This is a genomic window from Streptomyces sp. NPDC001515, from assembly GCF_053597115.1.
The window spans coordinates 1-95,227 of the sequence record NZ_JBSFHN010000035.1 but is presented as its reverse complement, the minus strand read 5'-3'; the positions used below and the strand labels follow the sequence as shown (position 1 = coordinate 95,227).

Below are 95,227 nucleotides of genomic sequence, written 5' to 3'. Positions count from 1 at the left end.
GACGCGTCGGGCCGTGACCCGCACGGCACCCCTACGCTGTTCCGGTGTCCGACACCAGCTATCTCGCCGAGGGCCCGCGCACGGGCATCCGCCCCTTCACCCACGCCGACGCCGAGGAGTTCACCGCCCGGGTCCGCGAAAGCCGGGACGCGCACCGCCCCTGGCTGTTCCCGCCCGCCGATCCCGACGCCTACGCCGCCTACGCGCGCCCGCTCATCGAGGACCCGACGAGGGCGGGCTTCCTCGTCTGCGAGCGGCGCGGCGAGCCCGGCGGGCCGGCCGACGGACCCATCGCCGGGTTCATCAACATCAACAACATCGTCACCGGCGGATTTCGCTGCGGCGCGCTGGGCTACGGGGGCTTCGCCCACGCGTCCGGGCGCGGTCTGATGAGCGAGGGGCTCGGCCTCGTCCTCCGGCACGCCTTCGGCCCGCTCGGCCTGCACCGCCTCGAAGCCAACATCCAGCCGGCCAACACCCGGTCGATCGCCCTGGTCCGCAGGGCGGGCTTCCGCCTGGAGGGGTTCTCCCCGGACTTCCTGTTCGTCGACGGCGCCTGGCGGGACCACGAACGCTGGGCGATCACGGCCGAGATGCGCTGAACCGGCCCGGCCGGTCCGTACGCCCGGGCGGGATCGGCGTGCCCGGGGCGGATGCCACGAGGTGCGCGGCCGGACGTGCCGGGATAGGAAGAACGGAACTGCCGTCACGGAGCCGGTGCCCCGCCGGCGGGCGGCGGGAAGGACGGGCCATGTTCCAGGAGCGCAAGGACCGCCGTCACGCCAATCGCGCGTTCGAGCACGGCGAGGGCGTCACCCGCTACCGGATGCGTCAGAAGCTGATCTCGATCGGCGACGACTACTGGATCGACGACGACGCCGGCGACCACCGCTACAAGGTGAACGGCAAGGCGCTCCGGGCCCGCAGGACCTTCCACATCGAGGACCGCGACGGGCACCGCGTCGCCACCGTCCAGAGCCGGCCGCTGCGGATCAAGGAGTCCATGGCGATCGAGGACGCCGACGGGCGGCGCGTGGCGATCGTCAAGAAGGCCGTCGTCGGCCCGCTGCGCGACCGCTGGCGCATCAAGCGGGAGGACGGCGACGACCTCACCGTCCACGGCGACATCGTCGACCACGAGTACACGATCGAACGCGACGGCTACAAGATCGCCGAGGTCTCCAAGAAGTGGTTCCGCGTGCGCGACACCTACGGCCTCGACATCGGGCCGGGCGCCGACCCCACCACGGTCCTGGCGGCGGCGGTCGCCATCGACGCGATGGCCCACCCCGGGGACTGACCGGACGCGCGGTCCCTCGCGGGCCCGTGCCCGTCGGGCGAGTCCCGACGAGACGGCCCGGCCGCTTCGAGGGGTGCGCGCGGATCAGTCCAGGTCGGGCAGCCGGTCCGCCTCCAGGGCCCGCATCGCGTAGGACGCGTTGAACGGCAGGATGGTCACGGCGACATGGGGGAGCTGTTCGAGGGTGCGGGCCATCGTCTCGCCGGTGCCCCGGTGGAGGATCTTGCCCAGCGCGTTGGCGTACATCCGCCTCGGGACGAGCACGGTCAGGGAGGTCTCGCCGTCCTCGGTGGTGCGGACGGCCAGCTCCCGCATGGCGTGCCGCAGCCGGCGGTCCGGGCAGTCGACCAGTTCGAGTTCGACGGAAGTCGCGGAGGTCGACTCCCATACCGCGGAGAGCCGTTGGGCGTGCGCGACGTCGATGGCGAAATGCACGGCCCGCACCAGGTCGGGGCGGAGCTCGTGTGCGTAGCGCAGCGCCTTCAGCGTCGCCAGGTCCAGGGTCTCGACCAGGACGAAGACCTGGTGGCGGCGGGCGCGCGGGCGGTCGGCGCCCTCGGGGAGGCGTTGCAGGGCGGCGGTCTCGCGGCGGTATTCGCGATTGATCCGGATCAGGCCCCAGACGCCGAGGGGGAAGACGATGACCACCAGCCAGGCGCCCTCGGTGAACTTGGTGACGGCGAAGATCAGGACGACTGCGGCGGAGAGGACCGCCGCGGCGGCGTTGACCCCGATTTTCGTCCGCCGCCAGGTCTCGCGCCGCCGCAGGTGGTACGCGGCCAGCCCGGAGCCTGCCATGGTGAAGGCGGTGAACACGCCGATCGCGTACAACGCCACCAGCCGGTCCACGCTGGCGCCCGTGACCAGCAGCAGCGCCAGCGAGAGCGCGGTGAGCGTGAGGATGCCGTTGGAGAACGCCAGCCGGTGTCCGCGCCGGGTCAGCACCCGGGGCAGGAACCGGTCCTGCGCGACGAAGCTGGCCAGGAACGGGAAGCCGGTGAACGGGGTGTTGGCCCCGGTGTACAGGATCAGGGCGGTCGCGAGCTGGACGAGGACGAGCCCGGCGGTCCCCAGCGTGTCCCCGCCGAACGCCAGCCGCGCCTCCTGGGCGATGACGGTCGGGGTGCCGTCGGTGTACGGGACCGCGTGCGTGGCGTGCGCCAGCAGGGACACGCCCAGGACCAGGACGGCCAGCACCACGCTCATGGTGATCAGGGTGCGCCGGGCGTTGCGGCCCTGCGGTTCGCGGAAGGCGGAGATGCCGTTGGAGATGGCTTCGAGCCCCGTCAGCGAGGAGCCGCCGTTCGCGAAGGAGCGCAGCACGATGAAGAGCGACGCGCCCTGGAGCCAGCCGTCGCCGGGCGTGCCCAGCGGGACGACGCCGGGGGCGTGCAGATCGGCGTGCGGCAGGTCGCCCGCCAGCGCGCGGACCGCCGCCACGACGAAGACCAGCCCCATGGCGGCCATGAACAGATACGCCGGCAGCGCGAAGAGCCGCCCCGCCTCGCGCACCCCGCGCAGATTCCCGTACGCCAGCAGCGCGATCACCCCGGCGGAGACCGGGAGCTGGAGGTGGTCGAGGCCGGTCCAGCCGTTGCCCGCCAGATGCGCGAGGGAGATCAGCGCGTTCGTCCCGGCGGACGCCTGGACGGCGACGGTGACGATGTAGTCGACGAGCAGCGCCACGGCCGCGACCTGGGCGACGTCCGGCCCGAAGTTCTCCCGGGCCACGACGTACGAACCCCCGGCCCGGGTGTAGATCGTGACCACATCGCTGTAGCAGAGCGTCAGGAGCAGCAGCACCAGCAGGATCGCCCCGGTCACCGGCAGCACCATCGTGAACGCCGCCGTCCCCACGACGGGTACGAGGACCCGCAGCATCTCCTCGGAGCCGTACGCGGAGGAGCTGACGCAGTCGGACGCCAGCACACCGAGCGCCGTCCGGTTGCTCAGCTTCTCCTCGCTGACGCGCTCCGTCGTGAGCGGCCTGCCGAGCAGCCGTCGCTTGACGCGGTACAGGGGCCGGTCCAGGGTCATCCCGTCATCAGAACCGGTGGGCGGCGGCGATCCGCGCAGGCTCCACCGGCGGGCACTCGTACGGAGCCGCTACGGTCGGCTGCCCGGGGGCGCGCCGGTTCCCCGTGAGGGGCGTCCCTCCGGTCAGGACACCGGGGCCGTGAGCAGGCCCCGGTCCGGCGCCTCCGGAAGACACGGGCTGATGGTGCGCCAGGCGTGGGCGACGTACTCCTCCTTCTCACCGACCGGGGCGACGTAGTGGAGCGCGTCCTCGGCCTCCTCCCGGCCGCGCAGGCGGGCGATGATCCAGGCGGCGAGGTACGACGAGGCGAGGCAGCCGCCGGCGGTGGCGACCGACCCCCGGGCGTGGAACGGGGCGTCGAGGACGTCGATGCCGGCCGCGACGACCCAGGGCCGGGTGGTCAGATCCGTGCACGCGGGCATGGAGCCGAGCAGACCGAGCCGGGCCAGCACGAGGGCGCCGGAGCACTGGGCCCCGATGAGCTGACGGGAGGGGTCCAGCCCGCGCAGGACCTCCATGATCGCCGGGTCCTCGACGACCTCCCGGGTGGCGATCCCGCTGCCGATGACGACGGCGTCCGCCGCGCAGGCATCCTCCAAGGTCGACATCCGCTCGACCACCACCCCGTTCATCGACGTCACCCGGGGGGTGGGGGAGGAGAGGGTGACGCGCCAGCCGTCGGCCCGGACGCGGTTCAGCACCCCCAGCGCGATCAGGGAATCCAGTTCGTTGTAGCCGTCGAAGGTGAGGATGGCGATGTGCACGGCGGTGGCCTTCCTGCCGAGGAGCGCGGATGGGCCGCCACGGTACGAATCCGCTGTCAGGACAGTCAAAGAATTGTCATGGATACAATCCGTCCCATGGCAGCAGCGCGGTACAAGGCCCTGGTCGACGCCCTCGCCTCCGACATCCGGGCGGGGCGGCTCACCCCGGGCACCCGGCTGCCGACCCACCGCGCCCTGGCCGCCCGGGAGGGCGTCGCGGTGGTGACCGCGACCCGGGTCTACGCCGAACTCGACGCCATGGGCCTGGTCAGCCGCGAACAGGGGCGCGGCACCTTCGTCCGCGACCGCGCGGCCCCGCCCGGCCAGGGCCCCGACCAGCGGGCGGTGGCCGCCGACGCCGTCGACCTCACCTTCAACCACCCCTCACTGCCCCGCCAGACCGGCCTGCTGCGCGCGGCGCTGCGCGACATCGCGGTCTCCGGCGACCTCGACGCGCTGCTGCGCTACCAGCCGCACCGGGGCCGCCCCCAGGACCGGGCCTCGGTCGCCCGCCATCTGCGACGCCGGGGGATCACGGCCGACCCCGACCGCGTCCTGATCGTGGCCGGCGCCCAGCACGGACTGGCCGTCACGGCCATGGCCCTGCTCGGACCCGGAGACGTCGTCGCGGTCGACGCGCTCACCTACCCCGGCTTCAAGGTGCTCGCGCAGAGCCTCCGCCTCGACCTGGAGCCCGTCCCCGCCACGGCGGACGGCCCGGACCTGGACGCCCTGGAACGGCTGTGCGCCACCCGGCCCGTGCGGGCCCTCTACACGATGCCGACCCTGCACAACCCCCTCGGCTGGGTGATGCCCGAGGCGGACCGCGTCCGGCTGACCGCGATCGCCCGCCGGTACGGCGTGCTCCTCATCGAGGACGCCTCGTACGCCTTCCTCGCCGACAACCCGCCCCCGCCGCTGGTGGAACGGGTGCCGGAGTTCACCGTCCACGTCTCGGGGCTCTCCAAGAGCGTCGCCACCGGACTGCGGGTCGGTCACCTCCTCGCCCCGCCCGACCGGGTCCCCGCACTCGAACGGGCCATCCGCGCCACCACCTGGAACACCCCGGCGCTCACCACGACGCTCGCCTGCCGATGGCTCGACGACGGCACGGCCGACGCCCTGGAGGCCCGGAAACGGGAGGACGCCCGCGAGCGCCAGGCACTCGCCGCCACGGAACTGGCCGGACTGCCGCTCGTCGCCCACCCCGCGTCCTACTTCACCTGGCTGCCGCTCCCCGACAGCGCCCGCGCCGACCGGCTGGCGGCCACCCTCGCCCGGCACCGCGTCTCGGTCACCACGGCCGAGCCCTTCAGCACCTCGGCCCGCACCCCGCAGGCGATCCGCCTCGCGCTCGGCTCGGCGGAGCCGGACGTCCTGCGCACCGCCCTGCGCACGGTGCGCAGGCTGGCGCTGGAGGACGCCTTCGCCTGAACCCCGGTACGGGGGGCGGGAGTCGGTGGTACGAGGAGCCGTTACTCCGGCGAGGCGGGCGTCGGTCCGTGCCCTCGGGGCAGCGGTCGGCCCTTTCCTCCTGCCCGGGCCGGGGCAGCGGGGTTCCTCCCGCCCGGACCGGGCAGTCTTACCGGGCGCCGCCGCCCGGCCGACCGTCCGGGGCCGCGGCGGCCCGGCCGTACCACCGTCGAAGGAGAAACCCCGCATGTCCGAACAGCCGTTATTCGTCCTCGACCCCACCGGGAGCGACCCGGACACCGAACACCGGGCGCTCCTCGCGCGCGGCCCCGCGACCCCCGTGGACGTCCTCGGCGTCCGCGCCTGGTCCGTCTCCGACCCCGCGCTGCTGAAGCGGCTGCTCACCAGCCCGGACGTCTCCAAGGACGGCCGGGCCCACTGGCCCGCGTACGCCGAGACCGTCGCGACCTGGCCCCTGGCCCTGTGGATCGCGGTGGAGAACATGTTCACCGCGTACGGGGCGGACCACGGCCGGCTGCGCCGCATGATCGCCCCGGCCCTCTCCGCCCGCCGCACCGCCGTCCTCGCCCCGGACATCGAGGCGCTGGTCACCGGCCTGCTCGACGAACTGGAGACGGTGCCGCCCGGCACGACCGTCGACCTGCGCGCCCGGTTCGCCCATCCGCTCCCCATCGCCGTCATCAGCCGGCTCATGGGCCTTCCCACCGACCGGCGCGAGGAGCTGCGCACCCTGGTGGACAATGTGTTCGCCACCCACCTGACAGCCGCCGAACAGGCCGCCAACACCGCCGCGCTCTACGAGCTGCTCGCCGGACTCGTCGCCGCCAAACGCGCCGAACCCGGCGACGACATGACGTCCCTGCTGATCGCCACCCGCGACGAGGAGGACGGTTCGGCCCTCAGCGACGCCGAACTGCGCGACACGCTCCTGCTCATGATCAGCGCCGGGTACGAGACCACCGTCAACGTCATCGACCAGGCCGTCACCACCCTGCTCACCGACCCCGCCCAACTCGCCCACGTCCGGGACGGCCGGTGCACCTGGCACGATGTCGTCGAGGAGACCCTGCGCCACGAACCCGCTGTCAAGAACCTCCCGTTGCGCTTCGCCCGCGCCGACATCCCCCTCTCCGACGGACGCACCATCCGGGCCGGGGAGGCCATCCTCGCCTCCTACGGCGCGGCCAACCGCCACCCCGACCTGCACGAGGACCCCGAGCGCTTCGACGCCACCCGACCCGGAAAGGAACACCTGGCCTTCGGCCACGGCGTCCACTTCTGCCTCGGCGCCCCGCTGGCCCGGCTCGAAGTCGCCACCGCCCTGCGCCTGTTCTTCGACCGCTTCCCCCACACCAGCCTCGCCGTCCGCCCCCAGGAGCTGACGAGAATCCCGAGCCTCATCAGCAACGGGCACACCACCCTCCCCGTACGGCTGCGCCCCGCACAGGACGCTCCGGCGAGCTGAACGCGGGCCCGTCCCTACTGAATGCTCCAGCGGTGGGGGTGCCCGGGATCCCGGGGGCAGGCGAACACGTTCAGCTCACCCCAGCGGCCGACCACGACCTCGGTCGGGGCGGCGGCCCGGTGCGCGGGCAGCCCCTGGTCCTCCAGGGGCGTCCAGCTGCCGCTGCCGCCGTCCCACTCCGAACTGTCCACGGTCAGCAGCAGGTCCATCGGCGCCGAACAGGTCCGGCAGTCCATGGGGGAGGGGTCGGTCAGGTGCCAGGACGCGAAGCCCCCGACGCGCCAGCCCGGCGGAATCGACAGATCGTACTGGTAGCCGAGCACCGGCCGGTCCTCCTCCCCGTCCTCCCGCGCCTCGGCCAGCTCCTCCTGCTCCTCGTCCCAGGCGTCGATCCGGGCGCACAGTTCCTCGGGGAGCAGCCCGGCGAACGGGTAGGTGGTCACCTGTTCCGGGTGCAGCACACACGGTTCGGGCACGTACCCGTCGAAGCCGACGACGGCCGGCTCCGGCGGTGCGGACAGTACCTCCGTCACCTCCCACGAACGGCGCCACCGCAGATCGAGCAGCATGCCGTGGCCGGTCGGGCCGTGGGCGTCGAAGGGGCACCAGAAGACCTGGAGCAGATCGCAGCCGTCCGGCCCCGGGGGAAGGTCCGGTACGTCCCGGCGGTACAGCTGGGCCAGCGCGGTCAGCGGCAGCGGAGCGGTCGCCGCGTCCCCCTCGACCCGGTGCTCCCCTTCCAACTCGCCCAGCAGCCGCCGGTCTTCATCCGTCGGGCCGCCCCGCGGATCCCGCCGCCACGCCGCCGCCAGGATCTCCCGCCGCCGGTGGACGTCCGCCGGACGCCGGCCCCGCGCATGGGCATGCGCTTCGGTGCACACCGGCCAGGGCTCGCCCGCCGGCCACAGCATCGGCCCACCCACCGAACTCTCCGCGGCCACCGGCCGTCCGGGCCGAGGATGGAGCCGGGTCGTCGTGCCCCGGTGCGCCGCCAGTTCAGGAAACAGCGCCTCGACGTCGAGCGGGCGGGGCGGTGTGGTTCTCGGCATGGGAGCGACCCTAACGGGTGCCGGGCGGACCCGTTCCGCCAGGCCGGGGCGGTGGCCGGCCCGGCGCGGCGCCGTATGCCGGAGTCGCGGGCGGGCGTCCACGAACGGTTCCTCGGCCGGGCCCCTGCCCGCCCCCATGAAAGGATTCGGCCATGCCGATCGCCGCCGTGTCCCCCGGAGTGTCCCTCGCCTACCAGACCTTCGGTGACCCGGAGGACCCGCCCGTTCTGCTCGTGATGGGCTTCGGGGCGCAGATGCTCGCCTGGCACGAGGACTTCTGCCAGGCGCTGGCGGATCGCGGCCGGTACGTGATCCGCTACGACAACCGCGACTGCGGACTGTCCACGAAGTTCGACGAGCACCCGGTCGACGTGGCCGCGTTCATCGCCACTGTCACCTCGGGCGACCTCCCCGCCGCCCTCGCGATGATTCCCTACCGCCTCCACGACATGGCCGACGACGGACTGGGCCTGCTCACCGCGCTCGGCATCGAACGCGCCCACGTGGTCGGCGCCTCCATGGGCGGGATGATCGCCCAGACGATGGCTATCGCCTCCCCGGAGCGGGTGCTGACCCTCACCTCGATGATGTCCTCGACCGGCGAGAGCGCGTACGGCCAGGCCGCCCCGGAGGCCCAGGCGGTGCTGTTCACCCCGAAACCGGCGGATCGCGACGGCTACGTCGCCGCGGCCGAGAAGGACCTGGTGTGGGCCTCCAAGCGCTACGGCGACCCCGCCGCCCTGCGCGACCTGGCCGCCGCGAGCCACGACCGCTCGTACTACCCCGCGGGGATCGGCCGGCAGCTCGGCGCGATGATCCTCAGCGGCTCACGCGCGGACGCGCTCCGCGAACTGCGGGTGCCGACGCTGGTGGTCCACGGCCTGGACGACACGCTCATCGCCCCCAGCGGCGGGGAGCGCACCGCGGAACTCGTCCCGGGGGCGCGCCTCCTGCTGGTCCCCGACATGGGCCACGACCGCCCTCGGGAACTCTGGCCGGTCCTCGTCGACGCCGTGGTCTCCCACACCGGCTGAGCGGTCCTGGACGCCGCCCCCGCACCCGTCCCGGCGGGAACCCGCACCGTGCCGGGGCCGGCACCCGGCCGGCCCCGGGATGGGGGGCCGGCCGCGGGATGCGGGGGATGCCCGCGCACCTGCCACCTGGGCGGAGTCCGCGCCGTAGGGGTCGGCCGACGCGGACTTCCTGCCGGGGATCACCCGGACACCACGACGATGGCAGGACGGTGTCCTCCGGGCGACAGGCCGGGCGTCATCTTGCACATGTCGAGCGTGGTTCACTCGATCCACCAGGAGCAAGGACGTTCTCAGCGCGTGATGTGTGCGTGGCGCGCATGATTCGGGGAGTTGGCCGTGGACGCGATCGACCGCCACATACTGGACATCCTCCGCAAGGACGGGCGAGCGCCCGTGTCGGAGATCGCCCGTGCCGTGGGACTCTCGGCGGCTCCGTGCGCCCGCCGCATCGAGCGGATGGAGAGGGAGGGCGTGATTCGAGGCTACACGGCGGTCATCGAGGACGGCCGCGCGGGCATGCTTCAGGCGTTCATCGAGATCCGCCTGCTCGGCGCGACCGACAGCGACGAGATCGAGGGCATCGCCGAGCGCATCCCGGAGATCGAGGAGAGCCACAGCATCGCCGGCACCTCCGACGCCCTGCTCAGGCTCCGGGTCCGGGACGTGAAGCATCTTCAGCAGGTGATCAACGCCGTGCGCCGGACCGGCATGGTGGAAGGCACCAAGACCTTCATCATCATGAACACCTGGATGCGCGCGACCGCGCGGGCCGGCACCCCCTGACCCGGGCCGGCGTCATGCCGAGGCCCGGCGGCCGTCCGCCCGCCGACGGCGGACTCGATCCGTGGTGCGGGCCCGACGCCGTCGCCCGCCGCACGGCCGGACCCGGCGGCTCCCGCAGCCGTACGGGCGGCTCACTCACGTGCCGTCGTGACGGCGCGTGCCAGTTGGAAGCGTGAGTGCAGGCCCAGTTTCCGGTAGACGCGGGTGAGGGTCGCTTCGACCGTCTTGACGCTGACGGTGAGGGTGGTGGCGATGTCGCGGTTGCTCGCTCCGGCGGCGGCGAGTTCGGCGCAGCGCTGTTCGGCGGAGGTGAGGCGGGGGCGGGCGTTGTGGTCCGTGGGGGCGGCGTCCAGCCGGCCGAGGGTGTGCGCGGCGGTTTCGGCCCAGGGGTGTGCCTGGTGGGCCGTGAAGAGGTCGGCGGCGCTCTGCGCGGCGGTACGGGCGCTGGCGCGGCGGCGTCCGCGTCGTTCGGTGTGGCTGAGCGCCAGCAGGGTCCGGCCCCGTTCGAGGGGGAGGTGGCGGAGGCGGTCGGCCGCGTCGGTGAGGCGCCGGGCCGCGATGTCGTAGTGGCCCCGGGCGGCGTCCAGGAGCGCCTGGGCGCGTTCGAGCGGAGGGAGGACCGCGTCCCTGCCGAGTTCGTCCGCGGTGCGGCGGGTGTCGTCCAGCAGGCTCTGTGCCTGGTCGAGGCGGCCGAGGGCCACGAAGGTCTCGGCGAGTTCGGGGTGCCAGCGCAGGACCGTCGGATCGCCGACCTGCTGGAGCTCTTCCAGCGCGCGGACCTCCTCCAGAACCTCCAGGGCTTCCTTGGGGCGGCCGGTGGCCAGGAGCAGGTGGCCGAGGGCGAAGAGGTTGCGGGAGAGGAAGACCTTGTTGTCCTCCTGCCGGGCGGTGTCGACTCCGCGGCGTGCGTGCACGAGGGCGAGGTCGGTGCGCCGGGCGGTGCCGGCGACGAGGGCGGAGGTGTAGCAGGCGGGTGCGGCCGACAGCGCGGTCCCGTCGGTCAGCGCCTGGGCGCGGTCGGCGTGCTGGAGCGCTCTGGCGCAGCGTCCGGCGCGGAGTTCGGCCTCGGCGAGGCTGCGCAGGATGTCCACGGTCGCCTCGGCGTCTCCCGCCCGCTCGGCTTCGACGAGCAGGGGGAGCAGCGCGGTGCGGGCCTCGTCGGGGCGGTCGTCGAAGAGGGCGTGCCGGGCGGCGAGGTGCTGGGGTGTGCCGTTGACCGGGATGGCGGCGGCGCGTGGCAGGGACAGGGCGCGGCGGAGCGTGGTCTCGGCGTCGGCGTGCCCGAGGACGCGTTGGAGGCGGGCCTGCATCGTGAGGGCCATGACGGTGGTGGTGGTGTCGCCGGCGGTCTCGGCGAGGGCGGTGGCCTGGCCGGCCAGGGCACACGCCCGGCGGGGGTCGCCCTCGGTGACGTTCGCCCAGATGGACTGGCGGATGAGGATCTGGGCGGTGGGGCCGGGGCGTCCGGCCGCCGTGTGGAGTGCGTCGGCGAACAGTTCGTCGGCGCCGTGAAGGTGCCGGCCGCTCGCGTCGATCAGGGCGATGAGGGCGTCGACGCGCTGCTCGGGGGTGGTGTCGTGGCCCAGGACGAGGCGGGCGGCGGCCCGGCCGCGGGGGAGGTCGCCGTAGTGGGAGGCGTCGCGTACGGCGGTCAGGGCCCGTTCGGTGAGCAGTTCTCCGTGGTCGTGCGAGGTGCGCTGGGCGGCGAGGAAGGAGAGTTCCGCGGCGAGCGCGTGGTCGCCGCGCTGCCGGGCGCGTACGGCGGCGCGGGCGGCGCGGTGGGCCGAGCGCGGGTCGTCGGCGTCGGCCGCCAGCACGGTGTGCCGGTCGCGGCGGACGCTGTCGTGGCTGGCCTCGGCCAGGCGGGCGTGCAGAAGTCTGCGCGCGTCGCCCGGCAGCCGCGTCGCGAGCTCCGTGCCGATCGCGGCGGCGGTGAACCGCACGCTCCCGTCCGGCCGCCCGATGTCGAGCAGTCCCGCTGCCTCGGCCTGGGCCAGGAGGGTGTCGGCTGCCGGGCCGGCGATGCGGCCGAGCAGTTCCAGGTCGGGCCGGTCGTCCAGTGCGGCGAACGTCAGCAGTTCCCGCACCTGGGGCGGTACGTCGCCCAGCCACTCGCCCACCAGCCGGCGGGCCGTCGGCGGCAGGGCCGGCTCGCTCTCACCCTCCCGGTCCGCGAGCGGCCACGGGGCGTCGGCCAGCGCCAGGGCCAGGGCCGGGTTCCCGCCGCTGTGGGCGTGGACGCGCGCGACCTCGCGGGGGGCGAGCCGGTACGGGGACAGCAGGTCCGCGATCTGAGGTGCCGTCAGAGGAGGGACGGGCACCGCGTATGTGTCCTCGCCGCACCAGTGGCCCGCGGCTCCCGGGCGCCAGGCGCGCTCGGCCGCGATGACGGGAAGGTCCGGGACCAGGCGCAGCGCCCAGCCCAGGACGTCCGCACTGGTGTGGTCCAGCCACTGGGCGTTGTCCACCACCAGCGTCATGGGCGGCGCCTCCCTCAGCAGGGCAGCGGTCAGGCGGCGCAGCCGCAGCGCCCGACCGGCATCGTCCGGAGAACCGGACCGGCCGGCGGTCTCGTCGAGGGCCGCCGTCAGCTCCCGCGCGGCGGGCAGGGACGGTAGCGCCAGGGCGAGTTCGAGCAGCCCGGCACAGGCGACCCGGGCGTCCTGCGGGCCCGGGGCCAGCCGCAGGACCGGCAGGCCCGACTGCCGTCCCAGGACACCGGCCGCGGTGGTCTTGCCGCTTCCGGGCGGGCCGAACAGGACCACCCGGCGGGTGCCGGGTCCGCTCTCGGACACCTCCGGCAGCAGCGGGCCGGTCTCGGGGGACGCGTTCGTCCACATCGCTGAGTCTGGCATCGGGCCATGGTGCGCCCACCGGGGCTCCCCGTCCAGGTCAAGGGGTTTCCCCGATGTCGGCAGTCCCCCTCGTCTCTAGCCTCATGCCACAGCCGGGCCAACTGCCGCCGAACATCCCCCGCACTCCAGGTGCCGTCCAGCGGCAACTCCCCGACGAGGCCCGGCGGAAGGATTGTCATGTACCGCAAAAACGCCCTGGCGGCCGGTGTCGCGGCAGCCCTCGCACTGGGCTCCGTGACCATGGTGGCCACCCAGTCCACCGCCGTTCCCCAGTCCGCCGCGGCCGGCACCTCCGCCGCCCAGCCCGGCGCCGGCTTCCGGGCGATGACGGCCGACACGCGCGGCGAGGCGATACGCGAGGCCGGCCGGAACGCGTCCGCGACCGCCCGCGCACTCGGCCTGGGCCCCGAAGAGCGCCTGGTGGCCAAGGACGTGCTGATCGACACCGACGGCGCCCGGCACGTGCGCTACGACCGCACCTACGACGGCCTGGCCGTGATCGGCGGCGACCTGGTCGTCCATCTGGCCAAGAACGGTGAGATCACCGGCTCGGACCTGGCGCACCAGGGCGCCATCGAGGTCGCCGGCACCACGCCGAAGCTGACGGCTGCCGACGCCTCGGCCAAGGCCGTGAAGCACGCCAAGCACGTGAAGAAGGCGAAGGCCGGCAGCAAGGACAGCACCCTGGTGGTGTACGCGGTCGGCAAGATCCCCGTCCTCGCCTACCGCTCGACCGTCACCGGCGCGGGCGAGACCGGCCCGGCCTCGCGGGAGGCGGTGATCGTCGACGCGACCAGCGGCGCGGCGCTGGACCAGTACGAGCTGCACCAGAGCGTCACGGGCACCGGCAACGGCGTCACCGTCGGCCAGGTCTCCATCGAGACCACCCAGACCGGCAGCGGCTACACCCTCACCGACGCCGCGCACGGCGGCACCATCGTCTACGACTCCTACAACAGCCCCCAGTCGAACCCGAGACAGAACGCCAGGGCCTTCTCCAAGACCTCCAACTCCTGGGGCAACGGCACCGCGTCCAGCCGCGAGAGCGCCGCCGTGGACGCCTCCTACGGCCTGGCGAAGACCTGGGACTACTACAAGAACTCCTTCAACCGCTCCGGCATCCGCAACGACGGCCGCGGCGCCCCCGCCTACGTGCACGTCGACAACAGCCTGGTCAACGCCTTCTACGACGACACCTGCTTCTGCATGTACTTCGGTGACGGATCCTCGCAGAACGCCAACACGCCCGTGACCGCGGTCGACGTGGCCGGCCACGAGATGAGCCACGGCGTCACCGCCGCCACCGCCAACCTCACCTACTCCGGCGAGTCCGGCGGTCTCAACGAGGCCACCAGCGACATCTTCGGCACCATGGTCGAGTTCTCCGCCAACAACGCCGCCGATCCGGGCGACTACTACATCGGCGAGAGGCTCAACATGTCCAGCGGCTACCTGCGCCGGATGGACAACCCCTCCGCCGACGGGAACTCGCTCTCCTGCTGGAACTCGGGCGCCGGCTCGGTGGACGTGCACTACTCCTCCGGCATCGCCAACCACTTCTTCTACCTGGCCGGCGAAGGCACCGGCGCGAAGACCATCGGCGGACGCGCGCACAACGGAACCACCTGCAACAACGACACCTTCAGCGGCATCGGCAAGGACAAGGCCGCCGCCGTCTGGTACCGCGCGCTGTCCACCTACATGACCTCCACCACCAACTACGCCGGCGCCCGCACCGCCACTCTGCAGGCCGCCGCAGACCTCTACGGCACCAACTCCCAGGAGAGGTACCTCGTCTCCAAGGCGTGGGCGGCCGTCAGCGTCGGCACCGCCCTGCCCGACCCCGGCAACGGCACCCCCACCCCCACCCCCGATCCGACCGATCCCCCCACCGGAAACGCGCTGGCCAACGGTAGCTTCGAGCAGGGCACCAGCGGCTGGACCCAGAGCGACAACATCATCACCAACTCGTCCCTGCAGGCGGCGCGCGACGGGTCCTGGTACGCCTGGATGATGGGCTACGGTGCCGACGCCGTCGAGTCCGTGTCCCAGTCGAACATCGCGGTACCCGCCACCGGCGCCCCGAAGCTCACCTTCTGGCTGAAGGTCTCCACCCAGGAGTCCGGCTACGCCGCCTACGACACCCTCAAGGTCAAGATCAACGGCACCACGCTGGCCACCTACTCCAACGCCAACGCGAGCTCGGGATACGTCCAGAAGACCGTCGACCTGTCCGCCTACAAGGGCCAGTCGGTGAAGCTGGAGTTCGCCGGCACCGAGGACACCTACCTGGCGACCATCTTCCTCCTCGACAACATCGCCATCGGCTGACCGGTCCCCTCACCCCGCGCACTCCCGCGGCCGGAGCCCCTGTCGGGTGCTCCGGCCGCGCATGCCTCCCCCTCGGGGCGGGCTCCCTCGGGCCCGCCCCCTACCCCCGCCGCCCCTTGAAGTTGATCTTCATCGTGTCCATGTCGGTCGCGGTGGAGCGGAGCGGGCCGTGGGCGTGACCGGCCGCGCGCAGCGCGGTCTCGGCACGGTCCTCGGCGAGGGCGCAGGCCATCTCCTCGCCGTCGTCGGGGTCGGAGAGGACGACGTAGCGGAAGCTGAAGTGCTTGAGGACGCGGTCGTAGGTGAGGGAGCCCTCCTCGGTGAACTGCATGGCGGCCAGGCCGTGGTCGTCGGCCTCGGCCAGGAGCCGGGTGCGGGACGCGTCCGTCAGCCCCTCCCATGTGCCGCGCACGATCACCCGGTAGGTGTGCTGCGTACTCATCGCTCTCCGCCGTTCCTCGCTCAGGGCTCCGTCGGATCGCGAGCCTACGGGGCCCCGGCCCGGTGGAAAACGGGATTTTTCCGGGGCGGGGGCGCCTTTGCCGAAGTCTGACGGCTGATCCACTGGTCCGGGCGGCATCCAGCGTGTTCCATGGTCATCGGGGGGCGCCCGGACCTGCGGCGGCCCGCGCGAGGGAGCGAGGTTGCCTTGGCCACCACCGTACGACGGTCCGTACTCACCCTGCCCGCGGCGGTGACGGGGCCCGAGAACCCGCTGCCGGCGCTGCGGCCCCTGGACGAGGCGCATGTGATCGACGACCGCGACCGGGGGGACATGCCCCGGGACATGGCGCGGCAGCTCGGGCACGCGCCGCTCGCCACGGTCCTGCCGGTGCGGATCCTCGACGGGTACGGACGCGAGCGCACGCCCACGGACCTCGACACGATCGTCATCGAGAACGAGCGGCTGCGGGTCACCGTGCTGCCCGGCCTCGGCGGCCGGATCCACTCGCTGTTCCACAAGCCGACCGGCCGCGACCTCGTCTACGCCAACCCGGTGCTCCAGCCCGCCGACTTCGCCCTCAACGGCGCCTGGTTCTCCGGCGGCATCGAGTGGAACATCGGGGCGACCGGGCACACCACCCTGTCGTGCGCCCCGGTGCACGCCGCGCGGGTCCCGGCGCCCGACGGGGGCGAGATGGTCCGGCTCTGGGAGTGGGAGCGCCTGCGCGACCTGCCCTTCCAGGTCGATCTGTGGCTGCCGGCCGACTCCGACTTCCTCCACGTCGGCGTACGGATACGCAATCCGCACGAGCACCCCGCCCCCGTCTACTGGTGGTCCAACATCGCCGTCGAGGAGGGGGAGCGGACCCGGGTCCTCGCCCCCGCCGAGGAGGCGTGGCGCTTCGGTTACGAGCGGAACCTGACCCGCGTTCCGGTGCCCCGGACCGACGGCACCGACCACACCTACCCCCTGCGCGGCGACTTCCCCGCCGACTACTTCTACGAGGTGCCGGACGGCGCCCGCCGGTGGATCGCCTCGCTGGACGCGGAGGGCCGCGGACTCGTCCAGACCTCCACGGACCTGCTGCGCGGCCGCAAGCTGTTCGTCTGGGGCAGCGGCCCCGGCGGCCGCCGCTGGCAGGAATGGCTCACCGAGCCCGGCACCACCGGATACGCCGAGATCCAGGCCGGTCTGGCCCGCACCCAACTGGAGCACGTCCCGCTGGAGCCCGGCGGTGCGTTCAGCTGGCTGGAGTCGTACGGTCCGCTGGCCGCGGACCCCGGGGCCGTGCACGGCGAGGACTGGGACGCCGCCCGAGCGGAGGCCGAGCGGCGGCTGGCCGAGGCCCTGCCGCGCGACGAGGTGGACGCGGCGTACGAGGCATGGCGGCGGTGCGCGGACACCGAGCCCGGCGAGATCCTCGCCACCGGCTCCGGCTGGGGCGCCCTCGAAGTGCGGCGCGGCGCCCACAAGCTGCCCGGAACCCCGTTCCCCGACTCCACCCTCGGCGAACAGCAGGCTCCCTGGCTGGAGTTGCTCGACCAGGGAGCCTTCCCCGAGCAGCGCGGCTCCGCCCCGCCCGGTCCCACCCTGGTCTCGCCGCACTGGCGCGACATGCTGGAGACGGCCCCGGCCGCACCGCTGACCGAATACCACCTCGGCGTCGCCCAGTGGCACGCCGGGGACCGTGCCCAGGCGGTCCGGAGCTGGGAGCGCGGGCTCGGACCGGCCGTCTCGCGCTGGCCGCTGCTGCGCTGTCTGGCCGTCGCGGCACAGGAGAGCGGCCAGCGGGACCGTGCCGCCGACCACTACGCGGAGGCGTTCGCCGACCTCGTGGTCCGGCGCGGCGGCGACGAGGGGGAGGAGTGGGCCGCCGCCACGGCCGCGCTCGGCCGGGAGGCCGTCGAGGCCCTGCTCGCGGCGGAGCGCCCCGCCGACGCCCGAGCCGTCTGGGAGGGGCTGTCCGCCGAGGCGCGCGGCCGGGGCCGCTTCCGGCTGCTGGAGGCGCGCATCCTCGTCGCGGAGGGTGACCGGGCGGCGGCCCGCGCCCTGTTCGACGCGGGCTTCGAGGTCGCCGATCTGCGCGAGGGAGCGGAGATCCTGGACGAGGTGTGGGCCCAGATCACCGATGAGCCGCTGCCGGACGCGTACAACTTCCGTATGCGGCCCCGGGGCTGACGGCGCGGCGGGAAGGGCCGGCCGGGCGGGCCGTCCCGAGGGGCGGCCCGCCGGTGGTTCGGACCGTGCGGCCCGCCGGCCGTTCAGATCGCGCGGTTGCGGTCCACGTACTCGAAGACCGAGCCGTCCGGGTGCACGGCGATGAGATTGCGGCCGGCCGGAGTCGGCACCGGACCCGCGATGACCCGGGCGCCGACCCGGTTCAGCGCGGCCAGCGCCTCGTCCACGTCCTTCACGGCGATGGTCGCGCTCACCCTGCGCAGGATCTCCAGCTCCGACTCGGGGCCGGCCATCAGGAGGAAGCAGCTGACGGCGGCGACGGAGACCCCGCCGCGCTCGAAACGCTGCGCCGGACTCGACGTCAGTTGCTCGTAGAAGGCCACCGCGGCCTCCAGATCGTCGACGCAGATACGCAGCGTGGTTCCCAGGATCTCCATGCGTACCAGGGTAGTTGGCCGGTCAGGGCGGTGCGATCGGTTCGCGGCAGGGGGAGGGGCGGCCGGCTTCTGGGCCCGGCGGGAGGTGCCGGGCCCGGGGCGCCGGGCTCAGGCCCGGCAGAGGATCTCGCCGTGCGGCACCATGAACCAGCCGTCCTCCTGCTCGCCCCAGGCGCGCCAGGCGTCGGCGATCGCGGTCAGCTGCTCCTCGGTCGCGTGCCCGCCCTCGACCGCCATTTTCGCGTAGACGGAGCCGACCGTGCGGTCCGCCCACATCCCGCTCCACCAGGCCCGGCTCTCCGGGGTGGCGAAGCACCAGGCGGCGGCCGTCGGGGTGATGTCGGTGAAGCCCGCGGCGTGCGCCCAGGAGAGCAGCCGGCGTCCGGCGTCCGGCTCGCCGCCGTTGGCCCGTGCCACCCGGTCGTACAGCCGCAGCCACGCGTCCATGTCCGGTGACGCGGGGAACCAGGTCATCGCCGCGTAGTCGCTGTCGCGCGCGGCCACGATGCCGCCGGGCCGGCAGACCCGGCGCATCTCGCGCAGCGCCTGCACCGGGTCGCCCACGTGCTGGAGCACCTGATGGGCGTGGACCACGTCGAAGGAGTCGTCGGGGAAGTCCAGGTCGTGGACGTCGGCCACGGCGAACTCGACATTGTCCAGGCCCCGTTCGGCGGCCACGGCGGCGGCCTGGTCCAGGATCTCCCGGGTGGTGTCCACCGCGGTCACCCGGCCCGGCGCGACCAGCGCGGCCAGGTCGGCGGTGATCGTGCCGGGGCCGCAGCCCACGTCCAGCACGTCCAGGCCGGAGCCGAGTTCCCCGATGAGGTAGCCCGCGGAGTTGGCGGCCGTGCGCCAGCGGTGTGAGCGCAGCACCGACTCGTGGTGCCCGTGGGTGTAGGTGGCGGTCTCCTTCGACATGGCCGTGCGTCCTCTCTCGGATGCGAACCCGCGAATGCGCTGTTCGGTGCGGATACGGTACGCCCGGAAGCCGCATAGTGAGATATGTGTCTTGCTATGTGGACGCGGGAGGATGTGGGGGCCCATGCGGAGGGGCGGCCGATTCGCCTTCGGCCGCCCCTTGTTGCCCCTCGTCGCCCCGTGTCGACCCGTGTCGACCCGTCTGCCGACGGGCCGGCGTCCCGTCCCGCCGGCACCCACCGCCCGGCCCGTCGGGGCCGGTTCTCACACGGACATCGGGCAGTACACCGTCAGTGCCTCCGGAAGCTTGTCGATCATCAGGTCGCCCTGGCTGTGCGCCACTTCGCCGTCGTACGCGTACGGCGTGCCCGGAGCGAGCCCGGAGATCCGGACCCGCCGCCGGTGGACCGCCGCATGCATGGGGGAGCGGGTCAGCGGGCCGGCGACGGCGGCGGCGAGCAGCCGCAGACCCGGGGTGCGGCCCCCGTGCACCACGCGCAGGTCCAGCAGCCCGTCCGCGAGGTTGTGGCGCCGGCCCGGTGCCGGACCGACCCGCTGGAACATCCCGTTGCCGATGAACAGCAGCCACAACGGGCGCCGCCTGCCCTGGAGTTCGGCCTCCAGGGGGCGTTCGCCGCGCAGCACCTTCAACGCGGCGAGCACACCGGCAGGCCAGCCGCCGATCCTCGGTGACCAGTGCTCGCGGGTCCGTACCAGCTCCGGGTAGACGCCGAGGCTGAAGGCGTTGAGGAAGTAGCCGTGCGCCCCGCCCGGCCCCTCCGGCCCCGGCCGGAAGCGGCCCAGGTCCACCCGGACCGCGCTGCCGCCGCCGAGCGCGGCGCAGACATCGGCCACCGTCTCGATGCCCAGGTCGTACGCGAAGTGGTTGAGGGTCCCGCCGGGGAACACGGCGAGCGGCAGCCCGTGCACGGCGGCCACCGCCGCCGCCCGGTTCACCGTGCCGTCGCCCCCGCACACCCCGATCGCGCGGCCCCGCCCCGCGGCCTTCTCCAGTTCCGCGGACAGTTCCTCGGGCGGGCACTCCACCACCTCGGCCCGGGGCAGCGCCGCCCGGACCTGCGTCGCCGTCGCCGTCGCCGTACCGGAGGCGCGGTTCACGACCACGACCAGGTCCTCGCCGTCCGGGAGGGCGGGCGCCTCGGCGGGCGGACGGCCCGGCGCGGGCAACTGGCCCCGGGTCGGCACGAGCCCCCGCAGCGCGAACGCCGCGCCCACCCCCAGCAGCGCCCCGGCCAGCACATCGCCCGGGTAGTGGACCCCGGTGTAGACCCGGGAGGCGGCCACCGACACGGCGACGGGGGCGACGACCGCCCCCCAGCCCTTCGACTCCAGGGCCACCCCGGTCGCGAAGGCCGCCGCCGACGCGGCATGCCCCGAGGGGAACGACGTGGTGACCGGCTGCCGCTCCAGCCGCCGTATCACCGGCACGACGTCCAGCAGCGGACGCTGCCTGCGGACCGCCCCCTTCCCGATCGTGTTGATGGTGGCCGACGCCACCGCCAGGGACGCGACTCCGCGTACGGCGGCCCGCCGGGCGCGGGCGCTGCCGCCGAACGCGGCCATGCCCGCCGCCGCGCCCAGCCACAGCAGCCCGTGGTCGGCGCTGCGGCTCAGCCTCGGCAGCACGGGCCCGGCGGCCGGCCAGTGGCGTGCGGCCAGACTTCTGAAGGCGGCCGCGTCGCCGGTGCGCAGCAGATGACGCAGGCCGGTGGTGCGCGGCAGCAAGGACGAGATCTTCGGTGACGACATGGAACACCGCATACCCCGCGCACCCCCGCCGAACCGGCAGGCGCGCCCGAGGCCCTCGGAATCCCTCCGGGGAGCCGCCTCGCGCCCCCCGCCGCGCTCCCGCCTTGCGCCTTCCGGAACCCCCGGGGCGCCCTCCCGTCATTGCCCCGGCAAGTGAGGCACGCATAGCCTGTGTTCGTGATGCCGGTCAGTGGCCGGAATGCCGAACACGAACACGAGAGGGTGGTGCACGACCATGGGGCGACTCGTCCCCGCGGTGACCCGGGCGCTGGACGTACTCGAACTCTTCCTCCAGGGCGACGGTACGCTCTCCGCGCCCGAGGTCACCCGCAAGCTCCAGCTGCCGCGCACCACGGTCCACGAGCTGTTGACCACGCTCGCCGCGCGCTCCTATCTGGTCGCGGTCCCCGACCAGCCCGGCCGCTACCGCCTGGGCGTGCGCACGTACCAGCTCGGCAGCCGCTACGCCGAGCAGCTCGACCTCGCCGCCGAGGGGCAGCAGGTCGCCCGGCGCGTCGCCGAGACGTGCGGGGAGACCGTGCACGTGGCGATCCTGGAGGGGACGGACGTCATCTACATCGCCAAGGTGGACTCCACCCATGCCGTCCGCATGGTGTCGGCGGCCGGCCGCCGGCTGCCCGCGCACTGCACGTCCGTCGGCAAGATGCTGCTCGCGGCCCTTCCCGAACGGGAGCTGGACGCCCGTCTCGACGGACTCGAACTCACCGGCATGACCCCCGACAGCATCACCGACGAGGCCACGCTGCGGTCCGCGCTCGCCGGCGTCCGGGAGCGCGGCTTCGCCGTCGAGCACCGGGAGTCCAACCCCGATGTGAGCTGCGTCGCCGCGCCCGTACGGGACCGTTCGGGGCGGGTCGTCGCCGCCCTCTCGGTCTCCGTGCCCATGATCCGCTGGAGCGAGGAGCGCGAGTCCGAGCTGGCCGCCCTCGCCGTCGAGGGCGCCGACGAGCTGTCCGGCCGGCTCGGGCACCACCGGGGGGACCGATGAACCGCACCCGCCTCGACATCGCCGTACGGGAACACGCCGAACTGGGCGAGGGCCCGACCTGGGACCCGGCCGGCGAACGGCTGATCTGGGTCGACATCCTCTCCGCCCGGATCCACACCTACGCGCCCGCGACGGGCCGGCGCACCGTGATGGCCACCGAGCAGCACGTCGGCGCGGCCAAGCCGCGGACCGGCGGCGGGCTCGTGGTCAACCTGCGGGACGGCGTCGGTCTGTACGACGCGGACGGCGCGTTCCGCTGGCTGGTCCACGATCCCGAACCAGGGCGGCGCGGCAACGACGCCGCCGTGGCGCCGGACGGGGCGCTCTGGGCCGGGACGATGCTGTACGACGAGTCGCGGACCGGCGGCAGTCTCGCCCGGATCGCGCCCAACGGCGCCGCCACGCGGGTGCTGCCCCTGGTGGCGTGCAGCAACGGCACCGGCTGGAGCCCCGACGGGCGGCTGATGTACTACATCGACACGCCGACCCGCCGGATCGACGTCTTCGACGTGGACGGCGAACGGGTCACCGGCCGCCGCCCGTTCGCCACCGTGGAGGACGGTGCCGGCTACCCCGACGGACTGACGGTCGACGCCGACGGGGCGGTCTGGGTGGCCCTGTGGGACGGCGCCGCCCTGCGCCGCTACACCCCCGACGGCCGGCTGGACCGCACGGTCCCGCTGCCCGTGCGCAGGCCCACCGCCTGCGCGTTCGGCGGCCGGGACCTGCGCGACCTCTACATCTCCACCGCCCGCACCGGCCTGACCGCGCCGCACCCCTTCTCGGGATCGCTGCTCGTGCTGCCGGACGCCGGGCGGGGACTGCCGGGCACGGCCTTCGCGGGCTGACCGGGGCCGCGGCCGGGCGCGTCGCGGGGCGCGGCGACCCGCCTGGCGGGACGGTGTCGCGGGTGCCGGGGCCGGCCCCCTCCGGCGCCGTCCCCGCTCACTCCGCGGGGAAGCGGCGGAGCGGACCCGGCAGCCGGGAGCCCAGCGGCGACATGTTCCCGTCGGCGCCGTGCCGGGCGAGCAGGTCCAGGGCGAGCCGGCCGCGCCGGACCCGTTCGCGCGCGGTCCGCAGGGCGACCTCGCGCAGATGCGCGCCGTACGGGTAGATCCCCGGCGCCCTGGACAGGCCGAACTTGAGGTAGATCGGGGCGCCCCGCCGGATCAGCTCCGCCGCCTCGTACATCCGCACATAGCCGCCGAGATCGTCCGGCGCCTCGATGTACAGGTCCATCGGGGCGGCCGACACCCTTCGGATCTCCGTGAAGTGAGCGAGCGTCAGGTCCGAGGGGACGTTCACCGAGTCCGCGCCCAGCCGCTCGTAGACCTCGAAGGAGGCGGGGTTCACCGGGCCGATCAGGGCCGACACCTTGAACGTCGTATCGGCCGGCAGGACCCCCCGCTCGCGCAGCCGGTGCAGGGTTCTCAGCACGCCCTCGTCGGCCACCAGCAGGCATGTCACACCGAGCGCCGAGGCCCGCAGGGCGTCCTCGACGCAGCCCGCCAGCGCGTCGTGACCGCGCGCCCGCAGGCCGGCGCCGCCGGAGTCCGTCCGGTAGGAGGCCCCGGTGTCCCAGCTGCCGCGCGGACCGGTGAACAGGCAGAGTTCGACGCCGCGCGCCGCGCAGGCGCCGACCATCTCGGTGATCTCGGCGTCCGTGAGCATCCAGATCCCGCTGCCCTGGCTGATCCGGTGCACCGGGACGTCGAGACGGGCGCTCTCCTCCAGGACGACGGCCAGTGCCTCCGGGCCCTCCACGGAGGGGACCTCGGTCCGCCAGGTGCCCCCGTCGGGGAAGGCATGCGGCGAGGCGTCCGCCGGATCGGCGGCGGGCGCGCCCATGCCGAGCGCGCCGAGCGCGGGCTCGCCGGGGCTCCGGACGGGGGAGGGGGTCGGGTCCAGCGATGCGGCGGTCATGGACGGCCTTCCTGTTCGGTGGGTCGGACAAGGTTCGGGACAGTGGATGTGGGGCGGTACGGAGGGGCCGGTGCGGGGCCCGGGGGAGCCGGAGGGCGGGCGCCTGGGCCCGGTCGACGCGCCCCCGCGCCCTCCGGTGCGGCGGACGGCACGCGGTGCGGACCTACGGCCGCAGCAGCACCTTGCCCGTGCCCGCCCCGCCGCCCCCGACCAGCGCGACCGCGTCCGCGAACCGCTCCAGCGGGAACTCGTGCGTGATCAGCGCCGCGGGGTCCAGCAGCCCCGCCGTGAACGCCCGGACCGCGTACGCCCAGGACGCGGACGACGCCCCGAACACGCTGCGTACGGTCAACTGGCTCACCGACAGATGCACCGGGTCGATGCCCGCCGCCCCGGGCCCGAACATCCCCGTGAGCACGACCCGCCCGCCGCGCCGCGCGAGCAGACAGGCGTCGGCCGCCGTGGACGGGGCGCCCGCCGTCTCCACCACGAGGTCGTAGCGCCCCCGCACCCCCTCGGCCCCGCGCGGCGCCAGCGCCTCGCCCGCCCCGAACCGCAGTGCCTGCCCGGCGCGTTCGTCGCGCGGGTCGATGACCGTCAGCTCCCCGGGCGACACCGCCGCCAGGAACTGGACCGCGAGCAGCCCGAGCGTCCCCGCACCCACCACGGCGATCCGCTCGCCCGGCTCCGGGGCGCCCGCGCGCACGGCCGCCGCCACCACGGCGGCGGGCTCCAGCAGCGCGGCGGCGCGCAGATCCGCGTCGTCGGGGAGCGGGTGCAGCAGCCGGGCGGGCACCACGACATGGTCGGCGAAGGCACCCGGACGGGTGAACCCCGTCTCGTCGTAGCCCGCGGTGCACAGCGACGTCTCGCCCTCGCGGCACCGGTCGCAGCGGCCGCAGGAGCGGAAGCCCTCGGCCACGGTGCGCCGGCCGGTCAGCGCGGGGTCGACGCCGGGGCCCACGGCCTCGACCGTGCCCGCCCACTCATGACCGGGCACCACGGGATAGCGCACATAGCCCTCGGCGCGGCGGCCGTCGTACACCTCCCGGTCGCTCATGCAGATGCCCGCGGCGGCCACCCGCACCCGGACCTCGTCCGCCCCCGGCTCGGGCACCGGTCCGGTGGCCAGCCGGTGGCCGCCGGGTCCGTCGACGGTGATCGCCCGCGAGCGGGCGGAGGCGGTGCTCACTTGGGCTGCCTCTTCTCCCAGCCGTCGGCCCACAGATCGAACCGGGCCTGCTGCTGCGGGAACTCGGCCGCCGCGTCCACGTCCAGCTCCACCCCGAGGCCGGGGGCGTCGGAGAGGGCGAAGCAGCCGGTCTCCGGGTCCACCTCCGGCGCGCCGCGCACCACCTTCTTGATGTCCGCGTCCGCGAAGTCGTTGAAGTGCTCAAGGATCTTGAAGTTGGGGGTGCAGCCGGCGACCTGGAGGCTGGCCGCCGTGAGCACCGGACCGCCGACGTTGTGCGGGGCGACGAGCGTGTAGTGGGTCTCGGCCGTCGCGGCGAGCTTGCGGGTCTCCAGGATGCCGCCGATGTGGCCGACGTCCGGCTGGATGATGTCGGCCGCCTGCGACGCGAACAGCTCGCGGAACTCGATCCGGTCGTGGATGCGCTCCCCGGTCGCGATCGGCAGATCCACCTTGTCCGCCACCTTGGCCAGCGCCCGCAGATTCTCCGGCGGGACCGGCTCCTCCAGCCAGGCCGGCCGGAAGGGCGCCATCTCGTGCGCGATCCGCACCGCCGTGGACGGGCTGAACCGGCCGTGCATCTCCAGCATCAGTTCGGTGTCCGGGCCGATGGCGTCGCGGACCGCCTCGATCAGCGACACCGCGTACCGGGTCTCCTCGTGGCCCAGTTCGAAGTGGCCGGTGCCGAACGGGTCGATCTTCAGGGCCCGGTAGCCGCGCGCCACCACCCCGGACGCGGCCCGGTGGTACGCCTCCGGGGTCCGCTCGGTGGTGTACCAGCCGTTCGCGTACGCCTTCACGCGGTCGGTGACCCGGCCGCCCAGCAGCTGCCAGACCGGCACGCCGAGCGCCTTGCCCTTGATGTCCCAGCAGGCCATCTCGACGACCGCGATCCCGGACATGACGATCTCGCCGGCCCGGCCGTAGTCCCCGTACTTCATCCGGCGGACCAGGTCCTCCACGGCGAAGGGGTCCGACCCCTTGACGTGGTTGGCCTCCGCCTCGCGCAGATAGCCGAGAAGCGCGTCGGTGCGGCCGAGCATCCGGGTCTCGCCCACCCCGGTGAGACCCTCGTCGGTGTGGACCCGCACATAGGTGAGATTGCGCCAGGGTGTTCCGACCACATGTGTGCTGATTCCGGTGATACGCACGGGAGTCGCCCCTCGACTTGTTCGATATCTCGTCACTCGTTCGAAATCTTGGCGTGACCGTAATAACGCGGCGGGGCGAGTGTCAATGGGGCCACCCGGCGCGGCCTCCACAGGCGCCCCGCGCCATTCCCTCGTATAACTCGTACACGGGGCCGGAGAACGGCGACGGCGGACGCGGCGAGCGGCGAAGGAGGCCCGGATGGGCCCGGAGCGGACCGGACCGGGAGGAAGCGAGGGGCCGAGCGGCCCGCAGGGCCGGGGACCCGTGCGCTACGGGCCGCCCGCCCCCGGGCCCGGCCTGCCGGTCCTGCCCGAACTGGCCGGGGTGCTGGCCGCCGCGGCCGACGACGCCGCCCCCGAACCGGCCGGCGGCTCCTTCGCCCTGCGCGAGGCCGCCGTCGCCCACTGGGCGCGGCGCGGCCTGCACGGCGGCCCCGAGGGCGTCGCCGCTGCCCCCGGCGCCTCCCCGCTGCTGCTCGCCCTGATCGCCGCGCACGGCGGCGACGTGCTGATGCCCCGCCCCTGCCCCGCCGCCTGGATCCCGCAGGCCCGGCTCCTGGGCCGGCCCGCCTACCACGTGCCCACGCCCGCCGAATGCGGCGGCGTACCCGATCCGTACGCGCTCCTGGAGACCGTCCGCCGGGTGCGCGCCGAAGGCGGCCGGCCGCGCCTGCTGCTGCTCTCCGTCGCCGACGACCCCACCGCCACGGTTGCCCCGCCCGAACTCGTCCGCGAGGCATGCGAGGCGGCCGTCGCCGAGGGGCTGCACATCGTGAGCGACGAGACCTGGCGCGACACCCTGCACCGCCCCCGGGACACCGTGCTGATCAGCCCCGCCGAGATGTGCCCCGACGACGTCACCGTCGTCACCGACCTGGCGGGCGCGCTGACCCCGGCCGCCTGGCCGGTCGCCGTCGCCCGGTTCCCCGAGACCGCGCGGGCCGCCGCCCGCCACGCCCGTACGCTCGACATCCTCACCGCTCTCGGCGCGCTCGTCGCCCGCCCGGTCGCGGCCGCCGCCGCCCACGCGCTGCGCGAACCGGACGCCGTCACCGAACGCATCCGCCGCGCCGCCGCCCTCCAGTCCCGGGTCGCCGCCGCCGCCCACCAGGCGGTCCTGGCCTGCGGCGCGCTCGCCCGGCCGCCCCAGGCGGGCCGCCACCTCTACGCCGACCTCGCCCCGTTGCGGGCCCGGCTCGCCGAACGCGGCGTCACCGACTCGCTGGAGCTGGAGGGCTGGCTCACCGCCCGGCTCGGCGCCCCCGCCCCCGGCGGCCACCGCTTCGGCGACGAACTGGGCGCCCTGCGGGTACGCCTGGGCACCGGACCCCTGCTCGGCGCCACACCCGAGGAGCAGACCGCCTCCCTCACCGCCCCGGAACCCCTCGAATTGCCGCATGTCGCGGCGGCGCTGAGCATGTTCCGAGCGGCCCTCGACACACTCCGCTGACGGACGGGCCGACGCACTCGGAGACGGGAGCACGCGATGACGGAACGACCAGAGGGCGCCCGCACCCGGGAGGTCTCCCACGGCCGTGTGCTCGCCCCGCGTCCCCTCGGCGAGACGCGCGTCTGGCCCCGGAGCTTCGCCGACCGGCTCACCGCGCCGCTCCCCGGCGTCCTGGGCCTGACCCGGCTGGCCCGGGAGCACTCCGTCCGGCCCAACGCCGAGGGACTGCGCGGAATCCACCGGCTGCCCCACGCCCCCGAACCACTGCCCGCCGCCCCGGCCGGCACCACCTGCGTCACCTGGGCCGGGCACGCCAGCTGGATCATCCGCACCGGCGGCCTCACGATCCTCGCCGACCCCGTCTGGTCCCGCCGCATCCTGGGCACCCCGGCCAGGATCACCCCCGTCGGCGTCCGCTGGGAGGACCTGCCGCCGGTCGACGCCGTCGTCATCAGCCACAACCACTACGACCACCTCGACGCCCCGACCCTGCGCCGGCTGCCCCGGCACACACCCCTGTTCGTCCCCGCCGGACTGGGCCCCTGGTGCCGCCGCAGGGGATTCACCGTCGTCACCGAACTCGACTGGTGGGAATCGGCCGAACTGGACGGCGTCCGCTTCGACTTCGTCCCCGCGCACCACTGGTCCCGGCGCACCCTCACCGACACCTGCCGCTCGCTCTGGGGCGGCTGGGTCGTCGAGGACACCACCGGCCCCGGCGGCGGGCGGATCTACTTCGCCGGCGACACCGGCTACGGCCACTGGTTCACCGAGATCGGCCGCCGCCATCCCGGCATCGACCTCGCCCTGCTGCCCATCGGGGCCTACGAACCGCGCCGCTGGCTCGCCGACGTGCACACCGACCCGGAGGAGGCCGTCCAGGCGTACGAGGACCTCGGCGCCCACTCCATGGCCCCCATGCACTGGGCGACGTTCCTGCTCTCGGCCGAACCCGTCCTCGAACCGCTCACCCGGCTGCGCACCGCCTGGCGGCGCGCCGGGCACCCCCGCGAACGCCTCTGGGACCTGCCGATCGGCGGCTCCCGCCTCCTTGACACCGCCGACGAACCCCGCCCCGTCGGCCGCTGACCACCCCGGTCAGCGCCCCGACCACGCCCGCAGCCGGCGCCACGCCCCGGGCGCCGCGCTGATCAGCAGCGTCAGCCCCACCGCCGCCACCACCCCCTGCCACGGCTCCGGGAACAGCGAACCGCCCAGGATCCCGATCAGCTGGTACGTCGCCGCCCAGGCCAGGCACGCCGGCACATCGCCCCGGGCGAACCGCCGCAGCGGCATCCGGCCCAGCAGGCACGCCAGCATCACCGGGATCCGCCCGGCCGGCACCAGCCGCGAGAGCACCAGCACCACCACACCGTGCTCGTCCAGCTTCCGCCGCGCCTGCGCCAGCCGCTCCGGCGCCGCCCGGTCGCTGATCGCCCGCAGCCACCGCGAACCGTTCTTCGACCCCACCCCGCGCTGACCCAGCCAGTACAGGCATATGTCACCGAGGAACGCCGCCGACGACGCCACCGCGAACACCACCAGCAGGGCGAACGGAGACGACTGGTGGAACGCCACCACCGCCGCCGAACTCACCAGCGCGCCCGTCGGTACCACCGGCACCAGCGCCCCCAGCGCCACCAGCAGGAACAACGACGGATAGCCGACGGCCTGCTGGGTCGACTCCGGGGGCAGCGTCGCCGTCTGCCGCAGGAACTCCGGGATCACCCGCGCGCCCCCGGCCGCACATGCTCGCCGTGCGCCAGCCGGTGCACCGCCACGCCCGGCGCCCGCAGCGCCGCCTGCCGCACGAACTCGTCGCCCGGCGCGTGGAACTCGTGCGGTCGGACCCCGTCCAGCCCGATCGGCCAGTACGTGCCGTAGTGCACCGGGACCGCCGCACGCGGCGCGAGCCGGGCCAGCGCCTCGGCGGCACGCCCCGCGTCCAGATGCCCGTGCCCCAGATACGGCCCCCAGCCGCCGACCGGCAGCAGGGCCACGTCCACCGGGCCGACCGCCCGCGCCATGTCGTCGAAGAGCCCGGTGTCCCCGGCGAAGTACGTCCGCGCCTCGCCCTCGACCACATACCCGAGCGCGGGGCAGCGGTGCGGGCCCAGCGGCAGCCGCCGCCCGTCGTGCAGCGCCGGCACCGCCCGGACGCGCACGCCGCGCACGCGCAGCTCGTCGCCCGGGGCGACCTCGGTGATCCGCACCCCGCGCTCCCGGCGCAGGGCGCGCAGCCCCGGCACCGCCGCGGGAGCCCCCAACGGGACGACCAGCCGTGCCCGCGGGGCGATCCGGGCCAGGGACGGCACATGCAGATGGTCCGTGTGCAGATGCGAGATCAGCACCGCGTCCGCGACCGCCGCCGCCGGCGGGGGCAGCGCGCCCCGGCGCCGGCGCAGATGCGCGAAGCGCCGTACGAAGAGGGGATCGGTCAGGAACCGGACCCCGGAGTCCTCGATCGTGCAGGTGGCATGGCCCCACCAGGTGATGTCCACCGACACCCGCCGTCTCCCTCCGTCGTCTGCCCACGAGCCTACGGGGCGCCAGGCCCGCCCGGACGGCGAGTCCCGGCCGCACGGCCGCGCACGGCCCCGGCCGCTTGTGCCGGGGCGCGCGGCACGGCTCCGGCGCGCGCCCCCGCTCCCCGTACGCCCACCGGGCCCGACGCGCGCCTTCTTGTGCGGGAATCCGACGGGTAGGGTCGGAGCACTCCGGACAGGAACCAGCACGGGGAGACGGCCATGGGGGACGTACGGGTGGCGGCCATCGCCAGCCTCACGCCGCTGGAGGAACTCGACAGCGAACCCTTCCTCGTCGACACCCGCAGCCAGCACGCCATGTGCGCCCGCTGGGCCGCCGACCAGGGATACGTGGTGACCCGGCAGCTCCGCCTCTACGGGATGCGCCCCGACCACCACGCGCTCTGGGCCGATGTCGAGGGCGGCGAGGTCGAGCTGTTCGTCGCCCCCACGGACCGGGTCCTCGCCCGCGCGGTCGCCTCGGTGCCGCAGTTCGCCGCCGAGTGCGCGCGCCGGGGCGTCCGGCTGGAGATCGCCGGCCTCGACGAACCGGAGTACAGCTCCCGTACCAAGGCCAGCGTCCACCGCAGACTCTCCATGCCGACCGCCGGCTACGACGGCTGCTGACCCGGGCCCGGCCCGCTCCCCGCCACCGCTCCGCCGCCCGTTCCGCCCCCTGTGAAAGGCTGGGGCGGGGACCGGAACGGCAGGTCCCGGACGTGTGAGGTGGCGGCGGAGTGAGTGGCGGGCGATGGCGGACGGCCGGGAGCGCCCTGATGCGAGTGATCGCGGTGTGGGGTGTCTCGACCCTCACCCTGCTGGTGCTCGCCGGGATCCTCCCGGACTTCCAGCTCCAGTCCGCCGACGGTGACAGCTGGACCAAGACCGCGTTCACCGCGGCCTGGGGAGCGGGCGCCTTCGGTCTGCTCTCGGCCCTCGTCTGGCCGCTGCTCGTCCGCGCGCTGCTCATCGTCCCGGCGCTCGTCCTCGGGATGCTCGTCTTCTTCCTCAACGGCTCCCTGCTGATCGTCGCCCTGCGGCTGATCCCCGACGGGCGCGGCGCCGCCGCCCCGGAGACGGCCGTCGTGGTCGCCGCCGTGATGTCCGCCGTCGCCTCCGCGACCTCCACCGCCCTCGCCGTCCGCGACGACAACGCCTACCGGCGCCGCCTCTCCCGCCTGGCCGAACGGCGCCGCCGCCGCAGCGGTGCGTACGGCACCGACGAGGACGGCCCGCCCGGCACCGTCTTCCTCCAGCTCGACGGCGTCGGCCACGACGTCCTGGCCCGCGCCGCCGCCGACGGCGTCATGCCCACCGTCGCCCACTGGCTGGCCGACCCGGCCGGCCACCGGCTCACCCCGTGGCGCACCGACTGGTCCAGCCAGACCGGCGCCAGCCAGCTCGGCATCCTGCACGGCAGCAACCACGACGTGCCCGCCTTCCGCTGGTACGAGAAGGAGACCGGCGCCGTCATGGTCTCCAGCCGCCCCGCGAGCGCCCTCGAACTCCAGCGCCGTGCCATCGTCCGCACCCACGACGGCGGGCTCCTCACCGTGGACGGAGCCAGCCGGGGCAACCTCTTCAGCGGCGGCGCCGACCAGCTGGCCCTGGTGCTGTCGATGGCCGCCCGGCGCGGCAAGGGCCGCCGCTCCCGCGCCGGGTACTTCGCCTACTTCACCGACCCGGCCAACGCCGTCCGCACCGCTCTCTCGTTCGTCGCCGAGGTCGGCCGCGAGATCGGCGAGTCGACCCGGGCCCGGATCCGCAAGGAGACCCCCCGGATCAAACGCGGCTGGCTCTACCCCTTCATCCGGGCCTTCGCGACCGTCGTCGAACGCGATGTGGTCGTCGCCGCCGTCATCGGGGACATGTTCGCCGGCCGGACCGCCGTCTACGCCGATCTGGTGGCGTACGACGAGGTGGCCCACCACTCCGGACCGCACGGCCGGGACGCCCGCAAGGTGCTGGCCCGGCTGGACCGCGCCCTCGCCCTGATCGTCAAGGTCGCCGAGCACACCCCGCGCCGCTACCGCATCGTCCTCCTGTCCGACCACGGCCAGAGCCCGGGAGAGACCTTCGCCGGGGCGTACGGACTGACCCTGAAGGACCTCGTCCGGGCCGGCAGCGGACTGCCCGTCCCCCGCCGCGCCCAGCGCACCCGCAGCGGTTCCGAGGCCCGCGACGCCGTCCGCATCGCCCTGCACCGCCCGGTCGCCGCCCAGAGCGAGGAGGAGCACGTGGCGGCGACGCCTTCCGACCCCGTCGTCCTGGCCTCCGGCAACCTCGGTCTGATCTCGTTCCCGGACATCGAGGGCCGCGCCACCCAGGAAGAGCTGGACCGCCGCCACCCCGCGCTGCTGGGCACCCTCGCCAACCACCCCGGGATCGGCTTCCTGCTGGTCCGCAGCGAGCGCGACGGATCGGTCGTCCTCGGCCGCGACGGCGCCCGCGTCCCGGTCGCGGAGCTGGCCGACGGACAGGGCCCGCTCGCCCCCTTCGGGCCGGGGGCCGCCGACGCGATCCGGCGCACCGACACCTTCCCGCACGTCGCCGACGTGATGGTCAACTCCATGTACGACCCGCAGACGGGCACCGTCCACGCCTTCGAGGAGCAGATCGGCTCGCACGGCGGCCTCGGCGGCGCCCAGTCCCACCCCTTCCTGCTCTGGCCGCGCGAGATGACCGACCCCCTGGAGATCCTCGGCGAGGACGGCGTACCGGCGGCCGGAGTGGTCGGTGCGGAATCGGTTCACCGCGTGCTGCGACGCTGGTTGCGCGAGGTGTCCGGCCCCCAGGTCCCGCTGCCCGGCACCCGCCACCGCACCGGCGCGCGCCGCTTCGGCCGCCGCACGGCACGGCGCGCGCCCGCCGTCGCCCCGGCCCGGCAAGCCCCGGACTCCGGGCATACGTCCTAGAGTTCGCGTGAGCCCGTGAGCCCGTGAGCCCGTGCATACGCACGCGAGTCACGGTGCGGGCGAAGGGCCCCGGCTCAGGCCGACTGCCGCCGTACCAGCGTCGGTTGGAAGACCACCGACGGCGGCGGTGCTCCCGGCCCGGCGATCTGCGTCAGCAGCAGCCGGGCCATCTCGGCGGACATCTCCTCGATCGGCTGGCGGACCGTCGTCAGCGGCGGATCGCAGGCCAGGGCCGCGCTGCTGTCGTCGAACCCGACGAGTGCCACGTCCCCGGGCACGTCGCGGCCGGCCCGCAGCAGCACCGGGACGGCCCCCAGGGCCATCAGGTCCGACGCGATGAACACCGCGTCCAGATCCGGCCGCTCCGCGAGCAGCCGCCGCATCGCGGCTGCCCCGCCCGCGTGCGTGAAGTCGCCCTCGGCGCAGGCCACGTCCCGGATGCCGTGCGCCGCGAGGGCGTCGAGGAAACCCGCGAGCCGCGCCCGCCCGGCCGGCATGTCCTGCGGACCCGCGACCGTGCCGATCCGCCGCCGGCCCAGCGCGGCCAGATGGTCGGCCGCCAACTGCGCGCCCGCCCGCTGGTCCGCGTCCACATGGGTGAGCGGCACCGGCCGGAGCGGCCGCCCCGCCAGGACCGCGGGCAGCCGGGACTCGTGCAGCAGCCCCGGCAGCGGATCGTCCGCGTGCGAGGAGATGAGCACCACACCGTCGACATGGCCGTGACGCAGATACGAGACGAGCTGTCCGCGCGACTCCTGGTCGTCGGCGAGCATCAGCACCAGCTGGATGCCCGCCGGGCGCAGCACCTCCAACAGGCCGGTGACCACCCGCCCGAAGTACGGATCGGAGAACATCCGGCCCACGAACGGCTCGGCCACGGCGCGCCGTTCGCGTTCGGAGACGACGAGCGCGATCGAATCGGTCCGCCGGGTCACCAGGGATCGGGCCGCGCGGTTGGGCACGTACCCGGTGGCCTCCACCGCCTCCTCGACCATCCGCCGCAGCACCGGGTCCACGGTGGTCGCCCCGTTGATCACCCGGGACACCGTCGCCCGCGACACCCCGGCCACCCCGGCCACGTCCTCCAGGGTGGCGGGACGCGTGGGCGGGGGAGCTTCGGCAGTCATGCAGTCTTTATACCGGGTGATACGACCGGCGGAACGTCCGCCCGGCCGGTGCCCGGCCCCCCTCGCGCGCGCTCGGCCCGGCCCCTCCGACTGGCCCGGCGGCGGGGCGGGTTCGCGATTCCGCGCGGGCGGCGGGGCGGTGGTCCGGGGCGCACGCCGGGACCGGCGGACCGTTCCACGACCAGGGCGTTGTCAGTGGTGGACGGCAGGATGGAGCACATGACGAACTCAGCAGTTGTGCTCGCCGACACCGCCGCCTACGCCGCCGCCGTCGAAGAGGCGTCCCGGGCCGCCGCCGCGTACTACGCCACGGGCGAGAGCGCGCTCGACGACGACGCGTACGACCGGCTCGCGCGCGGGATCGCCGCCTACGAGGAGGCGCATCCGCAGGAGGTGCTGCCCGAGTCGCCGACCGGCAAGGTGGCCGGGGGCACCGTCGTCGGAGACGTGCCGCACACGGTGCCCATGCTCTCCCTGGACAACGTGTTCTCGGCCGAGCAGTTCTCTACCTGGACCGCCTCGCTGGAGCGGCGGATAGGCCGCCCGGTCACGGCCTGGAGCGTCGAGCCGAAGCTCGACGGCCTCGCGGTCGCCGCACGGTACCGGGAGGGCCGGCTGGAGCGGCTGATCACCCGGGGCGACGGCACCGCGGGCGAGGACGTCTCGCACGCGATCGGTACGGTGGTGGGCCTCCCGGCCGAGCTGGGCGAGCCGGTGACGATCGAGCTGCGCGGCGAGATCCTGATGACGGCCGAGCAGTTCGAGCGGGCCAACGCGGCCCGCACCGCGCACGGCGGCGCCCCCTTCGCCAACGCGCGCAACGGCGCGGCCGGCACGCTGCGCGCCAAGGACCGGGCGTACACGGTGGAGATGACGTTCTTCGCCTACGGGGTCGTCGCCCTGCCCGACTCGGGGGAGACGGCCGAGGACCTGGCCGAACTGCCGCACGGCGAGACGCTGACCTACGCCGCCGGCCTCGGGGTCCACACCGCAGGGGAGACGGTGGTGGCGCCGCGCACCCTGGCCACCGTGGAGGAGGTCCAGGCGAGGATCGACGAGATCGCCTCGCTGCGCACCTCGCTGTCCTTCGGCATCGACGGCATCGTCATCAAGGCCGACCTCGCGGCGGACCGGCGGGACGCCGGCTCCGGCAGCCGGGCGCCGCGCTGGGCCATCGCCTACAAGCTCCCGGCGGTCGAGAAGGTCACCCGTCTCCTGGGCGTCGAGTGGAACGTGGGCCGCACCGGCATCATCGCCCCGCGCGCCGTCCTGGAGCCGGTCGAGATCGACGGATCGACCGTCGGCTATGCCACCCTGCACAACCCCGCGGACATCACCCGCCGCGATCTGCGCGTCGGCGACCACGTGACGGTCTACAAGGCGGGCGACATCATCCCCCGTATCGAGGCCCCGGTCGCCCATCTGCGCACGGGCGAGGAGCAGCCGGTCGTCTTCCCCGAGTCCTGCCCGCAGTGCGGGTCCGAGATCGACACCAGTGAGCAGCGCTGGCGCTGCGTCCGGGGCCGCGACTGCCGCCTGGTCGCCTCCATCTCGTACGCGGCCGGGCGCGACCAGCTCGACATCGAGGGCCTGGGCGCCACCCGGGTCGTGCAACTCGTCGACGCCGGCCTGGTCAAGGACTTCGCCGATCTGTTCGCCCTGGAGCGCGAGCAGTTGCTGGCGCTGGAGCGGATGGGCGAGACCAGCACCGACAATCTGCTGGCCGCGATCGACGCCGCGCGCCGCCAGCCGCTCTCGCGGGTGTTCTGCGCGCTCGGGGTGCGGGGCACCGGCCGCTCCATGTCCCGCCGCATCGCGCGCTACTTCGCGGACATGGACCGGATCCGCGCCGCCGACGCCGAATCGCTCCAGCGAGTGGAGGGCATCGGCAAGGAGAAGGCGGCGGCCGTCGTCGCGGAGCTGGTGGAGCTGGCCCCGCTGATCGACAAGCTGGTCGCCGCCGGGCTCACGATGACCGAGCCGGGTGCGACCCCGCCGCCGGAGCCCGGCGCGGAGAGCGCGCAGGGCACGGAGGGCACGGAGCGCATCGACGGTACGGCGGGCGGGGGCGAGGACGGGGATGCCGGGAGCGCCGGTGCCGGGCCGCTGGACGGGATGACCGTCGTCGTCACGGGCGCCATGACCGGCGCCCTGGAGAAGCTGTCGCGCAACCAGATGAACGAGCTGATCGAGCGGGCCGGCGGAAAGTCCTCCTCCAGCGTCTCCAAGCGCACCACCCTCCTGGTGGCCGGTGAGAAGGCCGGCTCCAAGCGCGCCAAGGCGGAGGACCTGGGGGTGCGCATATCCGACCCGGAGGAGTTCGCCGCGCTCGTCGCCGCGTTCCTGCCGGACGCGGTCTGAGCCCACGGCGGACCGCCGGCCGCCGGGGCATTGGGGGGCGGGGCCGCCCCGGGCGTCTGCGGGGCCGGGGTGACCTTGGATTTTGCATGGAAGTGGCTTTCTTTGCCTCCCTATTGCATAGTGAGGGTTCGGCCATGCCTCGCGATGCGCGGGTCCATGGGTGTGTGGACGGGCCGCTGCGGCGGACCGGGGGTGAGGGGCGATGCGTTCTGTGCGCGACGGGCTCCGGCGGACCGGATCCGGTCACCGGCCGGACCGGCAGCGACCGACGTCGCTCCGGCTTCCGCGCCACGGCGTGACCCGTGGGCTCGCCTTCGACCTCGGCAGCTCCGGCATCCGCGCCTGGATCCCCGGGCAGGGCGTCGTCGCGGACCCCGCTTCCGGCCCGGCCGACGCGTCCCCGCACGGCAGCCGCCCGGTCCGGCGCGGGCGCATCGTCGATCCCGAGTCCTGCGGCCGGACACTCGGCCGCATCGCGGACACCGCGCTCGGCGCGGACCGGGGCGACGCGGTGATCGTCCTCAGCCATCCCCTGCTCACCGGCCCGGAACACCGGGCGGCGGCGCGGGACATGCTCGTCGCACTCGGCCCGGCCGATGTCATCGTCCTGGACAGCGCCAGAGCGGCGGCCGCCTGCGCCGGACCGCACGACGGCGGACCGCTGCTCGTCGTCGACATCGGCGCCGAACTGACCGAGACCACGCTCCTCGTCGGCGGCCGGGTGCGCGACGCGCGCCTGGCCGAGACCGGCACCAGCGATCTGGAGGCCGGAGCCCCGCCCACCGCCGTCGTCGGCACCGTCCTCGACATGGTCATGGACATGTGGCGACAGGACCGGCACGGGGCGCTGCTCGGCGCCCTGCGCAGGGGGCCGCTGCTCACGGGCGGGGGAGCGCTGCGTCCGGACATCACCCACCGCGTCGCCGTCCGCCTCGGCGTCCCGGTCCGGCTCACCGACGACCCGGCGACCACGGTCGTCCGCGGCGCGGGACTGGTCCTCAGCTCCGTGCTCCGCCATGCCGCCCCCGCCCTGCCCGGCCGGACCAGGTGACCCCCCTCCCGGGGCCGCCCCGGGGCACCCCACCCCGAGGGGTCCGGCCGCACACCCCGGCACCGCACGGCGTTCCGCCACTCCGTGGCACGGCCGCCCGGCGCTTCCTCGCCGCGCTGCTCCTCGCCGTCCTCGCGGTGACGGGCGCCGCGCCGTCGGCCCTGGGCCATGTACCGGGGACAGCCGCGACCGCGTCCGTGCCCGCCGCCGCAGCGCCCCTCGCGCTCGCGTCGATCCCCGGCGCCGCCACCGGCGCCGTGCCGGGCGACGCCGCGATGTCGTCGCCCGGGGCATCGACCCGTACCGGATCGTCGCCCGTTACCGTCGGCACGACCACCACGGGCAACCCTGCGGCCACCACGAACACCCCCGCCACCGGCACCGCGAGCACGACGAGAAACCCCGCCACCGCTGGCACGACTGCCGCGAACACCCCCGCCACCGGCACCGCGAATGCCCCTGCCACCGGTGCCCAGCCGCGTGCCCACCCGCATCCGCGAGCCGGACCCGCGCCTCGCGCCGCGCCGGGCTCCTGGGCCGCGCCGCAGGGAATTGCCGCGCTGCAGCGGGCTGCCGGGCCGCGCTCGTGGGCCGTTCCGCACCCGGGTGTCGTGGCTCCGCCCTGGGCGGCGACCCAGCCGTGGGCCGTGCCCGAGCAGCCGCGTTCTCCGCAGCATCTGCCGCCCCCGGGGCCCGGCTTCCTGCCGTCGTCCCCGCCCGGCCTTCCGCCTCCGCACCCCGTCCCCGGGGGGCCGTCCGCCGCCGAGGCGGCGGCCGCCGACCGATTCCGCGCCGCGCTGCCCGGCGTGCGCGGGCCCCCGAGCGCGGCCGTTCACCGGCCGTGGGACCCGGCACCGGTCCCGACCCACCTCACCGCCGTGACGGTTCCGCGCTCCCAGGGCCTCTCGTTCGCATCCTGCTGACTCGATCCGAACGAAGCACCCGAGATCCGGCCGTCCTGTGGAGGAACCGCTCTCCTCCGCAGGACCGGCCGCCTCCGAGGGGTCCGGAACCACCCGTCCGGCACCCCTCGGAGGACCCCCGCATGACCCGCGCCACCACGGTGCGGGCGGTACTGGCCGCAGCCGTACTGCTCGTCTCCGTGCTCATCACGCTGACCATGTCCCCCCGCCTGGGCCTCGATCTCCAGGGCGGCACCCGGCTCGTCCTCCAGGCGAAGGACTCCGGCACGGCGAAGGCCGACCGGCAGAGCACCGATCGCACCCTGGAGGTGCTCCGCAAGCGCATCGACTCCCTCGGGGTCACGGAACCGACCCTGACCCGGTCCGGCGAGGACCGGATCATCGTCGAACTCCCCGACGTCCAAGACCCGCGCAAGGCCGCCGAGGTCATCGGCCGCACCGCCCAGCTCACCTTCCACGCCGTACGCGGCCCCGGCAACGCCGCTGACGCCGCCGACAACGACGCCGAAGCGGGGGCAGAGCCCGAGGCCGAGGCCGGGTCCGGGTCCGGGAAGACCGCCACCCCCGGCACCGAAGGCCCCACGCTCCCCGACGAGCAGGGCCGGCTGCTCGCCCTCGGGCCCGTCGCGCTCTCGGGTGCGGGGGTCAAGGACGCCTCGGCCTCGTTCGACGCGCAGCAGGGGGCGGGCTGGTCGGTCGCGCTGGACTTCCACAAGGACGCCGGGCGGGACTGGACCAAGCTGACCGGGGAGGCGGCCTGCCACCCCGTCCAGGACGAACGGCGCCGGGTCGCCATCGTGCTGGACGAGAAGGTGATCTCCTCGCCGCAGGTCTCCCCGGGCGTCGCCTGCAACACCGGACTGCCCTCCGGATCGACCCAGATCACCGGCGCGTTCAGCGCCGACGAGGCGCGCGAACTGGCCCTGCTCATCCAGGGCGGCGCCCTGCCCGTGCCCGTCGAGATCGTCGAGCAGCGGACCGTGGGACCCACGCTCGGCGCCGACGCCATCGACGCCAGCGCGCGGGCCGCCCTGATCGGCGCCGCGGCCACGGCGCTGTTCATCACCGTCGTCTACCGGCTCTTCGGCGCCCTCGCCGCCGTGGCCCTGGCCGCCTACGGACTCATCTCGTACGCGGCACTGGTCGGCCTCGGAGTGACCCTCACCCTGCCGGGGCTGGCCGGGTTCGTGCTCGCCATCGGCATGGCGGTCGACGCGAACGTCCTGGTCTTCGAACGGGCCAGGGAGGAGTACGCCGCGCGGCCGGGACGCTCCCTGCGCACCTCGCTCGTCGCCGGATTCCGGCACGCCTGGAGCGCGGTGGCCGACTCCAACGTGACGACGCTCATCGCCGCCGGGCTGCTCTTCTTCCTCGGCTCCGGACCGGTCAAGGGCTTCGGCGTCACCCTCGGCATCGGTGTGCTCGCCTCGATGTTCTCCGCGCTGGTCGTCGCCCGGGTGCTCACCGAAACGGCCTCCCGGTCCCGGTTCGTCTCCGACTACCGGGGCGTCAACGGCATCGCGAGCCCGGGGCGGGTGCGGACCTGGATCACCCGTCGCGACCCGCAGCTCATGCGCACCCCGCGCCGCTGGCTGATGGTCTCCGCCGTCTTGGTCGCCCTGGCCGTCGCGGGCATCGTGGTACGCGGCGTCAACCTGGGCGTCGAGTTCACCGGCGGCCGGCTCGTCGAGTACGCGACCAGCCGGCCCGTCGACGTCGAGCGGGCCCGTACGGTGCTGGCCGGGGCCGGTTTCGGTGATGCCGAGGTCACCACCGCGGGCGCCGGTGACATCTCCGTACGCACCGGGGACCTCGACAACGACGCCGAGCACCGGCTGCGCGCGGCGCTCGCCGAAGAGGGCGGCGAGACCACCAAGGTCCGCGACGAACTCATCGGACCCAGCCTCGGCGACGAACTGCGGCGCAACGCCCTGATCGCCCTGGCGATCGCGGTCCTGGTCCAACTGGCCTATCTGGCCATCCGGTTCCGCTGGACCTTCGCCGTCGCCTCGGTCGGGGCGCTCGTCCACGACGTGATCATCCTGATCGGCGCCTTCGCCTGGCTGGGGCGCACCGTCGACGGCGTCTTCCTGGCGGCGCTGCTCACCGTGATCGGCTACTCGGTCAACGACTCCGTCGTGGTCTTCGACCGGGTCAGGGAGCTGTGGGCCAAGGCCCGTCGCAAGCCACTCGCGGACGTCGCCAACCAGGCCGTCCTGCAGACGGTACCGAGGACCGTCAACACCGGGATGGGCGCGCTGTTCATCCTCACCGCGCTGGCGGTGCTCGGCGGTGACTCCCTGGAGGACTTCGCCCTCGCCCTGCTGATCGGCATCGTCGTGGGCACGTACTCCTCGGTCATGACCGCCGTCCCGGGAGCGCTGCTGCTGGAGAGCAGCGGCAGGGTCCCGCCCCCGGCCCGGACGCGCGCCCCGCGCGCCCGCTCGGGCGCCGGCCGCCGCGACCCGCTCGACAACGGCGCGCGGGTCTGACCCCGTCGCCGCCCCCGCGCCCCCGTGGTGCGGGGGCGGCGACACGCGCCGCACGCTCCCCCCGGGCCGGGTGCGGCGGCACGATCCTGATCACACCGCGTCGTAGCCGTACCCCCGTGATCGGAGCGTGCCCATGCCCGTGCCCGTCGTGCTGCGTGAGGCATGGACCACCCTCGTACCCGGCCCGGACGACCGGCACGGTCCGCTGCCGCCGCTGATGCTCGCGCTGACCGTCGTCACCGGTCTGGTCGACGCCGTCAGCTATCTGGAGCTCGGCCGGGTCTTCGTCGCCAACATGACGGGGAACGTGGTCTTCGCCGGGTTCGCGGTCGCCGGCGCGCCCGGTTTCTCCCTCGCCGCCTCCCTGGTCGCGCTCGTCGCCTTCGCGGCGGGCGCGCTGACCGGCGGCGGGATCGTGCACCGCGCCCGCGCCCACCGGGGCCGGATGCTGCTGTACGGGCTGTGGGCCCAGACGCCGTGCGTCCTGGCCGCGCTCGCCGTCGCGCTGGTCGCGGGCAGCCCCTTCCACGGCGGCGCCCGCTTCACCCTGATCGTGCTGCTCGCCCTCGGCCTCGGCGTGCAGAACGCCGTCGCGCGGGCGCTGGCCGTGACCGATCTGACCACCACGGTCCTCACCCTGACCATCACGGGGATCGCCGCCGACGGCCGGCTCGTCGGTGGCGGCGGCAGCCGGGCCGGCCGCCGCGCCCTGTCGGCGGCGGCCATGCTGGCCGGCGCCCTGGCCGGCGCCGTGGCGGTGCTGCACGGGCGTCCGGCCCTGCCGCTCGTGCTCGCCTCGGCGATCCTCGTGCTGCTCTGCCCTGCCGCCCGGCTCCTGGCCCGCGCGGACGGCGCGTGGATCGGCCCGGCGGTCAAGAAGTGAGCGGCCGTCAGCGCCGGGGCAGCCGTGAGCGACCGCAGATACGCGGCCGTCCGCGCCGCGTCGGCCCGCGAGCGACCGCAGATACGCCGCCGTCCGCGCCGGTCAGCCCGCGAGGGAGCGCAGATACGCCGCCGTCGCCGCGTCGGCCGGCAGCAGCGTCTCGATCGCCAGCTCGGCCACCGTCACATCCATCGGGGTGTTGAACGTGGCGATGGACGCCACGAACGAGAGGACGTGCCCGTGGTGCTCGATGACCAGCGGCAGCGCGAACGGCGCGGAGGCCGAGGGCGGCTCCCAGCCCGACGCGTCCGGCTCCCGGTCCGGTACGGGATAGCCCGCCACCTCCTCGTACAGGGCGCGCAGTTCCACCGAACGGGCCAACGCGATCTGACGCTCCATCTGCGCCAGCAGATCGGCCCGCCACTCCCGCAGATTGCGGATGTGCGGGGCCATGCCCTCGGGGTGCAGGGTCAGCCGCATCGCGTTCAGCGGCGGCGCCAGCAGATGGTCCGCCACCCCGTCCAGCATGCGGCGCATCCCGTCATTGGCCGCCACCACCGTGTACAGGCCGTCCACGACGAACGCCGGATACGGGTCGTACCCCCGCAGCAGCCGGTCCAGGCCCTCGCGCAGCGCGCCCATGGCCGGGTCGTCGAGCGCGGTCTCCGTGTAGTGCGGGGCGTATCCGGCGACCACCAGCAGCGCGTTGCGCTCCCGTACGGGCACGTCCAGGTGCTCCGCCAGCCGCAGGACCATCTCCTGGCTGGGACGGGCGCGGCCCGTCTCGATGAAGGAGATGTGCCGGGCCGAGGAGTCGGCCCGCAGGGCCAGCTCCAGCTGACTGATCCGACGACGCTCCCGCCAGCTGCGCAGCAGCGGCCCTACCCCCGTGTCAAGCGCGACAGTTGTCATACCGAGACCGTAACGTCACCGGGAGCGCCGTCCCACCCGACCCCGACGAGGGAGCCGTCCATGCCCGCCGCACCCCTGCCGCCGCACGCGATCGAGGAAGGGCTGCGCGAGCTGCCCGGATGGGAGGTCGAGGGGGACCGCATCGCCTGCTCCTACCGGCTGCCCTCCCACATCGCCGCCGCCGCGTTCACGATGCACGTCGCCCGCATCCAGGACGAGCTGAACCACCACTCCGATCTGACGCTCGGCTACAACACCGTCGCCCTCTCGGTGAACTCGCACGACGCGGGCGGCAAGGTCACCGCGAAGGACCTGGAGCTGGCCGGCCGGGTCGCGGCCGCCGCCCCCGCCCACGGCGCCGAGTGACGCCCGGCCCCGTCGGCCCCGGCCGGACGCCCCGTCAGGGGGCCGCGCCGAAACGCGGATGCGCGGCCAGCCAGCGCGTGTAGCTGTCGCTGCGTTCCACCGCCTGGGCGTACGCCGCCCGGGTGTGCCCGGTGACCGCCCCGGCCGCCGCCGCGGCTGCCGCCGAGCGCGGATGCCAGCCCAGCAGATGGCGCCAGCTCAGCGGGGACCCGGCGAGCGGCAGGGTCACCACGCCCGGCGTCGGTGGGAACGTCGCCCGGCACAGCCCGACCGCCCGCCCCACCTGCACCAGATGGACCACGGACACGGTGTCCGTCTCGAACACCGACACCGGGCTGAACCCGGCCCGCGCGCAGGCGGCCACGAAGCAGTCCGCGAAACAGCCGTCGCCCGGCACGTCCGCCCAGCTCTCCTCCGCCAGCGCGGACAGCTCCAGCTCCGTCTCACCGGCCAGCGGATGCGTGTCCGGAAGCATCACGAACACCGGATCGATGCCGATCACCTCCCACCGCAGCCGGTCCGTGACCGGCGGCGCGCTCTCACCGCACGCCCCGACCAGAGCGAAGTCAAGCCGCCCGTCCACGAGTTGACCGGCCAGCTCGGCGACCGACCACGAGGTGTACGTGGACACCGGGGCGGACGGGTACGCGGCGGCCAGCCGGTCGACGAGCCCGCCCAGCAGCGGACCGTGCGTGGCGCCCAGCCGGAACCGCTCCATGGACCCCCACGCGTTCGCGAACCGCACCGCCTCCTCCTGGAGTTCGCTCACCGCCGGCAGCACCACCCGGGCGCGCTCCAGGACCAGTTCGCCCAGGAGTGTGGGGCGCGCGCCCGTGTGGTCGCGGTCGAACAGCGGCCCGCCCAGCGCCTTCTCGATCCGCCGCAGCTGCGCGCTGAGCGCGGGCTGGGCCAGCCCGAGAGCGGCGGCCGCCTTGGTGAGACTCCCGGTGTCGGCGATGGCACGTACGGTTCGCAGATGGCGCAACTCCAGCTCCATAACGGCACGTTATGGTCCCCGCCGTCCTGCGGCAATACGGTCGTCGCCTCCGGGCGGTAGGGGACGGCCCGGTGTCGTACAGTCCTGCGCATGCTGGACTACGACAAAGAGGCCGCCGTCTACGACGCGACGCGCGGCGGTGTCCCCAGGGCGGGGGCGGCGGCCCGCGCCGTGCTGGGCCTCGTCCCGCCCACCGCGCGCACCCTGCTGGACGTCGGATGCGGTACGGGCCTGGTCACCGAGCGGCTCGCCGCCGGACGGCCGCGCTGCCGGGTGTACGGCTCCGACGCCTCCCCGGGCATGGCCCGGGTGGCCCGGGAGCGCGTCGGGGGCGTCGTGCTGGCCGACGCGCGCCGGCTGCCCGTGCGTGACGCCTCCGTGGACGCGGTGACGGCCGTGTGGCTGCTGCACCTGCTGCGCGAGGAGGGCGCCGTGCCGGCGGTCGTGGCCGAGGCGGCGAGGATCCTGCGGCCCGGGGGCGTGTTCGTGACCACGGTCGACAAGGACGCCTCCCACGACGTCGGCAGCGACATCGACGCACTGTTCGCTCCCTACCTCTCCGGCTCCCCGTCCGACGCCACGGAGCGGGTCCTGGGCTACGGCGCCGCCTGCGGCCTGGACGCGACGGGCAGCGGGGTGTTCCGGGGCCACGGGCAGGGCAGGACCCCGCTGACCGCCGCCAACGGGGTCCTGCGCGGCTCCTACGCCTCGCGGCTGGCGCTGCCGGGGACGGCGGCCGACGACCTCGCCCGCGCACTCACCGCGCTGCCCGACCCCGACCGCCGCCGCGCCGAACCGGAGTACCGGCTGTTGGCGTTCCGCCGCCGCTGACGGGGCCGGCGCCCGGCCGGTGGCTCGTCCCGGGGGCCGCGCCGAGGCGCTCGTCGCCTCAGGCGCCGCCCCACGCCCCGTCCTGCGCGGCCTCCGCCGCGAAGACCGCGAACGGCTTCGGGTCCCGGCCCAGGACTCGCTTCACCCCGTCGGTCACCGTGGCGTTGTGCCCGTCGAGCAGGAACGCGAACAGCTCGGCCAGCAGGGACGCCTCCTCCTCCGGCACACCGAACTCGGCCAGCATGGCGGCGTACTGAGCACCCGTCACCGCCGTGTAGCGCACCTCGCGCCCGGTGGCCGCGGTGAGCGCCGCGACCGCCTCGGCGAAGGTCAGCGGACGCGGCCCGGTCAGCTCGTGGACCTCACCCGCGCCGCCGTCCCCGCACAGCACGGCCGCCACCACGTCCGCGAGATCGTCGGCGTCGACGAACGGCTCGGCCGTACCGCCCGCCGGGAAGACCACCTCACCCAGGTGCACCCCGTCCGCCAGCGCCCCCTCGCTGAAGTTCTGCGCGAAGAACGCCGAGCGCAGCACGGTCAGTTCGGCGTCCCCGGCCGCCGACCGCAACGCCTCCTCGGCCACCACGGCCTGCGGTTCGCCCCGCCCCGACAGCAGCACCAGCCGCCGCACCCCGCACCGGCGCGCGACCGCGCCGAACTCCGCCATCGCCTCCGGTGCCCCCGGCGCCGCCAGATCCGGGTAGTAGGCGATGTACGCCGCCTCCGCGCCGGTCAGCGCGGCCTCCCAGCCCGAGGGGTCCGTCCAGTCGAACGGGACGGCGCCGCCCCGCGATCCGGCCCGCACCTCCCGACCGCGCGCCGCCAGCCGCTCCACCACCCTCCGGCCCGTCTTGCCCGTCCCGCTCGTCACCAGGACCGGGCCGGTGAAAGGGGTCTGCCGCCGCGTGTTCTCCGTGTTCTCCGTCATGCCCCCAGACTCCCCGCCCCCGTCCCCGCCCTCCATGCCCCAGCCACTCACCTCCCTACGCGCGCGTCTACGCTGCACCGCATGGACGCACTCGCCGGACTGCTCGACGGACCCCGCGCCCGGGGTGCCTTCCTGTTGCGCATGGTGATGGAACCCCCGTGGTCCGTACGGATCGAGGACCGCGCCCCGCTCTGCCTCATGGCCGTCACCGAGGGCGAGGCATGGATCCGCCCCGACGCCGACGCCGCTCCCGTACGGCTGGCCCCGGGCGATCTGGCGCTCGCCCGCGGCCCGGAGCCGTACACCGTCGCCGACGGCCCCCACACCGCGCCCCGCGCCCTCATCGGACCCGGCGGCGGCTGCACCACCCTGCGCGGCGAACCGCTCGCCCAGTCCATGCGGTTGGGGGTACGGACCTGGGGCAACGCCGCCGAGGGCTCGGCGGTCGTGCTCGTCGGCACCTATCTGATGGAGGGCGAGATCAGCGGCCGGCTGCTCGACGCCCTGCCCCCGCTGCTCCTCCTGCCCGCCGACGGCCGGACCACCGGACCGCTGCTCGGCCTGCTCGGCTCGGAGATCGCCCGCGACGAACCGGGCCAGAGCGTGGTGCTCGACCGGCTCCTGGACCTGCTCCTCATCGACACCCTGCGCACCTGGTTCTCCCGGCCGGGCGCCGAGGCCCCCGCCTGGTACCGGGCCATGGGCGACCCCGTCGTCGGACAGGCGCTGCGCCTCCTCCAGAACGAGCCCGCCCACCCCTGGACCGTCGCCGCGCTCGCCGCGCGGGCCGGGGTCTCCCGAGCCGGACTGGCCCGCCGGTTCACCGAACTGGTCGGGGAGCCCCCGATGAGCTACCTCACCGAATGGCGCCTCGCGCTGGCCGCCGATCTGCTCCGGGAGACCGACGCGACCGTCGAGGCGGTGGCCCGCAAGGTGGGATACAGCCAGGCGTTCGCGTTCAGCACCGCGTTCAAGCGGGTGCGCGGAGTCAGCCCGCAGAAGTACCGCAAGGGCGGCTTGCCGGACCGGCAACAAAGTTTGCCCGTGAGCTGAGGTGTGGTGAGGGTGGGAGCATGAGCAACCACACCGGTCACGGTCACCACCACGACGGCCGCCACGGCCACGGGCACACCCACGGGCACGGCCACAACCCCGCCGATCCCGACTGGGACGTGATGGCCCCGCTCCTGGAGCAGAACGCCGAACTCAGCAGTGAGCAGTACACCCGGGCGGCCCGCTGGATCGCCGGACTTCCCGACGCCCCGAAGGTCCGCCGGGTCCTGGACATCGGCAGCGGTCCCGGGGTCGTCGCCTGCCTGCTCGCCGAGGTCTTCCCCGAGGCCGAGGTCGTGGCCGTGGACGCCACCCCGGCCCTGCTGGAGCACACCCGCGACCGCGCCCGGCGGCTCGGGCTCGGCGAGCGCGTCACCACGCTCCACGCGGAAATCCCCGAGGGACTCGCCGGTCTCGGCGAGGCCGATCTCGTCTGGGCGGGCAACGCCCTGCACCACATGGGCGACCAGCGCGCCGTGCTGGCCGGATTCGCCGCGCTGCTGCGCCCCGGCGGCACCGTCGCCCTGGTCGAGGGCGGGCTCCAGCCGCGTCAGCTGCCGCGCGACCTGGGCTTCGGCAGGCCCGGTCTGGAGGCGAGGATGGAGGCGGTCCAGGCGGAGATGTTCGAGGAGATGCGGGCCGAACTGCCGGACGCGCGCCGGGAGAACGAGGACTGGGCGGCGCTCTTCACCGCCGTCGGGCTGGCCCCTCAGGGCACCCGCAGCTTCCTGCTCGATCTGCCGGCCCCGCTGGGCGAGGTGGCCCGGGACCATGTGATCGCGGAGTTCGCCCGCCGCCGCGACGGGCTCGGCGAACGGCTCGACGCCGATGACCGGGAGACGCTCGACCGGCTCCTCGACCCCGAGGACCCGGCCGGACTCCACCGGCGCCCCGACACCTTCCTCCTGCTGGCCCGCACGGTCCACCTCGGCCGCCGCGCCTGACACGGCGACCGCCGCCCGGCACGGGGCCGGGCGGCGGTGAAGAACGGGACGGGCTCAGGCGCCGGCGTTGAACTCGCCCGGGTTCGGACCGAGGCGCTTGCCCTCGTCCAGCGCGGCGAACGCGGCCAGGTCGTCGGCGTCCAGCTCGAAGTCGAACACGTCGATGTTCTCCGCGATCCGCGACGGCGTCACGGACTTCGGGATCACCACGTTGCCCGTCTGGATGTGCCAGCGGAGCACCGCCTGGGCCGGGGTCCGGCCGTGCTTGCGGGCGACGGCGACGACGGTCGGCACCTCCAGGAGGCCCTTGCCCGAGCCGAGCGGCGACCACGCCTCGGTGGCGATGCCGTGCCGGGCGTGCAGGGCGCGGGACTCGGCCTGCTGGAGCTGCGGGTGCAGCTCGATCTGGTTGACGGCCGGCACCACGGAGGTCTCGCCGAGCAGCCGCTCCAGGTGCTCCGGCAGGAAGTTCGACACGCCGATGGCCTTCGCGCGGCCCTCGGCGTAGATCTTCTCGAACGCCTTGTACGTGTCCACGTACGCGTCCTTGGCCGGGACGGGCCAGTGGATCAGGTACAGGTCGACGTAGTCGAGGCCGAGCTTCTCCAGCGAGGCGTCGAAGGCGCGCAGCGTCCGGTCGTAGCCCTGCTCGGTGTTCCACAGCTTGGTGGTCACGAACAGCTCGTCGCGCGCGACACCGGAGGCGGCGATGGCCTTTCCGGTGCCCACCTCGTTCTGATAGATCGCGGCGGTGTCGATGCTGCGGTACCCGGACTCGATGGCCGTGGCGACGGCCTTCGTGGCCTCGTCGTCAGGCACCTGCCAGACGCCGAAACCGAGCTGCGGCATCTCGACACCGTTGTGGAGAGTGAGAGTGGGGACCTGGCTCACGAGCGGTCGATCCTAACGTTGTGGGTGGTGGGACTCCCAGAGTGAACGATCGGGGCGGCCCGTGCATTCCCGGACGCGCGGTCCGTATGCGTGAACGCCGATCGGGACGCGACCGGCCGGCGGGCGTGGTGGGACCCCGGGCGCTCAGCGGTAGAGCGCGTCCACCTCGGCCGCGTACGCCGTCTCGATCGCCCTGCGCTTCAGCTTCAGCGACGGCGTCAGCAGCCCGTGCTCCTCGCTGAACTGATGGGCCAGGATCCGGAACGTGCGGATCGACTCGGCCTGCGAGACGGCCGTGTTCGCGGCGACCACCGCCCGCCGGATCTCCATCTCCAGATCGGGGTCGCGCACCAGGTCCGCCGGGCCCAGCGGCTGCCGGCCCTGCATGGTGAGCCAGTGCTCCACCGCCTCCTGGTCGACGGTGACCAGCGCCGCGATGTACGGCCGGTCGTTGCCGACGACGATGCACTGCGCCACCAGCGGATGGGCCCGAACCCGCTCCTCCAGACCGGCGGGCGACACGCTCTTGCCGCCCGAGGTCACCAGGATCTCCTTCTTGCGCCCCGTGATCGTCAGATAGCCGTCCTCGTCCAGCGCCCCCAGATCCCCGGTGGCCAGCCAGCCGTCCTTCAGGACCGCCTCGGTGGCCTTCGGGTCGCCCAGATAGCCGCCGAAGACATTGGCCCCGTGGACCCAGATCTCGCCGTCGTCCGCGATGTGCACGGTCGAGCCGGGGATCGGCTGCCCGACCGTGCCGTACCGGGTGCGCTCCGGCGGGTTGGCGGTGGCCGCCGCCGTCGTCTCGGTCAGCCCGTAGCCCTCGTACACGGTCACCCCCGTCCCCGCGAAGAACAGCCCGAGCCGCCGCTCCATCCCGGAACCGCCGGACATGGCGTGGCGGATCCTGCCGCCCATCGCCTCGCGCACCTTGCGGTAGACGACCTTGTCGAAGAACTGGTGCTGCATCCGCAGCCCGGCCGACGGCCCCGGACCGGTGCCGAAAGCCCGCTCCTCCATGGCCTCCGCGTACTTCACGGCCACCTCGACCGCCTTGTCGAACGGCCCGACCCGGCCCTCCGCCTCGGCCCTGCGGCGGGCCGTGTGGAAGACCTTCTCGAAGATGTACGGCACCGCCAGGATGAAGGTCGGCCGGAACGACACCAGATCCGGCAGCAGCGCCCTCGCCGACAGCTCCGGCTGGTGGCCCAGCTTCACCCGGCCGCGCACGGCCGCCACCTCCACCATCCGCCCGAAGACGTGCGCCAGCGGGAGGAAGAGCAGCGTCGCCGCCTCGTCGCCCGCCCGGGAGCGGAAGACGGACTCCCAGCGGGAGGTCATGGTGTCGGTCTCGAACATGAAGTTGGCGTGCGTGATCACGCAGCCCTTGGGGCGGCCGGTGGTGCCCGAGGTGTAGATGACCGTCGCCACCGACTCCGGCGTGACTGCCCTGCGGTGCCGGTGCACGACGTCGTCCCCGACCGTCGCGCCCGCCTCCACCAGCTCCTCCACCGCGCCGGCGTCGAGCTGCCAGAGCCGCTTCAGCTGCGGAAGCCGGTCGATCACTGACGCGATCGTCATCGCGTGGTCCTCGTGCTCCACCAGCACGGCCGAGACCTCGGCGTCGTGCAGCATCCACAGCACCTGCTCGGCCGAGGACGTCGGATAGACCGGCACGGACTGCGCGCCGACCGACCACAGGGCGAAGTCGAACAGCGTCCACTCGTAGCGGGTCCGGGACATCAGGGCGACCCGGTCACCGAACCGCACCCCGTGCGCGATCAGCCCCTTGGCGAGCGCCAGCACCTCGTCGCGGAACGCCGCCGCGGTGACATCCCGCCAGCGTCCGTCCGCGTCCTTGCGGCCCAGCGCGACCCGCCGCGGATCCTCCTCGGCGTAGTCGAAGACGACATCGGCGAGCCCGCCTACGGGGGGCGCGGCCGCCATCGGGGGAACCGTGAATTCACGCAATGACCTGCTCCTTGTGGCGCTCCGCACAGCGCCGTGACGCTACCCCACCGAAGGCCGCCGCGGGAGGGCCCGCACCGCCCCGCACCAGGTGCGTCGTGCAACGGCCGGGTGGTGAAATCCGGCCAGATGGGCAAGGCCCGGACACGCTTCTGACCATGGAGTAAGTGGCTCGCGCGGGAATCTCCACCGAATCTGTACGCCGCGCGCACTGCGATATAGCGGGAAACAGGGGATACGGCCGGACCGCGGGGCCTGTCCGGCCACTCCCGTCCGCCGCGCGACGCCCGTAGAAGGCCCCGCCCAAGCGGTCCGTCCATCGGTGCCGGCACGTGCGAGTCTTCTCGTCGGCAGACCCGTGGGGGGGATGTCCCCGAGGACGGGGCGGCCTTTCGGTCTCCTCGGGCACGGCGAGCGTGACGCGCCGGTACACGCGCTCGGGCGGAGCCGCTGTCCGGTGCTTCCGCGCCGCGCGCGGCGGTCACCAGGCGGGTCAACCGCGGCAGTTCCTCGCCGCGGCGAGGGCAGGATGTGCCCGGTGCATCTCCGCACCATCTGCTCATGCGCATGGGTCGTGCGCGGTGCCCGGCTCCACTGCCGTGCGCAGCCGATGCAGGCCGCGGCGGGTGTGGCTCTTGACCGTGCCCAGGGGGACCCCCGTGCGTTCCGCGATCTGAGCCTGCGTCAGGTCCTCGTAGAAGGCCATGCGCAGGACTTCCCGCTGGGCCCGCGGCAAGCGGGACAGGGCCTCCATGAGCAGTACGCGGTCGAGTACCTCGTCCGGTGCCGGCTGGACGAGACGGGCGGGCGTGACGTCCTGACCGGCCGATTCGATCAGGGACAGGCGACGTGTCCTGGCCGCCAGCGCGTCGACGATCTTCCGGCGCGTGATGCCGACGAGCCAGGCGCCGAGTGTGCCCCGTTCGGGCCGGAAGCCGCTCCGCCCGCGCCACGCGCCGACGAAGACCTGCTGCGTCACGTCCTCGGCCTCGTGGGTGTCGCCGAGGGAGCGGGTGGCCATGGTGTGCACGAGGGATCCCCAGCGCCGGAAGATGGCCACGAACGCCTCTTCGTCGGCCTTGACGAGTCCCTGAGCCAGGTCCTCCTCGTACCGCGTCTCCTCCACGGGCGGGACCGAGGTTCTGGTCGGTCGTGTGCGCGTGTCCATGGCCGTTCCTCCTGCCGTGCGTCGTGCGGGGACGGGAGGGGCCGTCCGCCGAGTGGCACGTCGCCGGTCCGCCCTGTGCGACTGCCGCGTGCGTCGCTTCAGTGTTGGCCGCACAAACGATGCAAGCAACTTGCGTCGTTTGTGCGTCGTATAGTGGCCGGGTGAACACGCACACGGAGGACAGCGACGCCCTGGTCGGCGAGGGCGGCCCGCGCCGGGGCGGATTGACGACCGGCGAGGTCGCCCGGCGTCTGGGCGTGGCGCCCACCACGGTCCGCACGTGGGACCGCCGGTACGGGCTGGGGCCGGACGCGCACGCGGATGGACGGCATCGGCGCTGGACGGCGCAGGACGTGGCGAGGCTGGAGCGGATGTGCGCCCTGACGGCGACCGGACTGCCACCGGCCGAGGCGGCGCGGCTCGTGCGCGGCGGAGAGGGCCCGACGGCGGCTGCCCGGCCCCGAGACGCCGACGCGGCTCGTCGCGCTTCCGCCGGGCGCCGGAGCCGGGCGGGGAGCGGCCTGCGGTTGGGCGACGTGCGACAGGAGTGCCGGGGGATCGCGAGAGCCGCTCTGCGCCTGGACGCCGCCGTCCTGGACGAACTGCTGCTCGCCGCTATCGCCGAGCACGGGCTGGTCGCCGCATGGACCGAGGTGATCGTGCCGACACTCCAGGCCGTCGGTCGCAAGTGGGAGACGTCCGGCGAGAAGTACGTCGAGGTCGAGCACTTCCTGTCCTGGCACGTGTCGGGGGCGCTCCGACGAGCCACACCCCGCACGGTCGAGAACCGCTCCGGTGCCACCACGATGCTCGCCTGCGTGCCCGGGGAGCACCACACGCTGCCGTTGGAGGTCCTGTCGGCGGCACTCACGGAGCGAGGTGTTCCGGTGCGGATGTTCGGCGGTGCGCTGCCCGTCGAGTCGCTCGTCGCGGCGGTGCGCAGAACCGGGCCGGCCGCGGTGGGACTGTGGGCGCAGTCCCGCAGCACCGCCAGCCGGCCGCTGGCCGAGCACGTGGCCGCCATGGAGTGGGGCGTGCGCGGAGCCCGGCGGCGGCCCGTCGTCCTCACTCTGGGACCCGGATGGGCGGGACGGCCGGTGGCCGGCCCGGCGCGTCCGTCGGGTCTTGCCGAAGCGGTCGCCGCCCTGGAGTCGTCGGTGTACCCGTGAAGTGGTGTCGTCCGGCCGTTCTTCGTCGTGGCTCCCGGGCATCGGCCGGGGGACGTGGTCCGCTTGAAGGGTGGTCGTGGCCCGTCTTCGGCCGGCGGGCGCTCATCGCACTCTCACCGGGCCGCGACACCGCTCCGGGCCGGCCGGTCCGGAGCGCTGGGCGAGGCGCGGGGCCGCCCGAAGCGGCCTCCGCACCCAGGCATCGAAGTCATGGTGTCGAGCGAGGAGACATATGAGCGACGGACATCGCCGGGCAGCGGACGCGGTCGTCGTCGGCGCGGGTCTCGCAGGCCTCGCTTGCGCCCTCGACCTGTGCCGCGCCGGATGGCGGGTGACACTGTTGGAGGCGTCCGACGGCGTCGGCGGCCGGATGCGCACGGACCGGCGGGACGGCTTCCTGCTGGACCGCGGGTTCCAGGTGTTCAACACCTCCTACCCCCAGGTGAAGGGGCGGATGGAGCTGCGGGACCTGCGATTGAGACGGTTCACCGCGGGCGTTGTCGCGCACACTCGGAGCGGGCCCGTCCGCCTCGCCGATCCGACCAGGGAGCACCGTGCGGCGGGGACCCTGCTGCCGGGGCGAGCCCTCTCGGCACGCGACCTGATCGCGCTGGCGGCACTCACCGCACGGGACGCCGTACTGCCCGTGTCCGTCACTCGACGACGCCGGGACCGCTCCACCGCGGCGGCCCTGTCCGGGGCGGGACTGTCGGACGCCGCGATCGCCGGCATCCTGCGGCCGTTCCTGTCCGGCGTCTTCCTGGAGGACCGGCTCGAGACCTCCGCCCGGTTCTTCCACCTCGTCTGGCGGAGCATGGCCCGAGGGTCCCTGTGCCTGCCGGCCGAGGGCATCGGCGCCGTACCGGCACAGCTCGCCGACGGCCTGCCCGACGGCGTCCTGCGCCTCGGTACGCCCGTCGCGGAGATCACGGACGCCGGAGTGCTGCTCGGTGACGGCGCCGAGGTGCCGGCCCGGGCGGTCGTGGTGGCGACGGACCCGGCGACCGCCGCCCGCCTGCTCCCGGACCTGACCGTTCCGGCCACCCGCACCGTCACCACCTACTACCACGCCACCGACAGCCCGCCCACGGCCGAACCCGTCCTCGTCGTGGACAGCACCGGAACGATCCTGAACACCACCGTCCTCAGCCGCGTCGCTCCCACGTACGCGCCCCCCGGCACCGCACTGATCTCCACCTCCGTGCTGGGTACGGACCTCCCCGGCAGGGCACAGGCGGTGCTCCGGCGGCTGGCCGAGATGTACGGCACCGACACGAGCGGCTGGGAGCAGGTGGCCGCCCGCACCGTCGACGGCGCGCTGCCCGCGATGCTTCCGCCTTGGCCGCTGAGCCGGACCACCCGCCGCGGCCCGGGAAGGTACGTGTGCGGGGACCACCGGGCGACCGGTTCCGTGCAGGGTGCCCTGGCATCGGGTGCGCGCGCGGCGCGGGAGGTACGGGCGGACCTGGAAGCGCAGGGGTGGCGTCGGTGATGAAGTGGTGCCCGACCGCATCCACGGACGACCTCGGGCCCGAAGCCATGGCGACCGGACGGAATCGCCGTCCTCCTGAGGGGTGAAACGTGGATCTGACGGATGTGCGTGCGCGCGTCCTGGCGGCAGGAGCGGCAGGGGCCTGTCCGGGCGGGCCGGCCGCCGGCTCCGAGGTGCTCGGCGGGCCGCGGCACCCGGGCGCCGACGGAAGGCCGGTCGTCGAACGGCGACCGTGGTGACACCCCGCCGCACCGAGGACTCCGGCGTGCTCGTCCTCGGTGGCGGCGCGGCCGGTCTCAGCCTTGCTCACCGGCTGACGGAGAACGGCACGGCCACCGCCGTGACCCTGGTGGAGCCGCCTGACGGCCCGCTGCGCCCCGCGGAGCGCACCTGGTGCTACTGGGGGGCGGGCACCGACGGCCTCGAAGAGGCGGTCAGCGCCTCCTGGTCCGTACTGCGTCTGTACGGCGCGGACGGCGGTTCGGTCACCGTCGATCCGGCTCCCTTCACCTACCGCATGGTGCGCTCCGCGGACTTCGAGCGACTGGTTCACGGCCGCCTGGCCCGTACGGAGGGAGCGCGCCTGCTGCGCGGGACGGCGGACGCGGTGCGCGCTGTACCGGCGGGCGCGGAGGTCCGGTGCGCGCTGCCCGGAGGCCGGCCCCTGGCGCTGCACGCCCGCTGGGTCTTCGACTCGCGGCCGCTGCCCGATCTGCCGCCGGCGCGTACGCGGCTGCTCCAGCACTTCCGCGGCTGGTTCGTGCGCACCGAGACCGACCGGTTCGATCCCACGGTCGCGGATCTGATGGACTTCCGGGTTCCGCAGCCGGCCCACGGGCTCGCGTTCGGCTACGTCCTGCCGCTGGCTCCGGACCGGGCGCTCGTGGAGTACACCGAGTTCTCCCGCGGCGTGCTGACCACGGCGGCGTACGAGTCGGCACTCGGGCACTACTGCCGCGACATCCTGGGACTCGGCCGATTCACCGTGGAACGGACGGAGCAGGGGCTCATCCCCATGACCGACGCCCGTTTCCCACGGCGCGCCGGGCACGCCGTGTTCCGTATCGGGACCGCGGGCGGTGCCACTCGTCCCGCCACCGGCTACACCTTCGCCGCGGTGCAACGCCACAGCAGGGCCATCGCCGCCGCCCTGCGTGACGGACACGACCGCTTCCCGGCACCGCACGGGCTGCGGGCACTGGCCATGGACGCGATCCTGCTGCGCGCCCTGGACACCGGTCGCATCGACGGGCCGCGCTTCTTCACCGACCTGTTCCGCCGGGTCCCGGCCGAGCGTCTGCTGAGGTTCCTCGACGGCACGACCTCGTTCCGGGAGGAGTGGGGCATCGGGCTTCGCACCCCTGTCCGGCCGATGCTGCGCACCGCGGCCGAAGTGCCCTTCCTCCCGCGCCGCTCCCGGCCGGCCGGCCGAACCGGAGGACACAGCCGATGACGCTCCTGCGCGACCACGACCTGGCCCGCGCCTTCGACCACGCCTCGCACACCTACGACCGCCTCACGGCCCTCGATCCCGGCTACCGCGCCGGCCTCCCGCGCTCGGCCCGACGGCTCGCGCTCCCGGACGACGGGGCCGGACTGCACCGGTGCACCGGGCCCTGCGGTCGGCGGTGTGCCGCGGGTTCGTCGCCGGATGGCAGACGGGCATCGTGCACACCTTCCTCGCCCGCAACGGCGGGCCCCAGACGACAGAGGAGCGCGTCCTGTGACCGCCCGACACACCACCGCCGCCCGACGGGGCCGCGACCGCAAGGCCGAGATCGTCTTCCCCGCACCCGGTGCGGACCGGTTCCGACGCGGTGACGAGCCGCCCGTGGCGGTGATCGGCGGCGGGATCGCCGGTCTGGCCGCGGCCACTGTCCTGGCCGAACGCGGCGCCCGCGTGACCCTGTACGAGAAGGGGGATTCACTCGGTGGCCGGCTCTCCGGCCGGCGCACCACGCTGGCGGACGGCAGCGCCGTGACCATGACCCGAGGCTTCCATGCCTTCTTCCGCCAGTACTACAACCTCCGCGGACTGCTCCGCCGCACGGACCCCGGGCTGGAGCGCCTCACCCCGCTGCCCGACTACCCGCTGCGGCACAGCGGCGGTCTGACCGACAGCTTCGCCCGTGTCCCGCGGACCCCGCCCTTCAGCGCGCTCGGCTTCGTCGCGCTCAGCCCCACCTTCGGGTGGCGGGACCTCGCCGCGATGGACGCGCGGGCCGCCCTGCCGCTCCTCGACGTGCGCGTGCCCGAGGTCTACGAACGCTTCGACACCGTCACCGCCACCGGCTTCCTGGACGGCGTGCGCTTCCCCGAAGCGGCGCACCACCTGGCCTTCGAGGTGTTCTCCCGCAGCTTCTTCGCCGATCCGCGGCGGCTGTCCGCCGCGGAACTGCTGCTGATGTTCCACATCTACTTCCTCGGATCGGCCGAGGGCCTGCTCTTCGACGTACCGGACGAACCCTTCCCCCAGGCACTGTGGGACCCGCTGGGCGACTACCTCCGGCGCCTCGGAGCGGACGTGCGCACCGGAACGCTCGTGCGACGGGTCCTTCCGAGGGACGGCGGGGGAGCGGACGTGATCACGGACACCGGTGCCGACCGCCACCAGGCGGTGGTGCTGGCCCTCGACACCGCGGGGCTGCGGCAGACCGTCGCGGCGTCACCCGGCCTGGGCACCGACGCCTGGCGAGAGGGCATCGCGGCCCTGCGCACCGCGCCGCCGTTCCTCGTCTCGCGGCTCTGGCTCGACCGGCCGGTCGGCGCCGACCGGCCCGGGTTCCTCGGCACCAGCGGCTACGCCGGACTCGACAACGTCAGCGTCCTGGAGCGGTACGAGGGCGAGGCAGCCCGCTGGGCCGCGCGGAGCGGAGGGTCGGTCGTGGAACTGCACGCCTACGCCCTGGATCCGGCGGCCGAACCGAAGCAGGTGCAGGACCAACTCGTCGACCAGCTGCACCAGGTGTACCCGGAAACCCGTGAGGCGCGCGTCGTCGACGCCCTGCACGAGTGGCGCTCGGACTGCCCGCTGTTCGAGGTCGGCTCCCACCGGCGGCGCCCCACCGTGCGCACCCCCCACCCGTGGCTGACCCTGGCAGGCGACGGAATCCGCTGCGACCTGCCCGTCGCGCTCATGGAACGGGCCGCCACCACCGGCTTCCTGGCCGCGAACGCCCTGCTCGCTGACCGTGGAGTGCGCGGCCAGACCCTGTGGACGGTTCCCCGGACCGGGCGTTCGCCCGTGCTGCGAGCGCTCGGGGCCGCCGCGGGGCGCCACGCGGCGCCCTGACCGCCGGCCGCCCTCAGCCGGGATACCGACCGGTGTTGCGCAGCGTCCAGCGCCGTTCGGCGTAGGCCAGGTCGTCGCGCCACAGCCGTCCGGCCGAACGGCGCATCAGCGGGCGCAGCACGGGGGCGGCGGCCCGGGCCACGGCGAAGCCGGGCCGGTCCGAGGCGGCGACGACCGCCTCGACCACGGCGGTGCGGGGACGCTCGTGGTCCGGCCCGGTCAGCGGCGTCGCGTGCGTCTCCACCACGGACGTGGTGCCCTCGCCGTCGGTGATGCGCATGACGACCGTGCGCGGCTCCGGCGCGGTGAACTCGGCCCGCACCGGGACCACGAGCCGCCCGGCCACCCGGAAGGAGACGTCGACGACGAAGGCGTCGTCCTCGTCCCCCTGCGGCTCACGCACCACCGAGAGGTCGACGAACGAGTACGGATGGAACCACGAGCCGTGCCACGGATCGAGCCGGTTGGCCACCACGTCCTGCGGTTCGCACCGCCCCACCGCCGTGAACACCGCGTCCACCCCGCGGCCCGCCACGGGCCGGGCGGGCACGACGGGCCGCTCACTGGGCTCCTCGCCGCCCACCTCGTCCAGCCGCACCCAGACGAGTACGCCGTCGTCGTGCACGGGGAACGGCCGCCAGCCGGCGGACGCGGAACCGTCCAGGGCGAGCCCGTGCCAGTGGCAGACCAGCGTGCCGCACACCACCCGGCTGTCGCGCAGCGGAGCACCCAGGTGCGGGCAGATGCCCGGACCGGCATGGGGCTCGCCGTCCTCCGACCGCCACAGCACGACCTCCACACCACCCACCGTCCGGCCGTAGGGCCGGTCGCCCGCGCGCACGTTCCGGGAGGCGCCGACCACGAACCAGTTGCCCGACGGGCGGGCGGACGCCCTCGTGAGCGCGTCGGCGATGAGCGCGGGACGTGCCTGGCGCCACGTCGGAGTCTGAGCCGCCCAGTGGGGACCGGAAGCACGCCGGCGCAAGGGTGGCGACCACCGCTTGCCGTTCCCTCGACCGCTCACCGCACCGAACCCGTCCGTTCGGCTGCCGACGCTCCCGCCGGTGCCACGCGGTCCTCCGTACGAGCACCCAGACGGGCACCGGCCACGCGCAGCACCCCGGCAGCGGCCGTTACCGCCCGACGCCGACGCGACACGACCGCCCGACGATGCAGCACGCTGTAATCCTGCTCGGCGATCGCGTCGAGAATCCCGCCGTAGAGGGTGAACGCGGCACGGATGCAGGGACGCACCCGCGGATCGAGCATGGTGATGCCCGGCTCCGCCGTCCGGTACACGCGCCGCGTCATGGCCTCCGCCGCCATGAGCGCGGCCCGGATGCGGCGGTCGCGGCGCCCGGTACGCCTGCTCCACTCCAGCAGGGGCCGGTCCACGCCGTGCGCGGCCAGCAGATCACCGGGCAGGTAGACCCGCCCGCGGTCGAGATCCTCGCCTACGTCGCGCAGGAAGTTGGTGAGCTGGAACGCCGCGCCGAGCGCCGCCGCGTGCGGCGCCGCCTCCTCCCGGGCCGTGACCGTGCCGAGGACCGGCAGCATCTGCAGGCCGATGACCGCCGCCGAACCGTGCACGTACCCCTTCAGATCGGCGAAGGTCGGGTAGTGGGTGACGGTCAGGTCCGCCCGCATCGAGGACAGGAAGTCGGCGAAGAGCGCGTGATCGATGCCGTACCGGTCGGCGGTGTCCGCGACGGCCCTGACCACGGGTTCGCGGCCCGCCCGGGTGAGCAGCCCGTCGGCCAGGTCGCTCTCCAGGCGCCGCAGCAGCCGGTCGCGTTCCTCGGGCGTGCGGTGCCGGTCGAGGTCGTCCACGATGTCGTCCGCCCAGCGGGCGAAGCCGTACAGGGCGTGCACGGCGGAGCGGCGTTCCAGTGGCAGCAGGCGGGTGGCCAGGAAGTAGGTCTTGCCGTGGCGGGCGTTGAGCCGGCGGCACCGGGTGTAGGCGGCGCGCAGCAGGGGGTCGGTGATCCCCGCCGCGTCCAGTTCACGACGGCTCATCGGTACCTGCCGGGACGGGGGCGGGAGACGTGGCGGGAACGGCCGGGGGCCGATGCGTTCGGGCGGGCCGGGAGCGGGTGCCGCCGGTGATGCGCGCGGCGGCGAGTTTGCCGCTGACCAGCACGGTCGGAACGCCGACACCCGGGGTGGTCCCGCAGCCCGCGAGCACCACGTTGTCCAGCCCCCGCACGAGGTTGCGCGGACGGAAGGGGCCGGTCTGGGCGAAGGTGTGGGAGACCGAGAAGGGGCTGCCCGCCGCATGGCCCTGCGCGTCCCAGTCCAGCGGCGTCACCAGGAGCTCCTCCTGGATACTGTCCGCGAACCCCTCCAGCCCCCGCTTTTCCAGTACGCCGACCAGGCTGTCGCGGTAGCGGGGGCCGAGGTCACGCCACGAGGCTGCCCGCGGACCGACGTGGGTGTTGGGACAGGGCGCCAGGACGTAGTGGAGGTGGCGCCCGGGCGGTGCCAGAGCCGGGTCGTGGGTGGTGGCGCGGGTGATCAGCAAGGAAGGGTCGCTCATCAGCTCTCCGGTACGGGTCAGCTCCTCGAAGGTGCGCTCCCACGCGGTGCCGAAGGAGATGGTGTGGTGGGCGAGGTGCGGCCAGGTGCGGTCGGTGCCCGCGTGCAGGATCACGGCGGACGGCGAGTGCCGCAGCCGTGCCGGACGCCGAGGTGCCCGCCCGAGCAGCCCGTAGGCGGCGGGCAGCTCACACGTCAGCACCACGGCGTCGCAGGCGATGCGCTCGCCGGAGGCCAGGCGGACGGCGCGCACCCGGCCCGCGGACCGCTCCAGCGTGTCCACGTCGGCCGTCCAGCGCAGATCGGCACCGGCGTCCGCCGCCGCGTCGGCCATGGCTCGGGGCAGTGCGTGCATGCCGCCCTTGGGAAACCAGACGCCGGCCACGGTGTCCATATAGGCGATCACCGCGTAAGCGGCGAGTGCGCGGGCGGGGGCCACCCCGGCGTACAGCGCCTGGAAGGAGAAGACGCGGCGCAGGCGCTCGTCGGACACGAAGCGGCCGATGCGGCGGTCCAGGCGCCCGAATCCCCCCAGCGCCGCCAACCGGGCCAGGTCCGGGTGCAGCAATTGGAGGGGGGAATCGAAGTTGGTGTCGATGAAACGGCGCATCTGCGCTTGGTACAGCCGTTCGAGCCACTGTCGCAGGTCGCGGTATCCGGCCGCCTGCGCCGGTCCGGCGAAACGGCGCACCTCGGCCTCCATCGCCTCGCCGCCGGTGTGCACGTCGAGTGAGGACCCGTCCGCGAAACAGGCCCGGTAGGCCGGATCCAGAGCCGTCAGCTCGACGCGGTGGTGAAGGCTGTCCCCGACGGCGGCGAACGCCTCGTCGGCCAGGTGCGGCATGGTCAGCACCGTGGGACCGGTGTCCATCTCGTAGCCGCCCCGCCGGACACGGCCGGCCCGGCCGCCGGGGCCGGCGTCCCGTTCGACGACGGTGACCCTGCGGCCCGCACCCAGCAGGTGCAGGGCGCAGGCCAGCCCGGACAGCCCGGCCCCGACCACGACGACGTGGTCGGTCGGCCCCGGTACCCGCTTCACGCGGCCTCCCCGTCACCACGCGGGACCGCCCCCGTCGCCCGCCCGACGAGTGCGGCGAACTCGTGCCGCACGGCCGGGGGCGCGCCGCAGCGGTCGAAGTGGGCGAGGCTCATGTCCGTCAGCCCCTCGATCTTCGCCTCCACCAGGTCCCGGGCACCGGTGCGCACCAGCGCGGACCGCACCTGCCGGACGGTCCGGTCGGACCTCGGGTCCGCGTCCGGAGCCAGCGCCGCGGCCGACATGTGGTCATCGAAGGCATCGGCGAGCCGGACGGCGACGGCGAGCAGGTAGGTGAGCTTGCGGGAGCGCAGGTCGTCGTCGGCCGGCTTCCCGGTCAGCGCGGGGTCGCCGAAGGCGCCCAGAAGGTCGTCACGCAGCTGGAAGGCCAGCCCGGCGCAGCGGCCGGCCGCCCGCAGCGCGTCCAGTGCGTCCTCGTCGGCTCCGGCCAGCACAGCTCCCAGCGCGAGGGGCCGCGCGACGGTGTACAGGGCACTTTTCAGGGTGGCGATGGCCAGCGCCTCGTCGACGCCGGAGGACCGGGCGGCCTGGGCGTGCAGGTCGCGGTACTGCCCGGCGACCATCTCGGTGCGCATCGCCCGCCACTCGCCGTGCAGGCGCGTGCCGTGCGGCGTACCGAGTGCCGTCTCCGTCAGCAGGTCGTCCGCCCAGGCGAGGGCCAGGTCACCGGTCAGGACGGCGGCCGAGGTGCCGAAGGACTCCGACGAGCCGTGCATGCCCGCTGCCCAGTGCCTGCGGGCCAGGTCGACGTGCAGGGCCGGTGCGCCGCGTCGCTGTACCGAGCCGTCCATCACGTCGTCGTGGACGAGAGCGCACGCCTGGAGCAGTTCGAGTGCGGCGCCCGTTCGCAGGACGGCCGTGGCGTCTCCCGAGCCGCCCACGGCGCGCCAGCCGCAGTGGGCGAACGCGGCACGCAGCCGCTTTCCACCCCGTGCGGTCAGCGCCGCGAGACGGTCGGCCAGCTCCCGGGCGAAGACGGGGTCGACGGAACGGGAATGACGCAGCCGCTCCTCCAGTACCTCCTTGAGGACGGTGCCGACGGCGTTCGCCGCGTCGGACGCGGTGAGGGCGTCGTCGACCCGTTCGGCAGGTCGGGCCACCATCGGCGGCAGTCCAGGCATGCGCAGCCCCTTCTCACTCTTCGTTGTCCGCACGCCACTGCTTCCACCGGGTGTCCTGTTGCGGATGCAGTGACTTCTGCCCGCTCCGTCGCCGGGTCCGGTCCGACTTCACCCCGTCGGCGCAACGGTGAGAGCGTCAAGGCGGTGTGTCACCCCGCGCACGCTCCTGTTCGCGTACCTCCGGAAGGTCGGGGAGCCGGTCCAACTGGCGTACGGGTCGGGCGACGCGCTGATTGCCGGCCAGCAGTTCCCGGTGCCGGTCGAGAAACGCCCAGTAGCCGGCCGTGTACGGGCACGCGCGCTCGCCGGTGCGGTCGCCGGGCCGGTAGACGCACGGGCCGCAGAGGTCGCTCATGCGGTTCACGTAGGCGCCTCCCGACGTGTAGGGCTTGGTGGTCATCCGGCCGCCGTCGGCGTACTGGGACATGCCGACGACGTTGGGGAGCATGACCCAGTCGTAGCCGTCCACGAAGCAGCGGTGGAACCAGTCCGTGACGGCGGCGGGGTCCCAGCCCCGCTGGAGCGCGTGACTGCCGAGCACCATCAGCCGGGGAATGTGGTGTGTCCACCCCGTGTCCCGAACCTGGGCCAAGACCGTACGCAGGCAGTTCGCCCGCACGGCGTCCGCGTCCAGGGCGCTCCACCAGTCCGGCAGCGGCGCGGTGTGCCGAAGCGCGTTGGAGCGTCGGTAGTCCTCGCCGAAGTACCAGTACACCTGCCAGACGTACTCGCGCCAGCCGGCGATCTGCCGCACGAAGCCCTCCACGCTGTTCAGCGGCGCCAGACCCTCGCGCCAGGCACGTTCCGCCCGTTCGACGCACTCGGCCGGGTCGAGCAGGCCGAGGTTCAGGGAGGACGAGAGGAGGCTGTGGCTCATGGTGGGGTCGGCGGCGAGCATGGCGTCCTCGTAGGGCCCGAACGTGGCGAGCCGGTGTTCGACGAAACGCCGCAGCGCCCGTCGTGCCTCAGCCCGGGTGGCGGGGAACAGGCGGGGACCGTCCCGTCCGACGAAGGAGACGTCCCCGTCGCGTTCCCAGCGGTCGAGGTCGTGGCGGACCTCTTCGTCGATGTCGTCCTCGCGCGGCCGGTACGGGCGGCCGACCTGGAGGGAGGCCGCCTCGCGGGGCGGGGGTTCCCGGTTGTCCTGATCGAGGTTCCACCGTCCTGCCGCGGGCTGCTCGCCGTCCATCAGCAGGTCGTGCCCGCGGCGCACCCAGCGGTAGAAGTCCTCCTGCCGCAGGCGCTTGCCGCCGCGGCCGTCGGCCCACGCCGCGAAGTCGGCCATCGGCACGAGGAAGCCGCGGGCGGGGCCCACCGTCACTCCGGGCAGGGTGCGGACCAGGCGCACGGCCGCGTGCGAGGTGGGGTGGTGGACGCCGACCGGACGCCCGCGCGCCGCCCGTTCCAGGCCCTGCCGGTAGGTGTCGGCACGCACGTACGTGACGCGGTCGCCCAGTTCGGCCGCGCGGTGGCGCATCGCGGACAGCACCAAGTGGGCCTTGGCCCGGTGGAATCGGCGCCGCCGGAAGACGGAGCGCGCCTCGATCATGAGCAACGGGGTTTCCGGTCCGGGTCCCCCTTCGCCCGGAGCGAGGAAGTGCGGACCCAGTTGGTCACCGAAGAGCCAGTGCATGACGCGCCCCCTCAGTCCCGGTCGCGGGCGTACCCCGCCGGTCGACGTACGGCGTCGTGGTCAGGCCACTCGCCGCCGGCAACCGTGTCCGGCGGTGCGTCCGTCCCTGGTGGTGGAAGACCCGCCGGCACACCTGGCGGACGAACGCCTCCACCCCGTCCGCCGCCTCGAGTGCGGCGGGCGGAGGCGGGTGATCGTGCGGACGCAGGTCCGAGGTGAGCAGGACGACCGCGACGGTCATGACGTCACTCCTGGCGCAAGTGGTGTGTGAGTGGTGCGTGGACGAAGGCTCAGTGCTTCACACTTCGCGGGCTGCCTCGACGCCGGATGCGCCGCGATCGGTCATCACTCCTGCGGGTGGTCGGGCCCTTGGCGGCGGCCTGACCGATGTTGCGCGCCATGCCGCCGAGGACATCGGCATGGAAGGGGGGACACGGACCACCAGGAGGCGTGGCCGAGCAGCCCACGCGGATGGAACAGAGCACGCTGCCGATCGCGGGTACGGTTTCCCGCGTCCCTCTCTGGTCCGGCCGGGGTGCGGGCCGGACATCGCACCCGGTGACCGGCCTCCAGCAACTCCGGCACGGGGCGTCGGCCGATGTACCCGCAGGCGCCGGTCACCGGACAGAGAAGTCGGTCCTGGTCCGGCTGTCCGTTCGGCGTCACGGCTCTTTCCTTCCGGTCCGTTCAGTTGCACCGTGCGGGGACGTCCGATCACGTGCTCCACGGCGTGACCGCGCCCGTCGCGGCGGGGTGGCCCGCGGCCGTGACCAGGAACCGGGATCCGCCCGGTTCCGCCGAGATCTCGATCAGGGCACCGCGCGACGGCACGGATGCGCACACGTCCGCCCGCAGCCCGATCACCTCGGCAGCCGTCCTCCCACTCTCCGGCAGAACCGCCTGCCGCCCCGTCTCCAGGACCGCCAACCGGGGCATGCGCGCCGGCCGGCCCCTTCGCACGCAAGGCCCGCGGCTGGTGCACGCCTCGGTACCGGCTTGGGGCCCTGTCGCCGGAGGTGGTGCATCCGAAGCGAGCGCATACGCGGAATCAACGGACATGAGGCTAAAAGACGAATTGCCCGTCGATCACCATCTGGCCACCGTCTACCGCTACGGCGCGGGCTTCTGCGGGCTGGTCCTGCTGGTCTTCGCATGTCTCGGCTTCGCCGACGCGCTGAGCCCGTTCGACACCGCGGGCGACACGATCGCCGGCATGACCACCAACGTCGCGCTCAGTGTGATCTCCGCCGTCGTCGGTCTCGCGCTGCTCGTCGGCGCGGCCATCGGCGGCAACTTCGCCTCGGTCCTCAACATGACGATCGGCGCGCTCTTCGTCCTGAGCGGGTTCTTCCACGTCTTCGTACTGGACCGTCGCGCCAACGTCCTCGACTTCGCGATGACGAACGTGATCTTCAGCTTCGTCGCGGGACTGGTCATCGCCACGTTCGGCATGTACGGCCGGGTGTCCAGCAAGCTGTCGCACGACAACCCCTACTGGCAGCGTCGCCATCCCGAGCAGGCGGCTCGGGAACGAGAGGCGGCCGCCGCCCGGCCGGACGCGGAACGGAGCGGGCGCGCTCTGCCCGCAGGACAGGGCCCCGAGGGTGAGAGGGCGCCACGATCACCCGCCCGGCGTCCTCCCAGGAACGGGATGCGCTGACGGCCCGTCCCTGGCCGGGGCCGAAGTGCCCGGAGCGGGCCGCAGAACGTGGCCGCGTTGACGCGCGTGATGCTCCCGCCAACGGTCGGTCAGCTGTCGGACCCGCCACCGGCGGCCCCGTACGACCGAAGGCCCACCACACTCCCGCCACCCAGGGAAACCCGCAGGTCGGACAGTAAAGTCCGGCTCGAGTGCTAGAGCCCTACCTCCCCGCCGCCCGGCCGCACCAGCCGGTCGCCGCCCGCCAGGATCGCCCCGGCCAGCACGTCCGCCGCCCGCTGGGCACCACCCCGTCGCCGGCCGTGCAGCAGAACGAAGTCCACGTCACCGAGATCCGGCAGCCCCGACCCGGGCGGCAGCGGCACCAGCCCCGGCGGGATCAGCCCCCGGCTGTGCGCCATCACCCCGAGCCCCGCGTGGGCGGCGGCGGTCAGCCCGCTGAGGCTGCCGCTCGTGCACGCCACCCGCCAGGAGCGCCCCGCCCGCTCCAGCACCTCCAGCGCACGGGCCCGGGTGATGCCCGGCGGCGGGTAGAGGACCAGGGGCACCGGGCGCTCCGGATCGATCCGCAGCCCCGGCGAGCCGATCCACACCAGCGCGTCCCGGCGCACCAGCTCCCCGTGCGTGTCCCCGCTCCGGCGCTTGGCCAGCACCAGATCCAGCCGGCCCGCCTCCAGCCGCCGGTGCAGCGTCCCCGACAGCTCCACCGTCAGCTCCAGGTCCACCTCGGGATGCTCATGGCGGAAGGAGCGGAGGATCTCCGGCAGCCGGGTCTGCACGAAATCCTCCGACGCGCCGAACCGCAGCCGTCCGCGAGGCCGGGTGCCGGCGAAGAAGGCGGCGGCCCGTTCGTGCGCCTCCAGGATCGTGCGCGCGAAGCCGAGCATCGCCTCGCCGTCCACGGTCAGCTCGACCCGGTGCGTGTCCCGGGCGAACAACTGCCGCCCGGACGCGTCCTCCAGCCGCCGCACATGCTGGCTGACCGTCGACTGCCGCACCCCCAGCCGGCGGGCGGCCGCGGTGAAGCTCAGCGTCTGGGCGACGGCGAGAAAGGTGCGCAACTGCCCCGGGTCATACATGCGCCCACATTATCGCGAACCGTGATGACAGTGAGCGCGGTGTACGGGATTCCCGATGCCGGGGTCCTTGAGCAGGATGGGAGACCACACACCCGACCGAGAGAACTCGTACACATGAGCCGCCGCATCCCGCTGTCCCCGCTCCGGATACCGGTCGACCCGTACATCCTGGCGCTGCTGGGCACCGTCGTCCTCGCGGCCCTCCTGCCCGCCTCCGGCACGGCGGCCGAGGTGGCCGGCGGCGCCTCCACGGGGGCGGTCGCCCTGCTGTTCTTCCTCTACGGCGCGCGGCTGTCCACCGCCGAGGCGCTGGACGGGCTCCGCCACTGGCGGCTCCACCTCACCGTGCTCGCCTGCACCTTCCTCGTCTTCCCGCTGCTCGGCCTGGCGAGCCGGGGGCTGGTGCCGTACGTGCTGACACCGCAGCTGCAGAGCGGATTCCTCTTCCTCTGCCTGGTCCCCTCGACGATCCAGTCCTCCATCGCCTTCACCTCGATCGCCCGGGGCAACGTGCCCGCCGCGATCTGCGCCGGCTCCTTCTCCTCGATCGCCGGGATCTTCCTCACCCCGCTGCTCGCGGCGGCGCTCCTCGGCAACAGCGGCGGCGGCTTCTCGGCCGACGCGCTGCTGCGGATCGGCGTGCAACTGCTGCTGCCGTTCGTCGCGGGACACCTGCTGCGCCGCCGGCTCGGCGGCTTCCTCGCCCGCCACAGGAAGGTTTTGGGCCTCGTCGACCGGGGATCGATCCTCCTGGTCGTCTACACGGCGTTCAGCGAGGGCATGGTCGCGGGCATCTGGCACCAGGTCACCCCGGCCCGGCTCGGCGCGCTGCTGGCCGCCGAGGCGGTGCTGCTCGCGCTGATGCTCGCGGTGAGCTGGTACGGGGCGAAACGGCTCGGCTTCGGGCGCGAGGACCGCGTCGCGATCCAGTTCGCCGGCTCCAAGAAGAGCCTCGCCTCCGGTCTGCCCATGGCCAGTGTGCTGTTCGGCGCGCAGGCGAGCCTCGCCGTCCTGCCCCTGATGCTCTTCCACCAGATGCAGCTCATGGTGTGCGCGGTGATCGCCAGGCGGCGCGCCCGGGACCCGCAGGGGCCGCCGGAGCGGGGCGCCGCCCCGGTGCGCGGGACCGCCGCCGTGGGCTGAGGCGCGGGTGCGGGGCGGGCGTGCTCAGCCGCGGGCGGCCGGTTCCTCCACGGCGATCCGGTGCTCGCCCGCGTACACGTTCATGGACGCGCCGCGCAGGAAGCCGACCAGGGTCAGACCGGCCTCGGCCGCCAGATCGACGGCCAGCGACGAGGGCGCCGAGACGGCCGCGAGCACCGGGATGCCCGCCATCACCGCCTTCTGCGCCAGCTCGAACGAGGCCCGGCCCGACACCAGCAGCACCGACCGGGACAGCGGCAGCCGGTCCTCCGTCAGGGCCCGGCCGACCAGCTTGTCCACCGCGTTGTGCCGGCCCACGTCCTCCCGGACGTCGACCAGCTCGCCCGCCTCGGTGAACAGCGCCGCCGCGTGCAGCCCGCCGGTCGTCTCGAACACCCGCTGCGCGGCCCGCAGCCGGTCGGGCAGCCCGGCCAGCAGCGCGGGCGTCACCCGCACCGGGGGAGCGTCGGCGACCGGATGCCGGGTCGTGGTGCGCACCGCGTCCAGGCTCGCCCGGCCGCAGAGCCCGCAGGAGGACGTCGTGTAGACGTTGCGCTCCAGGGTGATGTCGGGGACCGGGACGCCGGGCGCGAGCCGCACGTCCACCACGTTGTACGTGTTCACCCCGTCCTCCGTCGCCCCGGCGCAGTACACGATCGACCGGACCTCGGAGCCCGCGCCGATCACGCCCTCGCTCACCAGGAATCCGGCCGCCAGCGCGAAGTCGTCGCCGGGGGTGCGCATGGTGATGGCGAGCGGCCGGCCGTTCAGCCGGATCTCCAGGGGCTCCTCGGCCACCAGCGTGTCCGGACGGGTGGTGACCGCCCCGTCCCGGATGCGGAGGGTGCGGCGGCGCTCGGTGACCCGTCCCATGGCAGTCAGACCCGATTCTGTACGTGGCGGAGGCCCGCGCGGCCCGTGCGGCCGAGGTGACCTCGGCGTTCCCATTGTCCCGCACGACCGCCCGCGCGGTGCGGCAGGTGCGCGCGCCGCACGGGAGCGGCTGTTGCCAAGCCTCCAAGGCGCGGGCGCGAATCCTGTGGGATCACGTACCCCTGTACCGGACGGTAGCGACCAAGACTGGATGGTTCCTGCCGAATGGAGCGAGGGGAACCGCAAATATGACCGGCTCACGTGTCGTGGCGCTCGGCCACCATCAGCCCGCCAAGGTGCTCACCAACCACGATCTGGCGGCCATGGTCGACACCAGCGACGAGTGGATCACCAGCCGGGTAGGCATCAGGACCCGGCACCTCGGGGGTCCCGACGAGCCCGTCGACGAACTGGCCGCCCACGCCGCGGCCAAGGCGCTGGCCGCCGCGGGCCTCCAGCCGGCGGACATCGATCTGGTCCTGGTCGCCACCTCGACCGCCATCGACCGCTCCCCGAGCATGTCGGCCCGGGTCGCCGCCCGCCTCGGCATGACCGCGCCCGCCGTGATGGACATCAACGTGGTCTGCTCGGGCTTCACCCACGCCCTGGCCACCGCCGACCACACCCTGCGGGCCGGCGCCGCCACCCGCGCCCTGGTGATCGGCGCCGACAAGATGGGCGACATCGTCGACTGGACCGACCGCTCCACCTGCGTCCTGATGGGCGACGGGGCGGGGGCGGCCGTCGTCGTCGCCGACTCCGGGGCGCACGGCGGTCCGCCCGGCATCGGACCGGTGCTGTGGGGCTCGGTGCCGGGCATGGGCGACGCGGTCCGCATCGAGGGGACGCCGCCGCGCTTCGCGCAGGAGGGCCAGTCCGTCTACCGCTGGGCCACCACCCAGCTGCCGCCCATCGCCCGCCAGGTGTGCGAGAGGGCGGGGATCACTCCCGAGGAACTGGCCGCCGTCGTGCTCCACCAGGCCAATCTGCGGATCATCGAGCCCGTGGCCCGGAAGATCGGTGCCGTGAATGCCGTGATCGCCCGCGATGTGGTGGATTCCGGCAACACGTCCGCCGCCTCGATCCCCATGGCCCTGTCCAAGCTGGTCGAGCGCGGCGAGGTCGCGTCCGGCGCTCCGGTGCTGCTTTTCGGCTTCGGCGGGAACCTCAGCTACGCGGGACAGGTCATCCGCTGCCCCTGACGCGCGGGGGAGAGGGGGTGCCGCGCCGGCAGGGCGCGGCACCTTCTTTGTCTTCAGGGTGGAGAAAGTTGGGATGGATTCCTGCGCAACTTCTTCCCAGCCCCGGCAACCGCTGCTACGTTCCCCTCCAAAGCCCGACGGACAGGCCGATGTGGCGGGGAGAGGCGCGTGAGACGGATGACGGCACGACCCGCGAACGCCCATCAGGCGCGACTGCTGCGGCTGTTGCGCGACGGCGGGCCCAACTCCCGGGCACAGCTCGGGGACCAGGTCGACCTCTCCCGGTCCAAGCTCGCGGTCGAGGTGGACCGGCTCCTGGAGACCGGCCTGGTGGTGGCCGACGGACTCGCCGCATCCCGCGGCGGGCGACGCTCCCACAACATCCGGCTCGCCCCCCAACTGCGCTTCCTCGGCGTCGACATCGGCGCCACCTCCGTCGACGTGGCGGTCACCAACGCGGAGCTGGAGGTCCTGGGCCACCTCAACCACCCCATGGACGTACGCGAAGGACCCGTCGCCGTCTTCGAGCAGGTGCTGTCGATGGCGGCCAAGCTCCGGGCCTCCGGCCTCGCCGAGGGCTTCGACGGCGCGGGGATCGGCGTACCGGGACCGGTCCGCTTCCCCGAGGGCATCCCCGTCGCCCCGCCGATCATGCCCGGCTGGGACGGCTTCCCGGTCCGCGAGGCGCTCAGCCAGGAACTGGGCTGCCCCGTCATGGTCGACAACGACGTGAACCTGATGGCCATGGGGGAGCAGCACGCGGGCGTCGCCCGTTCCGCCGGCGACTTCCTCTGCGTCAAGATCGGCACCGGCATCGGCTGCGGCATCGTCGTCGGCGGTGAGGTCCACCGGGGCACGACGGGCAGCGCCGGCGACATCGGCCACATCCAGGTCGAACCCGAGGGCCGCTCCTGCGCCTGCGGCAACCGGGGCTGCCTGGAAGCACACTTCAGCGGCGCGGCCCTGGCCCGCGACGCCGAGGACGCGGCACGCACCGGCCGGTCCGCGGAACTCGCGGCCCGCCTGGAGGCGTCCGGACGGCTGACCGCCGCCGACGTCGCCGCCGCCGCGGCCGCCGGCGACCCGACCTCCCTCGACCTGATCCGCGAAGGCGGCAACCGGGTCGGCCAGGTCATCGCCGGCCTCGTCAGCTTCTTCAACCCCGGTCTGGTGGTGATCGGCGGCGGGGTGACCGGACTGGGCCACACGCTGCTGGCCAGCGTCCGGACCCAGGTCTACCGGCAGTCCCTGCCGCTGGCCACCGGCAACCTCCCGATCGTGCTGGGCGAGCTCGGACCCGCCGCCGGAGTCATCGGCGCGGCCAGGCTCATCAGCGACCACCTCTTCTCACCCGCCTGATCCGTTCCCCCCGCCCCCTCCCGCCCCACACCACCGCGCCCGGCCGCACCACCCGCCCGGTTCCTCCGCCGTACCCGCACGACACCTCCCGTACCCGCACGGCCCGTCACGCCCGCCCCGGGCGGCACCCCACCCGGGACCGCACCGCGCCCTGCCCGCTCACCGGCCCCTCCCTGCGTCCGGCACCACCCCGCAGAGGAGACCCCATCCGCCGAGGGGATTCGTCATGGCTCCAGAACCACCCCTGCTCACCATGTCCGGCATCACCAAGTCCTTCCCCGGCGTGCGCGCCCTCGACGGCGTGGACCTGGAGGTCCAGGCCGGCGAAGTCCACTGCCTCCTCGGCCAGAACGGCGCCGGCAAGTCCACCCTGATCAAGGTGCTCGCCGGGGCCCACCAGCCCGACGACGGCGAGATCACCTGGCGCGGCGCCCCCGCCGTGCTGAAGTCGCCCATCACCGCGATGCGGCTCGGCATCGCCACCATCTACCAGGAACTCGACCTGGTCGAAGGGCTGTCCGTCGCCGAGAACGTCTTCCTCGGCCACGAGCACACCAGCGCCGGATTCGTCGTCCGCACCCGCGAGGGCCGGCACGCGGCCGCCGCCCTGCTGAAACGGCTCGGCCACCCCGAGATCGACCCCGCCCGCCCGGTCGGCGAACTCCCCGCCGCCCAGCAGCAGATCGTCTCGATGGCCCGCGCCCTCTCCCACGACGTCCGGCTCATCGTGATGGACGAACCCTCCGCCGCCCTCGACCCCGACGAGGTCGACAACCTCTTCCGGATCGTCGACTCCCTCACCGCCGACGGCGTAGCCGTCGTCTACATCTCCCACCGCCTGGAGGAGATCCGCCGGATCGGCGACCGGGTCACCGTCCTCAAGGACGGCCGGGCCGTCGCGGTCGGCCTGCCCGCCGAGTCCACCCCGACCAAGGACATCGTGGCCCTGATGACCGGCCGCAACGTCGAGTACGTCTTCCCGCCGCGCCCCGCGCGCCCCGCCCCGGCCGAACGCCCCGCGCCCGTCCTCACCGTCGAAGGGCTCACCAGGAAGGGCGAGTTCGCCCCCGTCGACCTGGAACTGCGCCCCGGCGAGATCGTCGGCCTCGCCGGCCTCGTCGGCTCCGGGCGCTCCGAGATCCTGGAGACCGTCTACGGGGCCCGGCGGCCCTCCGCCGGCCGGGTCACCGTCGCGGGCCGCCCGCTGCGGCCGGGCAGCGTCCGCGCCGCCGTGGCCGCCGGGATCGGCCTCGCCCCCGAGGAACGCAAGGCCCAGGCCCTGCTGATGCTGGAGTCCGTCACCCGCAACGTCTCCGTGTCCACCCTGTCCCGCTTCTCCCGGGCGGGCTGGATCGACCGGCGGGCCGAGCGCGAGGCGGCCCGCGCCGCCACCCGGGAACTCTCCCTGCGCCCCGACAACCCCGACACCGCCGTCCGCACCCTCTCCGGCGGCAACCAGCAGAAGGCCGTCCTGGCCCGCTGGCTGCTGCGCGGCTGCCGGGTGCTGCTGCTCGACGAACCGACCCGCGGCGTGGACGTCGGCGCCCGCGCCGAGCTCTACGCCGTGATCCGCCGGCTGGCCGACGAAGGCCTCGCCGTTCTGCTCGTCTCCAGCGAAGTGCCCGAAGTCCTGGGCCTCGCCGACCGGGTGCTCGTCCTGCGGGAGGGCCGCGTCGTCCACGAGGCCGCCGCCGGGGACCTCGACGAGCACCGCGTACTCGACCTCGTGATGGAAGGGAGCCCGACGTCATGACGCAGCCCGTCTCATCGGCGCGGCACAGCGGGCCGGACAAGGGCGCAGCGCCCGTCCCGGCCCCCACGTCCCCGAAGAAGGACGGATCCGCGCGCACCCTCCGGCTGCGCGCGGACGTCCACAGCCTCTCCCTGCTCGGCGTCCTCGCCGTGCTCGTCCTGGTCGGCGGCATCACCGAGCCCGACGCCTTCCTGGACACCGGGAACCTCCAGCTCATCCTGACCCAGTCCTCCGTCATCGGCGTCGTCACCGTCGGCATGACCTTCGTCATCACCAGCGGCGGCATCGACCTGTCCGTCGGCGCCATGGTCGCGCTGGCCTCCGTCTGGGCGACGACGGTCGCCACCCAGGACTACGGCTTCGCGGGCATCCTGTTCACCGCCGTCCTGGTCGGCCTCGGCGCCGGTCTCGTCAACGGGGTGCTCATCGCGTACGGCCGGGTCGTCCCCTTCATCGCCACCCTGGCGATGCTCGCCTCGGCCCGCGGTCTGGCCCTCCAGATCACCGACGGCAAGACCCAGATCGTCACCGTGAAATCGGTCCTCGACCTGGGCCTGCCCGACGCCTACGTCCTCGGCGTCCCGCCACTGGTCCTGATGTTCGCCGCCGTCACCGTCGTCGGCTGGCTGGTGCTCAACCGCACCACCTTCGGCCGCCGCACGGTCGCCGTCGGCGGCAACGCCGAGGCCGCCCGGCTGGCCGGCATCGACGTCCGCCGCCAACGGCTCTACCTCTACCTGCTCTCCGGACTCTGCTGCGGCATCGCCGCGTTCATGCTGGTCATCCTGTCCGGCTCGGGCCAGAACACCAACGGCAACCTGTACGAACTCGACGCCATCGCCGCCGTGATCATCGGCGGCACCCTGCTCAGCGGCGGCCGGGGCACCATCGTCGGCTCCGTGCTCGGCGTCCTCGTCTTCACCACCATCACCAACATCTTCGCGCTCAACAATCTGCAGAGCGACGTCCAGCAGATCGCCAAGGGAGCGATCATCGTCGCCGCCGTCCTCGTCCAGGGCCGCACCTCGGCCCGCGCGGGGACCTGACGGCCCGGCTCCTCCCGCACCCGTTCGCACCCCCTCCCACGCCGCACTCCCGGATGAAGGGTTTGACAGCCATGCCAGAAACCAGCCGCAGACGACTTCTCTTCGGCTCCGCCGCCGTCTCCGCGGGCGCCCTGCTCACCGCCTGCACCAGCAACGACCCCAAGGAGAAGGACACCGCCGTCCAGAGCAACGCCCCGGCCGCCGACGACAAGCCCGGCAAGCCCGTCACCATCGGCTTCGCCGGCCCCCAGGCCGACCACGGCTGGCTCAACGCCATCAACGAGAACGCCAGGTCCCGGGCGAAGAAGTACTCCGAGGTGACCCTGGAGACAACCGAGGGCTCCAACGACACCGCCGCCCAGATCGGCCAGGTCAAGACGCTCATCAACAAGAAGGTCGACGTCCTGGTGATCCTGCCGGCCGACGGCAAGGCCCTCACCCAGGTCGGCCTGGAAGCCATGCGGGCCGGCATCCCCGTGATCAACCTGGACCGCGTCTTCGCCTCCCCGCAGGCCTACCGCTGCTGGGTCGGCGGCGACAACTACGGCATGGGGCTCAACGCCGGCACGTACATCGGGGAACAGCTCAAGGGCAAGGCGAACGCCAAGGTCGTCGAGCTGGCCGGCATCGACAACCTGGAACTGACCAAACAGCGCAGCCAGGGCTTCGCGGACGCGCTGAAGAACTACCCCAACATCAAGCTGGTGGCCCGTCAGGCCGCCGACTTCACCGTCGAGTCCGGCCAGGCCAAGATGGCCCAACTGCTGCAGGCGCAGAAGCAGTTCGACGCGCTGTGGAACCACGACGACGACCAGGGCGTGGGCGCGCTGCGCGCCATCCAGCAGGCCGGACGCGACGAGTTCCTGATGGTCGGCGGCGCCGGGGCCAAATCCGCCATGGACGCCATCAAGGCCGACAACAGCGTGCTCAAGGCCACCGTGCTCTACCCGCCGACCATGGCCGCCTCGGCCATCGACCTGGCCCGCGCGCTCGGCCAGGCCAAGGGGGTGGCCGGACTCGCCGAGATGGAGATCCCGACCAACCTCACCCTGTACTCCGCGGTCGTCACCAAGCAGAACATCGACCAGTACCTGCCCACGGGCTTCAACTAGACGGCCGACCGAGGGGGGTGAGCCCCCCCGGCCGCACCCACTGAACCACCGACGAGGAGGAAGCCCGGATGGCCCGTAGGGAAGACACAGAGCAGGAGTCGGCCGCGCCGCCGACGCACCGGCCGACGGCGAGCACACCCACGCTCGGCGTCGGCATGGTCGGATACGCGTTCATGGGAGCCGCCCACTCACAGGGGTGGCGCACCGCGGGCCACGTCTTCGAACTGCCCATGAGACCGGCGCTCGCCGCGATCTGCGGCCGCGACCGCACCGCCGTCCAGGCCGCGGCCGACCGGCACGGCTGGGCGGCGGCGGAGACCGACTGGCGCGCCCTGATCGCCAGGGACGACGTCCAGCTCGTGGACATCTGCACCCCGGGCGACAGCCACGCCGAGATCGCCATCGCGGCCCTGGAGGCCGGCAAGCACGTGCTGTGCGAGAAGCCGCTGGCCAACACGGTCGCGGAGGCGGAGGCCATGACCGAGGCGGCCCGGCGCGCCGCCGCCCGCGGCCAGGTCGCGATGTCCGGCTTCAACTACCGCAGGGTCCCCGCGACGGCCTACGCCCGCCGGCTCATCGCCTCGGGCCGGCTCGGCACCCTGCGCCACGTCCGGGCCACCTACCTCCAGGACTGGCTGGTCGACCCGGCCTCGCCGCTCACCTGGCGGCTGCGCAAGGACCGGGCCGGGTCCGGCGCGCTCGGCGACCTCGGCGCGCACATCGTGGACCTCGCCCAGTATCTGGCCGGCGAACCGCTGGTGGCCGTCTCGGCGCTGAGCGAGACCTTCGTCCGGGAACGGCCGCTGCTCGCCGGGCCCTCGGGCGGACTCGGCGGGGTGGCCGCCGAGGGGGAGTACGGGGCGGTGACGGTGGACGACGCCGCGCTGTTCACCGGCCGCCTCGCCTCCGGCGCGCTGGCCTCCTTCGAGGCGACCCGGATGGCGGCCGGCCGCAAGAACGCGCTGCGGCTGGAGATCAACGGGGAGCTGGGCTCGCTCGCCTTCGACCTGGAACGCCTCAACGAGCTGTCCTTCCACGACCACACCGAGCCCGCCACCACGGCCGGCTTCCGCCGCATCCTGGTCACCGAGCCCGAGCACCCCTATCTGGAGGCGTGGTGGCCGCCGGGGCACGCGCTGGGCTACGAGCACACCTTCATCCACCAGGCCCGCGACGTGGTGCGCACCATCGCCGAAGGCACCGCCCCCGTCCCGTCGTTCGCCGACGGGCTCCAGGTGCAGCGGGTGCTGGCGGCGGTCGAGGAGAGCGCCGCCAAGAACTCCGTCCTCACCCCCGTAGCGTCCTAGGAGGTTCCGCGCATGCCCCGTCCCTTCACCCTCTTCACCGGCCAGTGGGCCGACCTGCCGCTGGAGGAGGTCTGCCGCCACGCCCGCGACTTCGGCTACGACGGTCTCGAACTGGCTTGCTGGGGCGACCACTTCGAGGTCGACAAGGCCCTGGCCGACCCCGGCTACCTGGAGGGCCGCCACCAACTGCTCGACAAGTACGGCCTGAAGTGCTGGGCGGTCTCCAACCACCTGGTCGGCCAGGCCGTCTGCGACAGCCCCATCGACGAACGCCACCAGGGGATCCTGCCCGCCAGGATCTGGGGGGACGGGGAGCCGGAGGGGGTGCGCCGGCGCGCTGCCGAGGAGATCAAGAACACCGCGCGGGCGGCAGCCGCGTTCGGCGTGGACACCGTCATCGGCTTCACCGGCTCCTCGATCTGGCATCTGGTCGCCATGTTCCCGCCGGTCCCGCCGCACATGATCGAACGGGGCTACGAGGACTTCGCGGAGCGCTGGAACCCGATCCTCGACGTGTTCGACGCCGAGGGCGTGCGGTTCGCCCACGAGGTGCACCCCAGCGAGATCGCGTACGACTACTGGACCACGCACCGCGCCCTGGAGGCGGTGGACCACCGGCCCGCCTTCGGGCTGAACTTCGACCCCAGCCACTTCGTCTGGCAGGACCTGGACCCGGTGGGCTTCCTGTACGACTTCCGGGACCGGATCTACCACGTGGACTGCAAGGAGGCCCGCAAGCGCCTGGACGGGCGCAACGGGCGGCTGGGCTCGCACCTGCCCTGGGGCGATCCGCGCCGGGGCTGGGACTTCGTCTCGGCCGGGCACGGGGACGTGCCCTGGGAGGACGTCTTCCGGATGCTGCGGTCCATCGGCTACGACGGGCCGGTGTCCGTCGAGTGGGAGGACGCCGGGATGGACCGGCTGGCGGGGGCGCCGGAGGCGCTGGCCTCGCTGAAGAGGTTCGACTTCGACCCGCCGAGCGCGTCCTTCGACGCGGCCTTCGGCGGCAACGACTGACCGCTTCGGGCAACGACCGACCGCTTCCGGCTCCGACCGACGCTTCCTGATCCGACCGACCGCGTCGGGGGCACCGCCCCCGACGCCGCCCCCGGCCCGTTCCGGGGCCACCGCGCACGGCGGCACCGCACCGCGCCGCCGTGCCGGTCCGCCCTGCCCGCACCCTCCTTTGTCCTGGCCAGGGAAGAAGTTCGACAAGGCTCTGCACAAGGGCTTTCCGTCCCGGACGAACAGGTCTACCGTCCAAGACGTGTACATGAAGTAACTCTCCCGTCACCGGAGCCCCAGGGGCCCCGGTGACCTGCGCGGCAGTCCCCGCGCGGAACGGCACGGCAGCACCCGCCCGTACAACCGGCACCTTCCGGAGGACACACTCGTGCACAGATCCAGAACCGCGACCGGCTCCCGAGCCGGCAGCCGCATCCGGCTCCGCGTCCGCAAGTCCCTCGCGCTGTTCACCGGTGGCCTGCTCGCCGCCGCCACCCTCAGCCTGAGCGCCACCGTCTCCCCGGCGGCGGCCCACGAGGAGCCCGCCCCGGCACCGGCCGCCGAGGACTTCCAGCAGGTCACGCTCGCCAAGGGCGCGGCCGAGACCGGCGAACCGATGTCGCTGGCCGTGCTGCCCGACCGCAGCGTGCTGCACACCTCCCGCAGCGGCGAGCTGCGCATCACCGACAGCGCGGGCAACACCAGGATCTCCGGCGTCGTCCCCGTCTACTCCCACGACGAGGAGGGCCTCCAGGGCATCGGGGTCGACCCGCACTTCAGTGAGAACCGGGCGATCTACCTCTACTACGCGCCCCCGCTGGACACGCCCGCCGGCGACGCCCCGGAGACCGGCACCGCCGCCGACTTCGCGAAGTTCGACGGCGTCAACCGCCTCTCCCGCTTCGTCCTCAACGAGGACGGCACCCTGGACCTCGGCAGCGAGAAGAAGGTCCTCGACGTCAAGACGTCGCGCGGCATCTGCTGCCACGTCGGCGGTGACATCGACTTCGACGCCGACGGCAACCTGTACCTGTCGACCGGCGACGACTCCAACCCCTTCGCGTCGGACGGCTACACGCCGATCGACGAGCGCCCGGACCGCAACCCGGCGTTCGACGCCCGCCGCTCGGCCGGCAACACCAACGACCTGCGCGGCAAGATCCTCCGCATCAAGGTCGCCGAGGACGGCTCGTACACCATTCCGGAAGGCAACCTCTTCGCGCCGGGCACGGACAAGACCCGTCCCGAGATCTACGCGATGGGCTTCCGCAACCCGTTCCGCTTCTCCGTCGACAAGCCGACCGGCATCGTCTACGTCGGTGACTACGGCCCCGACGCCGGAGCGGCCGACCCCAAGCGCGGCCCGGCCGGGCAGGTCGAGTTCGCCCGGGTGACCAAGGCCGGGAACTTCGGCTGGCCGTTCTGCACCGGTGCCAACGACGCCTACATCGACTACGACTTCGCGACGAAGACCTCCGGCGCCGCCTTCGACTGCGCGGCCCCGAAGAACACCTCGCCGCACAACACCGGCCTCGTCGACCTGCCGCCCGCCCAGGAGGCGTGGATCCCGTACGACGGCGGCTCCGTCCCCGAGTTCGGGACCGGCTCCGAATCGCCCATGGGCGGACCGGTCTACCACTACGACCCGGACCTCGACTCGCCCGTGAAGTTCCCCGAGGCCTACGACGGCGACTTCTTCGCCGGTGAGTTCGGCCGCCGGTGGATCAAGCGCATCGAGCAGGACGCCGACGGGAAGGTCCAGTCGATCAACGACGTCCCGTGGTCGGGCACCCAGATCATGGACATGGCCTTCGGCCCGGACGGGGCGCTGTACGTCCTGGACTACGGCCTCTCCTGGTTCGGCGGCGACGAGAACTCAGCCCTGTACCGCATCGAGAACGCCACCGGGGGACGCTCCCCGATCGCCGAGGCCGCCGCGAACAAGACCTCGGGTACCGCGCCGCTCAAGGTGCGGTTCTCCTCGGCCGGCACCACGGACGCCGACGGCGACGCGCTCACGTACGCCTGGGACTTCGGCGACGGAGGCACCTCGACCGCCGCGAACCCCACGTACACGTACAAGAAGAACGGCACCTACACCGCGACCGTCACGGCGAAGGACCCCACCGGGCGGACCGGCTCGGCCAGCGTCCACGTCACCGTCGGCAACACGGCCCCGGTCGTCAAGCTGGAACTCCCGGGCGACGGCCAGCTGTTCACCTTCGGCGACGAGATCCCGTTCAAGGTCACCGTCACCGATCCCGAGGACGGCACCATCGACTGCTCCAAGGTCGAGGTCAGCTTCGTGCTCGGACACGACAGCCACGGCCACCCGATCACCTCGGCGCACGGCTGCACCGGCACCCTCACCACGAAGATGGACGGCGGCCACGACCCCAACGCCAACATCTTCGGCGTCATCAACGCCGCCTACACCGACAACGGCGGCGGCGGCCAGCCCGCGCTGAGCGGCCATGACCAGGCGCAGCTCCAGCCCCGCCACCGGCAGGCCGAGCACTTCTCCGACTCGTACGGCATCAAGACGTACGACAAGGCGAACGCCGAGGGCGGAAAGACGGTCGGTGACATCGACAACGACGACTGGATCTCCTTCAAGCCGTACATCCTCGGTGACTCCACCAAGCTCACCGCCCGGATCTCGTCCGGCGGCGCGGGAGGGTTCCTGGAGGTCCGCTCCGGCTCCGCGACCGGGAAGATCCTCGGCTCGGCGCCGGTCCCGGTGACGGGGAGCTGGGAGACGTTCCAGGACATCGACGTCCCGCTGCGCGGCGTTCCGAAGAAGGCCACCGAGCTCTTCCTGGTCTTCAAGGGCGGCGACGGAGCGCTCTTCGACATCGACTCCTTCGAGCTCTCGAACACTCCGCCGGACAAGACCGCCAAGCGCGTCCTGGTCTTCTCCAAGACCGCCGGCTTCCGCCACGACGCGATCCCCGAAGGCATCGCCGCACTGAAGGAGCTGGGCAAGGACAGCAACATCACGGTCGACGCCACCGAGGAGGCCGGCCAGTTCACCACGGCCAACCTGGCCCGCTACGACGCCGTCGTCTTCATGTCGACCACCGGTGACGTCCTCAACGCCGACCAGCAGAAGGCATTCGAGAACTACATCGCCGGCGGTGGCGGCTACATGGGCGTCCATGCCGCGGCCGACACCGAGTACGACTGGTCGTTCTACGGCGGACTCGTCGGCGCGTACTTCTCCGGCCACCCCGCCATCCAGCCCGTCACGGTCCGCGTCGAGGACCACAAGCACCCGGCCACCGCCCACCTGGGCGACTCCTGGCAGCGCACCGACGAGCTGTACAACTACCGCACCAACCCGCGCGACAAGGTGAAGGTCCTCGCCACCCTCGACGAGACCACCTACACCGGCGGCACCATGAAGGGCGACCACCCCATCACCTGGTGCCAGACCTACCAGGGCGGACGCTCCTTCTACACCGGTCTCGGCCACACCAAGGAGTCCTACGCCGAAGCCGACTTCCGGGGACTGCTCCTCGGCGGTCTGCGGTACGCGGCCGGCCAGGTCAAGGCCGACTGCAAGCCCGCCACCGGCTACCGTTCGATCTTCAACGGCGAGACCCTCGAAGGCTGGAAGCAGGCCGGACCCGGAAAGTTCGACGTCGTCGACGGTGAGCTGCGCTCCGAGGGCGGCATGGGCCTGCTGACCTACCAGGCCAAGGAACTGGGCGCCTACTCCCTGAAGCTCGACTGGAAGCTGGAGGGCGACTCCAACTCCGGCGTCTTCGTCGGCTTCCCGGAGTCGGACGACCCCTGGTCCGCGGTGAACAACGGCTACGAGGTGCAGATCGACGCCACCGACGCCGCCGACCGCACCACCGGCTCCGTCTACACCTTCAAGGCCGCGAACATCAAGGCCCGCGACCAGGTGCTCCGCCCGCCGGGCCAGTGGAACAGCTACGAGATCAAGGTCCAGGGCGAACGGCTCCAGATCTTCCTCAACGGGGTGAAGATCAACGACTTCACCAACACCGACCCGGCCCGCAGCCTCAGGAACGGCTACATCGGCCTCCAGAACCACGGGGCGAACGACCACGTGTCCTTCCGCGACATCCAGCTGAAGGAACTGCCCCAGGCGTAGGCCCGGACCGGGGGCGGGCGGAACGACCCGTCCCGCCCGCCCCCGGCCACCACCACCCCGGCCCCCTCCCGTACAGCGCCACCCCTCCGCCCAGCCAGGACCACCAGCCAGGGAGGCAGTCCCGTGTCAGCACACGCCGTTCGTACCGGAGTCTGGTTCATCGGAGCACGCGGCTCCGTCGCCACCACCGCCACGGCGGGATGCGCGGCGCTCGCGGCGGGCCTCCACCCGGCGGCCGGCATGGTCACCGAGACCGCCGCTTTCGCCGACAGCGGACTGCCGTCCCTGTCCACGCTCGTCTTCGGCGGACACGACACCCTCGACTGCCCGCTCCCCAAACGCGCCGAGGCGCTGGCCGAGGGCGGCGTCCTGCCGCACGGACTGCCCTCCGCCGTGCACGCCGAACTCGCCGCCGCCGACGCGGAGATCCGCCCCGGCGGCCCGCTGCCCGGCGACACCCGCACCGACGAGGAACTCATCGCGGCCTTCGCCGCCGACCTCACCGACTTCACCCGCCGGGGCGCACTCGCCCGCACCGTCGTCGTCAACGTCGCCTCCACCGAACCCGCCCCCGCCGCCGACGCCGCACGGCTCCCCGCCAGCTCCCTGTACGCCGCCGCCGCGCTCCGGGCCGGCTGCGCCTACGTCAACTTCACCCCCTCCACCGGACTGCACGCCCCCGCACTCCGGGACGCCGCCGCGACCGCAGGACTCCCGTACGCCGGACGGGACGGCAAGACCGGCCAGACCCTCCTGCGCTCGGTCCTCGCCCCGATGTTCGTCCAGCGCGCCCTGCCCGTCCGCGCCTGGTCCGGCACCAATCTGCTGGGCGGCGGCGACGGCGCGGCCCTCGCCGACCCCGCCGCGGCCGCCGCGAAGAACGCCGGCAAGGAACGCGTCCTCGCCGACACCCTCGGCGCCGCCCCCGAGGGCGAGGTCCACATCGACGACGTACCCGCCCTCGGCGACTGGAAGACCGCCTGGGACCACATCGCCTTCGACGGATTCCTCGGCGCCCGGATGGTCCTCCAGACGACCTGGCAGGGCTGCGACTCCGCCCTCGCCGCGCCCCTCGTCCTCGATCTGGCCCGGCTGCTCGCCCGCGCCCACGAGGCGGGGCTGAGCGGACCGCGCCCGGAGCTGGCTTTCTACTTCAAGGACCCGGACGGCGGGCCCGCCGCCCTCTCCGAGCAGTACCTCTCCCTCCTCGCCTTCGCCGAGCGGCTGAGGGACGAGCGATGACGGCAGCCGCCTGGGCGGAACTCCTCAGGATCTCCGCGCTCTTCACCGTGCCCGGCGACGCCCTCGCCGGCGCCGCCGCGGCCGGACTGCGCCCCTGCCGTGCCACGGCCCTGGCCGCGGGGGCCTCGCTCTGCCTGTACGAGGCCGGCATGGCGCTCAACGACTGGGCGGACCGCGACGAGGACGCCGTCGACCGGCCGCACCGGCCGATCCCCTCGGGCCGGATCACCCCGCGTGCCGCGCTCACCGCCGCAGGCGCCCTGACCGCCGCCGGACTCGCCCTCGCCGCCCGCGCCGGACGCCCCGCCCTCACCGTCGCCACCGGCCTCGCCGCCACCGTCTGGGCCTACGACCTCCGCCTCAAGCACACCCCCGCCGGCCCCGCCGCGATGGCCGCCGCCCGGGGCCTGGACCTGCTCCTCGGCGCGACGGCGACCGCGACGGCGCAGGGCCGGCGCGGAGCGGGAGCGGGACGGACGGCGCCCTTGGGCGACGGCCCCGCCCCGTCACGGAAGGGACGCGTCAGGGCCCCCGGGCCCGTGGCCCCCGCCCTGCCCACCACCCCGAGCGCGACGGCCCGGCCCGCCGCGTCCGGCACCCAGCCGCCGACGCAGGCCCCGGCCTCCGCCCTCCGCGCGCAGCCGACGACGAAGCTCCGGGCCACCGGTGGCCCGGCCTCCTTGTCCCTTCCCGCCCCCGCGTCCCTCCCGGCCTCCTTGTCCCTTCCCGCTCCGCGCTCCGTCCTCGCCGCCGCAGCGCTCCTCACCGCCCACACGTACGCCGTCACCGCCGTCTCCCGCCACGAGGCGCACGGCGGATCGACCACGGCCCCCCTCGCGGCCCTCGCGGCCGTCACCGCGCTCGGCGGGGCGGTGGCCGCCGGGCGGGGCGCGGCCGGCCCGGCCGCCGCGACTCCCGGAGGGCTGCTGCGCACCGCCCTGGCCGGGGCGTACCTCCGCACCGCTGCCCGGCCCCTCGCCCACGCCGCGCTCAACCCCTCGCCGGCGCTCACCCAGCGCGCGGTCGGCGGGGGCATCCGGGCGATGATCCCGCTCCAGGCCGCCCTGGCGGCCCGCGCCGGGGCCGCCCGAACGGGGCTCGCCGTCATGGGCCTCGTCCCGCTCGCCCGCGCCCTCTCCCGGAAGGTGAGCCCCACATGACCCTGCGCCTCGGCTACGGCACCAACGGGCTCACCGACCTCCGTCTGGACGACGCCCTCGCGCTCCTCGCCGACCTCGGCTACGACGGTGTCGGCCTCACCCTCGACCACATGCACCTGGACCCGATGGCCCCGGACCTCGCGGCCCGGACCCGCCGGGTCGCCGCCCGCCTCGGCGCGCTGGGGCTCGGTGTCACCGTGGAGACCGGGGCCCGCTACGTCCTCGACCCGCGCCGCAAGCACGGCCCCTCCCTGCTCGACCCCGACCCCGAGGCCCGCGCCGCCCGCACCGCGCTGCTCGTCCGGGCCGTGGACGTCGCCGTCGACCTCGGCGCCCACGCCGTGCACTGCTTCAGCGGGGTGATGCCGCCGGGCACCGACCCTGACACCGCCTGGCAGCGGCTGACCGGCGCGCTTGCCCCGGTCCTGGAGGCCGCCGCGCGCGCGGGCGTGCCGCTGGCCGTCGAACCGGAGCCCGGCCACCTCGTCGCCCGGATCGACGACTTCCACCGCCTGCGCGCCCTGTGCGGGAACCCGGACCCGCTCGGCCTCACCCTGGACATCGGCCACTGCCAGTGCCTGGAGACCGCGTCGCCCGCCGACTGCGTCCGCGCCGCCGCCCCCTGGCTGCGCCACGTCCAGATCGAGGACATGCGGTGCGGCGTGCACGAGCACCTGCCCTTCGGCGACGGGGAGATCGACTTCCCGCCGGTGCTCGACGCGCTCGACGCGCTCGGCACCGCCGGATACCTGGGGCTCACCGTCGTCGAGCTGCCCCGCCACTCCCACGCCGGACCCGAACTCGCCCGTACCAGCCTCGACTTCCTGAACACGCACCGGCCGGTCCCCGCGACCTCCGAAAGGAGTACGTCATGACCCCGGCCCCCGTCCTGCCCCCGCTCCTTCCCGCACTCCTGACCCGCGAGGAACTCGACGCCCTGCTCGGCGGAGCCGCCCGCGCCTGGCTCGACGAGGCACTGGCCGAGGCCGCCCACGCCGTCACCCGCCCGGACTCCGCCCCCACCGGCGGCTACGCCGTCCCCCCGTGGGAACTGCGGTACGCCGCCGCCGGCCGCCACTGCGGACGTGAGCACGGCGACTCCGTACGCGCGCTGCTGCTCACCGAGGCACGCGCCGGCCTGCCCACCCTGACCCGGCTCTACGAGCAGGGCACCGCCGCCGAACGCCGCGCCGTGCTGCGGACCCTGCCCGCGCTCGGGCTCGGGGACACCGCGCTCCCGCTGGTCGAGGACGCCCTGCGCACCAATGACACCACCCTCGTGGCCGCCGCCGTCGGACCGTACGCCGCCGCCCACCTGGCCCCGCACGCCTGGCGCCACGCCGTCCTGAAGTGCCTGTTCACCGGCGTCCCCCTCGACGCCGTCGACGCGCTGGACCGGCGCGCCCGCGACGACGCCGAACTCGCCCGGATGCTCCGGGACTTCGCCGCCGAACGCACCGCCGCCGGCCGCGCCGTCCCCGCCGACCTGCACCGCGCGCTGTCCCTCGCGGCCCCCACGGCCCCGTCCGCTCCCACGGCCCCCGCCGCCCCGACGCCCCCCACGCAGGAGTCCTGATGCGCATCTTCGACCCGCACATCCACATGACCTCCCGCACCACGGACGACTACCGGGCGATGTACGACGCCGGGGTCCGCGCCCTCGTCGAACCCTCCTTCTGGCTCGGCCAGCCCCGCACCTCGCCCGCCAGCTTCCTCGACTACTTCGACGCCCTGCTCGGCTGGGAGCCCTTCCGCGCCGCGCAGTACGGCATCGCCCACCACTGCACCCTCGCCCTCAACCCCAAGGAGGCGAACGACCCGCGCTGCACCCCCGTCCTCGACGCCCTGCCCCGCTACCTCGTCAAGGACTCCGTCGTCGCCGTCGGGGAGATCGGCTACGACTCCATGACCCCGGCCGAGGACACCGCGCTCGCCGCCCAGCTCCAACTGGCCGCCGACCACGGACTCCCGGCCCTCGTCCACACCCCGCACCGGGACAAGCTCGCCGGACTGCACCGCACCATCGACGTGGTACGCGAGTCCGCCCTGGCCCCCGAGCGCGTCCTGCTCGACCACCTCAACGAGACGACCGTCCAGGACGCCCTCGACAGCGGCTGCTGGGCCGGGTTCTCGATCTATCCCGACACCAAGATGGACGAGGACCGCATGGTCGCCGTCCTCCAGACGTACGGAACCGAGCGGATCCTCGTCAACTCGGCCGCCGACTGGGGGAGAAGCGACCCCCTCAAGACCCGCAGGGTGGCCGACGCGATGCTCGCCGCCGGCTTCACCGAGGACGACGTCGACCTCGTCCTGTGGCGCAACCCCGTCGCCTTCTACGGCCAGAGCGGCCGCCTCCACCTCGACATGCCCGCCCCCGAACCCCTCCACGAGGGCAACTCCATCCTGCGCGGCGGGGAGTGAGGCGATGCGCTTCCGGCACCCCGACGGCACCGTCCTCCACCTCGCGTACTGCACCAACGTCCACCCCGCCGAAACCCTCGACGGCGTCCGGGCGCAACTGCGCGACCACTGCGAACCCGTACGCAAACGGCTCGGCCGCGACCGCCTCGGCATCGGCCTCTGGCTCGCCCGCGACGCCGCCCGCGCCCTGACCGACGACCCCGCACGGCTGCGCGCCCTGCGGGCCGAACTCGACGCGCGCGGCTTGGAGGTCGTCACCCTCAACGGCTTCCCCTACGAGGGGTTCGGCGCCGAGGAGGTCAAGTACCGGGTCTACAAGCCGGACTGGACCGACCCGGAACGCCTCGCCCACACCACCGACCTCGCCCGGCTCCTCGCCGCCCTGCTCCCCGACGACGTCACCGAGGGCACCGTCTCCACCCTGCCGCTGGCCTGGCGCACCCCGTACACCGGCGACCCCGACGCCGCCCGCACCGCCCTGGCCGCCCTCACCACCCTCGGCGAACGGCTCGACGCCCTGGCCGACCTCACGGGCAAGTCCATCCGCATCGGCCTGGAACCCGAACCCGGCTGCACCGTCGAGACCACCGCCGGGGCCATCGCCCCCCTCACCGAGGTCGGCCACCCCCGCATCGGCGTCTGCGTCGACACGTGCCACCTCGCCACCTCCTTCGAGGACCCGGACACCGCGTTCGACGCCCTGGACGCGGCCGGCGTCCCCGTCGTCAAGACCCAGCTCTCCGCCGCCCTGCACGCCGAACACCCCCACCTCCCCGAGGTCCGCACCGCGCTGGCCGCCTTCGCCGAACCCCGCTTCCTCCACCAGACCCGCACCGCGACCGCCGCCGGACTGCGCGGCACCGACGACCTCGGCGAAGCCGTCGGGGGAGACGCGCTGCCCGACGGCTCCCCGTGGCGCGCCCACTTCCACGTCCCCCTGCACGCCCCGCCCGCACCCCCGCTCACCTCCACCCTGCCCGTCCTGCGCACCGCGCTCGCCCGGCTGGCCGGCGGCGCCCACCCGCGCACCCGGCACCTGGAGGTGGAGACGTACACCTGGCAGGCGCTCCCGGCCGAACTGCGCCCCCGCACCCGCGTCCAGCTCGCCGACGGCATCGCCGCCGAACTCACCCTCGCCCGCGACCTCCTGGTCGACCTCGGCCTCAAGGAACTGCCATGACCACCGCCGGCGCGACCCCCACGCCCACCCCGCTCCTCGTCCTCGACGTCGTCGGCCTCACCCCCCGGCTCCTGGACCACATGCCCCGCCTCAAGGCGCTCGGAGAGTCCGGCACCCACGCCCCGCTCGGCACCGTGCTCCCCGCCGTGACCTGCGCCGCCCAGTCCACCTTCCTCACCGGAACCACCCCCGCCGAGCACGGCATCGTCGCCAACGGCTGGTACTTCCGCGAACTCGGCGACGTCCTCCTGTGGCGCCAGCACAACGGACTCGTCTCCGGCGACAAGCTCTGGGACGCCGCCCGCCGCGCCCACCCCGGCTACACCGTCGCCAACATCTGCTGGTGGTACGCCATGGGCGCCGACACCGACATCACCGTCACCCCGCGCCCCGTCTACTACGCCGACGGCCGCAAGGAACCCGACTGCTACACCCGCCCGCCCGCCCTCCACGACGAACTCACCGACACACTCGGCACGTTCCCCCTCTTCCACTTCTGGGGACCCGGTGCCGACCTCGTCTCCTCGCAGTGGATCATCGACGCCACCCGGCACATCCTCGACACCCGCCACCCCGACCTGGCCCTGTGCTACGTCCCCCATCTCGACTACGACCTCCAGCGCTACGGCCCCGACGACCCGCGCGCCTTCGCCGCCGCCGCCGAACTGGACCGGGCCCTCGCCCCGCTCCTGGACGACGCCCGCCGCGAGGGCCGCACCGTCGTGGCGCTCTCCGAGTACGGCATCACCCGCGTCGACCGCCCCGTCGACATCAACCGGGCGCTGCGCCGCGCCGGCCTCCTGGAGGTCCACACCCAGGACGGCATGGAATACCTCGACCCGATGGCCTCCCGCGCCTTCGCCGTCGCCGACCACCAGCTCGCCCACGTCTACGTACGGCGCCCCGAGGACCTGGAAGCGGCCCGCGCCGCCCTGGCGGAGCTGCCGGGCATCGAACAGCTCCTGGACGACGAGGGGAAGAAGGCCCACGGCCTGGACCACCCCCGCTCCGGCGAACTCGTCGCCGTCGCCGCACCGGACGCCTGGTTCACGTACTACTACTGGCTCGACGACGCCCGCGCCCCCGACTTCGCGCAGCTCGTCGAGATCCACCGCAAACCCGGCTACGACCCCGTGGAACTCTTCATGGACCCCGAGGATCCCTACGTCCGGGTCAGGGCGGCCACCGCCGTCGCCCGCAAGAAGCTCGGGATGCGCTACCGCATGGCGGTCGTGCCGCTCGACCCGTCCCCCATCCGCGGCAGCCACGGCCGCCTGCCCACGAGCGACGACGAAGGTCCGCTCATCCTCTGCTCCACCCCCCACGCGTTCACCGGCCCGGTCCGGGCCACCGAAGTGAAGTCCCTGCTCCTCGCACTCGCCGGCCTCGCATGACCGGCCCGCGCAGTGGTTCCCGCACACCCTCGACAAGGAGACAGATCGTGACCGCGTACAACGAATCCGGTTCGGACGAAGCCCTGCGCCGCAGCCTCGGCATCAGCCGCCGGGGCTTCCTGAGCACCTGTACGGCCGTCGCGGCGGGCGCCGTCGCCGCGCCCGTCTTCGGTGCCGCGCCGGCCTTCGCCCAGCCCGCCCCCGACCGGGGCAACGGGAAGGGCCTGTCCCTGGTCCCGGCGGACAAGCGGGGCATCATCCTCTACACCGTGCGCGACGCCACCGGCCGCGACCCGCTCAGCACGGACCTGCCCTCCGGCTTCCGCGAGGTCTTCGCCGAACTCGCCCGCTACGGCTACCGGCAGGTCGAGTTCGCCGGATACGGCCAGCACGCCAACGCCCCCGGCGGCGGCAACCTCCAGACCGTCGAGGGAGCCAAGCTGCTGCGCTCCTGGCTCGACGAGTCGGGACTGCGGGCCCAGGGCAACCACGGCTTCATCCCCGGCTCCTGGCCGCTCACCACGGCCGACCTGGACGAGTTCAAGCGCCACCTGGAGATCGCGAACATCCTCGGCATGGACCACATGGGCACCGGCGGCGACCCCACCGGCAGCGCCTACCGGGCCGACTGGGACCTGGCCGCCGAGAAGTGGAACGTCCTCGGACGCATCGCCACCTCCGCCGGGATCAAGCTCTACACCCACAACCACGACGCCGCCTACGGCTTCCTGCTCGACGGCGGCCCGCTCGACGCCCAGGGCCGCCCCACCCGCAGCTCCGGCATCCGCAAGCTGGAGTACTTCCTCCAGCAGACCGACCCCAAGCACGTCTGGCTGGAGATGGACATCTACTGGGCGCACGTCGCCCAGTACAAGTTCCACACCTACACCGCCCACGACGGCTCCACCCGCGAGAACGTCTTCGACCCGGCCGCCCTGGTCCGCTCCCACACCAAGCGCTACCCGCTGTTCCACGCCAAGGACGGCGTCGTCAACACCACCAACGGCCAGGGCTACGACATGGTCCCGTTCGGCACCGGCGTCATCGACTACCGGACCTTCTTCCGCCGCGTCGGCGCGAAGAACTACCACAACCCGATGGTCGAGCAGGACAACGCGCCCAGCTCGTCCGACCCCGCCCAGTCCCTGACCCACGCCCGGATCGGCTACGACCACCTGGCGGCGCTGCGCAAGTAGCACCCGCTCCGGCGGTCCCGCAACCGGCTCCGGTGCGCCGCGCACGACGGGCCTCCCCGCACCCCGCGGAGAGGCCCGTCGGCGCACCCGGCCCGGGCGCCGCCGCTCAGCCGATGCCCTGCCGGTCCGGCAGCAGCGCGAACGCCCGCTCGGACTCGTCCGGCACCGTGCGCTCCACCGCCCGCACCAGCAGCGCGCGGTGCCGCAGCAGCGGGCCCTGCCGCTCGGGCCCGGCCAGCAGGGCCAGATCGTCGAAGGCCGCCAGCAGCCGCCGGGTGACCTGCGGACTGTCCGGGGCGCAGCGCCGGATCTCCTCGAAGCCGAGATCCACGAACCCCTCCCAGGTCGGCACCGGCTGCACCAGCCGCACCGCGCCGGCCCGGTCCCGGTGGTGGACGGTGCCCAGGGGGAGCGGCGCGAGCGCCGCGAGGAACTGCACGACGCGGTCCAGGCACTGCACGGCCGTCGTGGGATCGTTCACCGACGTCGACAGCGCGCGCAGCGCGATGTCGGACAACTGGCGCAGCCCGAACGCCGGATCCTGGTGCAGGGTGCGCTCGACCCCCACCGACACCGTGTACCGCAGCGCCCGCCGCCCCGGCGCGCTCCCGCCGTGCACCGCGAGCACCGGCGTGCCCGGCACGACGAAGTCCCCGAGCCGGGGGATCAGCCGCAGCACGGCCCCCTGCCGCCGCGCCGCCCGGACCAGCCGGACCACGTTCACGTCCCGCAGCACCCCGGCCCGCCCCTCGTACCGGATCACCCCGGTCTCCGCGGGCACGGCCTCCGGCTCCGGCCGGCCGACGGGCATCCGCCCCAGCGCCCGGAACGATTCCCGGGTGATCCGGTCGACGACCGGCCCGACCTGCATGAGCCGCAGGGTGGAGCTGACGTACGCGATGAAGAGCAGCAGGCTGAGCGCGACGAGCAGGGCGGTCAGCACACTCTGCAGGAACGGCACCGACACCACGCGGCGCGGATCGGCCGTGCTCTCGTACGAACTGAGCACCAGCAGCGAGAACACGAACGTCGCCAGGAACACCGACAGCGTGAGCTTGCTGATCCGGCTCCGTACGAAGATCCGCACCACCCGGGGCGTGAGCTGCCCGCTCGCCATCTGCACGGCCACCAGCGAGATGCTGAAGACCACACCGATGAACGTCATCATCGCCGAGCTGACCGTGACGACGATCGTCCTGGTGTCCTCGGCGATCGAGACCAGGTCCCTGATCTCCTCGTACGCCCCCTCGTCCTTCAGATACGCGATGATCCGCTCGTCCAGCGCCGACGCCGCCAGCCAGAGCGCGACGGCGCAGACCAGCGTCGCGGCCGGAGCGAACCAGAAGGTCTCGCGCAGATGCTCGCGCAGGGGCGACAGCGCCCGGGGTGGCCGGTGGCCGCGATCACTCATGCCCGCGAACGTAACCCGCCCGGCCCGCCCGCCGAAGCACCCGCCCGCACGGTGTGTACGCACTCCCTCACGCTCCGCCCACCCCGCCCGTCGGGCCCTTCCTTTCAGGGCGATGACCACCGGATATGCAGGTGAGAGGCACCCCAAACCCCTGGTATTGTTTTCTTTGTCGCCGCGGGAAACCGGGGCCGACCACCTGGTCCGGGTGGCGGAATGGCAGACGCGCTAGCTTGAGGTGCTAGTGCCCTTTATCGGGCGTGGGGGTTCAAGTCCCCCCTCGGACACCAGCAGAGACCCCACTTCACGTGGGGTTTTTCTGTTTCTCCGGCTGTGGCGTGACCAACCACGTGACCAACAGCCGGGCGAATCTCCTGGTCAGACCAGGGATGACAGCCCGAGTCGGCCCGCTCCGGAAGCGGCCAGCCGCCGCGCTCCGTCCTTACGTGAGTGCCCGTACCGGGCCATGGTGTAGCCCGGCGAGTGGTGCCGGACGTTGGCGGAGACCTCAACGGGGTTCTCCCCGGCCTCCAGGTCGTTCGTGACCTTGCTGTGCCGCCAGTCGTGGATGCGGAAGTCCTCGGGTAGGTGAAGCCGGGTGCGCAGGGTGCGCCACCGTGCCGACACCTTCTCGGGGTCCTGCGGTCCGCCCGCCTCACCCCGGTACAGCTTGAAGCCGTCCCGAGCGAACACCAGGTCATGGTCCGCCCATGCAGGGCCGAGCCGTTCCCGCTCCGTGTCCTGGCGTTCCCGCTGCCACTTCAGGACGTTCATCACGGACTGGTCCACGTAGATCCGCGCGTTGTCGTCGCCGTCCTTGGTGAGCTTGCGCAGACGGTAGGCGTTGCCCTCCTCGATCACCACCCAGTCCAGTTCGATGGACCCCTCATCCCAGTTCACTAGGGACCACTTCATGCCCAGTGCCTCACTGGGCCGCACGCCAGTAGCGGCGTACACAGTCCACAGAGGGGCGTCACGGAGGTAGTGGTGAGTCAGGCCGCCGTCACAGGCTCTGTTGCCGCAGGGCTCCCACGCGGAGGCCAGGAAGCGCGCCGTCTGTCCGTCGTCCAGGGGCGGGTACCTCTGTTCCTGTGCCCGGATCTGCCGGGCGGTGGGCGGGTGCGCGGTCGCTGCCGGGTTCGCGGGTATCAGCTTCGGCGCTGCCGCGCCGAGAGCGCCAGACAGGATGTTGTGGACGTGTCGGACAGTCTTCACCCCCAAGGGCTTGCCGTTGTTCGTCGGGCACGGCGCTGTCTCCAGCAGCCGGTAGAGGTCATCCAAGGTGTCGTCCGTGACCTCGCACAGTTTCACGCTGCCGATGTGCGGCTTGATGTGCAGGCGGATCTTCGTCTCGTACCCGGCCACGGTCGCCCCCTCCTTCCTGTGATTCGACAGCCACTTGTCCAGCCAGTCACCCAGCTTCATGTCCGACCGGGCGGCGACCTTGCCCGCTTCGTAGTCGGTCGTCCACTGCCGAAGCGCCTTCTCCGCCGCCGTCTTGTTCTTGAACTCCCGCCCTGTCCAAAAGAGATCCCGCTTCCCCGTCGCCTTGTTGAAGTGTTCAGGCGTACGGACACCCCACGTGCCTGCCCGCCCCTTGCGCGGGATGAGCACCGGAGTGCCTCCCATCCCGTTGCCACGCTTCGCCACCTACTGTCTCCCCCTCGTTCTACCGCAGCCACTACGGCTGCGGCACGCCTGCAACGTTGACCCCCTTCAGGGTCTCGATCGCTTTGTCTGTGAGTTGTCCGCCCGCCTTGCCTTCGACCTTGGTCAGGAAGCCACGCTGACGCGCCGCCCGGAGGTGACCCTTCAACGTGGCTTGCTTCGCGCCTGTCCACAGCTCCAGGTCCCGAGCGGGTGCGCGCCGTCCGGCGTTCACGAAGCGCACGTAGAGGGCTGAGACCACGGCGAGGTACTCGTCAGAGACCCCCTTGGGCAGGCTGGCCAGGTCACGCCGGAAGTTCTCGACCGCCTTTTTCCCGGCGTTCGCCAGCTCCGCCAGCGGGCCCAACTCTTCCGCGAAAGCAGTCGTGTCGATCTGGCGCAGAACCGTGCTGGTGATACCGCGCGCAACCTCCTGGGCGTCGCCTTCCTCGTGAGCTTCGATCCGGATTTCCTGCGGACCGCCCGAAGCGGAGTCGAGCGGAAGCCACAGGGTGACCTTCCATGCGCCGATGCGCTGCACCTGTTCGATGCCCGCACGGGGTGCGGGGCCGTCCTCGTGATCAACGGTGTTCGTCATGAGCGACACCGTACGGAACGCAACCACACCAGGCAAGTCCGGGTGTGACTCATCCGGCTTTGACTGACCCAGACTGATAGTGCAGGATGGGCAGCCCCTGAAGGGGACCCCCACCGCAGACAGAGGAGATCACCCGTTGGAGAACGCCCGACTGATGAGCGTCGCCGAACTGGCCGAGTACCTGGGCGTCACGCCCGCATGGGTCTACAACAACCACCGCCCACTCAACATCCCCGCCCGCAAGATCGGCGGACACCTCCGCTTCCGCCTTGTCGACGTGGACCGCTGGATCGATCGGGACTGCCTGGCCACTGGCTGACGCCACCCGCACGCCCGCCTCACGAAGGGGGGCACATGTCCCGCCGTCCGGCGGGGGTCACTGGCGCACCCGTGTGCGCCACACAGGAAGGAGCCGCAACCAGTGGCTATCAGCTTCGGCCATGACCGCCCATGGGGCGGGGTCTCTCGGCGCGAGTACCGGCGCATGGCGCAGAACCATGGACACCCGCTCTCCTACCGGGTGCACTTCGCTGCCATCGGATGGGCAGACCGGCAGGGGCACGCCGCGTTCGAGCCGGGCCGACTGGCCGCACTGCTCGGCAAAGAAGGCAAGCGACTGTCCGACCAGGGCACCCGCAACGCGGTAGCACGCGCCAAGGAGTTGCACCTCGTCTCGCCCCGTTCCGGCGCGGCCTGCCTGGTGCTACCGCCTCACCTGTTCCAGAAGGCCAAGGGTGCGCCGGTACCCTGCCGCGTCCACCAGGACAGGTGACCGCACACCACGCGTGTAGTCAGAGCACGTCTCGCGTGTGCTCATATCGCACCTGACCCGCGCGAATGTTCAAGTCCTCTCTTATCTATTTGGCTCCAGTGCAGTGCGGCCCCCCCGGGGCCGACAGAGGGGAGCCTCTTGTCTCAGCGGCGAACAGAAGCGGGGCGCGGCAGCGCCCACCGTGGCAGTGCACCGGCGAAGGAGTAGGCGGCGGTGGGCGGCTCCGCCGCCATAGTCGGAAGCCGCTTCACCAGTGCGGCCCGGAGGGCCGACAGAGGGAAGGCCCAGGAAGCTAGTACTCCAGTCTGACTTCGCGATCTTGCTGGTGGACCCGGCTGGAAACGGGTACGGCCACCGCGTGATCATCGGGGGTTGTGTGGACTCCTG

77 protein-coding genes, 1 tRNA gene and 2 pseudogenes are annotated in these 95,227 nt (G+C 73.6%); 48 read left to right on the top strand and 32 right to left on the bottom strand.

Annotated elements, in window-relative coordinates; all coding sequences use genetic code 11:
• Positions 1-44 precede the first annotated feature (44 nt).
• Together ACWCXC_RS30185 and ACWCXC_RS30180 are read left to right on the top strand one after the other, a co-directional pair.
• Positions 45-602 (top strand): GNAT family N-acetyltransferase, encoded by a 558-nt coding sequence (locus tag ACWCXC_RS30185; RefSeq protein ID WP_450684796.1) that lies wholly within the window; start codon positions 45-47, stop codon positions 600-602.
• A 149-nt stretch (positions 603-751) separates the two neighbouring features.
• On the top strand, positions 752-1,300 hold the full coding sequence (locus tag ACWCXC_RS30180; protein WP_450891095.1) for an LURP-one-related/scramblase family protein: 549 nt from the start codon (positions 752-754) through the stop codon (positions 1,298-1,300).
• Positions 1,301-1,384: 84 nt separating this feature from the next.
• On the opposite strand, the gene ACWCXC_RS30175 is transcribed toward ACWCXC_RS30180, so the two are convergent.
• Together ACWCXC_RS30175 and ACWCXC_RS30170 are read right to left on the bottom strand one after the other, a co-directional pair.
• On the bottom strand, positions 1,385-3,337 hold the full coding sequence (locus ACWCXC_RS30175; RefSeq protein WP_450891094.1) for an APC family permease: 1,953 nt from the start codon (positions 3,335-3,337) through the stop codon (positions 1,385-1,387).
• 123 nt (positions 3,338-3,460) lie between these two features.
• The gene (locus ACWCXC_RS30170; RefSeq protein ID WP_450891093.1) at positions 3,461-4,102 is read right to left on the bottom strand and encodes a DJ-1/PfpI family protein; all 642 of its coding nucleotides are present in this window, start codon (positions 4,100-4,102) and stop codon (positions 3,461-3,463) included.
• A gap of 96 nt (positions 4,103-4,198) precedes the next feature.
• Here ACWCXC_RS30170 and ACWCXC_RS30165 point away from each other — a divergent pair, with 96 nt between their 5' ends.
• Both ACWCXC_RS30165 and ACWCXC_RS30160 read left to right on the top strand, forming a co-directional pair.
• Positions 4,199-5,536: an aminotransferase-like domain-containing protein gene (locus ACWCXC_RS30165; protein ID WP_450891092.1), complete on the top strand. Its 1,338-nt coding sequence runs from the start codon at positions 4,199-4,201 to the stop codon at positions 5,534-5,536.
• Positions 5,537-5,762: 226 nt separating this feature from the next.
• The gene (locus ACWCXC_RS30160; RefSeq protein WP_450891091.1) at positions 5,763-7,001 is read left to right on the top strand and encodes a cytochrome P450 family protein; all 1,239 of its coding nucleotides are present in this window, start codon (positions 5,763-5,765) and stop codon (positions 6,999-7,001) included.
• Between the two features lie 14 nt (positions 7,002-7,015).
• Here the strand turns inward: ACWCXC_RS30160 and ACWCXC_RS30155 are convergent, their stop codons facing one another.
• The gene (locus ACWCXC_RS30155) at positions 7,016-8,050 is read right to left on the bottom strand and encodes a hypothetical protein (RefSeq protein ID WP_450891090.1); all 1,035 of its coding nucleotides are present in this window, start codon (positions 8,048-8,050) and stop codon (positions 7,016-7,018) included.
• Positions 8,051-8,202: 152 nt separating this feature from the next.
• Between ACWCXC_RS30155 and ACWCXC_RS30150 the strand changes: the two genes are divergently transcribed.
• Together ACWCXC_RS30150 and ACWCXC_RS30145 are read left to right on the top strand one after the other, a co-directional pair.
• Entirely contained in the window at positions 8,203-9,084 is an 882-nt protein-coding gene (locus tag ACWCXC_RS30150; RefSeq protein WP_450891089.1) for an alpha/beta fold hydrolase, read from the top strand.
• Positions 9,085-9,420: 336 nt separating this feature from the next.
• Complete coding sequence (locus tag ACWCXC_RS30145; protein WP_450684804.1) at positions 9,421-9,867, top strand: Lrp/AsnC family transcriptional regulator; 447 nt, start codon at positions 9,421-9,423, stop codon at positions 9,865-9,867.
• 131 nt (positions 9,868-9,998) lie between these two features.
• On the opposite strand, the gene ACWCXC_RS30140 is transcribed toward ACWCXC_RS30145, so the two are convergent.
• Positions 9,999-12,722, bottom strand: a complete 2,724-nt coding sequence (locus ACWCXC_RS30140; RefSeq protein WP_450891088.1) for a LuxR C-terminal-related transcriptional regulator — start codon at positions 12,720-12,722, stop codon at positions 9,999-10,001.
• A 177-nt stretch (positions 12,723-12,899) separates the two neighbouring features.
• On the opposite strand from ACWCXC_RS30140, the gene ACWCXC_RS30135 reads away from it, so the two are divergent.
• A complete protein-coding gene (locus ACWCXC_RS30135; protein ID WP_450891087.1) occupies positions 12,900-15,053 on the top strand; it encodes a M4 family metallopeptidase in 2,154 nt (717 codons plus the stop codon).
• A 100-nt stretch (positions 15,054-15,153) separates the two neighbouring features.
• On the opposite strand, the gene ACWCXC_RS30130 is transcribed toward ACWCXC_RS30135, so the two are convergent.
• A complete protein-coding gene (locus tag ACWCXC_RS30130; protein WP_450891086.1) occupies positions 15,154-15,495 on the bottom strand; it encodes a DUF6204 family protein in 342 nt (113 codons plus the stop codon).
• Positions 15,496-15,702: 207 nt separating this feature from the next.
• Here ACWCXC_RS30130 and ACWCXC_RS30125 point away from each other — a divergent pair, with 207 nt between their 5' ends.
• Positions 15,703-17,676, top strand: coding sequence for a DUF5107 domain-containing protein (locus ACWCXC_RS30125; protein WP_450891085.1), 1,974 nt, complete (start codon positions 15,703-15,705; stop codon positions 17,674-17,676).
• An 83-nt stretch (positions 17,677-17,759) separates the two neighbouring features.
• On the opposite strand, the gene ACWCXC_RS30120 is transcribed toward ACWCXC_RS30125, so the two are convergent.
• From ACWCXC_RS30120 to ACWCXC_RS30110, 3 genes are all read right to left on the bottom strand, one after another.
• On the bottom strand, positions 17,760-18,113 hold the full coding sequence (locus ACWCXC_RS30120) for a VOC family protein (protein ID WP_450683006.1): 354 nt from the start codon (positions 18,111-18,113) through the stop codon (positions 17,760-17,762).
• A gap of 108 nt (positions 18,114-18,221) precedes the next feature.
• Entirely contained in the window at positions 18,222-19,031 is an 810-nt protein-coding gene (locus ACWCXC_RS30115) for a class I SAM-dependent methyltransferase (protein ID WP_450891084.1), read from the bottom strand.
• Positions 19,032-19,295: 264 nt separating this feature from the next.
• Positions 19,296-20,801: a phosphatase PAP2 family protein gene (locus ACWCXC_RS30110; RefSeq protein ID WP_450683004.1), complete on the bottom strand. Its 1,506-nt coding sequence runs from the start codon at positions 20,799-20,801 to the stop codon at positions 19,296-19,298.
• Between the two features lie 235 nt (positions 20,802-21,036).
• On the opposite strand from ACWCXC_RS30110, the gene ACWCXC_RS30105 reads away from it, so the two are divergent.
• On the top strand, positions 21,037-21,810 hold the full coding sequence (locus ACWCXC_RS30105; RefSeq protein WP_450891083.1) for an IclR family transcriptional regulator: 774 nt from the start codon (positions 21,037-21,039) through the stop codon (positions 21,808-21,810).
• Positions 21,807-22,658, top strand: a complete 852-nt coding sequence (locus ACWCXC_RS30100) for an SMP-30/gluconolactonase/LRE family protein (protein ID WP_450683002.1) — start codon at positions 21,807-21,809, stop codon at positions 22,656-22,658. The genes ACWCXC_RS30105 and ACWCXC_RS30100 overlap by 4 nt, the downstream gene beginning before the upstream one ends.
• Before the next feature lie 97 nt (positions 22,659-22,755).
• Here the strand turns inward: ACWCXC_RS30100 and ACWCXC_RS30095 are convergent, their stop codons facing one another.
• The 3 genes from ACWCXC_RS30095 to ACWCXC_RS30085 all read right to left on the bottom strand — a co-directional run bounded on the left by ACWCXC_RS30095 (position 22,756) and on the right by ACWCXC_RS30085 (position 26,076).
• Positions 22,756-23,733, bottom strand: coding sequence for a hypothetical protein (locus tag ACWCXC_RS30095; RefSeq protein WP_450683001.1), 978 nt, complete (start codon positions 23,731-23,733; stop codon positions 22,756-22,758).
• Between the two features lie 163 nt (positions 23,734-23,896).
• The gene (locus ACWCXC_RS30090; RefSeq protein WP_450683000.1) at positions 23,897-24,925 is read right to left on the bottom strand and encodes a zinc-dependent alcohol dehydrogenase; all 1,029 of its coding nucleotides are present in this window, start codon (positions 24,923-24,925) and stop codon (positions 23,897-23,899) included.
• The gene (locus ACWCXC_RS30085) at positions 24,922-26,076 is read right to left on the bottom strand and encodes a mandelate racemase/muconate lactonizing enzyme family protein (RefSeq protein WP_450891082.1); all 1,155 of its coding nucleotides are present in this window, start codon (positions 26,074-26,076) and stop codon (positions 24,922-24,924) included. Before ACWCXC_RS30085 ends, ACWCXC_RS30090 begins: the two co-directional genes overlap by 4 nt.
• A gap of 199 nt (positions 26,077-26,275) precedes the next feature.
• Between ACWCXC_RS30085 and ACWCXC_RS30080 the strand changes: the two genes are divergently transcribed.
• Positions 26,276-27,526, top strand: a complete 1,251-nt coding sequence (locus ACWCXC_RS30080) for an aminotransferase class I/II-fold pyridoxal phosphate-dependent enzyme (RefSeq protein ID WP_450891081.1) — start codon at positions 26,276-26,278, stop codon at positions 27,524-27,526.
• A 36-nt stretch (positions 27,527-27,562) separates the two neighbouring features.
• The gene (locus ACWCXC_RS30075) at positions 27,563-28,615 is read left to right on the top strand and encodes an MBL fold metallo-hydrolase (protein ID WP_450682997.1); all 1,053 of its coding nucleotides are present in this window, start codon (positions 27,563-27,565) and stop codon (positions 28,613-28,615) included.
• Between the two features lie 9 nt (positions 28,616-28,624).
• Here the strand turns inward: ACWCXC_RS30075 and ACWCXC_RS30070 are convergent, their stop codons facing one another.
• Both ACWCXC_RS30070 and ACWCXC_RS30065 read right to left on the bottom strand, forming a co-directional pair.
• A complete protein-coding gene (locus ACWCXC_RS30070) occupies positions 28,625-29,251 on the bottom strand; it encodes a DedA family protein (protein WP_450683019.1) in 627 nt (208 codons plus the stop codon).
• Positions 29,251-30,033, bottom strand: a complete 783-nt coding sequence (locus ACWCXC_RS30065; RefSeq protein ID WP_450682996.1) for an MBL fold metallo-hydrolase — start codon at positions 30,031-30,033, stop codon at positions 29,251-29,253. Before ACWCXC_RS30065 ends, ACWCXC_RS30070 begins: the two co-directional genes overlap by 1 nt.
• A gap of 240 nt (positions 30,034-30,273) precedes the next feature.
• Here ACWCXC_RS30065 and ACWCXC_RS30060 point away from each other — a divergent pair, with 240 nt between their 5' ends.
• Entirely contained in the window at positions 30,274-30,678 is a 405-nt protein-coding gene (locus tag ACWCXC_RS30060; RefSeq protein ID WP_450682995.1) for a hypothetical protein, read from the top strand.
• Between the two features lie 149 nt (positions 30,679-30,827).
• Positions 30,828-32,966 (top strand): alkaline phosphatase family protein, encoded by a 2,139-nt coding sequence (locus tag ACWCXC_RS30055; RefSeq protein WP_450891080.1) that lies wholly within the window; start codon positions 30,828-30,830, stop codon positions 32,964-32,966.
• Positions 32,967-33,040: 74 nt separating this feature from the next.
• Here ACWCXC_RS30055 and ACWCXC_RS30050 read toward each other — a convergent pair whose 3' ends face one another.
• Positions 33,041-34,093 (bottom strand): LacI family DNA-binding transcriptional regulator, encoded by a 1,053-nt coding sequence (locus ACWCXC_RS30050; RefSeq protein WP_450682993.1) that lies wholly within the window; start codon positions 34,091-34,093, stop codon positions 33,041-33,043.
• Positions 34,094-34,303: 210 nt separating this feature from the next.
• Here ACWCXC_RS30050 and ligA point away from each other — a divergent pair, with 210 nt between their 5' ends.
• The 4 genes from ligA to ACWCXC_RS30030 all read left to right on the top strand — a co-directional run bounded on the left by ligA (position 34,304) and on the right by ACWCXC_RS30030 (position 41,803).
• Entirely contained in the window at positions 34,304-36,454 is a 2,151-nt protein-coding gene (ligA, locus tag ACWCXC_RS30045) for an NAD-dependent DNA ligase LigA (protein ID WP_450891079.1), read from the top strand.
• Positions 36,455-36,656: 202 nt separating this feature from the next.
• On the top strand, positions 36,657-37,505 hold the full coding sequence (locus ACWCXC_RS30040) for a rod shape-determining protein (protein WP_450891078.1): 849 nt from the start codon (positions 36,657-36,659) through the stop codon (positions 37,503-37,505).
• Positions 37,506-38,550: 1,045 nt separating this feature from the next.
• Positions 38,551-40,920 carry a protein translocase subunit SecD gene (gene secD, locus ACWCXC_RS30035; protein ID WP_450891077.1) on the top strand — a complete coding sequence of 790 codons (2,370 nt, stop codon included), beginning with the start codon at positions 38,551-38,553 and terminating at the stop codon, positions 40,918-40,920.
• Positions 40,921-41,059: 139 nt separating this feature from the next.
• Positions 41,060-41,803 carry a YoaK family protein gene (locus tag ACWCXC_RS30030; protein ID WP_450891097.1) on the top strand — a complete coding sequence of 248 codons (744 nt, stop codon included), beginning with the start codon at positions 41,060-41,062 and terminating at the stop codon, positions 41,801-41,803.
• Between the two features lie 102 nt (positions 41,804-41,905).
• Here ACWCXC_RS30030 and ACWCXC_RS30025 read toward each other — a convergent pair whose 3' ends face one another.
• A complete protein-coding gene (locus ACWCXC_RS30025; protein ID WP_450682988.1) occupies positions 41,906-42,715 on the bottom strand; it encodes a helix-turn-helix domain-containing protein in 810 nt (269 codons plus the stop codon).
• 60 nt (positions 42,716-42,775) lie between these two features.
• Between ACWCXC_RS30025 and ACWCXC_RS30020 the strand changes: the two genes are divergently transcribed.
• Positions 42,776-43,081: a 4a-hydroxytetrahydrobiopterin dehydratase gene (locus ACWCXC_RS30020; protein ID WP_450891076.1), complete on the top strand. Its 306-nt coding sequence runs from the start codon at positions 42,776-42,778 to the stop codon at positions 43,079-43,081.
• 34 nt (positions 43,082-43,115) lie between these two features.
• Here ACWCXC_RS30020 and ACWCXC_RS30015 read toward each other — a convergent pair whose 3' ends face one another.
• Positions 43,116-44,078, bottom strand: a complete 963-nt coding sequence (locus tag ACWCXC_RS30015) for a LysR family transcriptional regulator (RefSeq protein WP_450682986.1) — start codon at positions 44,076-44,078, stop codon at positions 43,116-43,118.
• 90 nt (positions 44,079-44,168) lie between these two features.
• Between ACWCXC_RS30015 and ACWCXC_RS30010 the strand changes: the two genes are divergently transcribed.
• Positions 44,169-44,909, top strand: a complete 741-nt coding sequence (locus ACWCXC_RS30010) for a class I SAM-dependent methyltransferase (protein ID WP_450891075.1) — start codon at positions 44,169-44,171, stop codon at positions 44,907-44,909.
• A 58-nt stretch (positions 44,910-44,967) separates the two neighbouring features.
• Here ACWCXC_RS30010 and ACWCXC_RS30005 read toward each other — a convergent pair whose 3' ends face one another.
• Positions 44,968-45,837 (bottom strand): NmrA family transcriptional regulator, encoded by an 870-nt coding sequence (locus ACWCXC_RS30005; RefSeq protein WP_450891074.1) that lies wholly within the window; start codon positions 45,835-45,837, stop codon positions 44,968-44,970.
• 81 nt (positions 45,838-45,918) lie between these two features.
• Here ACWCXC_RS30005 and ACWCXC_RS30000 point away from each other — a divergent pair, with 81 nt between their 5' ends.
• Both ACWCXC_RS30000 and ACWCXC_RS29995 read left to right on the top strand, forming a co-directional pair.
• Entirely contained in the window at positions 45,919-46,890 is a 972-nt protein-coding gene (locus ACWCXC_RS30000) for an AraC family transcriptional regulator (protein ID WP_450891073.1), read from the top strand.
• A 20-nt stretch (positions 46,891-46,910) separates the two neighbouring features.
• Positions 46,911-47,834, top strand: coding sequence for a class I SAM-dependent methyltransferase (locus tag ACWCXC_RS29995; RefSeq protein WP_450682982.1), 924 nt, complete (start codon positions 46,911-46,913; stop codon positions 47,832-47,834).
• A 54-nt stretch (positions 47,835-47,888) separates the two neighbouring features.
• Here the strand turns inward: ACWCXC_RS29995 and ACWCXC_RS29990 are convergent, their stop codons facing one another.
• The 3 genes from ACWCXC_RS29990 to ACWCXC_RS29980 form a co-directional block, all read right to left on the bottom strand.
• Positions 47,889-48,725 carry an aldo/keto reductase gene (locus ACWCXC_RS29990; RefSeq protein ID WP_450682981.1) on the bottom strand — a complete coding sequence of 279 codons (837 nt, stop codon included), beginning with the start codon at positions 48,723-48,725 and terminating at the stop codon, positions 47,889-47,891.
• 144 nt (positions 48,726-48,869) lie between these two features.
• A complete protein-coding gene (locus ACWCXC_RS29985) occupies positions 48,870-50,669 on the bottom strand; it encodes an AMP-dependent synthetase/ligase (protein WP_450682980.1) in 1,800 nt (599 codons plus the stop codon).
• 580 nt (positions 50,670-51,249) lie between these two features.
• Positions 51,250-51,858 (bottom strand): sigma-70 family RNA polymerase sigma factor, encoded by a 609-nt coding sequence (locus tag ACWCXC_RS29980; protein WP_450682979.1) that lies wholly within the window; start codon positions 51,856-51,858, stop codon positions 51,250-51,252.
• A gap of 161 nt (positions 51,859-52,019) precedes the next feature.
• Here ACWCXC_RS29980 and ACWCXC_RS29975 point away from each other — a divergent pair, with 161 nt between their 5' ends.
• The 5 genes and pseudogenes from ACWCXC_RS29975 to ACWCXC_RS29955 all read left to right on the top strand — a co-directional run bounded on the left by ACWCXC_RS29975 (position 52,020) and on the right by ACWCXC_RS29955 (position 57,811).
• Positions 52,020-53,027 carry a MerR family transcriptional regulator gene (locus ACWCXC_RS29975; RefSeq protein ID WP_450682978.1) on the top strand — a complete coding sequence of 336 codons (1,008 nt, stop codon included), beginning with the start codon at positions 52,020-52,022 and terminating at the stop codon, positions 53,025-53,027.
• Between the two features lie 232 nt (positions 53,028-53,259).
• Positions 53,260-54,519, top strand: a complete 1,260-nt coding sequence (locus ACWCXC_RS29970) for an NAD(P)/FAD-dependent oxidoreductase (RefSeq protein ID WP_450891072.1) — start codon at positions 53,260-53,262, stop codon at positions 54,517-54,519.
• Between the two features lie 235 nt (positions 54,520-54,754).
• Complete coding sequence (locus ACWCXC_RS29965) at positions 54,755-55,972, top strand: lycopene cyclase family protein (RefSeq protein WP_450891096.1); 1,218 nt, start codon at positions 54,755-54,757, stop codon at positions 55,970-55,972.
• Positions 55,969-56,125: pseudogene (locus ACWCXC_RS29960) on the top strand (ubiquinone biosynthesis methyltransferase UbiE); the annotation flags it as partial. The gene ACWCXC_RS29965 and the pseudogene ACWCXC_RS29960, both read left to right, overlap by 4 nt.
• 117 nt (positions 56,126-56,242) lie before the next feature.
• Positions 56,243-57,811 carry an FAD-dependent oxidoreductase gene (locus ACWCXC_RS29955; RefSeq protein ID WP_450891071.1) on the top strand — a complete coding sequence of 523 codons (1,569 nt, stop codon included), beginning with the start codon at positions 56,243-56,245 and terminating at the stop codon, positions 57,809-57,811.
• Between the two features lie 13 nt (positions 57,812-57,824).
• Here the strand turns inward: ACWCXC_RS29955 and ACWCXC_RS29950 are convergent, their stop codons facing one another.
• From ACWCXC_RS29950 to ACWCXC_RS29920, 7 genes and pseudogenes are all read right to left on the bottom strand, one after another.
• Positions 57,825-58,835, bottom strand: a complete 1,011-nt coding sequence (locus ACWCXC_RS29950) for a DUF5914 domain-containing protein (protein ID WP_450682975.1) — start codon at positions 58,833-58,835, stop codon at positions 57,825-57,827.
• Positions 58,832-59,827, bottom strand: a complete 996-nt coding sequence (locus ACWCXC_RS29945; protein ID WP_450682974.1) for a phytoene/squalene synthase family protein — start codon at positions 59,825-59,827, stop codon at positions 58,832-58,834. Before ACWCXC_RS29945 ends, ACWCXC_RS29950 begins: the two co-directional genes overlap by 4 nt.
• Positions 59,814-61,385: a phytoene desaturase family protein gene (crtI, locus tag ACWCXC_RS29940; RefSeq protein ID WP_450891070.1), complete on the bottom strand. Its 1,572-nt coding sequence runs from the start codon at positions 61,383-61,385 to the stop codon at positions 59,814-59,816. Before crtI ends, ACWCXC_RS29945 begins: the two co-directional genes overlap by 14 nt.
• A complete protein-coding gene (locus tag ACWCXC_RS29935; protein WP_450682972.1) occupies positions 61,382-62,524 on the bottom strand; it encodes a polyprenyl synthetase family protein in 1,143 nt (380 codons plus the stop codon). Before ACWCXC_RS29935 ends, crtI begins: the two co-directional genes overlap by 4 nt.
• A 136-nt stretch (positions 62,525-62,660) precedes the next feature.
• Entirely contained in the window at positions 62,661-64,157 is a 1,497-nt protein-coding gene (locus ACWCXC_RS29930) for a cryptochrome/photolyase family protein (RefSeq protein WP_450891069.1), read from the bottom strand.
• Positions 64,158-64,447: 290 nt separating this feature from the next.
• A pseudogene (locus tag ACWCXC_RS29925) lies at positions 64,448-64,679 on the bottom strand (DUF2867 domain-containing protein); the annotation flags it as partial.
• Positions 64,680-64,871: 192 nt separating this feature from the next.
• Positions 64,872-65,093, bottom strand: a complete 222-nt coding sequence (locus ACWCXC_RS29920) for a hypothetical protein (protein WP_450891068.1) — start codon at positions 65,091-65,093, stop codon at positions 64,872-64,874.
• Between the two features lie 121 nt (positions 65,094-65,214).
• Between ACWCXC_RS29920 and ACWCXC_RS29915 the strand changes: the two genes are divergently transcribed.
• Positions 65,215-65,817: a DUF4383 domain-containing protein gene (locus ACWCXC_RS29915; protein WP_450891067.1), complete on the top strand. Its 603-nt coding sequence runs from the start codon at positions 65,215-65,217 to the stop codon at positions 65,815-65,817.
• Between the two features lie 194 nt (positions 65,818-66,011).
• Here ACWCXC_RS29915 and ACWCXC_RS29910 read toward each other — a convergent pair whose 3' ends face one another.
• Positions 66,012-66,896 (bottom strand): LysR family transcriptional regulator, encoded by an 885-nt coding sequence (locus tag ACWCXC_RS29910; RefSeq protein WP_450682968.1) that lies wholly within the window; start codon positions 66,894-66,896, stop codon positions 66,012-66,014.
• Between the two features lie 114 nt (positions 66,897-67,010).
• Between ACWCXC_RS29910 and ACWCXC_RS29905 the strand changes: the two genes are divergently transcribed.
• Positions 67,011-68,039: a bile acid:sodium symporter family protein gene (locus ACWCXC_RS29905; RefSeq protein WP_450891066.1), complete on the top strand. Its 1,029-nt coding sequence runs from the start codon at positions 67,011-67,013 to the stop codon at positions 68,037-68,039.
• Positions 68,040-68,063: 24 nt separating this feature from the next.
• Here ACWCXC_RS29905 and fdhD read toward each other — a convergent pair whose 3' ends face one another.
• Entirely contained in the window at positions 68,064-68,912 is an 849-nt protein-coding gene (fdhD, locus tag ACWCXC_RS29900) for a formate dehydrogenase accessory sulfurtransferase FdhD (protein WP_450682966.1), read from the bottom strand.
• 248 nt (positions 68,913-69,160) lie between these two features.
• On the opposite strand from fdhD, the gene ACWCXC_RS29895 reads away from it, so the two are divergent.
• The 16 genes from ACWCXC_RS29895 (at position 69,161) to ACWCXC_RS29820 (ending at position 90,415) form a co-directional block, all read left to right on the top strand.
• A complete protein-coding gene (locus tag ACWCXC_RS29895; protein WP_450891065.1) occupies positions 69,161-70,114 on the top strand; it encodes a beta-ketoacyl-ACP synthase III in 954 nt (317 codons plus the stop codon).
• A gap of 177 nt (positions 70,115-70,291) precedes the next feature.
• Positions 70,292-71,473: an ROK family protein gene (locus ACWCXC_RS29890; RefSeq protein WP_450682964.1), complete on the top strand. Its 1,182-nt coding sequence runs from the start codon at positions 70,292-70,294 to the stop codon at positions 71,471-71,473.
• Positions 71,474-71,699: 226 nt separating this feature from the next.
• Positions 71,700-73,226, top strand: coding sequence for a sugar ABC transporter ATP-binding protein (locus ACWCXC_RS29885; RefSeq protein ID WP_450891064.1), 1,527 nt, complete (start codon positions 71,700-71,702; stop codon positions 73,224-73,226).
• A complete protein-coding gene (locus ACWCXC_RS29880) occupies positions 73,223-74,272 on the top strand; it encodes an ABC transporter permease (protein ID WP_450682962.1) in 1,050 nt (349 codons plus the stop codon). Before ACWCXC_RS29885 ends, ACWCXC_RS29880 begins: the two co-directional genes overlap by 4 nt.
• 71 nt (positions 74,273-74,343) lie before the next feature.
• Positions 74,344-75,384 carry a substrate-binding domain-containing protein gene (locus ACWCXC_RS29875; RefSeq protein ID WP_450682961.1) on the top strand — a complete coding sequence of 347 codons (1,041 nt, stop codon included), beginning with the start codon at positions 74,344-74,346 and terminating at the stop codon, positions 75,382-75,384.
• Between the two features lie 68 nt (positions 75,385-75,452).
• Entirely contained in the window at positions 75,453-76,691 is a 1,239-nt protein-coding gene (locus tag ACWCXC_RS29870; protein WP_450682960.1) for a Gfo/Idh/MocA family protein, read from the top strand.
• A gap of 12 nt (positions 76,692-76,703) precedes the next feature.
• Positions 76,704-77,708 (top strand): sugar phosphate isomerase/epimerase family protein, encoded by a 1,005-nt coding sequence (locus ACWCXC_RS29865; protein ID WP_450682959.1) that lies wholly within the window; start codon positions 76,704-76,706, stop codon positions 77,706-77,708.
• Between the two features lie 376 nt (positions 77,709-78,084).
• Positions 78,085-81,819: a ThuA domain-containing protein gene (locus tag ACWCXC_RS29860; protein ID WP_450891063.1), complete on the top strand. Its 3,735-nt coding sequence runs from the start codon at positions 78,085-78,087 to the stop codon at positions 81,817-81,819.
• Positions 81,820-81,942: 123 nt separating this feature from the next.
• Positions 81,943-83,061, top strand: coding sequence for an inositol-3-phosphate synthase (locus ACWCXC_RS29855; RefSeq protein WP_450891062.1), 1,119 nt, complete (start codon positions 81,943-81,945; stop codon positions 83,059-83,061).
• The gene (locus tag ACWCXC_RS29850) at positions 83,058-84,221 is read left to right on the top strand and encodes an SCO3242 family prenyltransferase (protein ID WP_450891061.1); all 1,164 of its coding nucleotides are present in this window, start codon (positions 83,058-83,060) and stop codon (positions 84,219-84,221) included. The genes ACWCXC_RS29855 and ACWCXC_RS29850 overlap by 4 nt, the downstream gene beginning before the upstream one ends.
• On the top strand, positions 84,218-85,096 hold the full coding sequence (locus ACWCXC_RS29845) for a sugar phosphate isomerase/epimerase family protein (protein ID WP_450682955.1): 879 nt from the start codon (positions 84,218-84,220) through the stop codon (positions 85,094-85,096). The genes ACWCXC_RS29850 and ACWCXC_RS29845 overlap by 4 nt, the downstream gene beginning before the upstream one ends.
• Positions 85,093-85,797, top strand: coding sequence for an EboA domain-containing protein (locus ACWCXC_RS29840; RefSeq protein WP_450891060.1), 705 nt, complete (start codon positions 85,093-85,095; stop codon positions 85,795-85,797). Before ACWCXC_RS29845 ends, ACWCXC_RS29840 begins: the two co-directional genes overlap by 4 nt.
• A complete protein-coding gene (locus ACWCXC_RS29835) occupies positions 85,797-86,645 on the top strand; it encodes a TatD family hydrolase (protein ID WP_450682953.1) in 849 nt (282 codons plus the stop codon). Before ACWCXC_RS29840 ends, ACWCXC_RS29835 begins: the two co-directional genes overlap by 1 nt.
• A gap of 4 nt (positions 86,646-86,649) precedes the next feature.
• Positions 86,650-87,825 (top strand): metabolite traffic protein EboE, encoded by a 1,176-nt coding sequence (gene eboE / locus ACWCXC_RS29830; protein WP_450891059.1) that lies wholly within the window; start codon positions 86,650-86,652, stop codon positions 87,823-87,825.
• Entirely contained in the window at positions 87,822-89,219 is a 1,398-nt protein-coding gene (locus ACWCXC_RS29825) for an alkaline phosphatase family protein (protein WP_450891058.1), read from the top strand. Before eboE ends, ACWCXC_RS29825 begins: the two co-directional genes overlap by 4 nt.
• A gap of 47 nt (positions 89,220-89,266) precedes the next feature.
• Positions 89,267-90,415, top strand: coding sequence for a sugar phosphate isomerase/epimerase family protein (locus tag ACWCXC_RS29820; protein ID WP_450682950.1), 1,149 nt, complete (start codon positions 89,267-89,269; stop codon positions 90,413-90,415).
• A 106-nt stretch (positions 90,416-90,521) separates the two neighbouring features.
• Here ACWCXC_RS29820 and ACWCXC_RS29815 read toward each other — a convergent pair whose 3' ends face one another.
• A complete protein-coding gene (locus ACWCXC_RS29815) occupies positions 90,522-91,826 on the bottom strand; it encodes a DUF2254 domain-containing protein (RefSeq protein WP_450891057.1) in 1,305 nt (434 codons plus the stop codon).
• 199 nt (positions 91,827-92,025) lie between these two features.
• Between ACWCXC_RS29815 and ACWCXC_RS29810 the strand changes: the two genes are divergently transcribed.
• Positions 92,026-92,113 (top strand) — tRNA-Leu (locus ACWCXC_RS29810).
• Between the two features lie 88 nt (positions 92,114-92,201).
• On the opposite strand, the gene ACWCXC_RS29805 is transcribed toward ACWCXC_RS29810, so the two are convergent.
• Complete coding sequence (locus ACWCXC_RS29805; RefSeq protein WP_450891056.1) at positions 92,202-93,473, bottom strand: tyrosine-type recombinase/integrase; 1,272 nt, start codon at positions 93,471-93,473, stop codon at positions 92,202-92,204.
• Positions 93,474-93,504: 31 nt separating this feature from the next.
• Positions 93,505-94,068: a hypothetical protein gene (locus ACWCXC_RS29800; protein ID WP_450891055.1), complete on the bottom strand. Its 564-nt coding sequence runs from the start codon at positions 94,066-94,068 to the stop codon at positions 93,505-93,507.
• A 136-nt stretch (positions 94,069-94,204) separates the two neighbouring features.
• Here ACWCXC_RS29800 and ACWCXC_RS29795 point away from each other — a divergent pair, with 136 nt between their 5' ends.
• Positions 94,205-94,387, top strand: coding sequence for a helix-turn-helix domain-containing protein (locus tag ACWCXC_RS29795; RefSeq protein WP_450891054.1), 183 nt, complete (start codon positions 94,205-94,207; stop codon positions 94,385-94,387).
• Positions 94,388-94,489: 102 nt separating this feature from the next.
• Positions 94,490-94,840, top strand: a complete 351-nt coding sequence (locus tag ACWCXC_RS29790) for a hypothetical protein (RefSeq protein WP_450891053.1) — start codon at positions 94,490-94,492, stop codon at positions 94,838-94,840.
• Positions 94,841-95,227 lie beyond the last annotated feature (387 nt).

What these genes read in the sequence shown, in the direction of transcription:
- ACWCXC_RS29935 (WP_450682972.1), bottom strand. Translation starts at nt 62,524, where the DNA reads ATGCCTGGACTGCCGCCGATGGTGGCCCGACCTGCCGAACGGGTCGAC.
- ACWCXC_RS29800 (WP_450891055.1), bottom strand. Translation starts at nt 94,068, where the DNA reads ATGACGAACACCGTTGATCACGAGGACGGCCCCGCACCCCGTGCGGGC.
- ACWCXC_RS30160 (WP_450891091.1), top strand. Translation starts at nt 5,763, where the DNA reads ATGTCCGAACAGCCGTTATTCGTCCTCGACCCCACCGGGAGCGACCCG.
- ACWCXC_RS29815 (WP_450891057.1), bottom strand. Translation starts at nt 91,826, where the DNA reads ATGAGTGATCGCGGCCACCGGCCACCCCGGGCGCTGTCGCCCCTGCGC.
- ACWCXC_RS29910 (WP_450682968.1), bottom strand. Translation starts at nt 66,896, where the DNA reads ATGTATGACCCGGGGCAGTTGCGCACCTTTCTCGCCGTCGCCCAGACG.
- eboE (WP_450891059.1), top strand. Translation starts at nt 86,650, where the DNA reads ATGCGCTTCCGGCACCCCGACGGCACCGTCCTCCACCTCGCGTACTGC.
- ACWCXC_RS30005 (WP_450891074.1), bottom strand. Translation starts at nt 45,837, where the DNA reads ATGACGGAGAACACGGAGAACACGCGGCGGCAGACCCCTTTCACCGGC.
- ACWCXC_RS29920 (WP_450891068.1), bottom strand. Translation starts at nt 65,093, where the DNA reads ATGCCCCGGTTGGCGGTCCTGGAGACGGGGCGGCAGGCGGTTCTGCCG.
- ACWCXC_RS29995 (WP_450682982.1), top strand. Translation starts at nt 46,911, where the DNA reads ATGAGCAACCACACCGGTCACGGTCACCACCACGACGGCCGCCACGGC.
- ACWCXC_RS30165 (WP_450891092.1), top strand. Translation starts at nt 4,199, where the DNA reads ATGGCAGCAGCGCGGTACAAGGCCCTGGTCGACGCCCTCGCCTCCGAC.
- ACWCXC_RS29850 (WP_450891061.1), top strand. Translation starts at nt 83,058, where the DNA reads ATGACGGCAGCCGCCTGGGCGGAACTCCTCAGGATCTCCGCGCTCTTC.
- ACWCXC_RS30010 (WP_450891075.1), top strand. Translation starts at nt 44,169, where the DNA reads ATGCTGGACTACGACAAAGAGGCCGCCGTCTACGACGCGACGCGCGGC.
- ACWCXC_RS30050 (WP_450682993.1), bottom strand. Translation starts at nt 34,093, where the DNA reads ATGACTGCCGAAGCTCCCCCGCCCACGCGTCCCGCCACCCTGGAGGAC.
- ACWCXC_RS29845 (WP_450682955.1), top strand. Translation starts at nt 84,218, where the DNA reads ATGACCCTGCGCCTCGGCTACGGCACCAACGGGCTCACCGACCTCCGT.
- ACWCXC_RS29870 (WP_450682960.1), top strand. Translation starts at nt 75,453, where the DNA reads ATGGCCCGTAGGGAAGACACAGAGCAGGAGTCGGCCGCGCCGCCGACG.
- ACWCXC_RS29835 (WP_450682953.1), top strand. Translation starts at nt 85,797, where the DNA reads ATGCGCATCTTCGACCCGCACATCCACATGACCTCCCGCACCACGGAC.
- ACWCXC_RS29930 (WP_450891069.1), bottom strand. Translation starts at nt 64,157, where the DNA reads ATGCACTGGCTCTTCGGTGACCAACTGGGTCCGCACTTCCTCGCTCCG.
- ACWCXC_RS29875 (WP_450682961.1), top strand. Translation starts at nt 74,344, where the DNA reads ATGCCAGAAACCAGCCGCAGACGACTTCTCTTCGGCTCCGCCGCCGTC.
- ACWCXC_RS30155 (WP_450891090.1), bottom strand. Translation starts at nt 8,050, where the DNA reads ATGCCGAGAACCACACCGCCCCGCCCGCTCGACGTCGAGGCGCTGTTT.
- ACWCXC_RS30060 (WP_450682995.1), top strand. Translation starts at nt 30,274, where the DNA reads ATGGGGGACGTACGGGTGGCGGCCATCGCCAGCCTCACGCCGCTGGAG.
- fdhD (WP_450682966.1), bottom strand. Translation starts at nt 68,912, where the DNA reads ATGGGACGGGTCACCGAGCGCCGCCGCACCCTCCGCATCCGGGACGGG.
- ACWCXC_RS30105 (WP_450891083.1), top strand. Translation starts at nt 21,037, where the DNA reads ATGGGGCGACTCGTCCCCGCGGTGACCCGGGCGCTGGACGTACTCGAA.
- ACWCXC_RS29825 (WP_450891058.1), top strand. Translation starts at nt 87,822, where the DNA reads ATGACCACCGCCGGCGCGACCCCCACGCCCACCCCGCTCCTCGTCCTC.
- ACWCXC_RS29885 (WP_450891064.1), top strand. Translation starts at nt 71,700, where the DNA reads ATGGCTCCAGAACCACCCCTGCTCACCATGTCCGGCATCACCAAGTCC.
- ACWCXC_RS30150 (WP_450891089.1), top strand. Translation starts at nt 8,203, where the DNA reads ATGCCGATCGCCGCCGTGTCCCCCGGAGTGTCCCTCGCCTACCAGACC.
- ACWCXC_RS30020 (WP_450891076.1), top strand. Translation starts at nt 42,776, where the DNA reads ATGCCCGCCGCACCCCTGCCGCCGCACGCGATCGAGGAAGGGCTGCGC.
- ACWCXC_RS29840 (WP_450891060.1), top strand. Translation starts at nt 85,093, where the DNA reads ATGACCCCGGCCCCCGTCCTGCCCCCGCTCCTTCCCGCACTCCTGACC.
- ACWCXC_RS30175 (WP_450891094.1), bottom strand. Translation starts at nt 3,337, where the DNA reads ATGACCCTGGACCGGCCCCTGTACCGCGTCAAGCGACGGCTGCTCGGC.
- ACWCXC_RS29895 (WP_450891065.1), top strand. Translation starts at nt 69,161, where the DNA reads ATGACCGGCTCACGTGTCGTGGCGCTCGGCCACCATCAGCCCGCCAAG.
- ACWCXC_RS30140 (WP_450891088.1), bottom strand. Translation starts at nt 12,722, where the DNA reads ATGCCAGACTCAGCGATGTGGACGAACGCGTCCCCCGAGACCGGCCCG.
- ACWCXC_RS30055 (WP_450891080.1), top strand. Translation starts at nt 30,828, where the DNA reads ATGCGAGTGATCGCGGTGTGGGGTGTCTCGACCCTCACCCTGCTGGTG.
- ACWCXC_RS29865 (WP_450682959.1), top strand. Translation starts at nt 76,704, where the DNA reads ATGCCCCGTCCCTTCACCCTCTTCACCGGCCAGTGGGCCGACCTGCCG.
- ACWCXC_RS30130 (WP_450891086.1), bottom strand. Translation starts at nt 15,495, where the DNA reads ATGAGTACGCAGCACACCTACCGGGTGATCGTGCGCGGCACATGGGAG.
- ACWCXC_RS29915 (WP_450891067.1), top strand. Translation starts at nt 65,215, where the DNA reads ATGAGGCTAAAAGACGAATTGCCCGTCGATCACCATCTGGCCACCGTC.
- ACWCXC_RS30120 (WP_450683006.1), bottom strand. Translation starts at nt 18,113, where the DNA reads ATGGAGATCCTGGGAACCACGCTGCGTATCTGCGTCGACGATCTGGAG.
- ACWCXC_RS30095 (WP_450683001.1), bottom strand. Translation starts at nt 23,733, where the DNA reads ATGACCGCCGCATCGCTGGACCCGACCCCCTCCCCCGTCCGGAGCCCC.
- ACWCXC_RS29945 (WP_450682974.1), bottom strand. Translation starts at nt 59,827, where the DNA reads ATGAGCCGTCGTGAACTGGACGCGGCGGGGATCACCGACCCCCTGCTG.
- ACWCXC_RS30135 (WP_450891087.1), top strand. Translation starts at nt 12,900, where the DNA reads ATGTACCGCAAAAACGCCCTGGCGGCCGGTGTCGCGGCAGCCCTCGCA.
- ACWCXC_RS30080 (WP_450891081.1), top strand. Translation starts at nt 26,276, where the DNA reads ATGGGCCCGGAGCGGACCGGACCGGGAGGAAGCGAGGGGCCGAGCGGC.
- ACWCXC_RS29980 (WP_450682979.1), bottom strand. Translation starts at nt 51,858, where the DNA reads ATGGACACGCGCACACGACCGACCAGAACCTCGGTCCCGCCCGTGGAG.
- ACWCXC_RS30110 (WP_450683004.1), bottom strand. Translation starts at nt 20,801, where the DNA reads ATGTCGTCACCGAAGATCTCGTCCTTGCTGCCGCGCACCACCGGCCTG.
- ligA (WP_450891079.1), top strand. Translation starts at nt 34,304, where the DNA reads ATGGAGCACATGACGAACTCAGCAGTTGTGCTCGCCGACACCGCCGCC.
- ACWCXC_RS30000 (WP_450891073.1), top strand. Translation starts at nt 45,919, where the DNA reads ATGGACGCACTCGCCGGACTGCTCGACGGACCCCGCGCCCGGGGTGCC.
- ACWCXC_RS30015 (WP_450682986.1), bottom strand. Translation starts at nt 44,078, where the DNA reads ATGGAGCTGGAGTTGCGCCATCTGCGAACCGTACGTGCCATCGCCGAC.
- ACWCXC_RS30115 (WP_450891084.1), bottom strand. Translation starts at nt 19,031, where the DNA reads ATGTCGAAGGAGACCGCCACCTACACCCACGGGCACCACGAGTCGGTG.
- ACWCXC_RS30040 (WP_450891078.1), top strand. Translation starts at nt 36,657, where the DNA reads ATGCGTTCTGTGCGCGACGGGCTCCGGCGGACCGGATCCGGTCACCGG.
- ACWCXC_RS30075 (WP_450682997.1), top strand. Translation starts at nt 27,563, where the DNA reads ATGACGGAACGACCAGAGGGCGCCCGCACCCGGGAGGTCTCCCACGGC.
- ACWCXC_RS29985 (WP_450682980.1), bottom strand. Translation starts at nt 50,669, where the DNA reads ATGGCGGCCGCGCCCCCCGTAGGCGGGCTCGCCGATGTCGTCTTCGAC.
- ACWCXC_RS30180 (WP_450891095.1), top strand. Translation starts at nt 752, where the DNA reads ATGTTCCAGGAGCGCAAGGACCGCCGTCACGCCAATCGCGCGTTCGAG.
- ACWCXC_RS30025 (WP_450682988.1), bottom strand. Translation starts at nt 42,715, where the DNA reads ATGACAACTGTCGCGCTTGACACGGGGGTAGGGCCGCTGCTGCGCAGC.
- ACWCXC_RS29890 (WP_450682964.1), top strand. Translation starts at nt 70,292, where the DNA reads ATGACGGCACGACCCGCGAACGCCCATCAGGCGCGACTGCTGCGGCTG.
- ACWCXC_RS30100 (WP_450683002.1), top strand. Translation starts at nt 21,807, where the DNA reads ATGAACCGCACCCGCCTCGACATCGCCGTACGGGAACACGCCGAACTG.
- ACWCXC_RS29970 (WP_450891072.1), top strand. Translation starts at nt 53,260, where the DNA reads ATGAGCGACGGACATCGCCGGGCAGCGGACGCGGTCGTCGTCGGCGCG.
- ACWCXC_RS29880 (WP_450682962.1), top strand. Translation starts at nt 73,223, where the DNA reads ATGACGCAGCCCGTCTCATCGGCGCGGCACAGCGGGCCGGACAAGGGC.
- secD (WP_450891077.1), top strand. Translation starts at nt 38,551, where the DNA reads ATGACCCGCGCCACCACGGTGCGGGCGGTACTGGCCGCAGCCGTACTG.
- ACWCXC_RS29905 (WP_450891066.1), top strand. Translation starts at nt 67,011, where the DNA reads ATGAGCCGCCGCATCCCGCTGTCCCCGCTCCGGATACCGGTCGACCCG.